Origin of the sequence: Streptomyces sp. HPF1205, from assembly GCF_020400825.1 — a bacterium.
In the GTDB taxonomy this organism is placed as follows: Bacteria; Actinomycetota; Actinomycetes; order Streptomycetales; family Streptomycetaceae; genus Actinacidiphila.
In genome coordinates this window covers 1-83,652 of sequence record NZ_JAINVH010000037.1, presented here as the reverse complement: position 1 = coordinate 83,652, position 83,652 = coordinate 1, and the positions used below count along the sequence as shown (strand labels likewise).

The following is an 83,652-nucleotide window of genomic DNA, read 5'->3' as shown; positions in this document are numbered from 1 at the left end:
ACGCGCCCACTGCCGGAACCACGCCGCCAGTCCCGGTTGCCGGGCCAGATGCGCGACCGCCTTGCGCGAGGCGCCCGTGCCGCCCAGGGCCTCGTCCGCCCGTACTGCGAAGCCCTGGTCCGGCATGCGGCGGCCGAGTTCGATGGACGCGATCGTGTGGCGGGAGAGCAGGACCTTTTCGCCGAGTTCCTCGCGGCTCATGCCGTGGAACTCCCGCAGGGCCTGGACGAACGCCCCGAACGTCCTGAGGCTGTCCGATGTCTCGGGTTCGCCGGCCCCCTTCGGCCAGCCGGGGGCGGCCGCGCCGGCCGCTCCCCTCGCCGTCTCCCCGGGGCCCCTCTCCCCGGGAGCCTCCTCGTACGCCTCGGCCATGTCCCGCCCACCTCCGCACATCCGCCCCGCGTTCGCCCTGTACAACGCCGCGACGTGGCCGGGGGGTTACGCGTACCGTCGATCACCCGTTCGCGTACGCGCGCGCCGCGTACGCGAAGTTGGCCGGGGCGAGCGGCCCGTGGCCCGCTCGCCCCGGCCTCGGCGGTCCGCGCTTACCGCCGTGACTTGACGGGACATCATTCGAAGGCCGCTGGTACCGGCCTATCCTGCTTGCGGGTCGGTCGCGCGGGATCGGGGGATCTATGGACCGGATGGGCCGCTGGGCAACCGCGGTACTCGTGTCACTGCTGGTGTTCGTGGGCTGCGTCGCACTGCTGATGGGTGTCCGCTTCCCGTGGACGCCTGACGCCGAGAGCGACCGGTGGCTGGTCGCGCTCACGGTCGCCACGTTCGTCGGCACCGGAGTCGGTGGTGCGCTGGCCTGGTGGGCCGGGCGCGAGGACGCGGTGGAGTCGGGCGGCGGCGCCACGGTGAACCCCCCACCGGCCGGGGGCAGAAGCGTCAGCCAGCGGGCGAGAGCGGGCCGCGGCGGCACGAACATCATGGCCGGCCGGGACGTGCGCATCCGTCGCCACGGCGAGCAGCCCGATGGGCGGCCCGGCCATGAGTGGGAGTGAGAAGCCGCCGCGACGGCAGGTGTCCCAGCGGGCGAACGTCAGGTCGCAGGGCCGGAACATCATGGCCGGCCGGGACGTGCGCACCACGGAGATCAACAACTACCTGGGCCCGAACAGCGGCCCGGGCCGGGGCGTCGGCCGGAAAGGGCTGGCGCTGTTCTTCGCCGGCGTACTCGTCCTGGGCGCGGTCGGTTTCCAGGTGCTGCGGTGGGAGGGCGGCCGGCACACCGCGGACACCGCGGACACCGCCCGGACCCGGCCCACCGCGCCGGCATCCGCGTACAGCCCGGACGGCCCGAACAGCGCGGACAGTTCGACCGCGCCCGCGGGCGGCGCGACGACACCGGCGGGCCGTGTGACGACGACGCCGGCAGCCAGTGCGGGACCGCCGTTCGTCGCCCGGTCGTCGTTCCCCGGCAGTGCGCTCGATCCGATCGCGGCCGGCTCGCAATGGGCGTTCGTCCTTGATCACCCGCTCACGCCGAGCCAACTCGCCGGCCTGGAGCGACTGGACGGTCTTGACGGGCAGGCGGTGTGGGACTATCTGCGCCCCCTCGGGGCGCGGATCGCGTCGGACAACTGGGCGACCGGGCCGCGGATGACCTTCAAGATGCTGTTCCTGAGCGATCGCAGCACGAGCCTGAGCATCCAGAGCATGCGGCCGGTGCACATCGCCTGCACGCAGAGCACCGCGGTGACGGTGGTCGACTTCGCCAGCGAGGGCGACGACGCGGTTCCGACCGTCGCCTTCTCCCTGCTCAAGCCGGACGTACCGCTCGCCGAGGTGAACAGCGCGGGCGAACCGACCGGCCCCTATTTCAGCGGTCACCAGATCGATCTCGGTGCCGGCATCACCCCAGGCGCCCTCGACGTCCAGGCGACCGGTGCGCCCGGCAAGTCCTGCTCGTGGCGATTCAGGGTCGGCTTCGCCACGGCATCGAGCCAGTCCACCCAGCTGGTCGACGACGGGGGCGAACCGTTCACCATCGAGGCCGCCCCGCTCCATCCGGCACAGCACATCCAGTACGGACTCGACACCACCGGCCGCAAACGCTGGGCGGACTGCGCCACGGCCGCCGACTGCAACTGAACCGCACCTGAGCCGCACCTGAACCGCCGGACCGCGCGCCGGCGTGCCCCCGAGGGAGTGACGGTTCCCCACAGGCGGCGCGAATCCGTAGTGCACAGGGCTTGAGCGCGCACAGTATCGTGCGTAATGACAGACCGTCACATCAAGGGATGCCGGGAGGTGGCACATCGTGGCCGGTGCGTGGGAAGCCGATCCTTCGGCGTTATTCGTCAAGCGGCTGGGGAAGTCGGCGGCGGAACTGGGCAACTCGGAGAACGAGGAGAAGTGCCCGGACATCTGGCAGCTCGACAACGGCGACATCGCGATCATCGGCAGCGACCTCACCGCCCACTACGGCTCGCGCCTGCCGCGCGGCGTGTCTCTCGGCTCCGACGAGCGCCTGGTCGTGATCCCCGGCAACATGCTCAGCGCGGCCAAGGCGGACATCCCCGATGCTTGATCTCCGGATCCCCCCACTCCCTGCCCACCTGGGCGAGCCGTTGGACGACGACGCCTATGTCGCCGACTTCCGGGCCCGCCGCAAGGCCATCCGCGACGGCGACTCCTGGAAGCTGGAGCGCCTGCAGCACTTCGAGGAGGAGGGTAGTCCCAGGCGGGACGCCCTGCGCCGGGGCGATTGGCAGCAGGCGCTGCGGCTGATCGAGGCCGGGCGTGAGGACGCGCGCAAGGCCGCCGAGGACGACAGGCGGCACGGCTCCCCGTTCCACCGCCTTCGCGTGGTGGAGGAGCCGCTCACCCCCTATGTGCAGTGGGAGTTGCACTGGCTGCACATGCGCGCGCAGGCCGGTCACCCCACCCGCGTGCTGCCCGCGAAGGATGTCGCTGCCGCCGAGGCCGACCGGCTGCTGCCGGAGATCGTCGTCCTGGACGACCGGACCCTGTACGAGATCCTCTACACCGCAGCAGGAGCCTACGAGAGCACACGGCGCTTCACCGATCCGGAGATCGTGGGCCCATGGGCGGCGTACGTGCGCAAGGTGTACGCGACGGCGGAGGACATCGGGACGTACTTCGAGCGGGCGGTGGCCCCTCTGCCCCCGCCCCCAGCGGCCTGAGCGGCGGAGTGGAGCATCGGTATGCCCGCGGACGACCGCAGCGCCCCTCGGGATTCCCGGAACGATGTGTCCGGGACGTCGCGCGACGTCGTGCAGGCCGGGAACGTCTCGGGCGACATCCACTTCCACCAGGCGGCACCGCGGGGCGGGAGCGACCCCAGGCCGCGGCAGCTTCCCGCCGATGTGCATGCCTTCGTCAACCGTACGGAGGAGCTGGGCCGGCTCAACGCCGTCCTGGCCGGGCGGGAGGGCGGGCAGGTCGTGGTGTCCGTCCACGTGGTGGCGGGGACGGCGGGCGCGGGGAAGACGTCGCTGATCCTGCACTGGGCGCACCAGGTCAAGGACCGCTTCCCCGACGGGCAGCTCTTCGTGAATCTCCGGGGCTACGACCCGGGGGAGCCCGTCACGGCCGAGCAGGCGTTGCGTCGCTTCCTGCGTGCGCTGGGTGTGGCCCCGGGCGAGGTGCCGCAGGACATGGACGACGCGGCGGCCCTCTACCGCTCGATCCTCGCCGACCGCCGGATGCTCATCGTGCTCGACAACGCCGCCACAGCCGGGCAGGTGCGCCCACTGCTGCCCGGCAGCGGGGGCAGCCTCGTCGTGGTCACGAGCCGGAACCGCCTGGCCGGCCTCGCGGTACGCGACGGCGCTCGCCGGCTCACCCTCGGCACGCTGCCCGAGCCGGAGGCGGTCGCTTTACTGCGTGCGGTCACCCGGGAGTACCGGCCCGAGGACGACGAGGAGAGTCTTGCCCAGCTCGCGGGGCTGTGCGCCCGCCTTCCGCTCGCCTTGCGCATAGCGGCGGAGCGTGCCGCCAGTCACCCGCACCTGAGTCTGGACGACCTCATTGCCGAGCTGCGCGACGAGTCGGTGCTGTGGGATGCGCTGAGCACCGGCAGCGACGAGGACGCGGAGGCCGTCCGTACGGTCCTCACCTGGTCCTACCGGGCCCTGGCCGGCCCCGCGGCCAGGCTCTTCAGGCTGCTCGGCCTCCACCCGGCCCCCGAGTTCGGCCTGCACGCGGCCGCCGCTCTCGCCGATCTCACCCTCGGCAGGACCAGACAGTTGCTGGACGACCTCGTCGGCGCCCACCTGCTGGAACAGACCGCCCCCGACCGCTTCCAGTTCCACGACCTGCTCCGCGCCTACGCCACCCAGCAGGCACATGCCGAAGAAGGCGTACAGCAGCGGCAGGACGCCCTGCACAGGCTTCTGGAGTGGTACCTGCACACCGCGACGCGGCTCAGGGGCGGATGAAGCCCGCGGAGGCCCGCCTTCACCTGGCACCGTCCGCGACATCCGTTCCGCCCATGGCCTTCGCCGACTACGACGCGGCGGTCGACTGGTCTGAGCGGGAACACACGACACTCCTCCGGCTGGTGCCGGTCGCGGCCTCCGCGCGGTTCGACACACCGGCCTGGCAACTGGCCGAGGTGCTGTGGCACATCCGTTCCCCCTCAACGCCCGTCACCGACTGGACGGATACCGGACGGGCCGGCCTGGCGGCCGCCGAACGGGCACACGAACCCGCTGCCCGGATCCGGCTGCTCAGCAACCTCGGCATGGCCTGCCGGCAACGCCGCCGCCTGGACGAGGCCCTGGAATGGCACCGGCAGGCTCTTGAGCTCGCCCGCGCGACAGCCGATGCGTTCGAAGAGGCACGCTCACTCAACCTGATGGGCCTCGTCGACCTCGAGAGCCGGCGCTTCGACGAGGCCGGCGATCGCTTCGAGCGGGCGGCGGCCCTCTTCCGGGACCTGGGAGAACCGCGCCGGGTGGCCATGGGCCTGTCCAACGTGGCGAGCACCCGCCTCGACGCCGGCAGGCCGGCCGAGGCCGAGACGGCCGCCCGGCAGGCGCTCGCCGCCCACCGCGCCCTGGACAACCAGGCGAGTGTGGGCAACGCGCTGTACATCATCGCCGAAGCCGGCCGTGAGCAAGGCCGATTCGCAGCGGCGCGGCACGCGGTCGACGAAGCCCTCGACATCGCCCTCGCGCTGCGGAACCGCACCTTGGAGGGCTTCTGGCTGCTCACCCTCGGCGACGTCCAGAGGGACTCCGGGGAGTACGGCGATGCCCTGGCCTCGTACCAGCGTTCCGCGATGCTGCACCGGCGCTTGGGGGACCGCAGCCGTGAGGCGCTGGCGTGGCGCGGCACGGGGCTGACGTACGCCGCCACGGGCCGTGCGCAGGACGCTGCCGCTTTCCACCGGCAGGCCGTCGCCGCGCACCGCGAGCTCGGGGACGCCTGGCAGCTCGCGGTGGAGCTGGACCACCTGGCGGCCTGCGTACAGGGCACGGACCCCGAGGCGGCCCGCGTCCACCGGGCCGAGGCCCTGACGTATCTGGCCCGGTACACCGACCCCAGGGCCGAGGCCCTCCGCTCCCGCATCGAGGCGCGGCCTGCCGGGCGGGGGTGAGCGCGCCGGATCACGCGCCATGCCCGGCGGGGTCCGTGTCCCCCCGGCCCCCGGGTTCCTCCGTAGGCGGCGTCCGGGCCCCGGTTTCCCGGCCCGGCCCGGTGCGCGCCGGGCCGGGGAACCGGGGTCAGGAGGTCGTGTCCGGGGCCGCGCGGTGCGCGGCGATCAGGTTCCGGAACCAGCGGTAGCTGTCCTTGGGGGTGCGGGTCAGGGTGTCGTAGTCGACGCGGACTATGCCGAAGCGCTGGTCGTAGCCGCGGGCCCACTCGAAGTTGTCCAGCAGCGACCAGACGAAGTAGCCCCGGACGTCCACGCCCCGCGCGAGCGCGTCGGTGACCGCGCGCATGTGCGCGTCCAGGTAGGAGACGCGCTCCTGGTCGTGCACGCGGCCGTCGGCGGCGACCTCGTCGGCCTCCGCGGAACCGTTCTCGGTGATCCAGACCGGGGGCAGGTCCGGGTAACGGGTGTGCAGGCCGACCAGGAGCTCGGTGAAGGCCGCGGGCACCACGGGCCAGCCCATGGTGGTGTGCCGGGTGCCGTACGGGTCGATCTCCGTGACGCCGATGTCCACCGCGGTCCGCTGCTCCGGGTCGGCGGCGCGGTGCGGGGCTGCCTTCACGGTGATCGGCCGGTAGAAGTTGATCCCGACGAAGTCCAGCGGCTCGGAGATCAGTTCCAGGTCGCCCGGCCGCCGCCAGGGGCCGTCGGCCTGGCCCGACCAGGTCTCGTGCTCGTGCGCCGGGTAGCGGCCGGACAGCAGCGGCTCGGTCCAGACGTCGTTGTGGAGCGTCTCGGCGCGCAGCAGCGCGGCCTGGTCCTCCGCGCTCGGGGAAGCGGCGTGGATGCGGTCCAGGTTGAGGGTGATCCCGACCTCCCGGCTGCCCGCGGCCCGCAGTGCCCGCACCGCCAGGCCGTGGCCGACGAGCAGGTGGTGCGCGGCGGCGAGCGCCCCGCGCCCTTCGCGCGCGCCGGGGGCGTGGCGCCCCTCCGCGTAGCCGACGAAGGCGCTGCAGTACGGCTCGTTGAGGGTGATCCAGCGCTCGACGCGGTCCCCGAAGCGCTCGGCGGCCAGAGCCGCGTAGTCGGCGAACGCCTCGGCGGTGGAGCGCACCCGCCAGCCGCCCCGGTCCTCCAGCGCCTGCGGGAGGTCCCAGTGGTACAAGGTCACGGCGGGCGCGATGCCGGCGGCCAGCAACTCGTCGAGGAGCCGGTCGTAGAAGTCCAGGCCCTCGGGATTGACCGGACCCGTGCCCTGGGGCAGCAGCCGCGACCAGGAGAACGAGAAGCGGTAGCTGTCGACGCCCAGGTCGCGCAGCAGCGCGATGTCCTCCGGGTAGCGGTGGTAGTGGTCGCACGCGGTGTCACCCGTGGCACCGCCCAGCGTCCTGCCCGGGGTGTGGCTGAAGGTGTCCCAGATCGAGGGTCCGCGGCCGCCCTCGTCGTGGGCGCCCTCGATCTGGTAGGCGGCCGTGGCGGTGCCGAAGCGGAACCCGGCGGGGAACCGGGGACCGTCGTATGCGGGGCCGGTCGCGGGACCGGGCGCCGCCGTCGTGGCGGCGGCGGGCACGGCTTCGGGCCGGTCGTCGTTGTGGTGCACGGAAGGGCTCCGATCAATCGCGTCGTCGGTTGTACGGGACCGCGTGCGCCCACCGTCTTCGCCGGACGCTCCGCCGAGCGGGACGACGCCGGGGTTCCCCTGACCCGTGCCGGGTCCTCCCCGCCTCACGGGAACACTACGCCCCGCCCCACCCGGCAACCGGACCCGAGGCCGGAGCCGGGCGGCCGGATCCTGAGGGCCGGGGCGGGTGCGGCAGGGGATGCACGCCCGGACGCGGCGAGTCAGCATGGAAGAAGAGGAAGAAAAGCCACGAAAAGCGAAGAAACGGGATCCGAGTGGAGGCTCCCATGGCTGACAACGAGACATTCGTCCGTGATCTCTTCCGGGCGTGGAACAACCGGGACTACGACTCCATCGCCGGTTCCGTCGCTCCGGACTGCACCCTCGTCGAGGAGGGCAGCGGAAGGAAACTGCAGGGTCCCGAGGGCTTCACCAAGCTCGCGAAGGCCATGTTCGACGCGATGCCCGACGGGCAGTTCACCCTGGACCGCCTGACGTCCCAGGGGGACACGATTGTCGTCGAGTACACCGGCCGCGGGACGCAGACCGGGGACCTGGTCCTGCACGCGGGCACCGTGCCCGCCACGGGGCGCAACGTCACGGTGCACGCCTGCGACATCTACGAGGTGAAGAACGGCAAGATCCAGGAGGGCCGGGCCTATCTGGACACCGGTGCCATCATGAGCCAGCTCGGTCTGACCGAGAAGATGCGGGGCTGACCAGCACAGGCCGCGAGCGCGGGCCCGCCGTGGCGCGGTCCCGCGGCCGCGTCCCCGTCCGCGTCCCTATCCGCGCCCGCCCGCGCCCGCGCCCTCACGTACCCGCGCCCCCGGTTGTCCCTGAGGCCGTCCCCGAGGCCGTCCCCCGCCCGGCCTTCCCGCCCTACGAGACGGGAAAGTCGAAGTAGGTGTCCGGGTACGGCTCGTCGACGAGTGAGTAGTGCCACCACTCGCACTCGTACGAGGTGAAGCCGGCGGCCTCCATGACGGAGCGCAGGTGCCGGCGGTTCGCCGTCTCCTCGTGCGTGATCCCTTCCGCTCCGTGATGGGAGACCGGATCCATCAGATCGTGGTCGCCGCCCATGGGGGCGAGCTCGCCGGTGGCCAGGCGGTAGAGCGTCAGGTCGACGGTGCCGCCGCGGCTGTGCCCGGACCTCGCGGCCACGTATCCCCGCCGGAACATCTCGGCCCTGTCGATGTTCGGGTAGTGCCGTCGTTTGGTCCGGCCGTCCTCCGGCTGCCGCGACCAGCGCAGGAAGCAGTCGACGGCGCGCTGCGGACGGTAGCCGTCCCACAGGAGCAGGCCGAAACCCAAGCGCGCGGCCCGCTCCCGCGCCTCCGCCAGGGCCGCGCACAGCGCCCTCGTACCGGCGACGCGGTTGACCAGGTAGCCGTCCACGGGCTTGCCGGTGAAGTTGTCCCACGTGGCGTACTTGGCGTCCCAGCGTATGCCGGGGACCAGTTCGTCCACGAAGGCGAAGTCGCCGTTCACCGCGCGTCCCCGCCCAGCGCCAGCGTCAGCAGCCGGTCGAGCACGCCGGAGAGCGGCAGCCCGGCGGCCGCCATCATCCGCGGGTAGCGGCTGTACGAGGTCAGGCCGGGCAGCGTGTTGACCTCGTTGAGGACGACGTCCCCCTCGTCCGTGAGGAACATGTCCACCCTGGCCAGTCCGCCGCACCCCAGGGCGCGGTACACGGCCTTCGCCGTCTCCTGGACGAGCGCCCGCGTGTGCGCCGGGATGTCGGCCGGGACGATCGGGGTGGAGTTCTCCGAACCGCTCTCGGGCGCGCTCTCCTGGTGGATCCGGAAGAAGCCGTGGGACAGGGCGATGCGGTCGACCTCGCCCACGACCGGATCCGGGCCGTTCCCGAGGACGGCGCACCCGACCTCGCTGCCGGCGACGGCCGCCTCCACCAGCACCTTCGTGTCGTACCGGCGCGCTGCTTCCACCGCGCCGCGCAACTCGTCCGGCCCGGTCACCTTGGTGACGCCGAACGACGAGCCGGAACGGGCCGGCTTCACGAAGACGGGATAGGTGAGCCCGCCGGGATCGACCTTGTCGTCCGCCGCGACCGTCCGGAAGTCCGGGGTGGCGATTCCCGCGCTCCGGGCGACGGTGTAGGTGAGGGACTTGTCCATGCACAGGGCGGAACTCTGGACGTCGCAGCCCGCGTAGGGGATGCCGGACAGGTCCAGCAGGCCCTGCACCGCGCCGTCCTCGCCGAGCCTGCCGTGCAGGACGGGCAGCACGGCGTCCAGCCGGATCGTCCCGTACCGCCCCTGCTCCAGCACGAGCAGTCCGTGGACGCCGCTGTCCGGTGACAGCACCACGGAACGGCAGTTCCCCTTCTCCCACTCCGGGCCGGGGCCGTCGCAGAGTTTCCAGGCGCCGCTCCTCGTGATCCCGATCCAGTACGGCTCGTACGTGTCCGTGTCGAGGTTCCTCGCGACTTCCACGGCGGACTTGACGGAGACGGGGTGCTCCTCGGAGCGGCCCCCGAACAGAACGCCGATCTTCGGCTTACTCATGCTGCTTCCTGCTTTCGAATTCCAGGCAATTGGTGAGACAGTTCTCGACGGTGTCGCGCAGCGCGTGGTCCGTGTAATAGGCGGTGTGCGGGCTGATCAGCACGTTCGGCAGCCGGTGCAGCCGGTGCAGTCGCCGCAGCGCGGTGCCGTGTATCGGCTCGTTCCTGCGGTCGGCGTAGAAAACGCCCTCTTCTCCTTCGAGGACGTCCAGTGCCGCGCCGCCCAGCCGGCCGTTTTCCAGTGCCGTGACGAGGGCCTCGGTGTCGACGAGCGGACCGCGTCCGGTGTTGACGAGGAATGCGCCGGGTTTCATCCGCCCGATACGCCGGCCGTCGAGGAGGTGGTGGGTTCGCGCGGTCAGCGGCGTGTGGAGCGTCACCACGTCACTGCGTTCCAGCAGTTCGTCGAGGGGAACGTAGTCGGCGCCGTCGGCGCCGGCCGCCGGGCGATTGTCGTGGGCCAGGATCCGGCAGCCGAAACCCCGCAGTCTGCCGATGACCGCCGCGCCGATGCGCCCTGTTCCGACCACCCCGACGGTCAGGTCGCGCAGTTCCCTGCCGCGCACCTCGTGCAGCCGGTAGTCGTGCACGTCCGTCCGGCGGATCATGGACGTCGCGTGCCGCACCGCCATCAGCATCAGCATCAGGGTGTAATCGGCGACGCTGTCGGGCGAATAGGCGATGTTCTCCACGGTGATGCCGATGCTCCCGGCGTACTCCACGTCGATGTGGTTGTATCCGACGCTCCTCGTGCAGACGTATTCGACGCCCGCCCGCCGCAGCGCCCGCAGGACGGAATCCGTGACGCCGGTTTTGTGGCCGACGCTCACGCAGCGGTTTCCCGCCGCCAATACGGCGGTGGCCTCGGACGCCGCCGCCTCTGTGAGGGTGGGCACGATGCCGAAACGCGGCGCCATGTCCCGGAACAGGACGGCCTCGTCCTGCCCGCAGCCGTAAACGGTGATTCCGGTGATTCCGGTGATTCCGGTCGCGGGGACGGCCGGGACGGGGGAAGGCGTCGGCGATCGATTCATGCCCCACAGTGAAGGCGGCACGCTGTTTCAGGGGCGTATGCCGTTCCCGATACACCGGCGATACATCAGGGGCCCGGCACCGGGCACTTGACACCGGGCACTTGACACCGGGCACCCGGCGCCCGGCGGCACACCCGGACACCCGGAGCCGCCGGTTGGGACGGATATCGCCGGCGTATCGAAAAGCGCATACGCACCGGCAACAGCACCCCGCCTTGAATGGCGGCATGAACACCAGCGAACTCATCGGCCGCCGCGCCGCGGCACCGGCATGATCCCGCTCCGCCTCCGCGACATCGCCGCCGTCACCGGCGGGAGGGTCGAGGGCGACGACGCCGTGACGGTGACCGCGCCCGCCGTGATCGACGGCCGCAACGCCGAGCCGGGCGGCCTCTTCGCCGCCTTCGCGGGCGAGCGCGCCGACGGCCACGACTACGCCGCCCAGGCCGGGCGGGCGGGCGCGGTCGCCGTGCTCGGCTCCCGGCCCACTCCGCTGCCCACCGTCGTCGTCCAGGACACCCGGGCCGCGCTGCAGGCGCTGGCCGCCCACGTCGTGGCCCGGCTGCGCGGCGGCCTGACCGTCGTCGGCGTCACCGGCTCCCAGGGCAAGACCGGCACGAAGGACCTGCTGGCGGCCGTCCTGTCGAGCGCCGCGCCGACCGTCGCCACCGCCGGCTCGCTCAACAACGAGATCGGCGTGCCGCTCACCATGCTGCGGGCCGGCCCGGACACCAGGTACCTCGTCCTGGAGATGGGGGCCCGCCACGTCGGCGACATCCGCGCGCTCACCGCCCTGGCCGCGCCCGACATCGGCGTCGTCCTCAACGTCGGCAAAGCCCATATCGGCGAGTTCGGCTCGCGCGCGGCCATCGCCAGGGCCAAGGGCGAAATGGTACGGGGGCTGGCACCCGGCGGCGCCGCCGTTCTCAACACCGACGATCCCCGGGTGGCCGCGATGCGCCCGCTCACCGGCGGCCCGGTGCTGACCTTCGGCCGGGCGGGGCACGCCGACGTGGCGGTGCGCGACCTGGCCCTGGACCGGTTCGGCCGGCCCTCCTTCACGCTGGCCGCCGCGGCGGCCTCGGCCCCCGTCGTTCTGCCGGTCGTGGGCGCCCACCAGGCGCTCAACGCCTCGGCCGCGGCGGCCGCGGGGCTGGCGGCAGGCGTGCCCCTCGACGCCGCCGCCGCGGCACTGGCCACCGCCTCCCTGTCGAAGTGGCGCATGGAGGTGCGCGCGCTCGCGTGCGGCGCGACGCTGCTGAACGACTCCTACAACGCCAACCCCGACTCCACCCGCGCCGCCCTCGACGCGCTGGCGGCGATCGAGGGCGGGCGCCGTATCGCCGTACTGGGCGAGATGCGCGAGCTCGGCGAGGGCAGCGAGGCCGAGCACCGGGCCGTCGGGGCGTACGCCGCCTCCCGGGCCGACGTGGTGGCCGCGGTCGGCGAGGCGGCCCGGCCGATCGCCGAGGGTGCGGGGGAGCGGGCGGTACGGCTGGCCGGGAACGACGCGGCCGTCGACTGGCTGCGCGGCCTGATCGCCCCCGGCGACGTGGTGCTGGTCAAGGCCTCCCGTGGCGCCCGGCTTGACGAGATCGCCGCCGCGCTCACGTAGGCTCACCGCCCGCGCCGCCGCCTCATGTACATGTCGAAGGCCCGGTAGACCACCGGACGCAGCGGCAGGTCCCACTCGCCGACGTATCTGACCGCCTGGCCGCCGGTGCCGACCTTGAACCGGATCAGCCCGACGTGCGGGTCGCCGGCGTCGAGGGTGGGCGTGATGCCGCGCAGGTCGTAGACGTCGCAGCCGGCCGCCAGCGAGTCGCGGATCATCGCCCACTGGCAGGCGTTGGAGCCGCGGACCTCGCGCTTGTCGGTGGAGGAGGCGCCGTACACGTACCACGCGTGGGCGCCGACGCGGACCAGGACTGCGGCGGCGACCAGGTCGCCGCGGTGGCGGGCCAGGTAGAGCCTGATCCGCTCGGGATCCTCGGCGCGCATCGCCTCGAACATGGTCGTGAAGTAGCGCAGCGGCCGGGGGGTGAAGCGGTCGCGCCCGGCGGTGTGGACGTAGAGGTCGTGGAACGCCTCGATGTCGTCACCGACCGTGACCTCGACGCCCTCCCCGGCCGCCTTCTTGATGTTGCGGCGCCACTGCTGGTTCATTCCCGCGAGCAGGTCGTCCTCGGTCCTGCCGGCGAGGGGTACCTCGTACTTGAAGTGCGGCTGCCCGGGCCCGAAGCCGTCCTCGGGGCTGCGCGGCAGCCAGCCGGCGTCCTTGAGCAGGGCGGTCACGCGGGCGCCGGCCGGGTCGGTCCGCCGCTCGGGCAGGTCGGTGAGCCGCCTGACGCCGGGGTCGGCCAGGCCCTGCTTGACCTGGGCGGCGCTCCAGGTGTCCGTGCGCACCGGCGGGCAGAGCCGGATCGCGAACGCGCCGCGCGCCTTGAGGTAGGCCGCGAGCGGGTCGAGCAGCGCGCCGATCTCCCCGGTCCAGTCGATCACCGGCCCCTCGGGCAGGTAGGCCAGCGTGAAGCGGCCGAGCCGCGGTACCGGGCGGTGCAGGACGAGCGCGGCGCCGACCAGGCGCCGGCCCTCGAACCAGCCCAGGGACTCCCCGCGCCACTCGGTCTTGACGCGGCCCCACGCCGGGGTCTGCAGGAAGCCGACCGACCGCTGCGCCCGCACGAAGGCCAGGTGGTCGGCGGCGCTGATCGGCCCGACGGTCACGTTCTCGTAGGTCACGCCCCCAGCCAAGGCGAGCCGGTGTTGCCGGGGCGTATGCGGTTTTCGATACACCGGCGATACGGGCGCGGGTTACGGGGGGCGATACGGGCGGCGGTACGGGCGCGGCGGTACGGGGGACCGCACGCCGCCCGCCGGGCCCGCCGTGCACCGAGGCGCGGACGGACGATACGCCGACGATATGTGCCCACTCCTACCATCGACGGCATGCGTGTGCTGATAGTCGAGGACGAGCCGTACATGGCGGAGGCCATCCGCGACGGCCTGCGTCTTGAGGCCATCGCGGCCGACATCGCCGGTGACGGCGACACCGCGCTGGAGATGCTGGCCGTCAACGCCTACGACATCGCCGTCCTCGACCGCGACGTCCCCGGGCCCTCAGGGGACGAGATCGCCCGGCACATCGTCGCCTCGGGCAGCGGGACGCCGATCCTCATGCTCACCGCGGCCGACCGCCTCGACGACAAGGTCACCGGCTTCGAGCTGGGCGCCGACGACTACCTCACGAAGCCCTTCGAGCTCCAGGAACTCACGCTGCGGCTCAGGGCACTGGACCGCAGGCGCGCCCACAACCGGCCTCCCGTGCGGGAGATCGCGGGCCTGCGGCTGGACCCGTTCCGGCGTGAGGTCTACCGCGGCGGCCGCTACGTGGCGCTCACCAGGAAGCAGTTCGCCGTGCTGGAAGTCCTCGTCGGCGCCGAGGGCGGTGTGGTCGGCGCCGAGGAACTCCTGGAACGCGCGTGGGACGCGAACGCCGACCCGTTCACCAACGCCGTGCGCATCACGGTCTCCGCACTGCGCAAGCGGCTCGGCGAACCGTGGGTCATCGCCACCGTGCCGGGCGTCGGCTACCGCATAGCCGCGGGCCCGCACGACGGAAGCGAGGGACACGACCGTGGATAGGGCGCCCGGCCTGAGCGTTCGGCTCAAGCTCACCCTCAGCTACGCCGGCTTCCTCATGCTCGCCGGTGTCGTGCTGCTCGCCGCCACGTGGGAGGCGCTCCTGCACAACGCCCATATCGGCGTGGTCGTGATCGTGCGCAGCCGTACCGACATCGTGCGCGACTTCGGCCCCGACACGGTCCGGGCGCTGGCGTTCCTCCTGGTGTTCGGCCTCGTGGGCGGATGGTTCCTGGCCGGCCGCATGCTCGCCCCCCTCACCCGCATCACGGACGCCACACGCACGGCCGCGACCGGATCGCTCTCCCACCGGATCCGGCTGCCGGGCCGCAGCGACGAGTTCCGTGAACTCGCCGACGCCTTCGACACGATGCTCGCGCGGCTGGAGGCGCACGACGCCGAGCAGCGCAGGTTCGCGGCCAACGCCTCGCACGAGCTGCGCACCCCGCTCGCGATCTCGCAGGCCCTCCTCGACGTGGCCAGGGGCGACCCGGACCGCGACAACGGCGAACTCGTCGACCGCCTGCGCGCGGTCAACACCCGGGCGATCGACCTCACCGAGGCCCTCCTCGTGCTCAGCCGCGCCGAGCAGGGGGCCTTCACCCGGGAACCCGTCGACCTGTCCCTGCTCGCCGACGAGGCCACCGAGACGCTGCTCCCGCTCGCCGAGAAACGCGGCGTCACCCTCGACACCTCGGGCGACATCGCCCCGGCGCACGGGTCGCAGCCGCTCCTGCTGCAGATGACGGCGAACCTCGTGCACAACGCCATCGTGCACAACCTGCCGGAGCGGGGCACGGTGTGGGTGCGGACCACCGTCCGCCCCAGGAGCGCGGTGCTCACCGTGGAGAACACCGGTGAGAGGCTGCCGCCCGAGCGGGTTTCGACACTCACCGAACCGTTCCGGCGCGGGAGCGAGCGCATCCACGCCGACCACGCGGGGGTCGGCCTGGGCCTGGCGATCGTCAGGACCATCACCCAGGCACACGGCGGAACGCTCACCCTCACCGCGCGCCCCGCCGGCGGCCTCCGCGTCACGGTGGAACTGCCCGCACAGCCGCAGCGGTAGCCGCAGCCGTGCCCCCGGCCGTGCCGGCGGCCCGCGGCGGCTCAGCGGCGCGTGAGGTAGGCGTGCATGGCCCGGTGCAGCGCCTTGTTGACCGTGCCCTGCAGCGGCAGCTCCCACTCGCCGACGGTCTCCGCCGCCTCACCGCCCGTACCCAGCTTCCACCGCAGCAGGCCGTGGGCCCGGGACGACGGGTCCAGGTCGTCGGGGATCCCGCGCATGTCGTAGACGGCCGCGCCCGCCGTCTGGGCGTCGCACAGCATCCGCCACTGCACGGCGTTGCTGGGGCGCACCTCGCGGCGGTGGTCGGCGGACGCGCCGGTCTGGTACCAGACCCGCTGCCCGTCCGGCGCCGTGATCATGGTGTGCGCGGCCAGCAGTTCGCCCTCGTACCGCGCGGTGTACAGCCGCATGGCGCCGGGGCGTTCGCCGTTCAGGGCCGCGTACTGCCGCTGGTAGTACTCCAGGCCGCGGCCGAGGTCGAAGCCGTCGCGGCGCTCGGTGATCCGCAGCAGCTCGTGGAACGCCGGCAGCGCCGCCGGGCCCTCCACGCCGGTCCGCACCCCGCACCGGGCGGCCTTCTTCACGTTGCGCCGCCACTCCTGATTGAGCCCGGTCCACAGGTCGTCCAGGCCGCGCCCGGCCAGCGGGACCTCGAACACCAGCCGCGGCTGCGCGTCGCCGCCCTGGCCGTCCTCCCCGCAGCGGCGCCAGCCGGCCTCCCGCAGCCGGTCGCAGACGGCCGCGCCGAGCGGCTCCACCAGGTCCGGCAGGACGTCGCCGATCCGCCGCCCCGGCCCCGCCGCGTCCTTCAGCGTGCGCGCCGACCAGCGCCGGTACGCCAGCGGCGGCCCCATCCGCACCGCGAACGCGCCCGTACCGCGCAGGTGGTCGAGCAGCGGCTCCAGCCGGTCCGCCAGCCGCGGGTCCGCCCAGTCCAGGCAGGGGCCCTCCGGCAGGTACGCGAACGAGCGCCGTACGCCGGGCAGGTGGCGGTACAGCACCAGGGCGGTCCCCACCAGGCGCCGGCCGGCGTCGAACCAGCCCAGGTGCTCCGCCTCCCAGCTCCGCTTCACCCGCCCCCAGGCCGGGGCCTGCAGGAAGCTCACCGGGCAGACGCGGGCGGTGCGCTGGAAGGCCGCGTGCGCCTCGGCCGGGATCCGCAGCAGGTGCGTCGAGGAGTCGGCCGGCGGCGCCGCCGGTCCTGGGCCGCGCCGGCCGGAAGGCCGGTGGGTGGTCATCGTCAAGGCGTCGCCTCCGCGCTGCCGGGCGGCCCGGGGCGGTCCGCTCACCTGTGTCACGCCTGTGCCGCCCGCGAGGTGACAGAGAGGTTCGCGACAGGCCCCGCGGCTTTCCCCCGGCCCGCACGGCACGGCAGACTTGCGCGTCCGCGCACCGGCGCGGAACGGGCGGGTGCCCTCGCGGCGCACGCCGGGACGCCCCGGCCGGGCACGGGCGGCAGGGGAGGGCGTCGGGGTGGGTACGGCACTGAGATCCCGGGGATCGGGGACCCGGGGACGGCGGGCGCACGCCCGGCCGCCCTCGCTGCGGCGCAGCGGCGGCCTGATGGTGGCCGGTTCGCTGGTGTCGAGGGCCACGGGGTTCGCCCGGCTGTCGGTGGTCACCGCGGCGGTGGGCACCGCCGCCGGGGGTGACGCCTTCGCCGTGGCCAACACCGTGCCCAACATCATCTACACGCTGATGATCGGTGGCGCCCTGCAGTCGGTGTTCGTGCCCGAACTCGTCCGGGCCGCCAAGGAGCACGCCGACGGCGGCAGGGCCTACACCGACCGGCTGCTCACCTTGTGCGCGGTCGCACTGCTCGGCGTCACCGTCCTCGCGGTCCTGGCCGCGCCCCTGCTGGTGAGCGCCTACGCCCCCGACTTCGGCGGCGAGCAGCGCGCGCTGACCGTCGCGCTCGCCCGCTACTGCCTGCCGCAGATCCTCTTCTACGGCCTGTTCACGCTCCTCGGCCAGGTGCTCGGCGCCCGGGAGCGGTTCGGCGCCGCGATGTGGGCACCGGTGCTCAACAACCTCGTCGTCATCGCGGTCTTCGGCGGATATCTGGCCGGCGCGCGCGGCGGGATCTCGCACCACGAAGCGCTGCTGCTCGGCTGGGGCAGCACCGCCGGGATCGCGGTGCAGGTCCTGGGCCTGCTGCCGGCCCTGCGCGCCGCGGGCTTCAGATGGCGGCCCCGGTTCGACTGGCGGGGCCGGGGGCTCACCGCGCCGCTGCGTGCGGGGGCGTGGACCCTCGCCCTGGTCCTGGTCAACCAGCTCGCCTACTGGCTGGTCACCCGGCTCGCCACGTCCGCCGGCCAGCGGGCGCCGGCCACCGGCCACCACGCGGGCGTGGGCTACGCCGCCTACAGCAACGCGTACAGCCTGTGGGTGGTGCCGCAGGGCATCGTCACGGTCTCGGTGGTCACCGCCATGCTGCCGCGGATGAGCCGGGCCGCCGCCGCCGGCGATCACGCGGGCGTAGGGGACGACCTCTCGCGGGGGCTGCGGGTGTCGGGTTCGGCGGTGGTGCCGGCCGTCCTGGCCTTCCTCTCGCTCGGCCCCCAGATCACCGGGGTGGTCTTCCAGCACGGCGCGACCGGGAACGCCGACGCCGACGCCATCGCGCTCATGCTGGCCGCCTTCGCCCTCGGCCTGCCCGCGTTCGCCGCCCAGTACCTGCTGGCCCGCGGCTTCTACGCCATGTCCGACACCCGCACGCCGTTCTTCCTCAACGTGGTCATCGCCGGCGTCAACGCCTCGCTCGCCGCGATCGCCTACGCGACGCTCCCGGCGCGGTGGGCGGTCACGGGGATGGCCGCGGGGTACGCGGTGGCGTGCACGGTGGGGCTGGCCTGCACGACCGCGCTGCTGCGCCGCAGGCTGGCCTGGCGGCCCCGGGTCCTCGGCCACCACCTGCGGCTGGTCGCGGCGTTCGCCCCGGGCGCCGCGGCGGCGGCCGTCGTCGCGCACGTGTCGACGCAGCGGCTGGGCACGTCCGCCACCGGCGACCTGACCGGTCTCCTCCTCGGCGCGACGGCGCTCGTCCTGCCCGCGTTCCCGCTCGCCCGGGTCCTGCGCCTGCCCTTGCGTCCCTGACGGCGCCGGACGCGAGCACGGGGGCGGCGGACGGGCGTACGCGGGCGCCGGACGGGCGGGCGGGCGGCGTGCGGTGCGGTGGGGCGGCGTGCGGTGCGGTGCGAGAAATGTTGTCCGGCGGTGTCACCTGCGCGCCCTCCCGGGCGTGGAACCCTCCAGGAGGGACACAGCACATGACCGCACACCCGCCGGGCGGCCCCGCCGCCGCACGCGCCGCCGACTTCGACGAGTTCTACGCGGCGACGGCCAAACGCATGGTCGCCGTCGTGTACGCCGTCACCGGCGACCTGGGCGAGGCCGAGGACGCCGTCCAGGAGGCGTACGCCAGGGCCTGGCAGCGCTGGGCCGTGCTCACCGAGGAGGGCGACCCGACTCCCTGGGTGCGTACGGTCGCGCTGCGGCTGGCCGTCAGCACCTGGCGCAAGGCCCGCAACCGCATGCGCGCCCACTTCCGGCACGGCCCGCCGCCGGACGCACCGGCCCTCGCCCCGGACCGGGTCGCCCTGGTCGACGCGCTGCGCGCCCTCCGCGACGACCAGCGGACGGCCGTCGTCATGCACCACCTCCTGGACCTGCCGGTCGAGGAGATCGCCCGGGAGACGGGAGTGTCCAGCGCGGCCGTACGCACCAGGCTCAGCCGCGGCCGCAAGGCACTCGGCGCCCGGCTGCGGGACACCGAGGACGCGGCGGGCGCGGGGGGCGCCGGGAGTGCCGGGGGCGCCGGGACCGCCGGCGGAAACGCCGGTGCCGCTGGTGTCACTGGTTCCGCCGAAGCCGCCGAAGCCGCCGAAGTTGTCGAAGCAGCCGCGGCCCCGTACGGCCCGGGTGGCGCGTGCGGCCGATCCGCACACGGGCCCCCGGGCGCGTACCCCGGCACGTACCCGGACACCGGCCGGGCGGGCCCGCGCGCGGCCGCCCTCCACCACCCTGCCCGCCCCATGCGGCCCCCCACCGAGGAGGTTCCCTTCCATGGCTGACACGTTCGGCCCGACGAAACCGGCCGGACCGGACCCGATCGACGAGCGGCTGCGGCAACTGGTCCACGACACGGAGCCGCTGGTCACCCTGGACGGACCGGCCGCGGTCCGCCGCCGCGGCGAGCGGCGCAGGGCCCGCCGGCGCACCGGCGCCGTCTGCCTGACCGCGGCACTCGCCCTCGGCCTCGGCTCGTGGCAGCTCCTGCCGCGCCTCGGCGGCGACGGCCCGGCGACGCTCCCCGCCGGAACCGTCTCCGCCCCGCCCCCCGCCGCAACACTCGCCGAGCGGCTGCGGCGCGAACTGCTCCCGCCGACCGACCTGCCGCTCTACCCCGCCAACCGCTGGAGGGCCGTCCCCCGGCCCGAGGCCGCCGCCAAGTTCCCCGAGCCGTGCCCGGTCGACGCGGCGGGGCGCCGGGCCGTGGCCCGGGCCGACCAGGTCTACACCACCCCCGAGCGCCTCGTGGCCCACTACCACCTGTACGCCATGGCCTCGGCGCCGGACGCCGCGGACGTGCGCGACCAGTTGGACATGGTGCTCACCCACAAGTGCGGGTGGGGCAAGGAGGTCGGCTCCACCCCCCTCGCGGGGGATCCCGGCCGCCTGGACGGCTCCGCGTACTACGGCCCGTCCGGCACGGTCTGGCTGGAGCGCGAGGGCACCTTCATCGCGTTCCTCGAAGTCACCAGCTCCCTACCCGGCGGGGGCAAGGCCGCGTACTCCGAGGCGGGGACGCCGGGGAAGATGCCGCGGGCCTGCATCGAGAGCTCCCTCGACCGGCTGGCCGTCGGCAGTTCCCTCGACCGTCTCGCGTCGGGCGTCCCTTCGTCCGGCCCGGGAGCCACCGGGGGCGGTTCACCGACCGCGCCGACGGCCTCGACCGCGCAGGGAAGCCCCTCGTGGGCCGCCGGCTCCGGCACGGGCCCGGGCGCGGACACCGGCGCCGCGACCGGCACGTCGCAGGACCTGCCCGCCGGCACGGCACTGCCCGGGGCGTCGGGGGCGCACACCTGCTGACACCTCCAACGCCCGCCCCCACCACGGGCGCCCGCCCCCGCCCCCGGCACCCGTACGTCAACAGCCTTACGGCAGCGGCATCCGGGTGTGGTTGGAGGGCAGCAGCGAGTCCCGGTCCGGGGCGCCCCGCCGATGCGCCCCGGGGTCCGCGTACTTCGCCATCCTGCGCCGCCGCGACATCATGTCCAGCAGCCGGCTGCCCTTCCTGGAAAGCCAGACCCGCATGATTCCCGCCATCCCCCCGCTGCTTCCGGAATCCAACGCACCCCGTACACGCAGTGTGCGCCCGGGCGAGCGGTGCCACACCGGATCTGAGCGAAACGTGAGGTCGGCGGACGGGGTGCGCAGGCGGCAGGCGCGTTACCGCGGCCGGCGGCATGGCCGGGCCGCGCGCAGGCGTACGCGCACAAGGCGACGCCTTGGCCGTACCGCAGGAGTTCTACGCGGCCGAAGCGGCCTGCATCGCCGCCGGAGGTACTGGGACACCATCCCGGCACCCGGCTCGACAGGACCCCTGCGTCGGCCGAATCCGCCGATGCGAAGCCACTATCGGCGAATCCGTCCGCCTCGCGTCTGGGAGCGCCTCCCAGGCGGAGCTCTGGGGGAGCACCGGACGCCGCTCGCTGATCCGGCCCGCATCTTCAGTGCGCTCCTAGCGGTTGCGTTCGTCGCTTGCGAAGAAGAAGCCGAACGCAGCGCTGGCTAAGGCCACGATGGGGGTGAACATCAGGCTCACCTTCTGGTAATCGTCGCCCGTGAAGTGGAGCCAGTGGCCGGCGATGAGAGCGGCCGTCGGCACGCCGGACAGGCCGGCGACGACCCAGAGGAGACCGACGGCGAGCGTGCGGCGGGTCTCACTCATGTGGAGCTCTTTCGTCCTGATCCAGTCGGCACCGGTGGACGCGGGAGGGTCGTGCTCGGTGAACTCGTCGTCCTGCGCGGGCGCGGGCGTCGAGATGATGATGCCGTCGCCCGGCGGGTCGCCGCCCGGCTGAAACGGGTCCGTGCCGTCCTCGCTCATAGGCCCCTCCCTGTTGTGCCCGGAAGCCGTGGACATCGGTTCCGGTGCCGGAATGCCGACTCACCGCGCCGGCCGCGGTGGCCGTTTTCTCGGTGGACTCGTCCACAGGCGGTGGGGTACCGGTTTCAAGGAGTACGCCGGTCCTCCGTGAACGAGAGCCGTGCCGCGCCCGGTCCGTGACCGTCGGCGCCGCGGGCCCTACCTACGCCACGCACATCCCTGTGGCCCGCCGATGCAGGGCGCGAGGAGCAGGGGGTCCCCCAGCACGTAGGCCGCACCGGTCGCGGGGAGTTCGTCCTCGCGGCGCAACTCGATGCCGGTGTCGGGGATGTCGTCGGTGTCGTGACGGCCGATGATGCCTTCGCCGGTCGAGGGATCGTCGGGCCCGGTGCCGCGGACTTGCGCCATGGACTCGTTGTGCCATTCCAGGCCCGGCGAGACGTAATGGCGCCGGGCCTGGCAGCAGAGCTGGACGACGCCCTTGAGCAGCGTCGACTCCCCTTGCACCGAGGTCTGGTTCTCCATGGGTCGTGTCCCCTCTGCGGGTCGCTCGTGCGAGCGAAGGGATGGCGGCTGGGCCTCAAGACCCCCAGGCTATGCCTGTGGGGAAGAATATCACACTCAGTGATGATCTTTTGTGCATCTGATCCACCTGTGATGTGGATACAGTACGCATCGTGTGCTCACGCGAGCCACAATCCATGTGTGTTCTTACTTGACAACAACCCTTCCCAACCCACACACTGAGGGACAAGCGATCTGCTGAAGTGGCTGGCGGGAGGCGAAATGGGTGCTCGTTGGGTCATGTCCTGTCCGTGCCTGCCCGAACACTCGGCATCGCGTCGCCTACTCTCGTTGCTACGTTCACGACGAGGCGTACTCCCGCGGGAGTAGCCCTCGTCGTTCATTCGTGCGATGTCGCGCAAAGCGCGGGCACAGCGACGCTTGACGTGCGAGTCGGTCCAGAGGGGGAACCGAGAGCACGGCCGCGTCAATCCCGGGCGGTGTTGGCCCCCGGGGGACGGAAGTGGCTGCACATGCCCGTCTTCTCGCGACGTCTTCACAAAGGGGAGCATTGCCATGCCAAAGGACTCCACCGCGCCGGCGTCGGTCGTCGACACGCAGCAAGTCAGCAGGCTGAGCGTGAACATCAACCAGGACACGGCCGAGAAGATCCGCGTGTACCGGAAGCGTCGGGGGGTGTCCATCACCGAGACAATCCGCCGCGCCGTCGCCATACTCGCGCTACTGGACGAGGAGACGGCCAAGGACAGCGAAGTCCTCATCAAGTCCAAGGACGGTAAGAACATCAGGCAGCTCTGGATGGTGTGAGGAGCGCGAGGTCCCAGCTCCCCGGAACCCTGCCCGCAGGGTGATTCCCCGCTCGATAGGGGCAGAATGCATGCCCGGTGCACTGCGGAACCCGGTGAGTCGCGGGATCGGCGGACTGCGAACACCCGCTGTCGCCACCCCCTTGGCGGAGATCCTTCGAGCAAGCCATCACGGCACCTCCGAAGGCGATCTTTTCCGTGCTGGGCGAACGGTTCTTCCTTCTTGTGCGCTGACTTCCGCAAGCCCCCGCTCCCGGGAGACGGATCGGCCGCGCCACGTCCGTCACAAGGCCCGAGGCCCGGCGCGTGCACCGAATTGACACACCGTGCACTCCGTCGGGCGGTTCCCTGCTCGGTAAGGCCGGTATCGTGCCGGGCGTCGCACCTCGTGCCAAGTCCGCGCCGCCTGGGTGGTTTCGGGGCGCACCCCCGCCACCCAGGCGGCTTTCACGGGACCACGCTCTTTCGTTCCGGTAATCCTACGGGCTGGTCACCCATCTCCGCCCCGGGACGATTTCTGTTCGCGAAGCAGTGTTCCCAGCTCTCACTCTTGCTTCACAGGCGACCGATGTGACGGCGAACGCGTAGACGAATTCGGACGACAGCATCAGTGGCCCGCCGTCCGCCTGTCCGAACCGGGCTCATGCCGCCGGACGGCCGACAGCGGTTTCCGGTGCGTCGTGGAGGAGGCCCGTCCGCGGACAGGGGGCGCGATGGAGCTCGGGAACCACAGCGGCGGCGCAGCCTGACAGACTGCGCCGCCGTTCGGGTGCCGGTGGCGGTGCCGGTGACGGCACCGGTGGCGGTGGCGGTGACGGTGGCGGCACCGTTCCCGGCAGGTGGGAACCGGTTCAGTCCGCCAGGCGGTTGAGGGCCGCCGCGGCGATGCCCGCAATGTAAGAGGGGTCGTCGCTGGGCCGGCCGGAGAGTTCGACGATGCCGAACCTGTGGCCACCGCGGATGACGGCGACACCGCCGGCGGCCTTGCCGTCGCCGTTGAAGGCCGGGTACCACGTGCCCTCGCCGGCCTGAGTGGTGAAGGCGTGGCCGGCGCCGTAGTACCAGTGGCCGGCCGGCTCGTCCTGGCAGCCGCGCACCAGCCCACCCAGCCGCTTCTCGTACGAGACCGCCGCCGCGTCGGTCGAACCGTCCGCGGCGGATTCGGTCAGCAGTGCGCCCTTGGTGTCGAAGGTCCAGGTCACGTCGGCATAGGCGGCGGCCTTCGCCGCGGTCAGCGCCCGCATGGTCTCCTCGCCGGTGCACGCCGACAGGGCCTGCTTCCCGGTCAGGTCCACCGTCGCGCCGACCGGGGCCAGGCCCTGCTGGAAGAAGTCCTCGCTCTGGACCAGGCTGCCGGAGCCCAGGCCGGGCGCGGCCACCGCGGCGGCGCGCACGGCCGCCGGCCGGCTCGCCGTGTGCGGGTCCGCGCTCGCGGCGGCCGAGCGCGCGCCCGCGCCGACCGCGATCAGCGCGGCCCCGACGCACGCCGCCACCGCGGCGGTACGGCCATGGCGCGAGAGCTTCCCGCCTGCTGCTGCGTTGTCGAACATCTCATCCCCCTGTGTGGTCTGTGGTTGTGCGGTCACGACGGCGACGCGCGCCGTACATCCGGGGAGATGCCGCGACCACGGCGGAAGTTGGACGGCGATCGGCCGCGGGGCCCCGGGAAGGGTGTGATCTGCGTCACTGGTACGGAGCGGGGCTGGGTAGGGGGCCGGGGTACGGAGGGCCGGGCCTCAGAGCCGGGTCACGGCCGCGCGCACCACCCGCGTCATCGCGGCCGTGCCCAGGCAGGCGTCGACCTCCAGGACCCCGTAGTGCGAGCCGTTCCCGAGGACGGCGATGCCCCCGCACGGCTCCTTGCCGCGCGGCGCGGTCCCCGCGGTGTTCAGGCCGCCGCCGTAAGCGCCCAGCCAGTACGCGCTGATGCCCGGGGCGACGTCGATCGTGTGCGTCGGCCCGTAGACCCAGTGGCCGGCCGGTTCGTCCTGGCACGGCACCTCCTCCAGCAGGAGGCGCTCGGTGTAGTTACGGGTCAGCGCCGGGCTCCCGGCGTCGGCGGCGACCTCGCGTGCGACCTGGTCCTTGACGTCGGCCGCCAGCGTGGGGTCGCCGGGGTCCGTGTCCCTGGCCGTCACCAGTCCGCGGAAGTGCGCGCCCTGCCCGCCCAGGGTCTGGCCGAGGGTCTTCTCGCCCGCGCAGGCCGCGTTGGCGTACACGCCGTCCCCGACGCGGTCCCGTACGTAGATCGGCCGGGAGATCCCGGCCGCCTTGAACGCGGCCGCCGTCACCAAGTGCCCGTCGGTCATGGGGCCGGCGGCGGGCTTCGGCGCCGGGGCGCCAGTGGCCCCCCTGACGGGTGCGGCCGCCGTGGAGCGGGCGGGCAGGACGAACCGGCCGGTCAGCACGCCGAGTACGACGGCGGCGGTCAGGACGGCGACGGTCGTACGGATCCGCACGGCGTCACCTCCGGGCTCTCTCGCGCGCACGGGCGCCGGCCACGGGCGGCGGCCCGGGGCGCCTCAGAAGCCGCCGCCGAGGCGGTCCCGCATGAAGCGGCGGGCCTGGTGGATGCGGTCCTTGACGGTGCCCAGCGGAGCGTCGGTGATCTCGGCGATCTGGCCATACGTGAGGTCTCCCAGGTCACGCAGCACGAAGGATTCCACCAGGGCCGGGTGCCGCTCCTCCAGCGCGGCCAGCGACTCCATCAGGTCCAGCCGGGTGCCCGCGATGACGCTCGTCGTCCGCGGGTCGGCGCCCTCGGGCACGACCGCGTGGCTGTCCTCCGCGCGGCGGCGCATCGAGCGGTACGTCGACCTGGCGGCGTTCGAGGCGATCACGGTCACCCACCCCAGGAACGAGCCCCGCCCCCCGTACTCGTGCAGGTGGGTGCTGATGGACAGCAGGGCGTCCTGCGCGGCCTCTTCGGCGTCCACGTGGTGCGGAAGGAACCTGGAGCAGCGGCGCATGACGGTGGGCCGGAGCTTGACGAGGAGGCGGTCCATCGCCGCGCGGTCGCCCGCCCGCGCGGATGCCACGAGCCGCGCCAGCTCGTCCTCGTCGCTCACCCTGCCGTCTTCCCGTCCGCTTCCGTCCGCTGCCGTTCGCTTCCGTGCTCTCCGGCGCTCTTCGGTGCTCGTCGCCTGTGGGCCGGCGGATTCCACGGCTCCCCCGGTTCGGGCAGAATGGTGCCACATGCGGAAGCTGGGCCGTTACCTCCTCGAGGACAGGCTGGGAGCGGGGTCGTTCGCCACCGTGTGGAAAGCGTACGATCCCGAGCTCGACACGGACGTCGCCGTCAAGGTGCTGGCCGACAACTGGGCGTCGAACGCCGACGTGCGGGAGCGGTTCCTGGCGGAGGCCAGGCTGCTGCGCAGGATCTCCAGCCCGCGCGTGGTGCGCGTCCACGACATCGGCGTCCAGGACGACCGGCCCTACTTCGTCATGGACTACGTCAGGGGCGGCACGCTGGCCGACAGCATCGGGCAGTGCGGGCCCGCGGAGGCACTGCGGCTGGCGGCGGAGGCCGGGTACGCCGTGCAGGTGCTCCATGACGCGGGTGTGGTCCACCGCGACATCAAGCCGTCGAACCTCCTGCTCGACACCGGCCGCACGCCCGCGGCCGTCCTGGTCGCGGACCTGGGCAGCGCGAAGCGGCTCGCCGACGCCTCGGGGCTGACCGTGACCACCGGCACCCCCGCGTACATGGCACCCGAACAGGCCTTCCAGACCGGCGGGTTCGACGGCCGGGCCGACGTGTACGCCCTGGGCGCCGTGACGTTCGAGCTGCTGACCGGGCGCAAACCGTTCGGTTCCGGCGGCCGCGCGCACCTCACGCCGGAGCAGGCGTCGAAGTCCTCGCCGCCTGCGGTTCCCGGGGAGCTTCAGGTGCCGAAGGCCGTCGGCGCGCTCCTGCGGGCCGCGCTGTCCGCGGACCCCGGCGACCGGCCGGGCACCGCCCGGGAGTTCGCGGACGCACTGCTGTCACGCCAGGCCGGGGAATGGACGCCGGCCGGGTCGGCGCGGCCGTCCCGCCTCGCGGTCTGGCTCGCGGCCGTCGTCACGTTCCTGGTGGCAGCGGCGCTGACCTGGTGGTTCCGCTGAACTCGACACGACACGACTCGACACGACCGGACCCACCGCCCCACGCCCCGACGCGCACGGCGGGACGACGGCCCGTCAGGCCGCGTCGAACCCCCGTCGGACCCCCGTCCGACCCCCGTCAGGCTTCCCTCGGACCCCCGTCCGACCCCCGTCAGGCTTCCCTCGGACCCCCGTCCGACCCCCGTCAGGCTTCCCTCGGACCCCCGTCCGACCCCCGTCGGCGTCCCGTCGTCGGCCCCGTCAGACCCGCTGGGCCGGTTCGGGAACGGCGATGCCGTCGAGGAGGAGTTTGAGGACGGCCTGGAGCTCCTCGTCGAGCTCGCCCGGCTCGGTGTCGAGGGCGCGCTGCGACCAGCGGAACAGGGCTCCGAAGTACACGTCGCGCAGCAGGTTGCCGACCCGCTCGGGGACCAGGCCGGCGGCGAGGTCGCCGCAGCGCGCGCCCGTGTCGACGATGTCGGCGAATATCTGCGCCACGTACGGCTCCTCGGTCAGCGGCCGGCCGGCCTTGACCCAGGCCGACAGCATGGCCGTGGTGACCTCGCGTTCTTCCTCGTTGATCCGGGCCAGCGCCGACATGCAGCGCTCCAGCCGGGCGATGGCGTGCGAGTCCTGGACGTGGTCCTGTGCGAGAGAGTCGAGCAATTTGGTCCGACGCTCCTGACCCCAGGCGCTGATGATGTCTTCCTTGCGCTGGAAGTAGTTGAAGAAGGTGCCGCGTGCGACGTCGGCGCGTTCGGCGATCTCGTCGACCGAGGTGCGGTCGTAACCCTGCTCGGCGAACAGGGCCAGCGCGGATGCGTAAAGGCGCGCTTTGACCCGCTGCTTGTTGCGTTCTCGTCGGCCGGTGGGCTGGGTCCCGTCTGCTGGGTCTGGGGCCATGGTCGTCTCCGCTTCACGGTTGCCGGTCGGTGACGGGAGGAACGCCACCGCCGATAGAATTTATACCGTAGTTCAAGTCTGGGTGGGAGTCCTACTTGGGAGTGAACGCGGGGTCGCCACGCCTCCTCGGCGCGACGACCCCGGCGACACCAGCGACCCGACCCGACCCGAGCCCGCAGCCCGTCACACAGGCGTGGGGTGGGGCAGGCCGCGGGCGATCCGCTCCAGGCTCTCCGCGCCCAGCAGGCGGCCCGCGGTGATGTCCACACCGCAGGCCTCCCGCAGCCGCCGGCGCAGCTGCACGGCCATCAGCGAGTCGAGCCCGAGGTCGCGCAGCGGCCGGCGCGGGTCGAGATCGGCTCGCGCGATGCCGAGGATCCGCGCCGCGCTGTCGAGGAGCACCTCGGCGGCGTCGGCGGCCCGCGCCGACTGCTCCTCACGACCGCGGGCGGGTGTACGGGGGGCCGGTTCGGGGCGTGCGGCCCGGTCGGCGTACGGGTCCTGATCGGCGTACACGGCCCGTGCGGCCTGCGCGCCGTACGGGGTCGGCGCGCCTTGTCCGCCGTACGGGGCCCGTGCGGTCCGGTCGCCGTAGCCGGCCTGCTCGCCGTACCCGGTCGGTGCGGTCCGCGTGGTTCGTTCGGCGTAGGCGGTCGGCTCGGCGTACGCGGCCTGGTCGGCGTACGCGGTCTGCTCGGGGCGTGCGGTCTGCGCGCGGCGCGCAGCCGCGTCCCGGCGCGGGCTCTGCCCTCTGCGCGGCGCCCGGGTGGGGGAGTGCCGCAGGGCGCGAGCCGCGGGCGGCCGGATCGCGGTCGCGACCCGCGACAGCAGCGGGCCCGTACCCCGCAGCAGCGGCGCCCCCAGCCGGGCCGGTACGGCTCGCGCCAGGGCGGCCGCGGGCCCTGCCGGACGGCCCGTGCCCCGCAGGGCGATCCCGCGGAACTCGGCCAGGACGCGCCCCTCGCCGTCGAGCACGAGGACGTCGCCGTGCGCCGTACGCCCGTCGGGCTCCGCCGTGACGGTCGCCAGGCTCCAGAAGTCCTGCGGCAGTTCGCCGTACAACTGCGCCAAGGCGACCCCGGTGGGCAGCCAGCCGGCGTCCTCCGCCCCGGTGCGGGGCTCGGGCAGCGCGGCCAGCAGCGGCAGCAGAGCCGCCTCCCACAGGCCGGGGACCGGTTTGGCCAGCCGGATCCTGGCGACCGCCTCCCCGGGCCGGCGCCACAGCTGGTCGACGGCGTCGAACCCCTCACCGAGGTCGAGGCCGTGTCCGCGCGCCAAGCGGCGGAAGCCCGCGGTGGGCAGGTACGTGTGGCAGCGGCCGAGGGCGGCGTCCAGGTCCCTCTGGGCACGGCGGGCGTCCCCGGCGTCGGCCGGGTGCAGCGACGCGGTCGCGCAGGCGAGGCGCCGGGGCGCGTCCTGCTCCTCCAGCTCGACGGTCGCCCGCCAGGCGTCCCCGTCCTGTTCGAGGGTGACGGCCAGTGCGGCGGCCGTGGGGAGCGCCAGCCGCGGCGGTCTCCCGGCCGGCCGGACGTCCCGGACCGCGAACATCGTCCCGGGGACGGTACGGGCGGCGGCGTCCAGCAGCGCGGCGATCTGGACGGCGGGCGGCAGCACGACCTCGCCCGCGGCGCCGCCGGGAGCGGCCTGCTCCGCCCACTGCTCCAGCCCCCACGCCCCCAGCTCGACCCGGGCCACCCGGGTCACCGGCGCCACCTGGGCGGCCCGGCCGTCGGCGTCGGACGGGAGCAGCGCGGACGCGGCCGGGGCGCGCCGGAAGACCACCGGCTCCCACGGATAGTGCGGCAGCGGCACCGGCCGGACCGGGTGCCCGTACCAGCGCTCCCACTCCACCCGGCCGCCCGCGGCGAAGAACCGGCCGACGGCGCGCAGGAGTTCGGCCGGCTCGTCGCAGTTGCGCACCAGCGTGTGCACGGCGGCTCCGGCCGCGCCGTCGGCGGCCAGCGTGTCGCGCACCGCCCCGGTGAGCACCGGGTGCGGGCTGATCTCCACGAACACGTTCTCCGTGTTCTCCGTGTTCTCCGCGTTTTCGGCGTTCTCGGCGTTCGCGGCGATCTCCGTGTTCGCGGCGATCTCCGTGTTCTCGGTGTACTCCGTGTTCTCGGCGTGCTCCGCGCCCCCGGCGCCGCCCTCGCCGGTGAGCGCCCGTACCGCGCCGTGGAACAGCACTGGGCCGCACAGGTTGTCCGCCCAGTAGCCGGCGTCGAGTTCGGGACCGGCGAGCGGCGCGCAGCGGACGGTGGAGAACAGCGCGGTGCCGGCCGGGCGGGGGGAGAGGTCCGCGAGCCCGGCCAGCAGGTCCGGGCGCAGCGGCCGCATCTGCGGCGAGTGGGAGGCGACGTCGACGGCGACCCACCGGCACAGCACCCCGTCGGCTTCGAGCGCCGCCGCCACGGTGGTGAGCGCCGCCGGGTCGCCCGCGAGCACCGTGCAGGTGGGCGAGTTCTCCGCGGCCACGCACACCGACGGGGTACCGGCGGTGGCCGCGCGCGCCTCGGCCGCGGACAGCTCCACGACGAGCATGGCGCCCCCACTCGCCACCCGTCCCATCAGCCGGCTGCGGCGGCAGATCACCGCGGCCGCGTCCCGCAGCGACAGCGCGCCGCTGACGTGCGCGGCGGCCGCCTCACCCATGCTGTGCCCGACGCACACGTCCGGCCGCACGCCCAGGTCCCGCCAGGCCGCCGCGAGCGCGACCTGCACCGACCACAGCACGGGCTGCACGATCCGGACGCCGCCGGGGAACGCGCCGCCGGTCGCGCTGTCCGCGTCCGCCGTCAGCACCTCCTCGACGGACCAGCCCAGTTCCTCGCGCACCAGGCGGTCGCACGCGCGCAGGGCGGTACGGAACGCCTCGTTCGAGGCCAGCAGCGCGCGTCCCATGCCGAGCCACTGCGACCCCTGGCCGGGGAAGACGAAGACGGTCCGCCGCGGTCCGCCGAAACCGGCCTGGCCGAAGCCGCCGTCCGGGGTCTGCTCGCCGGCGGCCAACGTGCGCAGGACGGCGACCAGTTCGTCGTGCGTGGTGCCGGTCGCCCACAGCCGGTGCGGGCCCGTCTCGCGGCGGACGGCCGCGGTGGCGCAGATGCCGGCCAGCGGGTACGCGCGGCCGGGCCCGCCCGGCGCGAGGTGGTCAGCGTACGCACCGGCCAGGCGGCGCAGCGCGGCGGCGGACCGCGCGGAGAGCACCAGCAGGTGGCGCTCCCGGGCACCCCGGGCACCCCGAGCACCCCGGGCCCCTTCGGCCGGGCGGGCACCTTCGGCACTGCTCGAACCTTCGGCACTGCGCGAACCTTCGGCACTGATCGAACCTTCCCCACCGCCGGCGCCTTCGGCGGCGCGGGAAGCCCCCGTACGCACCGGCCCCCGACCACCGCCGTCCGCGGCGCGCGCGACCTCACCGGACCCCGTCACGCCACCGGCCGCCCGGGCCGGCGGGGCCTCGCGGACGTGTGCGCCGGCGGCGTCGGCGTCGGTGAACTCGCCGACGACGACGTGCGCGTTGGTGCCCGACAGCCCGAACGAGCTGACGCCGAGCAGGGCTCGCGGTCCGGCCTTGGCGAGGGGGGTGTTCTCGGTGACCACGGACACCGGTGACCGGCCGGCGGCCAGCAGCGGGTGCGGGGTGCTCAGGTGCAAGGACGCGGGGACCACCCCGTGCCGGGCGATGAGCACGGCCTTGATGAGTCCGGCGATGCCGGCCGCGGCCTCGGCGTGCCCGATGTTCGTCTTCACCGAACCGCAAAGCAGCGGCCGGTCCTGCGGGCGTCCCCGGCCCGCGACCTCGGCCAGCGCCCGCAGTTCCACGCTGTCGCCGACCCGCGTGCCGGTGCCGTGCGCCTCGACGTAGTCCAGGTGCGCGGGGTCGACGCCGCCGCTGCGGCAGGCCTCGCGCAGCATCTGCGCCTGGCCGGACACCGACGGCTGGAGCAGCAGGCCGCTGCCCTTGCCGTCGTTGGTGACCGCGCTGCCCAGCAGCACGCCGAGCACCGGGTCGCCGTCGCGCAGGGCGTCGGGCAGGAGTTTGAGGACGACCGCGCCGACGCCCTCGCTGCGCACGAAGCCGTCCGCGTCCGCGTCGCCGAACCGGCACCGCCCGCCCGGCGAGAGCATGCCGCCCTGCGAGTACGCGATGGAGTCCTCGGGGGACAGGATGACGTTGACGCCCGCCGCGATCGCCAGGGTGCTCTCGCCGGTCAGTAGGCTCTGCCGGGCCGCGTGCACGGCGACCAGCGAGGAGGAGCACGCGGTGTCCAGCACCAGGCTGGGACCGCGCAGGTCCAGGGCGTACGAGACCCGGCCCGCGGTGGCCGCGCGGATGCGGCTGCCGACGCTGTCGCGCACGTTGGGGCCGTCGGCCGGGCGGGCCGCCTCGCCGTACTCGGCGGTCGCCTGGCCGACGAAGACGCCGGCGCGCGTGCCGGCCAGGCCCGACGGGGGTATCCCCGCGTCCTCCAGCGCCTCCCACACGACCTGCAGCAGGATGCGCTGCTGCGGGTCCATGCTCCGGGCCTCGACCGGCGATATCCCGAAGAACGCCGCGTCGAAGGAGAAGACGTCGTCCAGGAACCCGCCGTCCCGGGACACGGTCTTCCCCGGGGCCGGGTCCAGGGCGGTGTAGTGGTCGTCGATGTCGAAGCGGTCCTTGGGGACCGGGGACACGGCATCGGTGTTGGCGATCAGCAGGTCCCAGAACTCCTCGACGCCGTTGGCGCGGGGGAAGCGGCATCCCATGCCGACGACGGCCACCGGGGTGCTGCCAGTGCGGGCTAAGCGCTCCACGTCACGTTCACCTTCGCTCAGTTCGATCACGACGAGTGAGAACAGCAGACCGCCTCGCCTGGACGGCGGGCGGGAGGGTGCCACGGACAAGTGCGATACAAAATTACATGCGAGACCAAGATTGGTCTAGAGGCCGATGTCAGCCCCCTATCGCGTCTCGCATCGTGAGATTCCTGGCGTAAGAACGCCCCTTCTTGCCCCTTTTGCCGGATACGCACCGGGGGTGGCTCCCAAAATTCTTGTACTTGCATCTCCTTATGGATTGGTGTCTACTGATGCATCAAGGTTCATAATTGATCATCGACCCAAACTTTGGGGGATGAGGTGTCGCACGCACCGTTAGGACCCACGGCCGTCGCGTACGGGGAGCGCGGCGGCCCGGCGGAGGCGCTGCCGGACTGGTGGACCGAGGCCATGGCCCGCGTCGTCCGGCTGTCGGCGCGCGAGCGCGAGGTGTTCCGGATGCTCGGCGCCGGCCATTCCAACCGGAGTATCGCGGCGCGGCTGAAAGTCACCGAGCGCACCGTGAAAGCCCATGTCGCCCAGATACTCAGCAAACTGAACGTCGAATCGCGGCTGCAGGCCGGGCTCGTGTCGTACGCCTATCGCGGCATGGACCAAAGGCCAATTCCCAGGGCCGCGAGCGCGCGATAGAAAAGTTCCGGCACGCCCTTCCGGATCGCATCGGATCTCGTCACGGCCAGGGGTTCACCCCTGCCCTCGCCGTGCCCATGCCTTCCGGTTGCCGCGGTACGACACGAGTTCGCCGTCCGCAGGATATGAGATGCCCTTTCCCCCGCGGAATTGATCCGGGTATTTCGTCCTGCGCCGGAGGAGAAGACCGCTCCGCAGACGAGGAGATGACACGTGTCCGTTACAGACATCGAGACCAGGAGCGCCCCGGCGGCCGGCGGATCCGAATCCGCCGACCCGCGCGAGACGCTCCGTTCCCTGCCCCGGTTCCTGCAGTACCCGCTCACCGTCTTCACCGGCAAACCGCTGCCGGAGCAGACCCGGCTGCCGTGGACGCCGACGTTCCACCTGGTCTCCGCCGTGTTCGCGATGCTCGCCGGCGTCGTCGCCGGCTCGGCCGGCTGGGCGCTCGGCGGCTGGTGGCTGCTCCTGCTGCTGCCCGGCTGGGCGGTGACCCTGCACGGCATGCGCAACCTGCGCATGATGATCTACCACCAGTGCTCGCACCGGAACATGTACCGGCGCCGACGGCTGGACACCGTCCTCGGACGCGCCATATCCAGCCTGCTGATCATCCAGAACTTCGAGCGCTACAGCCGCGAGCACGTCAGCGACCACCACGCGGCCCACCACATGACGCTGCGCGACCCCACAGTCCAGGCGTTCCTGATCAGCCTGGAGCTCGACCCGCGGATGACGCGGCGCCAGATGTGGCGCCGGCTGCTCGGCAAGCTCGTGTCGCCCCGCTTCCACCTCGCGTTCGCGATCTCCCGGGTGCGCTCCTTCTGGAGCACGGCCGCGCGCAGCGAACGGGCTGCCGCCTTCTGCCTGTACGGGTCGCTGACCGCCGTGACCGTGGTGACCGGGACCTGGCCCGTGTTCCTGACCGTGTGGTTCGTGCCGCTGCTGCCGCTGTTCCAGGTCAGCAACACCCTGCGGCTGTGCGTCAAGCACACCTTCCCCCCGGCCGGAACCCAGGTGCGGCGCGGCCGCGACTACTTCGCCGGTCTCACCAACGCCATCTTCATCGGCGAGCCCGCCCCCTCCCCGGCCCTGCCGGCCGGCCGCCGCGCCCTGGCCTGGGCCCGCTGGACGCTGCGCATGCTGTTCGTGCACGCCCCGTCCCGCTACCTCGTCCTCACCGGCGACACGGTGGTGCACGACTTCCACCACCGGCACCCCTCCAGCCGCGGGTGGGCCGACTACCTGTTCGCCCGCAAGCGGGACATCGAGTCCGGCCACGAGGGCTGGCCGCGGTACCGCGAGGTGTGGGGCATGGTGCAGGCGATCAGCTACGTCTTCGACTCGCTCACGGCCGCCGACCCGCGCGAGTACGACGCCGCGCTCCTGCCGCAGGTCAGCAAGCGGGAGCTGTTCGCGGCCTTCGACGACTGACGCGGCCGGCCGCGCGGCGCCCCGTACCGCCCCGTACCGCTCCGTACCGCCGGGCGCGACCGTCCCGGTCCCGTACCCCGGTCCCGTACCCCGTCCCCGAACTCACCCCCGTACCTCACCCCGTACACCAGGAGTCCCCATGCCCCAGCAGCGGAAAATCATCCTCGGTGTGGCCGCGAGCGACGCCCACGCCGTCGCCAACCACCTGATCGCCCACGCCCTGCGCGGCATCGGCTACACCGTGGTCAACCTCGGAACCTGCACGCCCGTCGCGGAGTTCGCCCAGGCGTGCCGGGAGCACCCCGACGCCGAGGCGGTCGTCATCGGGAGCCTGAACGGTCACGCCCACGAGGACCTGCGGGACCTGCCCGCCGCCAAGGCCGCGGGAACGATCCACTGCCCCGTCGCGCTCGGCGGCAACCTGTCGGTCGGCAGCAGGAAGGACCCCTCGGCCCTCGACCGGCTCTACCGGCTCGGCGTCGACCGCATCGTCGCCGACCCGACGGAACTGCCCGCCGTCCTGGACGAACTGCGCGCCGCGCACGCCGCGGTGTACGCCGCCGCGGGCGCCGCGGAGCCCGCCGCCGAGCCCGTGCTGGTCGCGTCATGACCAGCCGGATCACGCTCCCCGGCGCGGCCCGCGCCGGGGAGCCGGCCCCCGGCACCGGATCGCTGCCGCCGCTGGAGGAGTCGGTCGACTACATCGCGGAACTCGGCAAGCCCACGGTCGCCGCGGTCCTGGACGAGGCCCGCGCCGCCGGCCGGGTCGCGATCCAGCCGCGCTGCGGCGTCGGCGGCCACGAGGAGATGAAGGCGCTGCTGCGGGACCTGGAAGCCGGGTCGGCGCCCGACATCCTCACCCTGACGATCGACTCCCACACCCGCCTGAAACGGTTCGAGCAGGCGCTGCGCACACTGAACCGCGACCCGGCCGACCTGAACGGCTACCCGCTGGTGACCCACGGCTGGCGGCGCGGCCGGGACCTGAACGAGTCCGTCCGCGCGCCGCTGGAGGTCCGCCACGGCTCGCCCGACGCCCGCGCCCTCTTCGACGTCTGCGTGGCCTCCGGGATCACCTCGTTCGAAGGCGGCGGGATCTCCTACAACCTGCCCTACTCCAAGGCCGTCCCGCTCGCCGAGTCGCTCGCCGCCTGGGAGGACGTCGACCGCTGCTGCGGCCGGCTCGCGGACCTCGGCCTGATCGTCGACCGGGAGCTGTTCGGCACGCTCACGGCGGTCCTGGTGCCCCCGTCGATCAGCCTGGCGATCAGCGTCGTCGAGGCGGTGCTGGCCGCGCGCGCCGGCGTGCGGTGCGTCTCGGTCGCCTTCCCGCAGGGCGGCCACCTCGTGCAGGACGTCGCCGCCCTGCGCACCATCCCGCTGCTGGCCCGCCGCTACCTGCCGCCCGGCGTCACCGTGCACGCCGTCTTCCACGAGTTCATGGGCGTCTTCCCCAAGGGCCGCGGCAACGCCGAGGACCTGATCTTCTACGGCGCCCTGGTCGCCCGGCTCGGCGGCGCGTCCAAACTGATCACCAAGACCTACCAGGAGGCGTACGGCATCCCCGAGACGCAGGCCAACATCGACGGGCTGCGGCTGGCCGACCGCGCCAACTCCCCGCTGCTGGACTTCGTGTCGGTGGACGCCGACCGGGTCGCGCAGGAGCAGGAGTGGATCCTCGCGGAGGTCGCCGACATCGTCGAGCCGCTGCTGGAACGGCCCGACCTGAGCGCGGCCGTGGTCGAGGCCTTCGAACGCGGCACGCTGGACATCCCGTTCAGCGCCAGCCGGTACGCGAAATCGGACGTCATCCCCAAGCGGGACGCGGAAGGCGCGATCCGCTACCTGTCCCCGGGCGCCCTGCCGCTGTCGGGGCGGGTACGGCGCCGCAACGACGAACTGCTGCGGTACGGCGCCAAGGGCGGCCCCGACGGTGCCGCCGGCCCCGGCGGTCACAGCGGCGGCGACGGCGGCCGCGCCATCGGATCCCTGCTGGCCGGTCTGACCGGAGACATCAACTACTTCCTCACCGTGTTCGGTGAGAGCGGCCGCGAGGCGGCGTACTGAACCGGGCGGCCGTGCGGCGGCCCGCCCCGGCCGCCCCGCCGCCCGGCCCCGGGCCGCCCCGGCCCCCCTCGACCTCCCCTCCTCGCCCGGTCGCGTCCGGGCATCCACTGCCAAGGAGATCGGTATGTCCCCGCGCACCATCCGCATCTGCATCGTCGGCGCCGGCCCCCGCGGCACCGTGGCGTTCGAACGAATCTGCGCCAACGCCCCGCTGCTCAGCCCCGGCCAGGACGTGCACGTCCACGTCATCGATCCGTACCCGGTCGGGGGCGGCCGGGTGTGGAAGTTCGACCAGCCGCGCGAGCTGCTGATGAACACCGTCGCCGGCGACGTCACGGTCTTCACCGACCCGACCGTCACCTGCGAGGGACCGCTGACCCCCGGGCCCACCCAGTACCAGTGGGCCCGGATGGTGGCCGACGGCCGGGTGACCGACGTCAGCGACGAGGCGAAGGCCGAGGCGGCCGTCATGGAGCCCTGGTCGTACGCGTCCCGCGCGTTCCAGGGCGAGTACCTGTCCTGGGCGTTCCGGCACATCGCCGCCCGCGCCCCCTTCGAGGTGTCCGTGCGCGTCCACCGCACGAGGGCGGTGTCCGTCGCCGACTGCCCCGACGGCATGCAGGAGGTGCGGCTCGAAGGCGAGGACCTGCCGCTGCGGGTGGACGCGGTGATCCTCGCGCAGGGCCACTACGACGTCGCCCCCACCACCCGCGAGCAGCGCCTGGTCGACTTCGCCGCGCGCCACGGCCTGAGCTACGTCGCGCCGAACAGCCCCGCCGAGGCCGACCTGTCCGGGATCAGGGCCGGGCAGCCGGTCGTCCTGCGCGGCCTCGGCCTCAACTTCTACGACTACATGGTGCTGCTCAGCCAGGGCCGGGGCGGGCGCTTCGTCACCGAGGGGGACCGGCTGCGCTACCTGCCCAGCGGCGACGAACCGGTGCTGTACGCCGGTTCCGGGCGCGGCATGCCCTACCGGGCGCGCGCCGAGATCAAGAAGGAGATCGTGCCGCGCTACCAGCCGGACTTCCTGACGGCCGAGCGGATAGCGCGGCTGCGGCGCGACGCGGGCACCGGACGCACCGACTTCGTCCGCGACCTGTTCCCGCTCGTCGCCAAGGAGGTCGGCTGGGTGTACTACCGCGCCCTGCTGCGGGACCAGTCGCCGGCCGCCCACGCCCGGCTGGTCGCCGAGTACCCCGCCCTGGAGTGGGGCACCCCGGCCATGGAACGGCTCATCGAGGAACTGGTGCCCGACCCGGAGCTGCGCTTCGACTGGAAACGGCTGGACCGGCCGGCCGACGGCGTCGGCTTCCGCGGGCAGGCGGACTTCCGCGCCTGGATCCTCGGCCAGCTCGCCGAGGACCTGCGGCACTCCAGGCTGGGGCCGGCGCGCAGCGCGGTGAAGGCCGCGGCCGCCGTCATGCGCGACCTGCGCGACGAGGTACGGCAGGTCATCTCGCACCGCGGCATCAGCGGCACCTCCTACCGCGACCACATCGACCGCTGGTTCAGCGGCCTGAACAACTACGCGGCCAGCGGCCCGCCGGCGACCCGCGTGGCCCAGCTGCTGGCGCTCGTCGAGGCGGGGGTCGTCGAGCCCCTCGGCCCGCGCATGACGGTGACCGCCGACGAGGGCGCGGGCGTCTTCCTGGCCTCCTCCCCGGACGTCCCGGGCGCCCCCGTACGGGCCACCGCGCTCGTGGAGGCCCACCTGCCGCTGACCGACGTGCGCCGCGCGACCGACCCGCTGCTGGCGTCCATGCGCGCCGCCGGGCAGTGCCGCCCGCACGTCATCCCCGACGCCGGCGGCGAGGGGTACGAGACCGGCGGCCTGGACGTGACGGAGTCGACGTTCCAGGTGGTGCGCGCCGACGGCACCCCGCACCCGGGGCGCTTCAGCTACGGGCCGCCGGTGGAGTCCGTGCAGTGGGTCACCGCGATCGGCGCCCGCCCGCACGTCAACTCCCGCACCCTGCTCCAGGGCGACGCCATCGTCCGCGCCTGCCTGCGCCTGGGCATGGCCCGCCTGGCCCGCGACGGCCACCTCGCCGCGGTCGCGGCGGCCGGATTCGGCGGCGAGTCCGCGCAGGCCGCCGCGCGCGCGTCCGAGCTGACCGTCCCGCTGGCCGGCTGACCCGCGCCGCACGACCCCGCGGCACTCCGCGGCACCTCGTCAACACCGCACGACACCGCACGACATCCCCTGAGGAGACGGCAATGATCACACTTGAGGCGGTACGGGAGCACGCCGCCGCGGCGGCGGACCGCGTCGCCGTCCGCGACAGCCAGGAGGCGCTGACGTGGGGCGAACTGGCGGACCGGGTCGAGGCGCTGAGGGCCTGGCTGACCCGGGCCCTGGACCACTACGAGGCGAACCGGGCGATGGTGCTCGCCGGGAACAGCGTCCGCGTCGTCGTGGCCACCGCCGCCCTGACATCGCTCGGCATACCCTGGGTGGGCGTCGACCCGGAACGCGACGGCGACACGATCGCCGAGCAACTGGCCGCCGTGAACCCCACCTTCATCGTCGTGGACAGCTCCCTGCCCAGCCTGCCGGCCGACTTCTGGCAGCGCTGGGGCGACACCGCCGTGCTGCTCGACCTGGTCGCGTTCCCCGCCTTCGACACCCGGGTCACGCACTACCTGGCGGCGGCCGAGGGCGACCACAGCGCGGCGCCGTGGGTCAACCCGCCGTTCTCGGCACTGGGCTTCACCAGCGGCACCACGGGCACCCCGAAGCTGTTCGTCCGCCGCAAGCGCACCGAGAACCAGCGCGTCGCGTTCCTGCGCGACCGGGTCGGGTTCGGCCCGGGCGACTCCTTCCTCATCACCTCGCCGCTCGCCTTCGCCTCCGGGCACGTGTGGGCCGGCGCGGCCCTCGCCCTGGGCGGCACGGTACGGCTGGGCCCGCCGGACGCGGCCGCGGCCGTGGACGTCCTCGCGAACGAGCGGCTGACCGGCGCCTTCTTCGTACCGCCGTTCCTCGACCGGCTGCTGGAGGCGGCCACCACGACGCACGCCGCCGCCGACCTGACCGCGCTGCGCTTCGTCCTCACCGGCGGCCGGCACATCAGCCCGCGCACCATCCGCCAGACCCGGGACCGGCTCGGCGACCTGCTGTACGCGTACTACGCCACGACCGAGACCGGCATCAACACCATGGCCGGGCCCGACGACCTGGCCGCCGCGCCGTACTCGGCGGGACGCTTCATGCCGGGCATCACCGTCCGCGCCCTCGACCCGGACACCCTCGCCGCGCTGCCGCCCGGCCGGGTCGGCCTGCTGGCGATCGACAGCGCGTACGCGATGGACGAGTACGTGCACCGGCCGCTGGACACCGTCACCCTCGACGGCCGCCGGCACATCCTGACCAGCGACTACGGCTACCTCGGCGCGGACGGCCGGCTGTACGTCACGGCACGCTCGGAGCCGGGGATCGACGTCGTGCGGGTCGAGGGCGCCATCAAGGAGGATCCGGCGGTGCGCGACGTGTGCGTCACGACCTCGCTGGACGACGGCGGACCCGGCGCCGTCGCGGTGGTGGTCCTCCAGTCGGGCCTGGCCCCGCAGCGCCGGCAGCGCGCGCTGGTACGGGCCGGCGACGTGCTGGGGCGGTTCACCGGCGGCGCCCGCGTCGCCGAGGCCGGGAGCATCCCGTACAACAGCGCGGGCAAGGTGTCGCTGCCGCAACTGCGCAGGGAGCTGGCGGCGCTGCCGAAGACGGCGTGAGGGGCGCGGCTCCTCCCCGACCGTGTCCGCGGCCCTGAACGCCTGGTCGGAGCCCCGCCGGAGCGATCGGCGGGGCTCCGGTTGATTCTGTACCTACTAGTATGTACAGTAGGAGTCATGAGGACGACGAAGGAGGCACTCGTCGAGGCCGCGGCCGAGCTCCTGTGGGAGCGCGGCTACGCGGCCACCAGCCCGGCGATGATCCAGAAGCGCTCCCGCGCCGGGCAGGGCAGCATGTACCACCACTTCTCCGGCAAGGCCGATCTGGCCCTCACCGCCATCCGGCACTCCGCCCGCCAGCTGAGCACCGCGGTCGAAGCGGTGCTGGCCGGCGGCGGCTCGGCGGTCGAACGGATCGGCGCCTACCTCGACATGGAGCGCAGCCCGCTCGCCGGCTGCCGGGTCGGCCGCCTCGTCCAGGACCCCGACGTCGTCGCCGACGACCACCTGCGCGCACCCGTCGCCGAGTTCTTCGCGTGGTCGCGGCAGCGCATCGCCGAGGTGCTGGAGGAAGGCGTCCGCAGCGGCGAACTGCGCCAGGACACCGACCCCGCGGCCATGGCGTACCTCGTCGTCGCGGCCGTCCAGGGCGGTTACGTCCTGGCCCGCGCCCAGCAGGACGAACAGGCCTTCCGCCGCGCCACCGAAGCGGCCAAGGCGGCCGTGGCCCGGCTGCGCGCCTGAGGGCGGTGCCGGACCGGCCGGCCCGGCACCCGCCCCGCGGCGACGCGGCGCGACCCATGACCGCGAACCCGTACTCGTACCCGCACCCGTACTCGTACCCGCACGCGACCCCGTACTTGCACCCGCGACCCCGTACCGCGAAGACCAACGCGCCCGAGCACGACCGTGCCCTGGAACGACCGCACCGCGCCCGAACGGCGACTGACCGGCCCCGAAGCGACAGCCCCGCGAACGCCCGCCAACGCCCCGCGACCGAAGGAAGGTTCCCGCCATGACCGCCGCCCCCGAAACGCCGACGAGCACGGCGCCGCCCCGCGTCGCGCACACCCCCGCGCCTGCCGCGCCTGCCGCTCCCGCCGCGGTCCAGGGCGCCGCCACTGCCGCCGCCGGCACGGCCACCGCGGGACCGGTGCGCAGCGCGCGCCGCACCGGCCTCGCGCTCGCCGCCGTCTGCCTCGGCTTCTTCATGATCCTTCTGGACGGCAGCGCGCTGAACATCGCCCTGCCCGCCATCGAGCGCGACGTCCACGGTTCGATGGCGGCACTCCAGTGGGTCGTCACCATCTACACCATCCCGCTGGCCAGCGTCCTGCTCACGGCCGGCAGCATCAGCGACCGCTGGGGCGCCCGGCGGCTGTTCGTGTCCTCACTGGCCGGCTTCACCGCCGCGTCCCTGCTGTGCGCGCTCAGCCCGAACCTGACCGTCCTGGTGGCCGCCCGCTTCCTGCAGGGCGTCGCGGCCGGCGGCCTGCTGCCCACCACCCTGGCGATCATCGCCCGCACCTACCCCGACCCCATCGAGCGCGCCAAGGCCATCACCGTCTGGGGCGCCACCGGCGGGCTCGCCCTGGTCGCCGGCCCGATCGGCGGCGGCGCCCTGACCGAACTCATCGGCTGGCGCTCGATCTTCCTGATCAACGTGCCCGTCGGCCTGCTGACCCTCTTCCTCGCGCTGCGCTACGCCGACGAGACGCCGCGCCGCGCCTCGCGCGCCGCCGACCTGCCCGGCCAGGTGACCGGCATCGTCGCCCTGTCCGCGATGGTCGCGTACCTCATCGAGGGCGGCTCGCTGGGCTGGACCTCGCCGCTCCCGCTCGGCCTGCTCGCCCTCGCGGTGACCACCGCCGCCGGCTTCGTCGCCGTCGAGGCGCGCACCGCGCACCCGATGCTGCCGCTGGCCGTCTTCCGCCGCGCCGCCTTCTCCGCGTCGATCACCAACGGCTTCGCGTTCCAGTTCGGCGGCTACGGCATGCAGTTCATGCTCGCCATCTACCTGCAGCAGCACTGGCACATCAGCGCGGAGCGGACCGGCGTGTACTTCCTGCCGTTCTCCGTCGCCTGGGTCTTCGGCACCATCGTGCTCAACCGCCGCCTGATCGGCCGCGGTCCGCGCTTCCTGCTGTGGACCGGCGCCCTGTCGTCCTTCGTCGGCAGCATTCTGCTGCTCGGCGTGACCGGCCGGGACACGCTGCCGCTGTTCGTCGCCGGCACCGCGCTGGCGGGCCTGGGCTGCGGTGTGTTCTCGCCGAGCCTCAACGCCGCCGCCCTGCTGGCCATCGACCCCGCCTACGCGGGCCTCGGCTCCGGCGTCCTGAACACCGCGCGCCAGGTCGGCATGGCGATGGGCGTCGCCCTGCTCGGCTCCCTGATCGGCATGCACGACGCGCTGCTCGGCCTGCGCGTGAGTGTCGTCCTCGTGGCGGTGTGCTTCTTCGCCATCATCGCCCTGAGCGTGGCCTACGTGCCGCGCAAGGAGACGGCCTGACACCCGTGCCGGCCCCGTACCACCCGTCATGTCATACGAGGAGCGATGCACCATGCGCGCAGTAGTCGCCGAACGCCACGGCGGACCCGAGGTCCTGGCCGAGGCGCGGCGCCCCGACCCCGAGCCGGGACCCGCGGACCTGCTGGTCCGGCTGACCGCCGCCGGCGTCAACTTCAAGGACGTCTACGAACGCGAGGGCCGGGGCGCGCCGCGCGCCCCGTTCGTCCCCGGCAGCGAGGGCGCCGGCACGGTCGTCGCCGCCGGCCCGCAGGCGGCGGCCGCCGGATTCCGGCCGGGGGACCGCGTCGCGTGGTGCACCGCCCCCGCCTCGTACGCCGAACTCGTCGCCGTACCCGCCGTGTCCGCGGTGCGCGTGCCCGACGGCATCGACGACACCGACGCCGCCGCGATCATGCTCCAGGGCATCACCGCGCACTACCTGACCACCTCCACCTACCAGGCGGCCGGCGGCGAGACCGCGCTCGTGCACTCCGCGGCCGGCGGTCTCGGCCGCCACCTGGTGCGGCTGCTCGCGCACCGCGGCGTGCGCGTCATCGGCACGGTCTCCTCGGCCGGAAAGACCGCGGCGGCCGAGGCGGCGGGCGCGAGTGACGTCATCGTCCGCGAGGAGGGCGGCGACCTGGCCGGGCGGGTCCGCGAGCTGACCGGAGGGCGGGGGGTGGACGTCGTCTACGACGGCATCGGCAGGGACACCTTCGACGCCGGCCTCGCCTCGCTGCGCAAGCGCGGCACGTACGTGCTGGTCGGCACGGCGTCAGGGACGGTGCCGCCGTTCGACCCGCAGTCGCTGGCGCCGCGCGGGTCACTGTTCCTGACCCGGCCCACCCTGGCCGACCACGTCGGCCCGGACGGCGAACTCGCCGGCCGCGCCGCCGACGTCTTCCGCTGGCTGGACGAGGGCGTGCTGAGCACCGTGATCGGCGGCCGGTACGCCTTCGGCAAGGCCGCGCAGGCGCACGCGGACCTCCAGTCCGGCACCACCACCGGCAAGCTCCTGCTGGACCCGGCGAACTGACGCCCGGCAGGCCACCCCCATCCGCAGCGCAGCCGAGACACCCGGAGACGCGCCATGACCCGCTTCGCCCGCATCGCCTACACCGACTCCGTCCGCGCCGTCCAGGAACGCAACGGCAGCGCGCAGGCCATGCGGCGCCACCTGGCCGCGGACGCGGACGGGGAGGGGGCCGGGACCGGGGGAGCGGACGCCGACGGCCGGCCCGACCCCCTCGGGCCGGCCGAGCAGCAGTTCATCGCCGAACGCGACGGCTTCTACCTGGCGACCGTCGGCGACACCGGCTGGCCCTACATCCAGCACCGCGGCGGCCCGCCCGGCTTCCTCCACGTCCTGGACGCCCACACCCTGGCGTTCGCCGACGTCCGCGGCAACCGCCAGTTCATCACCACCGGCAACCTGCGCCACGACGACCGCGCGGCCCTGTTCCTGATGGACTACGCCAACCTGGCCCGGCTCAAGCTCTACGGCCACTGCACCTGGCACGACATCACCGAGGCCCCCGGCCTGGCCACCCGCCTGTCCCACCCCCGCACCGACGGCCACGTCGAGCGCGTCGTCACCATCCGCGTCGAGGGCTACAGCTGGAACTGCCACAAGCACATCACCCCCCGCTTCACCCCCGACGAACTCGAGGAGGTCCTCCAGCCCTGGCGGGACGAGATCACCCGCCTGCGCGCGGAGAACGAGGCCCTGCGCGCCCGCGTGGACCCGGCGGGCGGCGGCGACGGGTGACGGCGGCTGCCGGGGGCCGGGCGGGGGCCGCCGGCCGGACGGGCCGGAGGTCAGTGGTTCGCCGGGGCCGCGGGGCAGCGGTTCGCCGCTCGCCATTCGGGAGCGAGCACCGCCCAGACCTGCTTGTCGTAGCGCACCCCCTCGTACGGCCACGCCTCGCGCCGCACGCCCTCCAGCGTCATGCCGAGCCGCGCGGCCACCGCCGCGCTGCGGTCGTTGTCGGCGCGGCAGTGCCACTCGGCCCGGTGCAGCCCCCGGGCGGTGAACGCCCAGTCCAGCAGTACGCGGCACGCCTGCGTGACCAGACCGCGGCCCTCGGCCGACGGCTCCAGCCAGCAACCGACCTCGCACCATCCGGCGGCGGCCTGGACATCGGTGAACAGCACGCCGCCGGACAGCGTCCCGTCCCGCCATATGCCGTACAGACGGGCGCCGTCGGCGGCCTGCGCCTCGGCGTACCGCCGGAGGGTGGCCCGCGCCCCGTCCACGCCGCCGGCGACGAACGCGGGCCCGACCCATGGACGGATGTGCTCGCGGGCCCTGTCCATGTGCTCGGCGAACTCCTCGGCGTGCCAGACCTCCAGAGCGGCCAGGCGGGCGCCGTCGCGCAGCGGCAGTGAGAACATCAGGGCCTCCCTTTTGCATAACGGTTGTTATGGCAATGTAGCGTGGCGGCATGCCACGCACGAAGGGAGACCACGAGGCCCGCCGGCGGGACGTCTCCGCAGCGGTCTGGCGGGTCATGGCCGCACGCGGCTTCGCCGGCCTGACCCTGCGCGCCGTCGCCGCCGAGCTCGGCGCGACCACCGGCCTGCTCACGCACTACTTCCCCACCAAGCACGCCCTCGTCGAGTACGCCCTCGACCTGCTCGAACAGCGCACCCTCGCCCGCCCCCGCCGCCGTACGGGCACGGGCCTGGCGGCTGTCAGGGACGCCCTGCTGGACGTCCTGCCGCTGACCCCCGAGGCCACCGGCAGCAACCGCATCTGGGTCTCCTCGTGGGACGCCGCGCTCTCCGACGCCGCCCTGAGCGCCGACTACGCCCGCAAGTACGCCGAGGGCCGCGACCGGCTGAAGCAGCGGGTGGCCGCGGCCCAGGAACTCGGCGACCTGCCCCCCGGCGATCCCGCGTCCATCGCCGCCGGCGCGCAGTCCTTCGTCCTCGGCCTGGTGGTCCAGGCCCTGTTCGACCCGGCGGCGTTCCCGCCCGAGCGCCAAGTCGAACTCCTCGACGCCTACTTGGCCGCCCTGACGCCCCCCGCGGAGCCCGCCGCCCCGCCCGCTCCCGCTCCCTCCGCCGCCCCGGCCGCGGGTCACCCCGCCGACCCGGGCCGGCCCGAGGGCGGCCGGCCCGCACGGCCCTCCTGACCGTACGGCCGTCCTGACGGCGGCCCCGGAACCCGGCCGCGGATCCCGGCCGCGAACAACCGGCTCACGCGTCGGCGTTCCGCGGCCGCTTGGGGGAAGGCGCCCGATGACGCGACGGGACGCGGGACGGCCGGACGGGACGGCGGGCGACTGCCGGACGGGACGGCCGTCCCGTCCGGCGGGTGAGCCCGCCACCCGCGCGTCACGCATCACCACCGGACGTACGACACGGAGAAGGGGTCGCGGATGTCGACACACGCCTACGGACACGGCGGCGGCCGGGCCGCACGCCCGCTGCGGGAGGCCATGCGGCCCGCCGGGCGCGCGGGGTTCGCCGCCCGCGGCGTCATCTACCTGCTCGTCGGCTTCCTCGCCCTGCGGATCGCCTTCGGCGACGGCGGCGAGCGGGCGGACCGGCAGGGCGCGCTGCACCAGATCGCCGCGCAGCCCTTCGGCACCGCGATGCTGTGGCTGCTCGCGGCGGGGCTGGCCGGGATGGCGCTGTGGCGTGCCGCCCGGGCGCTCCTGGCCGACGACAAGGCCGGCAAGCGGGCCGCGGACGGCGGCCGGGCCGTGTTCTACGCCCTGGTCTGCTGGGGAACCGCCGCGTACGCGGCCGGCTCCGGCGGCTCCTCGGGCGGCAGCGACCAGCAGTCGAAGGACTGGACGGCCAGTGTCCTGAAACTGCCCGGCGGACGCTGGATCGCCGGAGCCGCGGGGCTGGCGCTGTGCGTGGCGGGCGTCGTGATCGCCGTGCGCGCGGTGCGCCGGACGTTCCTGAAGAAGCTCAACACCGCGCGGATGGGGCGGCGGACCCGGGAGGCCGTCACCGTGTCCGGCGCGGTCGGCGGCGCGGCCCGCGGCGCGGTCTACGCGGGCGCCGGCGTCTTCGTCCTCATCGCCGCGGTGCGCTTCCAGCCGCACCGGGCGAAGGGCATGGACGAGACCCTGCGCGCCTTCGCCCACACCCCGGCCGGTCCGTGGCTGCTCGCGGCGGTGGCCGCGGGGCTCGTCCTGTTCGGCGTGTTCTCCTTCGCCTCGGCCCGCTGGCGCCGCCTGTGACGAGGTGACGGGCCCGCGCCCGCGCGCGGGGCCGGGCGTCACCCGCCCGCCGTGTGGAGCACGGAGGCGACGAAGAAGACCATGACCACCAGCGCGATGACGGCGAACACGGTGACCTTGGGACGCTCGGGTCCCGCGTCGCCCGCCGCCGGCGACGGGTCCTCGGGAGAGACGGGCGCGAGGGGGGCGGCGGCGGCCGGGACGCGCGGGGAAGGGGCGAGGCGGCGGCCCCGGCAGGCGGCGCACGGGCGGGCCGGGAAGGGGACGCGCACGTTGCGGCTGCTCAGGCCCGCGGTGGGGAAGGCGGGACGTACGGCGGGCGAGGTGGGCGTGAGTCCGTGCAGGTAGACGGCGCTGCGCTCCGGGTCGAGGATCCCCGAGCGGGCGTCCTCGGGATGGACCAGGGCGGCCACGATCTGGGCCGTGGCCAGGACGACGAGCTGGATGTCGACCCGCGCGCCGCGAGCGGCCTGGGTGTCGGACGCCGACCGCCGGAACTCCGCGGCGCACTCGTAGCACGGCGTGCGCCCGTCGGGAAGCACCCACAGGATCTCGCCGACCTCGGCGTCACGGATCCGGGGGTCCACCCACACCCCCGGGTACACCGCGGGCGTGCCGACCGAGAGGGCGACGCGGTTGACGTGCCGCTGGCATGCGACGGAGTCGGTCGCGGCGACCACCACGTCGGCCCGCGCCGCCAGTGACCGCTGTTCGTCCGCGGGTGCGTCGAGGAAGTCGAGGCGCAGCCCGGTCGCGTCGCAGGGCGGGAAGTCGCGGCGGATCTTCTCGGCGAGCGCCGGGGCCTTGGGCCGCCCCAAGGCCGAGGCGCCGAGCGGGTGCCGTACCAGGTTCTCCACCGCCAGGGTGTCGGGATCGACGAGCCGCAGCGGGCTGAACCCGATCCGCGCGAGTTCCTCGGCGAGGAATCCGCCCACCGCTCCCGCCCCGACGATGAGCGCCGAGCCGGTGCGCCGGCCGTGCCGCGCCCAGACCCGCTCCCCGGCCCCGGCCCACCGCTCGTCGGTCAATCGAAGACCCAGCGCGCCACCCGGACCGCCTTCGGCAGGTCACGGGAATCCTCGTCGATCCGCCCGCCCTCGGGCCCCTCCGGCCCCTCCGGCCCTCCGTACCCCTCCGGCTTCAACTCCCCGCTGCCGGTGTCGAGGAACCACTCCCGCTCGCTGTCACGCGCTTCGTCCGGCGTCAGTTCCGCCGTCTGCACGGTCCGCGGTGCTGCACCCATGAGGAAACCTCCTTCGAGCCCGGGTCTCCGGCGCTCCCGCGCCCCCTGTGGGGACCTTGCCGTCGACCGCCGCCGGGCCGGTTCATCGCAACCCACGGCTCCATGGCTCTCGCTTTCCACGGTACGCGCCGGTACGGGGGCCGCATCCCGGCGGCCCGGGCGGCCCCGCCGGCCCGGGCGCCACGCGGCCCGCCGCCCGCCCGCCACCGTCAGGCCATCGCCGCCCCCGGGGTGGTCGAGCGGGCGGCGCGATACCGGCGTACAACGCCCGGGTCCCCGCGCCGATTCGCCGCCGCGGGGCCGCTCAGCGACCGCTCGGGGCTCGCTCGGAGGCCGCGTGCGGGCGCGGTTGCGTGGTCCGTCCGACGGTGTGAGCCTGAAGAAGCACGGCCATCGGACGGTCGGCCGGCCACGATCGGGGCCGCCGGTACGTCTGATGACGACTCGTTACGGCCGGGCTCCGGCCCGGTCCGGTACGCGCGGGACGCACGCCGTCCGGCTCGCCGGGTACGCACCCCGGCTCCGCGGCTGTGCCCGGTGACCCGCGCACGGAGGTCATTGTGCCGTTCGACGACGCGGCGACCAGATCCGCGGTCGACAAGTCACTGGCAAGTCCGCCGCAGCGCACCCAGCACCTGCTGGGCAACCTGCGCGACACGCTGCGCGGCCGGCTGCCGGCCCGCAGGGTCGACGAGAACGTGCTGGTCGGTACGTGGAACATCCGCTGTTTCGGCGACCTGAACGAGCAGTGGCACGCGCGGTCCACCGATCAGCCGATGAGGGATCTGGAATCCCTGCGCTGCATCGCCGAGATCGTCTCGCACTTCGACGTGGTCGCCGTCCAGGAGGTGCGGGCGAACATGAAGGCGCTGCGCCACATGATGAAGGCGCTGGGGCCCGACTGGGGGTTCATCCTCACCGAGGTCAACCGCGGCCGCGCGGGCAACGACGAACGGATGGCGTTCGTCTTCGACACCCGCCGGGCCAAGCCGTCCGGGCTGGCCGGTGAGCTGACCCTGCCGGAACGGGTCCGGAAGAACAGCCCGGACTTCGCCCGCCGGCCCTACGCGGTCAGCTTCCGGTGCGGCGCGCAGACCCTGGTACTGGTGACGCTGCACATCCGGTTCGGGCAGCCCGAGGACCGGCTGCCCGAACTGCTGGGAATCGCCGAGTGGTTGCGCGACTGGGCGAAAACGGAGAGCGAGTGGGGCCACAACCTCATCGTCCTCGGCGACATGAACATCGGCTCCGAGGAGGACCCGCTGTACAAGGCGTTCACCTCCACGGGACTGCGCCCGCCGGCCGAGCTGAGGAAGGTCCCGCGCACGGTCTTCACCAGTGACACCCGCGACGCCTTCTACGACCAGATCGCCTGGTTCCACGAGGAGGACGGGAACGGACGCGGTCACCGGCCGGTCCTGTCGATGCGCTTCACGGGCAACGCCGGGTTCGTGGACTTCGGCGGTCCCATCCTGAGCGCCCGCCGGATGTCGCTGCACGACCTGTCCTGGCGCATCTCCGATCACTATCCGCTGTGGGTGGAGTTCGCCACCGATCCCGCCACCGATCCCGCCGCCGACACGGCCGCCCACACGGCCGCCGCCTCCGCCACCGCCACGGCCGCACACACGGCCACCGCCGATCACGCCGCAGGACCACGCCGACGTGCGAACAGAGGGTGAGAACCATGGAATCCGACGTGCGCTGTCCGACGATCGTCCGCCTGCTCCTCGACGACGAGTTGGTCTTCCGGCCGGCACCTCCCGGGGATGCCGACGCGTGGGGGAACGGCCGGCTCCGCCTGCCGTCGCGTTCCTGCCCGGTGGACGCGACCGACGAGCAGATGCGGACGGTGGGCGAGGCGCTGCGCGCCGGTGCGCTGAGCGAGGCAGCGGCGCACGCGGTGCTGGACCGCGTGCACGCGGAGCCGGCTCTGCGGCAGTCCCTGCCGGTGGGCCCGGGAGCGGGCCCGGCTCCGGACGGCGACCGTCCCGGCCGGCTCGCCGCCCAGCACCACCTGGACCGGCTCGCCCTGGTCGCGGTCGAACTGGTGGACCGGGTCCAGCACGCGTTCCTCGACGAGGAGCCCCTGACCGAGATCCGCTTCGAGCTGACCGGCCGCGCCAAGGCCGCGCTCGCGCTGGGCTGGACCGCCATGGCGAGCCGCGGCCTCTTCCCGCTCCCGCCCCAGGGCAAGGCGGTCATCGACCGCGTCCGCAGCCGACCGGCCGGCGCCATGCACTTCGTCAGCGCCAGCGACCAGGACGCCGGCTACCTCTACACCCTGGGCATCGCGCTGTCCCCGGAAGCACAGGCGACCCGGAGCACGGAGGTCGGTTACGGACTCGACGGGGAGCTGATCGTGCCGGGCCAGGCGGTTTCCCCCATCCCGCCCTTCCTGGCGCTGGCCACGCGCCTGTCCGCCGCCTCGGTTCCGACCAGCTCCAACATCTCGGAAGAGGAGCAGTCGATACCGATGCGGAACTTCCCGCATCCCACCGCCATCGACGACCTCCACCCCGTTCGCGGCGGGAAGTTCAAGCCGCCGGTGCGTCCCCGGACCCCCGACGAGGCCATCACCGACCTGCGCCTGCAGCTGAACCGCTTCCACGCTCAGGAGCGCCGCGGCGACGCGGGAACGCCGCGCCGGCCCGAACTTGCGGCCGCGGTGACGACGGCCGAGGCGCGGGTGGGCGCCGCGTACGACGTCACGGGCCTGTCGCGGCGGCAGATCACCGCCGCCCTCGCCCCGGTCCTCGCCGATCCGGTGCTCGCGGCCCAGCGGGAACTGATCGCGCTCTACCTGGACGTGGAACAGGACAGCGGCGACCGGGTCGACGACGTGTGCGCCGTCGTCGACGCGGCCAGGGAGCTCGGCCTGAGGTTCGTCGCGGTCGCCGACGACGCGGAGGACGAATGGCTGCCCAACCTGCTCGAATACCTGGAGCCGGACGAACTCGACGCGATCGCCGACCACGCCGACGCCCAAGGGGTGCTGGTGGTCGACGGCCGGCCGGTCGATCCCCTCTACACGGCGGCGACCGCGGCCCAGCGCATCCAGTCCGTCTACACCACCCTGTCCGTCGACGTCCTCAAGATGGGCATGTGGCTGTGCCTGGACGCCCTGACGGCACGCAAGGTGTGGCAGGAGATCCGGTCGAATCCGCACATCCCCGAGCACATGATGCTCATGCCCATCGGCATAGTGGAGCCGTGGGACGCCTTCGTCGACAACCGTGATCCGACGCGCACCGCCCGGCCGGTCCTCGACCCCTTCCGGAAGATCACCTTCATGATCGAGGAAGCGGCCGTCCTCGGCGCGCCCTCCCTGCTGACGGACACCCGCCACAAGGAGACCTGGGTGCTGCTGGGCCGCAAGGACGAGCAGGACGAACCGCACCGCCGGGAGCACTTCCTCGTCGACCAGGCCACGGGTGAGGTCCTGGGCCGCACACCCGACAGCGCGATACCGCTGCTGTCGTGGGTGCAGTTCATGGAATGCGAACGGCTCGCCCGGGCCGCCGGCATCGTGCTGGGGCAGGCCGGGTCGATCGAGTCCGAGCAGGCGTTCCGGATCATCAGCGACGTGACCCTGGACGCCGCCCGGCAGGGGCGGAACCCCGCGACCGCGTTCTGGACCGCCGAGACGGAACGGACCCTGCACGTGGGCGGCGCCGGAGCCGACGGCGGACGCACGCTCCAGCAGGAGCGCAGTTCGGACGTCTCGCCCTTCCTCGCCGTGGTCAACCGGGGTTACGAATCCCACGCCAAGGTGGACGGGTGGCTCCGTTTCCTCGCCGACCGGGCGGAGGACGGCGAAGCCCTGGCCCGGAACAACAAACTGCGGGCCGGCCTCGCCAACCGCAAGGACAGGCTCGACGACCTGCTGGCGGCCTGCCTGGCCGGTCAGCGCCACGACCCCGCGACCTACCAGCTGAGCTGGGACGCCTTCCGTGCCGCATACGTGGAGTACCACGACATGATCAAGAACAGCTTCCTCGCCGTCCGGCAGCAGGTCGAGTCCGCCTGGACCGACGTGCCGCAGCCCGCCCACGCGTCAGGAGGCCGGCGATGACGACCAGCCGCCCGAACAGCCGCCCGACCAGCCGCCCGACCGGCAGCACGGCACCCGGACTGCTGCGGGACACACGCGTGTACCTGTCCGGGCCGATGGACTTCGTGGCGTCCCGGGCCGAGGAGAAGGCCCACGGCTGGCGCAACCGCGTCGGGGAGTTCCTGCGGGAGTTCGAGGTCACGGTCTTCGACCCGTTCGTCAAACCGGAGGTGCGCGGATTGTTCGAGTACGGGCGCGAAGGCGCGTCCACCGACGAGGACCGCGAGCGCTGGAGCTTCGCCAGGACGCAGGAGGCGGCCCGCGCGCGGGCCTGGTGCGCGCACAAGTACTACGCCACGCAGCACATCGACCTGCGCATGGTGGACACCAGCGACTTCGTGATCTGCTACTGCCCGACCAACATCTACAGCGTCGGCACGCCGCACGAGATCATCGTGGCGCGCAACGAGCACAAGCCGGTGCTCTTCGTCAGCCCGCCCATCAACTGCCCCTCGCTGGACGAACTGCACGCCCACCTGCGCGGCCGCGGCGACGACGAGGGGGACCGGCTGCTGGACCAGGTCGAGCAGGAAGCCCCCATCAAACCGAACGAGCGCGGCATCCCCAGCCTCTGGTACATGCCGCTGATCGGCGAGAACAACTTCTTCGACGGCTTCGGGTTCGCGCCCTACCGGGAGAGGTTCGGGTGGGAGCGCATCGCGCTGGACGACCACGAGGACGGCCGCACCATCGAGAACCCGCTGCTGCCCTTCCTGGAAGAACTCGACGTCCGGCTGCCGGACCGCTACAGCGCCCGCGAGCGGCGCAGCGTACCCGACGACGACTGGATCCTGTGGCAGCTCGACGGCCATGCCAAGGGGTCCCAGATCACCGATGTCGCGGCCGCCGAGGTCCGCGACGGCCCGCCGCCGCACGAATGACCAGCAACGGGAGGAGGCGCGAGCCCCATGCGTGTGACGCAGCGACGCGACGGCATGACCGTACGGGCCATAGCCGGTACGAATGTGGTCGAACTCGCCTTCGACGTCGATCCGGCCCTGCGGCAGGGACTCCTCGGGTTCGCCGTGCGGCGGCAGGACGGCGGGGAGGGGGCCGGCCCCGGCAAGTGGATCGTCAACCGCCGTACGTTCGCCGGGCAGGAGCAGGGGCGGCAGTACTGGCCGACGGACCAGGCGCCCGTCCAGAAGTTCCGGTGGGGCGACTACACCGTCGAGCCGGGCAAACCGTACCGCTACGAGGTCGCGGCGGCCCACGGCTCGCCCGGTGACGTACGGCTCGGCCCGTCGGTGGAGCTGACCGTGGCGACCGAGGACGGGCGGAACGTGACCGACCCGGCCGACGGCATCCGCCACGAGGTGCACTTCAACCGCAGCGGCGCCGCCAGCCAGTCGTACGTGGACCAGTTCGACGGCCAAACGCCCGAGCAGGCCGGCGAACCCGCCCTGCGGTGGCTGTCCCGCGGACTGCTGGAGGCGATGACCGCCTTCATCGCGAGCGCGCGGCCCGGCGACGCCCTGCACGTGGCGATGTACGAGGCGCAGTACCAGAAGTTCCTGCAGCCGCTCAAGGACGCGGCGGACCGGGGAGTGACCGTACAGATCCTGTACGACGCGGGATCGTCGTCGACCGCGCCCACCACCGAGAACCACGACGCCCTGCGGGCGGCCGGACTGCTGCCGTACAGCCGCGCCCGCGCCGGGCTCGGCAGCCACATCTCGCACCACAAGTTCCTCGTCCTGGTGCGCGGGGGCACCCCGGAGGCGGTGTGGACCGGTTCCACGAACATGACGGAACACGCCGTGTACGCCCAGCTCAACGTCGGACACGCGGTGTACAGCCGGCCGCTGGCGCGGACGTACCTCACGCTGCACCAGGCGCTGTGGAAGGACGACCCCCCGCTCAAGGACACCAGGGCCCTGATCGAACAGGCCTGGCCGTCGATCCCGCCGGCGTCGCAGGACGGTGGGCCCGGCGTGGTCTTCAGCCCCCGGTCCCACGACGAGGCGATGGAGTACTACCTGTCGCTCATGTCGGACGCCCGGCACCTCGTCGTGCTGACCACACCCTTCGGGGTCGACAAGCGCATCGAGGACTACCTGGTCGGCTCCCCGCCGGCAGTGGTCAAGTTCGGTCTGGTGGGCGCCCCGGGGCCCACCGGCGGGCAGATCCAGCGGCTCGACAGCATCGACGGCACCCGGTACGTCATGCCGGCCCGGATCGAGGACAACACGCTGAGCAGGTGGCAGATCGAGCAGTGGGGCGAGGAGTCGCACGTCTACATCCACACCAAGTTCCTGCTCGTCGACCCGCTGGACGACGAGCCGATGCTCGTCACCGGCTCGGCGAACTTCAGCCACGCCAGTTGCGCGGACAACGACGAGGACATGCTTCTCATCTCCGGCCACCGTTCCGTCGCCGACATCTACCTCACCGAATTCCTGCGCATGTTCGACCACTACGCGTTTCGCCAGTTGCTCCACGACCACCGCGCAGGGGTCCGCTCCCTGGCGCTGGCGCCGGACGACACATGGACCGCGCCCTACTTCCGCGAGGGCTCGCAGCGGCAGCGCGAACGGCTCCTGTTCAGCGGGGCCGGGCCGAGCCGTTGAGCGTTTCACCCGAGGACAAGGAAGGACAAGGAAGGCAGCCATGACGACCGAGATCCGCCAGGGACCCTGGACCCGCATCCGGCCTCTGCAGAGGGACGAAGTCGACGACTACACCGCGGCGGCCTACAGCCAGGCCGAGCTGACCTGGGGGCACTTCCCCAACAACCTCATCAAGGTCATGGGGCACTGTCCGTCGCTGACCATGACGGAAGTCCCCTACGCCAATTCCGTCATCTTCGACATCGACACCTTCAACGCCGGCCACCAGTGGGCGGGTTTCCTCGACCGGCCGCTGAAGGAACTGTGCATCTCCCGGACCTCGCTGTTCAACCGCAGCCGCTACTCGGTCACCCACCATTCGTTCATCGGCTACAGCCTCTTCGCCAAGCTGGGACGGGAGGCGGAGGGCCACCGGAAGCTGCTCCACCTGCACGAGCACGATCGGCACCGCGACGTCTACACGGCCCGGGAGAACGCCTGCCTGGACTACTGCGTCATGGTGGCCCGGGACGCCCACGAGGTGGAGGACTCGCGGTTCGAGCAGCTCAGGCACGAACTCGACCTCTACAACCGCGGCAAGGCCGACGGCGGGGAGATGACCGGGTTCGACCTGGGGTTCGTCGAGAAGTGGCGGGAGTACTCGCCCGCGCAGTACCAGCGTCTCGTCGACAGCCAGATCGTCGAACTGACCTGGCTGATCGGGCACTTCTGCCTCCTGAACCGGTGGTTCACCGTCCTGCAGGTACCCGACGAGACCGCCGCGGACGAGACCGACTTCTCGGCCGCGTACCAGGCGACCGTGCCGCAGGACATCAGGGAGCGGAACGACTCCGTGCTCGGCGGAGGGTTCTGACCCTTCGGGCCGGCACGCGGCACGGAGCCGGCACGGAGCCGGCACGGAGCCGGCACGGCCGGCACGCAAGCAGAGAGACTCGAAAGGAGAACGCCCATGACAGCCGACACGACGGGGACCGTGGCACTTCCGACCGACACGCGGCTTCTGGTGACCATGCTGGTCAACGCCCCGAAGGACCTGGTCTTCAAGAGCTGGACCACGCCCGACCTGGTCGGCCGCTGGTACCCCGCGCCCGGCCATGAGCTGCAGGACGCCGAGATCGACCTGCGGCCCGGCGGACAGTGGAGCTACGCCTTTTCCGGGGTGAAGCCCGGGACCATCGGCAGCGGCCTGCACGGCACGTACCGCGAGGTCGTCCCGGACGAGAAGATCATTTCGAGCGAGTTCTTCGAGGGCCTGCCCCCGGTCCCGGACGGTGCCCCCGCCGAAGCGCACGAGGTGCTGGACACCATCACGTTCAGCGAGTCCGACGGGCAGACCACCGTGAAGGTGCAGCTCGACTTCAAGACCCAGGCGGACCGCGATGCCATCGTGGACGCCGGTCTGCCGGTCAGCCTGCGGAACAAGGCGCCGCTCCTGGAGCGCACCGCGCTCTCGCTGCGCTGACAGGATCGGGACCCGGGGCCGCCGCGCCCCCTCACCCGATCGGGCGGAGCCGCCCCGGCCGGTCGGCGCAGCCGCGGTCTGCGCCGGGCCGGGTGGGGCAGGCTCGGGGTACAGGCGCCCGGCGGACGGGCGCCACGCCGCGGGGAGGCCCGGGCGGCGGCGTCATGAAGCGGCCACCAGGCCGCGACCAGGCCGCGACCGGGCCGCGACCAGGCCGCGACCGGGCGGCGACGAGACGACGAGGCGGCGCGAGGTGTCGGTGAGGTGCCGGTTGCGGGTGTCGGTTGCGGGTGTCGGTGAGGTGCCGATGAGCGGTGGACCGCGGTGAGCGGCGGCGACGGCGGGCAGGCCCCGGACGGCCGCGAGCTGTGCCTGGTCACGGGCGCCACCGGGTACATCGGCGGCCGCCTGGTGCCGGTGCTGCTCGACCAGGGGTACCGCGTGCGGTGCCTGGTGCGCTCGCCGGACAAGCTGCGGGACCAGCCGTGGGCGGGCGAGGTCGAGGTGGTGCGCGGCGACGTCACCGACGCCGCGCGGGTCGGCGAGGCGATGGACGGTGTCGCCGTCGCGTACTACCTGGTGCACGCCCTCGGCTCCGGCCGGTCCTTCGAGGAGACCGACCGCACGGCCGCCCGCGTCTTCGGCGCGGCGGCGCGCGCCGGCGGGGTGCGCCGGATCGTCTACCTGGGCGGGCTCACCCCGGCCGGGGTGCCCGAGCACGCCCTGTCGCCGCACCTGCGCTCCCGCGCGGAGGTCGGCCGCATCCTGCTGGACAGCGGCGTGCCCACCGCGGTGCTGCGGGCCGCGGTCATCATCGGTTCGGGCAGCGCCTCGTTCGAGATGCTGCGCTACCTCACCGAGCGGCTGCCGGTGATGGTCACCCCGAGCTGGGTGCGCACCCGGATCCAGCCCATCGCGGTCCGCGACGTGCTGCGCCTGCTCGCCGGCGCCGCGCGGCTGCCCGCGGACGTCAACCGCGCCTTCGACATCGGCGGCCCCGACGTGCTCACCTATGCCGACATGATGCGCCGGTACGCGGCCGTCGCCGGGCTGCCGCGGCGGCTGATCCTGCCCGTACCGGTGCTCACCCCGCGCCTGTCCGGCCTGTGGATCGGCCTGGTCACCCCGGTGCCCAGCGGCATCGCCCGCCCGCTGACCGAGTCGCTGCGGCACGAGGTCGTCTGCCGCGAGAACGACATCACCGCGTACGTAGCGGAGCCGCCCGGCCATCCCCTGGGGTTCGACGCGGCCGTGGAACTCGCGCTGCGCCGGGTACGCGACGCCCAGGTCGCCACCCGCTGGTCCTCGGCGTCGGTGCCGGGCGCGCCCAGCGACCCGCTGCCCACCGACCCCGACTGGGCCGGCGGCAGCCTCTACACCGACCGGCGCGAGGAGACCGTCGACGCCTCGCCCGAGGCGCTGTGGCGGGTGATCGAGGGCATCGGCGGCGAGAACGGCTGGTACTCCTTCCCCCTGGCCTGGGCGGTCCGCGGCTGGCTCGACCGGCTCGCCGGCGGCGTCGGCCTGCGCCGCGGCCGGCGCGACGCCGCCCGGCTGCGGGTGGGGGACTCCCTGGACTTCTGGCGGGTGGAGGAGATCGAACCCGGGAGGCTGCTGCGGCTGCGGGCCGAGATGCGGCTGCCCGGCCTCGCCTGGCTGGAGATGCGCGCCGGCACCGACGACCGGGGCCGCACCCGGTACCGGCAGCGCGCCCTCTTCCATCCCCGCGGACTGCTCGGCCACGCGTACTGGTGGAGCGTCTCGCCCTTCCACGCCGCGGTCTTCGGCGGCATGGCCCGCAACATCGCCCGCGCGGCGGCCGCCGGAGGGCCGCCGGCCGGGGGAAAGCGGGCGGGCGCCGGAGGGCGGGGGGACCACGGAGAGCGAGGAGACGCCGGGCCGCGAACGGACGCCGGGACGCGAACGGAAGGAAGCCGCCCCTCATGAGCCGCGCCATCGTCCTGTTCACCTGCGACCTGCGCCTGCACGACCATCCGCCGCTGAAGGCGGCGCTGCGGGCCGCCGACGAGGTCGTCCCGCTGTTCGTCCGCGACCGCGCGATCGAGAGCGCCGGGTTCGCCGTTCCCAACCGGGCGGCCTTCCTCGCCGACTGCCTGGCCGACCTCGACTCCTCCTTGCGGCGGCGCGGCGGGCGGCTCGTGGTGCGCGGCGGCGACGTGGTCGAGGAGGTGGGCCGTACGGCCGCCGAGGCGGGCGCGGACCAGGTGCACCTGGCGGCCTCGCCGAGCCGGTACGCGCGCGCCCGCGAGGACCGGCTGCGGCGCGCGCTCGAAACGCAAGGCGTCCGGGTGGTCGTGCACGACGCGGTGGCGCACGTCGTCGCCCCAGGGGACGTCACCCCCGCCTCCTCCGACCACTTCGCGGTGTTCACCCCCTACCTGCGGCAGTGGCTGCGCCGGCCCCCGCGGCCGGTCGGGTCCGCGCCGCGCTCGGTGCGCGTACCCGACGGCGTGCGCGGTGAGGCGCCGCCCGAGCGCGCCCGGGTGGCGGGCACCTCCCCGGGACTCGCTCGCGGCGGGGAGAAGGAGGGCAGGGCCCGGCTCGCGGCATGGCTGCGCGGCGGCCTGGACGCGTACGAGGAGCGGCACGACGACTTGGCCGGCGACGCCACCTCCCGCCTCTCGCCGCACCTGCACTTCGGCACCGTGTCGCCGGTGGAGTGCGCGCGGCGCGCCCAGGAGCGCGGCGGCCCCGGAGCCGAGGCGTTCGTACGGCAACTGGCCTGGCGCGACTTCCACCACCAGGTGCTGGCCGCCCGGCCGCGGTCGGCCGCCGAGGACTACCGCACGCGGCACGACGCCTGGCGCGGCGCCGACGGCCCCGGCGGCGCAGCGGACGAGGTCGCCGCGTGGAAGCGGGGCCGCACCGGCTACCCGATCGTGGACGCGGCCATGCGGCAACTGGCCCACGAGGGCTGGATGCACAACCGCGGCCGCCTGCTCACGGCGAGCTTCCTGGCCAAGACGCTGTACGTGGACTGGCGCGTCGGCGCCCGGCACTTCCTGGACCTGCTGGTCGACGGGGACGTGGCGAACAACCAGCTCAACTGGCAGTGGGTCGCCGGGACCGGTACGGACACCCGCCCCAACCGCGTCCTCAACCCCCTCGTGCAGGCCCGCCGATTCGATCCCGACGGCGCCTACGTCCGCCGCTGGATCCCCGAGCTGCGCGACGTGCGGGGCCGCGCCGCGCACGAACCGTGGCGGCTCCCGGCCGCCGACCGCGCCCGCCTGGACTACCCGGAACCGATCGCCGACCTCGCCCAGGGCCTGGCCCGCTTCAAACGCGCCCGCGGCGGCGAACGGTGAGGACCGGCCGGCGCCGCCCGCCGCCATGGCGCGCCTGTAAGGGGCGCCCGCCAGAGCGGGCGCCCCTTACGTATCGGGGTCCGGGCCGGTCGGTGACCGGGGTCAGCCGACGGTGGTCGCCCGGCGGGCGCGGTACGCGATCTCCTTTAAAGCTCAGTTCGCCTGCGGGGGCTTGGGTCCGCTTGCTGCCCGCACCCCCGTCAGCGCCGCGAGGGCGGTTTCGAGGACGATGAGGAACGCCAGGCCCCGGCCGAGAGCGTGGGGGTAGCGGGCGGGCGCGCCGTCGCCGAGGGCCCCGTAGAAGAGGATGCCGATCAGGGCGATGCCCAGAGCGCCGCATATCTGCTGGATGGTGGTGACGACGCCGGAGGCGGCGCCGACGAGGTGGCCCGGCACGGTGGCCAGGGCGGACTGTGTCAGCGGCGCGATGACCATGCCCATGCCGAGGCCGTCGACGAAGAGGCCGGGCACGAGCTCCCACAGGGTGCCGGTGGTGCCCGAGGCGTGGACCGCCTCCCACAGCAGGGCCAGCCCGGCGGCCATCAGGAGGGCTCCGGCGGGCACGGTACGGGCACCGAGCCGGGCGGCGATGCGGTGGGCGGTGGTCGAGGTGATCAGGTAGCCGGTCCCGATGGACAGGAAGACGGTGCCGGAGGCGAGCGCGTCGAGGCCGCGGCCGGCCTGCAGGTACAGGGCGAGGACGAGGAAGAAGGAGCCCTGACCGGTCCAGAACACCACCTGTGCCACGGCGTCGAGCCCGAATCCGCGCTGCCGGAACAGGTCCAGGTTGAGGACGGGGTCGCCGCCCGCCGCCGCGCGGCGGCGCTGGTGGAGCACGAAGGCGGCGAACAGGACGGCGGAGCCGGCCAGGCAGGCCCAGGTCCAGGCGGGCCAGCCCAGGTCGCGGCCCTGGATCAGCGGCAGGACCAGGGCGACGGTGGCGGCCGAGGACAGGGCGGCACCGGTGTTGTCCAGCGCCGGCCGCCGCGGCGCCCTGGACTCGCCCAGGGCGCGGGGCACGAGCGCGAGGGCGGTCAGGCCGACGGGCACGTTGATGAGGAAGCAGGCACGCCAGCCGAGACCGAACAGGTCGGCCCTGATCAGCAGGCCGCCGATGAGCTGTCCGAAGACGGCGCCCAGGCCCATGACCAGCCCGTACATGCTGAACGCGCGGGCCTGCGCCCGGCCCGTCCACGCGGTCTGCAGGATCGACAGCACCTGCGGGCTCATCAGCGCGGTGGCCAGGCCCTGCAGGACCCGTGCCGCCACCAGCGTCCCCGCGGTGGGGGCGACGCCGCAGGCCGCGGAGGTCGCGGTGAACAGCCCGAGCCCCCAGGCGAACATGCGCCGCCGCCCGTGAATGTCCCCCAGCCGGCCCGCGGTGATCAGCCCGGTGGCCACCGCCAGCCCGAAGCCGGCGACGACCCACTGGATCTGCGCGGTGCCGGCGTGCAGGCCGCCCTGTACGGCGGGGATGGCGACGTTGACGATGAAGATGTCGAGGGCGGCCATGAAGGTGGCGGTCAGCAGGACCAGCAGGCCGAGTCCCGGCCGCCGGGCCGCCGCGCCGGCGGCGGCGGTGCGGGCCGCTGAGGTGGAAACGCTGGTGGTGGCCGAGGCCATGACGGTGCTCCTCACGGTGAACCGGGTACGGGGGCGGGGCGGATGCAGGGGCGGCCGGGGCGGCGGGGCCGGCCACGAGGGGGCGGGCCCTGGGTCGCCCCCTCTCGGCCGGGTGGGTCGGACGGCTCGGACGGTCTCGGCGGGGCGGTCCGAAAGACCGGCCGAACGGGACCGGCCGAGCGGGGCCGGCCGGGCGGGGCCCGTCAGGCGGTGGCCGGGACCTTGTCCAGGAAGCCGTGGACGCCGTGGATCAGCCCGTCCTCGCCGGCGACGGCGACGTCGAAACCGACCACCAGGGCCTCGCCGCCGTCCGGGCCCAGCTCCCAGGTGAAGCGGGCCAGATGGTGGTGGGTGTCGACCGGGCCGAGGGTGAAGACGAGCCCGGGGAACTGCGCCCGCACCGCGGCGACGACCGCGTCCAGGGCGTCGGGACCGGTGACGTCGGCCAGCGGGTCGGTGTAGCGGGCGTCGCCGGCGAAGACCTCGCCGATCAGGGCGCGGCGGGCGGCCGGGTCGGTCTCGTTCCACACCGCGATGTACTTCTCGACGAGGTGCTGCATGTCGCTCATGGCGGCCTCTCCTTGGGCTCCTCAGCTCCGGCGCCCCTTGTGGCGCCGTCTTCCTGCAGGTCAAGAAGCTACGCAGCCGCCTCGCCGCCCGAATCGGTCATCGTTAGGTACATCGTTGGGTACGTCCCCCCGCCCGTCCCGCCCCGCATCCGTCGCCACTCGCCCGCCCGCCCGTCCGTCCCGTCCGTCCCGGCCGACCGCGCGGCAACCGGAGCGGCAACCGGAGCGGGCGCGGCGCGCGTGTAGGAACGTGGAGGAAGGCGAGTACGTACGGCGGGTCCGGCGGGCGTCAGGGGGCGCCGGCCGGGCCCACGGGCTGGGGGTGGCGCTGGTGCGGTGGGGCGGCAAGTGGCGGAGGGCGGGGGCCGGACCCGACGGGGAGCCCGGGCGCGAGCCGGGAGCGGGACGGGACCGGGAGCGGCCTCGCGGTCGGCGACGCGGCAGGGAAACGGAAGCCGAGCCGTGGCCGGACGCCGGCGGGGCGGAGGACCTGCCGTGGCGGCTGGCGGCGGCCGGGACGATGGCCGAGCAGCTGGGCCGCGCCGGGCACCCGGACCGGGCGGCGGACTGCTACCGGACGCTGATCGACGAGGCCGGCGCCGTGCTGCCGCCGGGGGATCCGACCGTCCTGGCGCTGCGTCACCAACTCGCGCACTGGACGGGGGAGAGCGGGGAGCCGCGGGCGGCGGTGGAGATGTTCGCCGCGCTCCTGGCCGACCGGGAGGAGCACCAGGGCCCGCGGCACGCGGACACCGAACTGGCCCGCCATCAGCTCGCCCACTGGCACGGCCGGGCCGGGAACACCGCGGAGGCGGTCCGCCGCTACCAGGAGATGCACGCGGCGGCCGAGCGGGCGGGGCGCACGGAGACCGCCCTGGACCTGCTGTGCAACGTGGGTCACTGGCAACAGGAGGGCGGTGACACGGCGTCGGCGCTGCGCACCTTCACCGCGATGCTGGACACGGCCGAGCGGGAGCTGGGCCCCGCCCACCAGTGCGCGGCCATCGCGCGCCAGCGGTACGCCGTGCTCGCCGGCGACCTGCCCTTCGGCCACGACCGCGGCCACGACAGCCTGCAGGACCTGCGGGCCGCGGCCCAGGAGGTCGAACGCGTGGGGGACATGCGGCGGGCGGCCCGGATGCACGGGCGGATCGCGGAGAGGTCCGAGCACCTTTACGGCATGGCCAGCTCCCAGGCACTGAACGCCTGGGTCGCGCGGGCGCAGGCGACGGTCGCCGCCGACGACCCGGGCGAGGCGGCCGAGGCCTTCCGGCGGGTGCTGGACTGCATGGAGCTGCGCGGCGACGGCCCGGGGACGCCGGAGTACGACACGCTGAACGGGCAGCGGGAAGTGCTCGCCCGGGCCGGCCGGCGCCCGCGGGTGCGGCTCGCCCCCGCCGCGGCGTCGGCGCTGGCCGCGGAGGCGGAGGCCGCGCCCGGCACGGCCTTCGGGGTGCTGCTGCGCACGCCGGGCGCCCGGGTGGCCGACCGCCTGTGGGTGCTGCGCGACCGCGCCGGCGGGACGGGCCCGGCCGCGGTCGACGCGCCGCTGTGGTCCGCGCTGCGCGAGGAGCTGTCCGGGCGTGGCCAGGAGCCGGTGGCCTTCTACGCGGCCCGGCCCGGCCGCCGCCCGGCCCCCGACGACGCCCGGCTGGGCGACCTCACGGCCCTGCCCGTGGTGTTCGTCTCCGCCGGCGACGACGGCACGGTGGAGGCCGAGGGACACCTCCTCGGCGGCGGGGAGCCCGCGGCCGTCCGGGTCGTGGTGGAGGCGGAGGACGAGCGGGCCGCCGAGCCGGCCGCCCCGGCCCGCGACGCCGAGCCCGGCGCCCGTATGCCGTTCAACGCGGGGGCGGTGGCCATCGGCACGTGGCGGGAGGTGCGGCGGGCGCTGCCGTCACGCGCGGCCGGCGAACCGGAGGCGTTCGGCCCGTACCGGGTCCTGGAACTCGTCGGCGAGGGCGGCTTCGGCCGGATCCACCTGTGCCAGGACGACGACGGGATCCTGGTCGCGGTCAAGACCCTGCACGAGCAGTACGCGGCCGACCCCGGGGTACGGGAGGACTTCGCGCACGAGGTCCGGGCCGCCCGGCGGGTGGCGGGCCGCTTCACCGTGCCCGTGGTCGCCGCGGACACCGAGGCCGCCACCCCGTGGATGGCGGTCCCCTACGTGGCCGCGCCCTCGCTGGGTCAACTCCTCGCGCGCACGGGCGGGCTGGACGAGGCGGGCGTGCGCGCCATCGGCGCCGGCATCGCGACCGCGCTGACGGCCATCCACGCCCAGGGCATCGTCCACCTCGACCTGAAGCCCGCCAACGTCCTGATGACCGAGGACGGGCCGCGGGTCATCGACTTCGGCATCGCCCAGATCGAGCGGCTGACCGCGCCCCGCGAGGGCTTCGCCGGCACGTACCTGTACGCCTCGCCCGAGCAGTTGCGGGAGGAGGAGCACTTCACGCCCGCCAGCGACGTGTTCTCGCTGGGCACCCTGCTGGCCGTGCTCGCCCTCGGCCGCAGCCCCTGGGGCGGCGGCGAGACGATGCCCGTGATCGTCCGCATCTGCTCGGGCGAGCCGGACCTCACCGGCCTGCCCGCCGGGCTGGAGGACGTCGTACGGCGCTGCCTGCGGCTGGACCCCGCCGAGCGGCCCACGCCCGCCGAGGTCGCGCGGGCGCTGCTGCCCGGCACGCCGGACGGCCCGGTCGCCCCGCCCCCGCTGCCGCGGCCGGCCCGCGACCTCATCAGGGAGCACGCCACCCGTACGGTCCCGGCCGGCGCCGGGCCCTCGGACGCCACCGTCGCGGACGTACGGGACGCCGTGCCGCCCGCGGACGGTCCGGCCTTCCGGCCGGTGTCGGCGACGGCCCGTGAGGCGACCCGCGCCCTCGCCCGCGACCTCGGCGTGCGCGTCGCACGCTGGGAGAAGGCGCCGGCCGACGCCGACCCCGCACGGACCGGCCGCGAGTGCGCCGCCTTCGTGGACGAGGCGCGCACCGTGCTGGGCGAGCGCCACGCGCTGACCCTGCGCCTGCGGCTGTCGTACGCGCTGCTGGGCGCGGAGCCGGCCGACGCCGGCGCGCTGGACCGCCTCGTACGGGACGCCGCCGCCACGCTGGGCGAGCACCACCCAACGGTGGTGGACGCCCGCACCCTCCTCATCCGGCAATCCTCGGCCCCGTAGCCCACCCCCGCGTACCACCACCGGCTCGGGCGGGTGTCGGCGTCACCGGACCGGGGCCGGTGGTCCCGGTCGGGCCGGCCGGCCCGTTCCCCACGTACGAGTGACGAGCGGTGCCGCTGGTGAGCGCGGTGCCGCTGGTGTTCCGGCAGGTGGGCCGGGGCATGGGTGCAGCGGGCCGTCAACTGCCGTTCTCCGATCGTTCAACTGACGGTCCGTGCCAGGGCTGTGTGCCGTCCCTATGGTCCCTTGAGGTTCGGAGGGAGGGACCATGGACACACCGCTCGCCGTCAGGGCCCGCGGGATCACCAAGTGCTTCGGCGAGGTCGTCGCGCTCGACGGGATCGACCTGGACGTGGCGCGGGGCCGGATCCACGGCCTGGTGGGACCCAACGGCGCCGGCAAGACGACCCTGCTCGGCCTGCTGCTGGGCCTGGCGGTGGCCGACGGCGGGACCGTCGAGATCCTGGGCAGCCCGGTGGGGCGGGCGCTCACCGCGCCCGACGGGGTGGCCGGCTTCGTGGACGGGCCCGGCCTGTACCCCTCGCTCACCGCCCGGCAGAACCTGGCCGCCCTGGCCGCGCTGCGCGGCCAGGACCCGCGCACGCCCGCCGTCGACGACGTGCTCGCCCAGGTCGGGCTCACCGACGTCGCCGACGACCGCACCCGCGGCTTCTCCCTCGGCATGCGCCAGCGGCTCGGGCTCGCCGCCGCCCTGCTCACCCGGCCGAGCCTGCTGGTGCTCGACGAACCCGCCAACGGCCTCGACCCGGCGGGAAAGCGGCACGTGCACGGCGTGCTCACCCGGCTCGCGGCCGACGGGACCGCCGTCGTGCTCTCCAGCCACCGCATGGACGACCTGGAGGCGCTGTGCTCCGAGGTCACCATCCTGGCCACCGGCCGGGTCGTCTTCTCCGGCCCGCTGAGCAAACTGGCCGCCGAGAACCGCGAACTGGACTACCGGCTGCTCACCTCCGACCCGCCGGCCGCCCGGCGGCTTGCCGCCGGCGCGGCCGGGATCCGCGTCGTCGAGGACGCCGTGGAGTGGCGCGGCACCGAGGCACTGGTCGTCCGCGCGCCGGTGCCCGCCCTCGACGAACTGGTCGCGCTGCTCGTACGCGAGGGCGTCGCCGTACGCGAACTGGCGCCCGTGGTCTCGCCGCTGGAGGCCGCGTTCCTCGCCCTCACCGAACAGCCCCAGGAGGCCGGCCGATGACCGCCACCGCGCCCGCGCCCGCACCGGCCCCCGCCGAGGGCGGCCGCACGGCCGCCGCCCGCCGCGTCCCCGTGACCCGCGGCTACCGCTTCGAACTGGTCAAGCTGGCCGCCCAGTGGCGGATCCGCCTGCTGGTCCTGGCCTGCTGGATCGCGCCCGGCCTGTTCGTGGCAGCGGTGGGACAGCAGAGCACGCTGCCCACCGACACCCTCTTCGGCCGCTGGATGCACGCCACCGGCTGGGCCGGGCCGCTGGTGGTGCTCGGCTTCTCGGGTACGTGGGCGCTCCCGCTGCTGACCTCGGTGGTCGCCGGCGACGTGTTCGCCGCCGAGGACCGGCTCGGCACCTGGCGGCACCTGCTGGTGGCGGTCCGCTCGCCGCGGCGGATCTTCGCGGCCAAGGCCCTGGCCAGTCTCACCGCCATCCTCGTGATGGTGGCCGGGCTCGCCGTCTCCGGCGTCGCCGGCGGGCTCCTGGCCGAGGGCAGCCACCCGCTGGTCGGGCTCGACGGCCACCTGCTGGCGCCCTCGCACGCCGCCGGCGAGGTCTTCCTCGCCTGGGCCTGCGTCATCCCCCCGACGCTGGCGCTGGCCGCGATCGGCCTGCTCGGCTCGGTCGCGCTCGGCCGGTCCCCGATGGGACTGCTGCTTCCCGTACTCGTCGCGCTCGCGATGCAGCTCGCGCAGATGCTGCCGCTGCCGGTGGCGGTACGCGTCGCGCTGCCCGGATACGCCTTCCTCGCCTGGAACGGCCTGTTCACCGCCCCGCACCAGACCGCGCCGCTGCTGATCGGCATCGTTGTCGCCCTGGTGTGGGCCGTGCTCGGCACGACGCTGGCGTACCTGCTGTTCCTGCGGCGCGACTTCACCAACCCGACGGGCGACACCTCGGGCCGCCGCGCGCCGGCCGCCGCCTTCACGCCGCTGGCCGCGCTGCTCGGCGCCACGGTCGCGGTCGTGGGCGTGGCCACCCCGTCCATGGGCTCGGGGATCACCCAGGCGAAGGTGCAGCGCTCGCTCGCGACCGCCTTCGCGCACCTGTACCGCATGCAGACCGCGGAACTCCACCGCCCGGCCGTCACGGAGGCCCGGCTGCGGGCCTCGGCGGCGTGCGCCAAGGGCGACGACAAGGACGCCCCCGAGGGGGCCGGCAATGACTGGCGCTGCGTCGTGACATGGCATCTCCCCGGCGTGCAGGTGGCCGGGACCGCCGTCTACCAGCTCGACGTCAGCGCGGACGGGCGGTACGTCGCCGACGGGGACGGACCGAAGGAAGTGAACGGCTACTTCGTGCTGCACACCCCGCAGGGCGACGCACCCAACCCGTTGTGGCAGTTCGACGGCGACGTCGACCTGCTCTCCACCACCCCGAAGGGATAACTTCCATGCAGGTAACACGGCAGCGCCGGATGGACGAGAAGGGGCAGTTCACCCTTCTCGGCAGGCGCGTCGGCCGCCGGACCACCCTGGTCACGGCGTGCGTCGCCGTCGCCCTCGGTGTCACGGGCACCGCCGTCGCGTCGACCGTGCAGTTCGGCACCCAGCACGTCGGCCAGGTCACCCCCAAGGGCCAGGTCGTCGCCGACGACCAGTACATCAACCCCTACGGCAGCCGTACCGTCATCAACGACGGCAAGATCATGTCGTCCACGGTCAGCCCGGACGGCACCACCCTGGCCGCCTCGATCGCCGACGGCGACGCGGCGCTGGTCCTGGTGGACCTCAAGACCGGCGCGGTGAAGCAGAAGATCGGCAGCAAGACCGCCGACGACCTGATCATCAAGAGCGCGTCCGTCGGCCAGGAGGGCCCGACGTACTCGCCCGACGGCAAGCAGCTCTGGCTCGGCCAGAGCGACGGCTGGACCAAGTTCACCGTGAACGCGGACGGCTCCCTGTCCAACCCCGTGGCCGTCACCATCCCGGTCGACGGCACCAAGCACGCGCTCGTGGGCGCGGCCGTGTTCTCCGCCGACGGCTCCACCGTGTACGGCGCGGTCAACGGCCAGAACAAGGTCGTCGCCATCGACGCGGCCACCGGCACCGTCGAGCGGACCTGGGCCGTCGGCATCGCCCCGCGCGGCCTCGCCCTGGTCGGCGGCAAGCTCTACGTCGGCAACGAGGGCGGCCGGCCGGCCAAGCCGGGCGAGACCACGATGAACTCCTACGGCACCGACGTGCCGGCCAACGGCGACACCGGCGCCTCCACCACCGGCACGGTCAGCGTGATCGACGTGGCCGACGCCTCCGCCGCCGTCGGCACCATCGAGGTCGGCCTGCACCCGACCGCCCTCTACGCCAAGAACGGCGCGCTGTTCGTCACCAACACCGCGGACAACAGCGTGTCGGTCATCAGCACCGCCCGCGACAAGGTCGTGCAGACCATCGCCACCCAGCCGTGGCCCGAGGCGTCGGTCGGCTACGACCCCAACGCCGTCACCCTCACCGACGACGGCCGCCTGCTGGTGACGCTCGGCCGCGCCAACGCGGTCGCCGTCTACCGCTACACCGCCCCGCAGGCGCCGGTCTCGTACGTCGGCCTGCTCCCCACGGACTACTACCCCTCGCAGATCACCACCATCGGCAAGAAGGTGGTCGTCTCCAACACCCGCGGCATCGACGCCCTGCGCCCCACCACGGCGGCCGGCCACGGCACCCACGACACCACGTCGAGCCTCACGCAGTTCACCCTGCCCGGCGACAAGGTCGTCCGCTCGTACACCGGCAAGGTCTTCCTGATGAACGGGTGGACCCGAGGCTCGGTGAAGGAGGCCCGCGGCCCCAAGGCCGGGCCCGTGGCCGTTCCGGCGCGCATCGGCGACCCCTCGACGATCAAGCACGTCTTCCTGCTGGTCAAGGAGAACCGGACCTACGACCAGGTCTACGGCGACATGCCGCAGGGCAACGGCGACCCGTCACTGACCCAGTTCGGCGAGAACGTGACGCCGAACCAGCACGCCCTGGCCCAGCAGTTCGGGCTGTACGACAACTTCTACGACGCGCCCACGAACTCCGCCGAGGGCCACAACTGGCTCATGCAGTCGGACAACCCGGAGTACACCGAGTCGTCGGCCGGCGAGTACACCCGCAGCTACGACACCGAGGACGACGTCCTCGGCCACCAGAAGACCGGCTTCATCTGGAGCGGCGCCCAGGCGGCGGGCAAGACCGTCAAGGACTACGGCGAGTTCCAGTCACTGGAGACCAAGCCGGCCGGCGCGACCTGGCAGAACCTGTACTGCGACGCCAAGACCATGGACGCGACCGGCGCGCCGACCCAGTACCCGATCCGGACCGGTTCCGCGATCCCCTCGCTGAACAAGGTGTCGGTGCCCGGGTTCCCGCTGTTCGACCTCAGCGTCCCGGACGTCTACAAGTACCAGATCTGGAAGCAGGACTTCGAGAAGAACGGTCCGGCGAACCTGAACATGTTCTGGTTCTCCAACGACCACACCGGCGGCCCGGCGAGCCCGGCCGCCCAGGTCGCCGACAACGACCTCGCGGTCGGAAAGACGGTCGACGAGATCACGCACAGCAAGTACTGGAAGGATTCGGCGATCTTCATCGTCGAGGACGACTCCCAGGCCGGCCTGGACCACGTCGACGGCCACCGCGCGCCGGTCCAGATCATCAGCCCCTACGCGCGGCACGGCGTGGTCGACAGCCACTACTACTCGCAGATCACGATGATGCGCACCATCGAGCAGATCCTCGGCGTCCAGCCGATGAACCAGATGGACAGCGCGGCCACGCCGATGTTCTCGGCGTTCACCGACCACCCCGACTACACGCCGTTCACCGCGGTGCCCAACAAGACCTCGCTGACCCTGGGCCTGAGCACCCAGCCGTCCTGCGGGTCCGACACCCCCGCCCCGCAGGACCCGAACGCGGCGCCCGCGCCGACCTCGGTGACGGTGCCGGCGGCCGAGAAGAGCGTCGCGGCGCAGTGGAAGACCTGGCAGTCGCACCAGCGGCTGACCGGCCCGGGCGCCGTGCCGGACTACGCCAACCCCGAGCAGATGAACCGCTACACCTGGTACCAGACGCACAACTGGACCCAGCCGTACCCCGGCGACAGCAGGATCTTCGCGCCGAACGACGTGCCGGGCGCCTACCTCCCGTCCTCGGACAACGACTGACGAACGACTGAGGCACGACTGAGGCAGCACAGGACCGGCCAGGCCGCGTCCAGGGGCCCCCGGCCGGCGGTGACGCCGGCGGGGGCCCTCCCCTTGCGGTGGACGCGGCCCGCGCGATCTGCCCGATCCTGCCCGTCCCGGCCCGGCGCGTCCTCGCGCCCGGCGTGCCGTCAGCAGGCGCCGTCGTCGGTCCAGACGTCCTGGGCGTTGGCGCCGGGGACGTCGCCCTGCGTCCACCACCTGGCCGTCCAGCGGTGCCCTTCGTAGGTGACGGTGGCGCCGCCGGTGTAGGTGGTGGAGGCGTGCCACGCGGCGAGCGCGGCGCAGGCACCGCCCGTACCGCCGCTCGTACCGCCGCCCGTGCCCGTACCACCGGAGCCCCCGCCCGTACCGCTGCCCGTGCCGCCGCCGGAGCCGCCGTTCACCTGGTCGACCGCCTGCTGGGCCGCCGCCATGTGCGTCCGGTAGGCGCCGCTGAGGTACGTGGTCCACGGCGTCCAGTCGGTGCCGCTCGACGAGATGCGGTACGCGGCCCGCGCGGCGCTGTCCGGGTCGAACGCCTGCGCGTCGGAGACCTCCGCGTGCCAGTAGGAGTTGATCTGCCACAGGCCGCGGTCCCGGCTGCAGTCGGGGTCGACCAGCACGGCCCGCGTCCACCCGCTGCTCTCGGCGAGCGCGACGGCGACGGAGACCACCAGCCCGTCGCCGGTGAAGCCGTGGGCCGCGGCCGTCCGCGCGATCTGCAGCGCGGTCTCGTGGGTCCCCGCCAGCGTGCTGGTGACGGTGCAGGTAGCGTTCGGGGCGGCCCGGTGCGCGTCCGGCCCGGAGGGGATCGTCCCCGCGTGCGCGGCGGGTACGGCGGCCACCGCGAGCGCGAGGGCCGCGGGCAGCGCCGCCCACCAGGTGCGGACGGGCCTCAGCGGGGAAGCGTGCATCAGTCCTCCGTGACGAGTGGGCGGCGGGGGAGGCGCCGGAGGGCGTGCGGGTCCGGCCGTACGTGCCGCGGGCGGTCGACCGCCCGCGGGCGCACGGCTGTCTGCGTCGTTGGACATCGTTGGACCGGCCCCGGACGGCTTCAAGGCGCCCCGCGGGACGCCGCCCCCGGCCCCACCCGGACGGCCCCGCTCAGGAGCACTCCACCCGGCCGTCCGGCTCCCCGGCGCGCCGGTCCGCGCGCGCCACGCCGGGCACGGCGGACTCCGGCGGGACGGGCGTCGGCGTCGTGGGGGCGGGCTTCGGCGTCGCGGCCGTCGCCAGGACCGAGCCCGCCAGGATCAGCAGGAACGCGGCCACGACGCCCGCGGTCAGCCGCTCGTCCAGGAACAGCGCGCCCGCCGTGACCGCCACCGCCGGGTTGACGTACGTGATCACGGTGGACCTGGTCGGCCCGGCCTCCTTGATCAGTTCGAGGAAGGCCACGAACGCGACGGCCGTGCAGACCGCGCCGAGCCCGGCGAGAGCGGCCAGTACGTCGGCCGCGGGCATCCGCTCCGGCCAGGTCGCCGCCGCCGGGGGCGCGTAGACCAGTGCCGCCAGCGTCAGGCAGGGGACGATGAGCTGCAGCGTCGGGACGTCCTTCAGGCGGCGGGCGGCGATCAGGGGAGCGGTCGCGTACCCCACGACGGTCAGCAGCACCTCGGCGAGCGAGCGCGAGTCGCCGCCGGTCAGGTGCGGGACGGTGAGGACCGCCACGCCCACCAGGCCCAGGGCGAGACCGGCCAGGCGGCGCGCCCCCAGCCGCTCGGTGTCGCCGGAGAAACGGGCCAGGGCGACCCCGACGATGGGGACGCCCGCGATCAGCAGTCCCGCCGTGGAGCTGGACAGGCGCCGCTCGGCGTCGGTGAGGGTGAACCAGGGGCCCAGGATCTCCAGGCACGCGAAGGCCAGCATCGGGCGCCAGTGCGTCCGCACGGTCCGGGCCAGTCCGCCCTGGCGGACGGCGAAGGGCAGCAGCAGCGCCGCGCCCAGCGCGCAGCGGGTGAACACGACCATGGACGGGGACACGGCGTCCACCGCCACCTTGATCATCAGGTAGGGGATGCCCCAGACCACTCCCATCAGGGAGAACAGGAACCAGCCGCGAGCAGTCATACGGCGAGTCTCGGCCCCGTCACCGGGCCGCGTCTTGAACGCTGTTGCGGTACGCCGCCGGGGTCACCCCGAGCACCCGGCGGAACCAGCGGGTGAGGTGGGCCTGGTCGGCGAAGCCCACGAGCGCCGCGACCTCGGCGGGCCGCCGGCCGGCCTCCAGCAGCCCGCGGGCCCGGGCGACCCGGTACTGGGCGAGCCAGGCGTACGGTGGCATGCCCATCGTGGTGCGGAAGGCGCGCAGGAGCTGGTACCGGGACAGGCCGAGACCGTCGGCGAGGTCGGCGAGGGAGGGCGGGGCGGTCAGCTCGTCGGCGAGGCGGTCGCGGACGACGAGCGCGATGCCGCCCGCGCCGGGCACGGCGTCGCCCGCCGGGCGGGCCGTGGAGTGGCGGCGGGCCAGCGCGGTGAGCAGCCAGGGCAGCCGGGACTCCGCCTCCAGCGGATCCGGGCAGGCGCTGAGCCCGGTGTGCGCCGCGCGCAGGGCCGCGGCCAGCTCCGGGTCGTCGAGCAGCGGCTCGCGGAAGTGCGGCACGCCGCCCGCGACACCGTCGGTGAGCAGGCCGGGCGCCGCGTACAGGGCGCGGTAGGCGTAGCCGTCCGAGGCGTCGGGGCCGCCGGTGTGCGTCTCGCCGGGGGCCAGGACCACGATGGAGCCCGGCCCGGTCCGTATCCGGCCGCCCCGGTAGTCGATGGCCTCGCTGCCGCCGACGCACACGCCGATCGTGAACTCCTCGTGGGCGTGCGGGGCGTAGACGTGGCGGTCGAAACGGGCGGTCAGCAGGTCCAGCGGCGGCCCGCACCGGCCCAGCCGCGCCCTGGTCCACAGCGCCTCTTCCCGCCTGCCCACCCCGTGACCCCTTCCGTTCCCCGCGACCGCCGGGCTTCCCACCGGTGACGATACGGCGGATCGGCCGAAGGCGGTCCGGGTCCGGGCGCGGGTACGGCTGCGGGCGCGCGCCCGGCGCCGGTCAGCGCTGGAAGAGGCCGACGAGCGTGCCGGAGGCGAGCCGCAGGTGGTCCACGGCGCGGTGCACGTCGTCGGCGCCGGCGCCGCCCGGCAGCTCGACCGGTGCGGGCAGGGCGTACAGGCGGAAGAAGTAGCGGTGGGCCTCGTCGCCGACCGGCGGCTGCGGGCCGCCCCAGCGGGCCTGGCCGAAGCCGTTCGCGTGCTCGGTGCCGCCGCGCGGTACCTGCCCGGGCGCCACACCGCCGTCGACCGGGTCGATACCGGTCACCAGCCAGTGCACGAACGTGCCGGCGGGCGCGTCCGGGTCCTCGCACAGCAGCAGCAGTTCCGCCGTGCCGTCGGGCACACCCGTCCAGGTCAGGGGCGGGGACAGGTTCTCCCCGGTGCGCGCGTACCGTTCCGGGATCAGCGTGTGGTCGCTGAACGCCGCACTGCTCAGTCCGATACCAGCCATGCCCTCACCGCTACCCCCGTCGCGCCGCCCCATCACCGGTCGCGCCCGGGTGTGCGCCGACCGGCCCACACCCGCCGGCTCCGCGGCGCACCACCCGCCGGGGCGGTTAATCCGTTGCCCGCGGACGGTCACGCCGGTGAAGATCGCGGAATGGCTCCGACCCCGACGCCCCCCGCGGCACCGACCCCCGGACCCGCGCCCGCCTCCGCGCCCGGACCCGGTTCCGGACCCGCGTCCGCATCCGCGCTCGCATCCGCGCCCGGACCCGCGCCCGCGCCTGCCGCCGACGGGCGGGCCGGGATCGACGCCGGACTGGTCGAGCGGCTGATCGCGGCGCAGTTCCCGCGGTGGGCCGGTCTGCCGGTGCGGCCGGTGGAGATCGACGGCTGGGACAACCGGACCTACCGGCTCGGCGACCGCATGACCGTACGACTGCCCACCGCTGCCGGGTACGTCCCCGCCGTCGCCAAGGAGAACCACTGGCTGCCCCGGCTGGCGCCCTCGCTGCCGGTGGCCGTGCCGCCGATCCTGGCCATGGGCGCCCCAGGCGAGGGCTACCCGTACCCGTGGTCCGTCCGCGGCTGGCTGGACGGCGAGCGGGCGGACCGGGCACACGTCGAGGACCCGACCCGATTCGCCACCGACGTGGCCGGGTTCGTCCTCGCCCTCCAGCGCTGCGACACCACCGGCGCCCCGGCGGCCGGTGAGCACAGCTGGTACCGGGGGGCCTCGCCCGCCCATTACGACGAGGAGACCCGCCGCTGCCTGGCCCTGCTGCGCGGCCGTATCGACACTGCGGCCGCCACCGCCGTCTGGGACGCCGCCCTGGCCGCCGCATGGCAGGGCACCCCGGTCTGGTTCCACGGCGACATCGCCCCCGGCAACCTGCTGGTCGCCGGCGGCGCGCTGTCGGCCGTCATCGACTTCGGCACCTCCGGTGTCGGCGACCCGGCCTGCGACCTGGTGATCGCCTGGACGACGTTCTCCGGCGCCGCCCGCGAGGCCTTCCGCCGTACGGCCGGCCAGGACGACGCCACCTGGGCGCGGGCGCGCGGCTGGGCGCTGTGGAAGGCGATGCTCGTCATGACCGAGTGCCTGGACACCGACCGGGCCCGGGCCGACGCCGAACGACGGGTGATCGAGGAGGTCCTGGCCGACCACGAACGCTTCCGCGGATGAGCGGCGGCGACGGCACCCCGGTCCTCCTCGGCGCCGCGGAACTCGGCTCGGACCCGGAGCTGAGGGCGGGCCTGGCCGCGGCGGCCCACCGGATCCTGGCGGACCTGGTCGGCGCGGGAGCGGCGCTGGGCCGGCTCGAACCGCCCGCGCCGCGGGAGGTGACGGCGCTGCTCGACCGCGTCCTGTCCGCGGCGGCGGCCGGGGACGCGGCCCTGCGCGCCGCCTACCTCGGTGACCGGCTCGCCGGCCTGGGCTACTGGCTGCGTTACGCGCGGCCGACCCACCGCCCCCACGCCGACCTGGAGAAGCTCGCGGTGGACGGCGCCGCCCATGGCCGCGGCGTGGGCCGCGCGCTGGCCGCCGCCTTGATCGGCGATGCCAGGGAGGCGGGCATCGAGGTCCTCACCCTGGACGCCCGCGGCGACAACACCCGTGCCCTGGGCATCTACCGCTCCCTGGGCTTCACCGAGTACGGCCGGCTGCCCGCCTTCGTCGCCGTCGGCGGACGCCGCTACGACAAGGTCCTGTGCATGCTGGACCTCCGCCCGGCACGCCCGGCCTGACCGCGCGCCCCCGGCCCCGCCCCGTACCGCCTACCGCAGGTGCACCAGGACCCGCCCGGAGTTGCCCGCGTTGGTCTCCACGCGGACGTACAGCTTCCTGATGTGCTTCTGCCCCAGGAAGGCCAGCACCCGCTGCTTCAACCGCCCCGACCCCTTGCCGGGGATGATCTGCACGACGTCCACCCCCGTGGCGGCGGCCTTGAACAGCGTCTCCCGCAGGGCGAGTTCGATGTCGCGGTTGTTGCGGAAGATCGGGTGCAGATCAAGCGTGATCAAGGTGTCCGCCTCCCGTTGTTCCCGCCCCGCCCCGGCGGGCCGCTGCCGTCCGTTCGCCCGGCAGCCTACGTCCCCACCCCGTCTCGGGTACACCACCGCCCCCGCCGTCATCCACGCACGGGCGGCGGCTGCCAACGCCCGGACCCGAGGCTCTCCAGCAGATCCCGGCTGACCACCGTGAAGTGGTGGTCGCTCCCCAAACCGCGCTCACGCGCGGCCACCACGCCGGTCATCAGGGCGACCGCCGCGTCCACGTCCCCGAGCGCGGCCCGCGTCTGGGCGTGGAGCTGCCGCGCCGCGAGCACGGCGGGGGAGCCGGGCCCCAGCACCCGCTGGTAGTCCTCGACGACCCGGCCGATCTCGTCGTCGGCCGCCCGGAACCGGCCCAGCACGAACCGGGCCCGTGCGAGGTTGTGGCGCGCGCTCAGCGTCACGGCGTGGTCGGGGCCCAGGTGCCGGGCGCACGCCCGCGGCAGCGACAGGAGGGCGCTCTCGTCGGCACCGTCCGCCTCGCCCACCCGGTCGCCGGCCTCGGCGGCGAGCTCGTCGGCGGTCAGCAGTGCCAGCAGGCTGGCGCGCGAGCGCAGGGTGGCCGGGTGCCACGGTCCGAGCGCCGCTTGCCGCCCCGCGACGACCGAGCGCAGGAGCGCGACCGCCTCCTCGCGCTTGCCGTTGTTGCCGAGCACGAGCTGCAGGCCGTGGCCGGTGTCCAGGGTGTCGGGATCGTCCGCGCCGAGCAGCCGGGTCTGCGTGGCACGGACGCGGCGCAGCAGCTCCTCGGCCTCGTCGTACCGTCCCAGCCGGAAGAGCGAGCGGCCGCACCTGGAGCGCGCGGCGAGCACGAGCCTGTGCTCCTCGCCGAGCGTCCGCGCGGCCGTGCCCGCCGCCGTGCCCGCGGTCTCCCAGGCGGACATGTAGTCACCGGTACGGTGCAGGGCGACGGCCAGCCGCGTGGCGACGCCCAGGGCCCGCGCCGTGCCCGACGGGGCGGTGATCCTGCGCAGCAGGGCGAGGGCGTGCGGCGCGAGCAGCCGCAGCCGCGGGTCGTACGGGCCCGGCCGCGGGTCCGCCGGCACGGCCGCGTCGAGCAGGCCGACGGCGGTGGTGTTGAGGATGTCGACGTCTCGCGGAGGTGTGGCCGCCGCGACGCTGTCGAGGAGCACCCCGTGGCTGTGCGCGCAGCGCAGACCGTCGAGGTCCACGAGCTGCGTCAGCGAGTGGTCGAGCAGAGCGGTCAGTGCCGTCTCCGTACGCGCCGGAGGCAGGACCGCGCGGATCTCCGGACGGTTCAGCACGGACAGCGGCAGCGGTTCTGGGGCCATCCGGGCCAGCAGCCGTAACAGCCCGACCGCCTCCGGCAGTCCGCGCTCCTCGAACGCGTCGAGGGTCAACTGCCAGGTGCGGCCGACCAGGTGCCGCGGGTCCTCGTCGCTCAAGACGTCCGCTCCTCGGTCTATGAGCCCGACGGGTTCGCCCTCGTCGAGCCGGCGTCCGTACAGATCCATTGTCCAGGGGTCGATCACCTGGCCGGCGAGGAAACCGCCCGCGAGGGTGAGGGCCAGCGGCAGCCGGCCGAGCCGGTCCGCGATGTCGGCCGCCTGCGCCAGGGTGCCGCTGTGCGGGGCGAGGTCGCACAGGACGCGGGCGGCGTCCTCGCGCGGCAGTACGCCGATGTGCTGCAGTTCCGCGCCGGGCCACCAGCGGGCGGCGGCGCGGCGGGTGGTGACGAGGACGGTACCGCGCGGGCTGGCACGCAGCCAGCTTCCGTCCCGCAGGATGGCGGGGTCGTCGGCGTTGTCGAGCACCAGCAGCCAGGGCTCGGCGGAGCGGTTCAGGTAGTCCCACACCAGGTCGGCCGCGGGCCGGTGCCCTTGGCGGGCGCCCAGCAGCTCTTCGTCGCGGGCGCCGCGCTCGGCCGCGGCGGCCAGCATGCCGGCCCGCAGCCCGGCCCGGTCGGCGGCGTTGACCCACAGTCCCACCCGGCCGTACTCGTGGGTGGCGGTCTCGAAGACCGCCTGGGCGACCGCGGTCTTGCCGCAGCCGCCCATGCCGTGCAGGACGTGGACCTCGGCGGACCTGCCGGACGCGAGCCCCGCCCGCAGCCGTTCCAGCACCTCGCTCCGGTCGCGCAGGACCAGCGGGGTGCGGCCGACCGCCGGACGGCGCACCGAGTCCGGAGCGCGGCCGGGGTCGGGACCGCGGCCGGAACCCGGGCCCGGGCCGCGGCCCGGAGCGGGAGCGCCGGCCGGGTAGTGGTGGTGGTGCTCGGTGATGTGCTGATCACCGGTCGCCTGGTACACGCGGCCGTCGTCCTCGGCGCGGCCTTCCATGGCTCCGGTCATCGCTCGGAATCGGGTGCCGCGGAAGGTGCGGCGTCGGGTTCGGCGAGGTGCTGGTCGCGGCCCGCCTGATAGATCCGGGCGCGGCCCGAGGCGACGGCGCGCTGCGTGATCCGGGGCGCGGGCTCCGGTGCGGGCGCGATCTCGTCGAGCAGGGCGCGCAACTCGGCGGCGTCCGGCCGGGCGGCAAGCAGCCGGCGGAGCCTGGCCTGCCATTCCACGCGCAGGCCGTCCAACGCCTCCTGGTCGTCGGCCGCCAGGGCGGTCAGGGCCTCCGTCCGGCCCTCTTCCAGGTCGGCGGCGACCATGGCGGCCCGGTGCGGTTGAAGGCGTCGCCACAGCCGGAGGGTTCCCTCACGGGCCGCCTGCCAGGCGTCGGTCGAGGTGACCAACGCCGCTCCGGCGCTTTGGGTGAGTGAGGTGAACTCGGGATCCACGGGTCCCCCGACATCGGACATTGGTAATACGATCAGAATAATCGCCGCCTCGGGTGGAAGAGGCGGTTTTCGAGGATACCGATCAAGTGCGCCGGCCGGCTATGACCGCGAGTGGGGCCCGGCAGGGCAAGAATGACTCTTTCGCAAATTCGTTTGGCATATGTGGACTGGCTGGTTCGCTTCGAACATCGCGCGCGTCGCACGCGAGGCGGTCCGGAATGGCATACTCCGGGCTAGAGTTGATCCGTTGCCGGTTACGGGGCCGGTCACGGGCGGGGTCATGGGTGAGGGAGGCGGTTGTGGCGAGGCCGTGGGAAGCGGATCCGGAGACGGCGTTCCGGAGGCGGATCGGAAAATCACCGCAGGAATTGGGCATCACGTCCGACGGTCCGGACTGCCCCGACATGTGGGAACTGGAGAACGGGGACGTCGCCGTCATCGGCCGGGATCTTTCGAGTTCACTGGGCGCGCGACTGCCCGCCGGTGTTTCCCTCGGTGCCGACGAGCGGCTCGTCGTGATTCCGCGCAGCATGCTCATCGCGGCGAAGCCGGACATCCCCGGTGTTTGACTCGTTCCCCGAGGGAGTCCCGACCCGGCTCGACCGACCGAGCTATCACGAGGAGTACTACCGCACCTTCCGGGGCGGAATCCGGCACATGAACAAGCTGGAGCGCGGTCAGCATTTCCAGGAACGCGGGTTCGCGAGCTGGGAGGCCTTCGCGGCCGGGCAATGGGACAAGGCGCTCTCCCTCGTCGAGGAGAGGCGCGACGCCTATGTCCAGCAGGTGGAGGAGGCCGAGAACCTCGGTGTCCTGCAAAGGCGGCTGCGAGTGGTGGAATTCCCCGTCACACCGTATGTGCAGTGGGAATTGCACGTCCTGCGGCTGCGGGTGGAAGTGGGCGACCGTATCCGCGTCCTGGACGCCCGCGCGATCGCGGACATCGAGAAGGACCGCCCCGTCCCCGAGGTCGTGATCCTCGGCGACGTGGTGATGTTCGAGGTGCGGTACGACGCCGAGGGCAACGCGGACGGCGCCAACCGCTTCACCGACCCGGCCCTGATCGCCGAGACGTCCGCCGGCTTCAACACCCTCTACCGGCAGGCCGAGGAGTACGGCGCCTTCTTCGACCGCGAGATCGCCCCGCTGCCCGCGCCGGCGGTCACCCTCTGAGGGCTGTTCCCGCACAGCCTCGCGCCGGAACCGGTCGCCCCCGGCGGCCCGGCGACGCAGGTCATCGACCCGTACGGCGGCGTCCTGCGGTTCGCGCGGCCCGCGCGGGCCCGGTAGTCCGCGGGCGGGCCGTTCCGGGCCGGTCGCATCTAGACTCTCGTCGCAGGCGGCCGTGATGGGGAGCGGTCGCAGACGACGGCAGCGAGGTCGAGGGGCACGTGCACAGCGACGGTCACGGACATGGGCGCGGACGCGGCCGCGCGAACGGGACCGGGGCGGCGGGAGCCGGAGCGGCCGGAACCCGGGCGGTCGGGGCGGCCGGAGCCGGGGGGCCGGACGCCGCCGTCTCGGCGGGCCGGCGCAGGCGCGGGGCGTCCATGGCGGACGTGGCCCAGCTCGCCGGGGTGTCCGCGCAGACGGTCTCGCGGGTCTCCAACGGTTTCCCCGGAGTGGTCGAGTCCACCCGGCAGCAGGTGCTCGCCGCGATGAAGGAGCTGGGCTACCGGCCCAACAGCGCGGCCCGCGCCCTGAAGAGCGGGGAGTTCCGCACCCTGGGCGTCATCCTGTTCAACCTCTCCAGCACGGGAAACGTCCGCACGCTGGAGGCCATCGCGCTCTCCGCGGCTCAGGAGGGGTACGCCACCACGCTCCTGCCGGTGGCCGTGCCCACGCGGGACAGCGTCCGCGGCGCCTTCACCCGGATGGGAGAGCTGGCCGTGGACGGCGTGGTGATCCTCATGGAGATCCACCTGCTCGACTCGGCCACGGTGACGCTGCCGCCGGCCGCCCACGTCGTCGTGGCGGACTCCAACGCCGGCGACCGCTACAGCGTGGTGGACACCGACCAGGCGGGCGGCACGCGGTCCGCCGTACAGCACCTGCTGGACCTCGGGCACGAGACCGTGTGGCACGTCGCCGGGCCGGAGGAGTCCTTCGCCGCCGAGCGCCGGGCGCAGGCGTGGCGCTCGTGCCTGGCGGAGGCGGGCCGTACGGCGCCCGAGCCGCTGCGCGGCGACTGGTCGGCGGAGTCCGGCTACCGGGCCGGGCTGCGCATCGCCGCGAACCGCGCGTGCACGGCGGTCTTCGCCGCGAACGACCAGATGGCGCTCGGCGTGCTGCGCGCCCTGCACGAGGCCGGCCGCCGGGTGCCCGAGGAGGTCAGCGTCGTGGGCTTCGACGACCTGCCCGAGGCCGCGTCCTTCCTGCCGCCCCTGACCACCGTCCACCAGGACTTCGCCGAGGTCGGCAGGCGGTGCGTGGACAGCGTGCTGCGGCAGATCCGCAACGACGCGACCGAGGTCGGCACCGCGCTCGTGCCGACCCGGCTGGTCGTCCGCTCCAGCACCGCCCCGCCGCCGTCGCCGCCGCCGTCGGTGTAGGGCCCGGCCCGGACGGCCCCCGGCCCGCCCCGGTCCGTCACTCCTCCACGGGCCCCAGGTCCGGCGTGTCCCGCAGGTCGACGGTGGTCCCGGCGGTGGCGTGGAGCTCGAACACCACGATCTCGTTGCGGCCCGGCCGCAGCACCGGCCCCGGCACGTACAGGCGCCGCTGCGGGCCGCGCGACCAGTAGCGGCCCAGCGCGAAGCCGTTGATCCAGGCGTTGCCCTTGGTCCAGCCGGACAGGTCGAGGTAGGTGTCCGCGGGCTCGTCCACCGTGAACTCGCCCCGGTGGAAGGCGGGTCCGACCGGCAGCGGGGCGCCGGCCCGCGGGGTCCGGAAGGCCAGGCCGCCGAGGTCGTCCAGCGGGAGCGGGCGGCTCGTCCAGCCGGCCTGCTCGACCCCGCCCACGGTGACCGCGCCGACCAGGCCCTTGCGATCGTGGATGGCCCGGCCGTAGTTGACCCGGCCCTGGTTCTCCACCAGTACGGTCAGCCGCGCCCCGGCCCGCGGCACGGTGAAGGACAGCGCCCGGTCGTGGTTCTCGCGCTCCAGCACGCCCACCGGCTGCCCGTCCACGAAGACCTGCGCGCGGTCCCGGACCCCGCCCGGCTCGACGCTCAGGACGGTGGGCCCGGCGGTCGCGAGCACGGTCTCGTACAGCACGAAGCCGAAGTCCTGGCCGAGTTCCTCCATGGTCAGCGGCCGCTCGCCCGCCACGGCCGGGGGGCCGCCGAGCCGGTCGAGGCAGTCCGCCAGCGGCGCGACCGCGGTCAGGGGGACGCCGAGGAGGCCGAGCTTCCTGGACGGTTCGGGCACCGGCCCGTCGGGCACGGGCGCGTACTTGGCGATGACCTCGCGGAAGGCGGTGAACTTCGGGGTCGGGTCGCCGGCCTCGTCGAGCGGGGAGTCGTAGTCGTACGAGGTGACGGTGGGGCGGTAGGTGTGCTTGTCGTTGGCGCCGTTGGTGAAACCGAAGTTGGTGCCGCCGTGCAGCATGTAGAGGTTGACGCTCGCGCCCGCCGCCAGCACGGCGTCGAGTTCGGCGGCGGCGTCGGCCGCGTCCCGCACCACATGGACGCCGCCCCAGCGGTCGAACCAGCCGTTCCAGAACTCCGCGCACATCAGCGGCCCGGTCGGCTGGTGCGCGCGCAGCGCCCGCAGGTTCTCGGCCGCGCGGCTGCCGAAGTTGACGGTGCTCAGCACGCCCGGGAGGCTGCCGCGGGCCAGGTCGGCGGGCTGGTCGCAGGTGAACAGGGGTACGTCCACGCCGTGCGCCCGCAAGGCGCCCGCCAGGTGCTGCAGGTGCTCCAACCTCTCCGAGCGCTCCAGGTGGCCGGTGTCCTCGCCGTCCGCCTCGTACGCCCCGTACTCGTTCTCCACCTGCACGGCCAGCACCGGACCGCCCCGCGTCCCCAGGTACGGCACGACGCGCGGCAGCAGCGCCCCGAAGTACGCGTCCACCGCCGCGTGGTACCGCTCGTCGCTCGTCCGCAGCCGCATCCCCGGGTCGATGCCCAGCAGCCAGGACGGCAGGCCGCCGCCCTCCCACTCGGCGCAGATGTACGGGCCCGGGCGCAGCAGGACGTGCAGCCCCTCGGCCGCCGCGAGATCGAGGAAGCGCGGCAGGTCCAGCCCGCCGTCCATCCGGAACTCCCCGGGCCGCGGCTCGTGCAGGTTCCACGGGACGTAGGTGTCAACGGTGTTGAGGCCGAGCAGCCGGGCCTTGCGCAACCGGTCCCGCCAGTGGTCCGGGTGCACGCGGAAGTAGTGCAGTCCGCCGGACAGGATCCGCAGCGGCTCCCCGTCGAGTGTGAACTCGTCCCCCTCGATCCGCAGAACGGGCATGGCTCCTGAACCTCCTCGGTGGCCGGGGACGAGGCGTACGGCCCGCGGTCGGGGCTCGCCCGAGCGGCCGTGCGCCGGCTCGGACCCGCGCAAGATCGATGTTTACGTAATCATTCTCGGCGCGCGGAGGGAGGTGTCAAGTGGGGTGGGCCGGGGTCGGGCGGGGGGTGAATGTCCGCCGCACATGAGGCGGACATGGGAAGGGTGCGGCGCGGCGGTTCGTGCCGCCGCGCCGCACCCGTGCCGCGGACCCGCCCGAGGGGCGTCGGTCCGCCGCGAGGCT

At 73.9% G+C, this 83,652-nt stretch carries 70 protein-coding genes and 2 pseudogenes; 44 read left to right on the top strand and 28 right to left on the bottom strand.

The window, feature by feature from the left end:
• On the bottom strand, positions 1-372 hold a 372-nt coding region (locus K7G61_RS30435; RefSeq protein ID WP_225850274.1), incomplete at its 3' end, for a helix-turn-helix transcriptional regulator.
• Between the two features lie 272 nt (positions 373-644).
• On the opposite strand from K7G61_RS30435, the gene K7G61_RS30430 reads away from it, so the two are divergent.
• The 6 genes from K7G61_RS30430 to K7G61_RS37095 all read left to right on the top strand — a co-directional run bounded on the left by K7G61_RS30430 (position 645) and on the right by K7G61_RS37095 (position 5,575).
• Positions 645-1,010 (top strand): hypothetical protein, encoded by a 366-nt coding sequence (locus tag K7G61_RS30430; RefSeq protein ID WP_225850273.1) that lies wholly within the window; start codon positions 645-647, stop codon positions 1,008-1,010.
• Positions 997-2,100: a hypothetical protein gene (locus tag K7G61_RS30425; protein WP_225850272.1), complete on the top strand. Its 1,104-nt coding sequence runs from the start codon at positions 997-999 to the stop codon at positions 2,098-2,100. The genes K7G61_RS30430 and K7G61_RS30425 overlap by 14 nt, the downstream gene beginning before the upstream one ends.
• Positions 2,101-2,269: 169 nt before the next feature.
• Positions 2,270-2,539: a hypothetical protein gene (locus K7G61_RS30420; RefSeq protein WP_225850271.1), complete on the top strand. Its 270-nt coding sequence runs from the start codon at positions 2,270-2,272 to the stop codon at positions 2,537-2,539.
• On the top strand, positions 2,532-3,155 hold the full coding sequence (locus tag K7G61_RS30415) for a DUF6879 family protein (protein WP_225850270.1): 624 nt from the start codon (positions 2,532-2,534) through the stop codon (positions 3,153-3,155). The genes K7G61_RS30420 and K7G61_RS30415 overlap by 8 nt, the downstream gene beginning before the upstream one ends.
• Positions 3,156-3,176: 21 nt before the next feature.
• Positions 3,177-4,412, top strand: coding sequence for an NB-ARC domain-containing protein (locus K7G61_RS37100; RefSeq protein WP_308190748.1), 1,236 nt, complete (start codon positions 3,177-3,179; stop codon positions 4,410-4,412).
• A gap of 53 nt (positions 4,413-4,465) precedes the next feature.
• Complete coding sequence (locus K7G61_RS37095; protein ID WP_308190745.1) at positions 4,466-5,575, top strand: tetratricopeptide repeat protein; 1,110 nt, start codon at positions 4,466-4,468, stop codon at positions 5,573-5,575.
• 127 nt (positions 5,576-5,702) lie between these two features.
• Here the strand turns inward: K7G61_RS37095 and K7G61_RS30405 are convergent, their stop codons facing one another.
• Positions 5,703-7,142: a GH1 family beta-glucosidase gene (locus K7G61_RS30405; protein WP_225850277.1), complete on the bottom strand. Its 1,440-nt coding sequence runs from the start codon at positions 7,140-7,142 to the stop codon at positions 5,703-5,705.
• A 338-nt stretch (positions 7,143-7,480) separates the two neighbouring features.
• Between K7G61_RS30405 and K7G61_RS30400 the strand changes: the two genes are divergently transcribed.
• Positions 7,481-7,912 carry an ester cyclase gene (locus K7G61_RS30400; RefSeq protein WP_225850269.1) on the top strand — a complete coding sequence of 144 codons (432 nt, stop codon included), beginning with the start codon at positions 7,481-7,483 and terminating at the stop codon, positions 7,910-7,912.
• Positions 7,913-8,075: 163 nt separating this feature from the next.
• On the opposite strand, the gene vanX is transcribed toward K7G61_RS30400, so the two are convergent.
• From vanX to K7G61_RS30385, 3 genes are read right to left on the bottom strand one after another with little or no spacing between them, the layout of a single operon-like run.
• Positions 8,076-8,684, bottom strand: coding sequence for a D-Ala-D-Ala dipeptidase VanX (gene vanX, locus K7G61_RS30395; RefSeq protein WP_225850268.1), 609 nt, complete (start codon positions 8,682-8,684; stop codon positions 8,076-8,078).
• Positions 8,681-9,721: a D-alanine--(R)-lactate ligase gene (gene vanA, locus K7G61_RS30390; RefSeq protein ID WP_225850267.1), complete on the bottom strand. Its 1,041-nt coding sequence runs from the start codon at positions 9,719-9,721 to the stop codon at positions 8,681-8,683. Before vanA ends, vanX begins: the two co-directional genes overlap by 4 nt.
• The gene (locus tag K7G61_RS30385; protein ID WP_308190744.1) at positions 9,714-10,754 is read right to left on the bottom strand and encodes an NAD(P)-dependent oxidoreductase; all 1,041 of its coding nucleotides are present in this window, start codon (positions 10,752-10,754) and stop codon (positions 9,714-9,716) included. Before K7G61_RS30385 ends, vanA begins: the two co-directional genes overlap by 8 nt.
• A gap of 271 nt (positions 10,755-11,025) precedes the next feature.
• Here K7G61_RS30385 and murF point away from each other — a divergent pair, with 271 nt between their 5' ends.
• Complete coding sequence (gene murF, locus K7G61_RS30380) at positions 11,026-12,369, top strand: UDP-N-acetylmuramoyl-tripeptide--D-alanyl-D-alanine ligase (RefSeq protein ID WP_225850266.1); 1,344 nt, start codon at positions 11,026-11,028, stop codon at positions 12,367-12,369.
• A 2-nt stretch (positions 12,370-12,371) separates the two neighbouring features.
• Here murF and K7G61_RS30375 read toward each other — a convergent pair whose 3' ends face one another.
• Entirely contained in the window at positions 12,372-13,496 is a 1,125-nt protein-coding gene (locus K7G61_RS30375) for a peptidoglycan bridge formation glycyltransferase FemA/FemB family protein (RefSeq protein ID WP_225850265.1), read from the bottom strand.
• Between the two features lie 207 nt (positions 13,497-13,703).
• Between K7G61_RS30375 and K7G61_RS30370 the strand changes: the two genes are divergently transcribed.
• Positions 13,704-14,399 carry a response regulator transcription factor gene (locus tag K7G61_RS30370; RefSeq protein ID WP_225850264.1) on the top strand — a complete coding sequence of 232 codons (696 nt, stop codon included), beginning with the start codon at positions 13,704-13,706 and terminating at the stop codon, positions 14,397-14,399.
• A 184-nt stretch (positions 14,400-14,583) separates the two neighbouring features.
• A pseudogene (locus K7G61_RS30365) lies at positions 14,584-15,465 on the top strand (sensor histidine kinase); the annotation flags it as partial.
• A gap of 41 nt (positions 15,466-15,506) precedes the next feature.
• Here the strand turns inward: K7G61_RS30365 and K7G61_RS30360 are convergent.
• Positions 15,507-16,703, bottom strand: a complete 1,197-nt coding sequence (locus K7G61_RS30360; protein WP_225850275.1) for a peptidoglycan bridge formation glycyltransferase FemA/FemB family protein — start codon at positions 16,701-16,703, stop codon at positions 15,507-15,509.
• Between the two features lie 325 nt (positions 16,704-17,028).
• On the opposite strand from K7G61_RS30360, the gene murJ reads away from it, so the two are divergent.
• The 3 genes and pseudogenes from murJ (at position 17,029) to K7G61_RS30345 (ending at position 20,556) form a co-directional block, all read left to right on the top strand.
• Complete coding sequence (gene murJ, locus K7G61_RS30355; protein WP_374204294.1) at positions 17,029-18,561, top strand: murein biosynthesis integral membrane protein MurJ; 1,533 nt, start codon at positions 17,029-17,031, stop codon at positions 18,559-18,561.
• 173 nt (positions 18,562-18,734) lie between these two features.
• Positions 18,735-19,253 (top strand): annotated as a pseudogene (locus tag K7G61_RS30350) (SigE family RNA polymerase sigma factor); the annotation flags it as partial.
• A 277-nt stretch (positions 19,254-19,530) separates the two neighbouring features.
• Complete coding sequence (locus tag K7G61_RS30345) at positions 19,531-20,556, top strand: hypothetical protein (protein WP_225850261.1); 1,026 nt, start codon at positions 19,531-19,533, stop codon at positions 20,554-20,556.
• Between the two features lie 66 nt (positions 20,557-20,622).
• Here K7G61_RS30345 and K7G61_RS30340 read toward each other — a convergent pair whose 3' ends face one another.
• The 3 genes from K7G61_RS30340 to K7G61_RS30330 all read right to left on the bottom strand — a co-directional run bounded on the left by K7G61_RS30340 (position 20,623) and on the right by K7G61_RS30330 (position 22,102).
• A complete protein-coding gene (locus K7G61_RS30340; RefSeq protein ID WP_225850260.1) occupies positions 20,623-20,781 on the bottom strand; it encodes a hypothetical protein in 159 nt (52 codons plus the stop codon).
• 427 nt (positions 20,782-21,208) lie between these two features.
• Positions 21,209-21,577 (bottom strand): hypothetical protein, encoded by a 369-nt coding sequence (locus K7G61_RS30335; RefSeq protein WP_225850259.1) that lies wholly within the window; start codon positions 21,575-21,577, stop codon positions 21,209-21,211.
• Between the two features lie 198 nt (positions 21,578-21,775).
• Positions 21,776-22,102 (bottom strand): hypothetical protein, encoded by a 327-nt coding sequence (locus K7G61_RS30330; protein WP_225850258.1) that lies wholly within the window; start codon positions 22,100-22,102, stop codon positions 21,776-21,778.
• Positions 22,103-22,657: 555 nt separating this feature from the next.
• Here K7G61_RS30330 and K7G61_RS30325 point away from each other — a divergent pair.
• Positions 22,658-22,909 (top strand): ribbon-helix-helix protein, CopG family, encoded by a 252-nt coding sequence (locus K7G61_RS30325; protein ID WP_225850257.1) that lies wholly within the window; start codon positions 22,658-22,660, stop codon positions 22,907-22,909.
• A gap of 850 nt (positions 22,910-23,759) precedes the next feature.
• On the opposite strand, the gene K7G61_RS30320 is transcribed toward K7G61_RS30325, so the two are convergent.
• The 3 genes from K7G61_RS30320 to K7G61_RS30310 form a co-directional block, all read right to left on the bottom strand.
• A complete protein-coding gene (locus tag K7G61_RS30320; RefSeq protein ID WP_225850256.1) occupies positions 23,760-24,458 on the bottom strand; it encodes a hypothetical protein in 699 nt (232 codons plus the stop codon).
• Positions 24,459-24,644: 186 nt separating this feature from the next.
• Complete coding sequence (locus K7G61_RS30315) at positions 24,645-25,367, bottom strand: hypothetical protein (RefSeq protein WP_225850255.1); 723 nt, start codon at positions 25,365-25,367, stop codon at positions 24,645-24,647.
• 63 nt (positions 25,368-25,430) lie between these two features.
• Positions 25,431-25,976, bottom strand: a complete 546-nt coding sequence (locus K7G61_RS30310; RefSeq protein WP_225850254.1) for an RNA polymerase sigma factor — start codon at positions 25,974-25,976, stop codon at positions 25,431-25,433.
• Positions 25,977-26,103: 127 nt separating this feature from the next.
• Between K7G61_RS30310 and K7G61_RS30305 the strand changes: the two genes are divergently transcribed.
• Complete coding sequence (locus K7G61_RS30305; protein ID WP_225850253.1) at positions 26,104-27,012, top strand: serine/threonine-protein kinase; 909 nt, start codon at positions 26,104-26,106, stop codon at positions 27,010-27,012.
• Between the two features lie 240 nt (positions 27,013-27,252).
• Here the strand turns inward: K7G61_RS30305 and K7G61_RS30300 are convergent, their stop codons facing one another.
• Together K7G61_RS30300 and K7G61_RS30295 are read right to left on the bottom strand one after the other, a co-directional pair.
• A complete protein-coding gene (locus K7G61_RS30300; RefSeq protein ID WP_225850252.1) occupies positions 27,253-27,894 on the bottom strand; it encodes a TetR/AcrR family transcriptional regulator in 642 nt (213 codons plus the stop codon).
• Between the two features lie 183 nt (positions 27,895-28,077).
• Entirely contained in the window at positions 28,078-32,694 is a 4,617-nt protein-coding gene (locus K7G61_RS30295) for a type I polyketide synthase (RefSeq protein ID WP_225850251.1), read from the bottom strand.
• 324 nt (positions 32,695-33,018) lie between these two features.
• Here K7G61_RS30295 and K7G61_RS30290 point away from each other — a divergent pair, with 324 nt between their 5' ends.
• The 10 genes from K7G61_RS30290 to K7G61_RS30245 all read left to right on the top strand — a co-directional run bounded on the left by K7G61_RS30290 (position 33,019) and on the right by K7G61_RS30245 (position 44,795).
• The gene (locus K7G61_RS30290) at positions 33,019-33,348 is read left to right on the top strand and encodes a helix-turn-helix transcriptional regulator (protein WP_225850250.1); all 330 of its coding nucleotides are present in this window, start codon (positions 33,019-33,021) and stop codon (positions 33,346-33,348) included.
• 213 nt (positions 33,349-33,561) lie between these two features.
• Positions 33,562-34,782 (top strand): fatty acid desaturase, encoded by a 1,221-nt coding sequence (locus K7G61_RS30285; RefSeq protein ID WP_225850249.1) that lies wholly within the window; start codon positions 33,562-33,564, stop codon positions 34,780-34,782.
• Positions 34,783-34,921: 139 nt separating this feature from the next.
• Positions 34,922-35,392: a cobalamin-dependent protein gene (locus K7G61_RS30280; protein ID WP_225850248.1), complete on the top strand. Its 471-nt coding sequence runs from the start codon at positions 34,922-34,924 to the stop codon at positions 35,390-35,392.
• Positions 35,389-36,849: a methylaspartate mutase gene (locus K7G61_RS30275; protein ID WP_225850247.1), complete on the top strand. Its 1,461-nt coding sequence runs from the start codon at positions 35,389-35,391 to the stop codon at positions 36,847-36,849. The genes K7G61_RS30280 and K7G61_RS30275 overlap by 4 nt, the downstream gene beginning before the upstream one ends.
• A 124-nt stretch (positions 36,850-36,973) precedes the next feature.
• Entirely contained in the window at positions 36,974-38,983 is a 2,010-nt protein-coding gene (locus K7G61_RS30270; RefSeq protein ID WP_225850246.1) for an FAD/NAD(P)-binding domain-containing protein, read from the top strand.
• An 83-nt stretch (positions 38,984-39,066) separates the two neighbouring features.
• Complete coding sequence (locus K7G61_RS30265) at positions 39,067-40,578, top strand: class I adenylate-forming enzyme family protein (protein WP_225850245.1); 1,512 nt, start codon at positions 39,067-39,069, stop codon at positions 40,576-40,578.
• A gap of 117 nt (positions 40,579-40,695) precedes the next feature.
• A complete protein-coding gene (locus K7G61_RS30260) occupies positions 40,696-41,262 on the top strand; it encodes a TetR/AcrR family transcriptional regulator (protein ID WP_225850244.1) in 567 nt (188 codons plus the stop codon).
• A gap of 271 nt (positions 41,263-41,533) precedes the next feature.
• Positions 41,534-43,027, top strand: coding sequence for an MFS transporter (locus K7G61_RS30255; RefSeq protein ID WP_225850243.1), 1,494 nt, complete (start codon positions 41,534-41,536; stop codon positions 43,025-43,027).
• Positions 43,028-43,079: 52 nt separating this feature from the next.
• The gene (locus tag K7G61_RS30250; protein WP_225850242.1) at positions 43,080-44,063 is read left to right on the top strand and encodes a quinone oxidoreductase; all 984 of its coding nucleotides are present in this window, start codon (positions 43,080-43,082) and stop codon (positions 44,061-44,063) included.
• Positions 44,064-44,117: 54 nt separating this feature from the next.
• Positions 44,118-44,795: a pyridoxamine 5'-phosphate oxidase family protein gene (locus K7G61_RS30245; RefSeq protein ID WP_225850241.1), complete on the top strand. Its 678-nt coding sequence runs from the start codon at positions 44,118-44,120 to the stop codon at positions 44,793-44,795.
• 50 nt (positions 44,796-44,845) lie between these two features.
• On the opposite strand, the gene K7G61_RS30240 is transcribed toward K7G61_RS30245, so the two are convergent.
• Entirely contained in the window at positions 44,846-45,421 is a 576-nt protein-coding gene (locus K7G61_RS30240) for a GNAT family N-acetyltransferase (RefSeq protein ID WP_225850240.1), read from the bottom strand.
• A gap of 50 nt (positions 45,422-45,471) precedes the next feature.
• Here K7G61_RS30240 and K7G61_RS30235 point away from each other — a divergent pair, with 50 nt between their 5' ends.
• Both K7G61_RS30235 and K7G61_RS30230 read left to right on the top strand, forming a co-directional pair.
• Positions 45,472-46,164, top strand: a complete 693-nt coding sequence (locus K7G61_RS30235) for a TetR/AcrR family transcriptional regulator (RefSeq protein ID WP_225850239.1) — start codon at positions 45,472-45,474, stop codon at positions 46,162-46,164.
• A 246-nt stretch (positions 46,165-46,410) separates the two neighbouring features.
• Positions 46,411-47,226 carry a DUF1206 domain-containing protein gene (locus K7G61_RS30230; protein ID WP_225850238.1) on the top strand — a complete coding sequence of 272 codons (816 nt, stop codon included), beginning with the start codon at positions 46,411-46,413 and terminating at the stop codon, positions 47,224-47,226.
• Between the two features lie 38 nt (positions 47,227-47,264).
• Here K7G61_RS30230 and K7G61_RS30225 read toward each other — a convergent pair whose 3' ends face one another.
• A complete protein-coding gene (locus tag K7G61_RS30225) occupies positions 47,265-48,254 on the bottom strand; it encodes a ThiF family adenylyltransferase (protein WP_225850237.1) in 990 nt (329 codons plus the stop codon).
• Positions 48,251-48,469 (bottom strand): hypothetical protein, encoded by a 219-nt coding sequence (locus tag K7G61_RS30220; protein WP_225850236.1) that lies wholly within the window; start codon positions 48,467-48,469, stop codon positions 48,251-48,253. The genes K7G61_RS30225 and K7G61_RS30220 overlap by 4 nt, the downstream gene beginning before the upstream one ends.
• Before the next feature lie 560 nt (positions 48,470-49,029).
• Between K7G61_RS30220 and K7G61_RS30215 the strand changes: the two genes are divergently transcribed.
• The 8 genes from K7G61_RS30215 (at position 49,030) to K7G61_RS30180 (ending at position 59,944) form a co-directional block, all read left to right on the top strand.
• Entirely contained in the window at positions 49,030-50,151 is a 1,122-nt protein-coding gene (locus tag K7G61_RS30215) for an endonuclease/exonuclease/phosphatase family protein (RefSeq protein WP_225850235.1), read from the top strand.
• Positions 50,152-50,156: 5 nt separating this feature from the next.
• Positions 50,157-52,544 (top strand): hypothetical protein, encoded by a 2,388-nt coding sequence (locus K7G61_RS30210; protein ID WP_225850234.1) that lies wholly within the window; start codon positions 50,157-50,159, stop codon positions 52,542-52,544.
• Positions 52,541-53,464, top strand: a complete 924-nt coding sequence (locus tag K7G61_RS30205; RefSeq protein WP_225850233.1) for a hypothetical protein — start codon at positions 52,541-52,543, stop codon at positions 53,462-53,464. Before K7G61_RS30210 ends, K7G61_RS30205 begins: the two co-directional genes overlap by 4 nt.
• Positions 53,465-53,491: 27 nt before the next feature.
• Positions 53,492-55,153 (top strand): phospholipase D-like domain-containing protein, encoded by a 1,662-nt coding sequence (locus tag K7G61_RS30200; protein WP_225850232.1) that lies wholly within the window; start codon positions 53,492-53,494, stop codon positions 55,151-55,153.
• Positions 55,154-55,193: 40 nt separating this feature from the next.
• Entirely contained in the window at positions 55,194-56,006 is an 813-nt protein-coding gene (locus tag K7G61_RS30195; protein ID WP_225850231.1) for a carboxymuconolactone decarboxylase family protein, read from the top strand.
• A 96-nt stretch (positions 56,007-56,102) separates the two neighbouring features.
• Positions 56,103-56,615 (top strand): SRPBCC domain-containing protein, encoded by a 513-nt coding sequence (locus tag K7G61_RS30190; protein ID WP_225850230.1) that lies wholly within the window; start codon positions 56,103-56,105, stop codon positions 56,613-56,615.
• 324 nt (positions 56,616-56,939) lie between these two features.
• Positions 56,940-58,562, top strand: coding sequence for an SDR family oxidoreductase (locus K7G61_RS30185; RefSeq protein WP_225850229.1), 1,623 nt, complete (start codon positions 56,940-56,942; stop codon positions 58,560-58,562).
• Positions 58,559-59,944: a deoxyribodipyrimidine photo-lyase gene (locus K7G61_RS30180; protein ID WP_225850228.1), complete on the top strand. Its 1,386-nt coding sequence runs from the start codon at positions 58,559-58,561 to the stop codon at positions 59,942-59,944. The genes K7G61_RS30185 and K7G61_RS30180 overlap by 4 nt, the downstream gene beginning before the upstream one ends.
• A 153-nt stretch (positions 59,945-60,097) precedes the next feature.
• Here the strand turns inward: K7G61_RS30180 and K7G61_RS30175 are convergent, their stop codons facing one another.
• Together K7G61_RS30175 and K7G61_RS30170 are read right to left on the bottom strand one after the other, a co-directional pair.
• Entirely contained in the window at positions 60,098-61,567 is a 1,470-nt protein-coding gene (locus K7G61_RS30175; protein ID WP_225850227.1) for an MFS transporter, read from the bottom strand.
• A 203-nt stretch (positions 61,568-61,770) separates the two neighbouring features.
• A complete protein-coding gene (locus K7G61_RS30170; RefSeq protein WP_225850226.1) occupies positions 61,771-62,136 on the bottom strand; it encodes a nuclear transport factor 2 family protein in 366 nt (121 codons plus the stop codon).
• A 520-nt stretch (positions 62,137-62,656) separates the two neighbouring features.
• Here K7G61_RS30170 and K7G61_RS30165 point away from each other — a divergent pair.
• The 4 genes from K7G61_RS30165 (at position 62,657) to K7G61_RS30150 (ending at position 70,665) form a co-directional block, all read left to right on the top strand.
• Positions 62,657-65,317 carry a protein kinase gene (locus K7G61_RS30165; protein WP_225850225.1) on the top strand — a complete coding sequence of 887 codons (2,661 nt, stop codon included), beginning with the start codon at positions 62,657-62,659 and terminating at the stop codon, positions 65,315-65,317.
• A gap of 268 nt (positions 65,318-65,585) precedes the next feature.
• Positions 65,586-66,530 carry an ABC transporter ATP-binding protein gene (locus K7G61_RS30160; protein WP_225850224.1) on the top strand — a complete coding sequence of 315 codons (945 nt, stop codon included), beginning with the start codon at positions 65,586-65,588 and terminating at the stop codon, positions 66,528-66,530.
• Positions 66,527-67,909 carry an ABC transporter permease gene (locus K7G61_RS30155; protein ID WP_225850223.1) on the top strand — a complete coding sequence of 461 codons (1,383 nt, stop codon included), beginning with the start codon at positions 66,527-66,529 and terminating at the stop codon, positions 67,907-67,909. Before K7G61_RS30160 ends, K7G61_RS30155 begins: the two co-directional genes overlap by 4 nt.
• Before the next feature lie 5 nt (positions 67,910-67,914).
• On the top strand, positions 67,915-70,665 hold the full coding sequence (locus tag K7G61_RS30150) for an alkaline phosphatase family protein (RefSeq protein ID WP_225850222.1): 2,751 nt from the start codon (positions 67,915-67,917) through the stop codon (positions 70,663-70,665).
• A 170-nt stretch (positions 70,666-70,835) separates the two neighbouring features.
• Here the strand turns inward: K7G61_RS30150 and K7G61_RS30145 are convergent, their stop codons facing one another.
• The 4 genes from K7G61_RS30145 to K7G61_RS30130 all read right to left on the bottom strand — a co-directional run bounded on the left by K7G61_RS30145 (position 70,836) and on the right by K7G61_RS30130 (position 74,177).
• Complete coding sequence (locus K7G61_RS30145) at positions 70,836-71,600, bottom strand: carbohydrate-binding protein (RefSeq protein ID WP_225850221.1); 765 nt, start codon at positions 71,598-71,600, stop codon at positions 70,836-70,838.
• Positions 71,601-71,790: 190 nt separating this feature from the next.
• On the bottom strand, positions 71,791-72,756 hold the full coding sequence (locus K7G61_RS30140; RefSeq protein ID WP_225850220.1) for a DMT family transporter: 966 nt from the start codon (positions 72,754-72,756) through the stop codon (positions 71,791-71,793).
• Between the two features lie 19 nt (positions 72,757-72,775).
• Positions 72,776-73,603 carry an AraC family transcriptional regulator gene (locus tag K7G61_RS30135; RefSeq protein WP_225850219.1) on the bottom strand — a complete coding sequence of 276 codons (828 nt, stop codon included), beginning with the start codon at positions 73,601-73,603 and terminating at the stop codon, positions 72,776-72,778.
• A 121-nt stretch (positions 73,604-73,724) separates the two neighbouring features.
• Positions 73,725-74,177 (bottom strand): YbhB/YbcL family Raf kinase inhibitor-like protein, encoded by a 453-nt coding sequence (locus tag K7G61_RS30130; protein ID WP_225850218.1) that lies wholly within the window; start codon positions 74,175-74,177, stop codon positions 73,725-73,727.
• Positions 74,178-74,327: 150 nt separating this feature from the next.
• Here K7G61_RS30130 and K7G61_RS30125 point away from each other — a divergent pair, with 150 nt between their 5' ends.
• Complete coding sequence (locus K7G61_RS30125) at positions 74,328-75,356, top strand: aminoglycoside phosphotransferase family protein (protein WP_225850217.1); 1,029 nt, start codon at positions 74,328-74,330, stop codon at positions 75,354-75,356.
• A complete protein-coding gene (locus tag K7G61_RS30120) occupies positions 75,353-75,919 on the top strand; it encodes a GNAT family N-acetyltransferase (protein ID WP_225850216.1) in 567 nt (188 codons plus the stop codon). Before K7G61_RS30125 ends, K7G61_RS30120 begins: the two co-directional genes overlap by 4 nt.
• A 30-nt stretch (positions 75,920-75,949) precedes the next feature.
• Here the strand turns inward: K7G61_RS30120 and K7G61_RS30115 are convergent, their stop codons facing one another.
• The 3 genes from K7G61_RS30115 to K7G61_RS30105 all read right to left on the bottom strand — a co-directional run bounded on the left by K7G61_RS30115 (position 75,950) and on the right by K7G61_RS30105 (position 78,992).
• Positions 75,950-76,195 (bottom strand): Smr/MutS family protein, encoded by a 246-nt coding sequence (locus K7G61_RS30115; protein WP_225850215.1) that lies wholly within the window; start codon positions 76,193-76,195, stop codon positions 75,950-75,952.
• A 107-nt stretch (positions 76,196-76,302) separates the two neighbouring features.
• Complete coding sequence (locus tag K7G61_RS30110) at positions 76,303-78,537, bottom strand: tetratricopeptide repeat protein (RefSeq protein ID WP_225850214.1); 2,235 nt, start codon at positions 78,535-78,537, stop codon at positions 76,303-76,305.
• Positions 78,534-78,992, bottom strand: coding sequence for a hypothetical protein (locus tag K7G61_RS30105; RefSeq protein ID WP_225850213.1), 459 nt, complete (start codon positions 78,990-78,992; stop codon positions 78,534-78,536). The genes K7G61_RS30110 and K7G61_RS30105 overlap by 4 nt, the downstream gene beginning before the upstream one ends.
• Before the next feature lie 278 nt (positions 78,993-79,270).
• On the opposite strand from K7G61_RS30105, the gene K7G61_RS30100 reads away from it, so the two are divergent.
• The 3 genes from K7G61_RS30100 (at position 79,271) to K7G61_RS30090 (ending at position 81,523) form a co-directional block, all read left to right on the top strand.
• The gene (locus K7G61_RS30100) at positions 79,271-79,540 is read left to right on the top strand and encodes a hypothetical protein (RefSeq protein WP_225850212.1); all 270 of its coding nucleotides are present in this window, start codon (positions 79,271-79,273) and stop codon (positions 79,538-79,540) included.
• On the top strand, positions 79,533-80,144 hold the full coding sequence (locus K7G61_RS30095; RefSeq protein ID WP_225850211.1) for a DUF6879 family protein: 612 nt from the start codon (positions 79,533-79,535) through the stop codon (positions 80,142-80,144). Before K7G61_RS30100 ends, K7G61_RS30095 begins: the two co-directional genes overlap by 8 nt.
• A 377-nt stretch (positions 80,145-80,521) precedes the next feature.
• On the top strand, positions 80,522-81,523 hold the full coding sequence (locus K7G61_RS30090; RefSeq protein ID WP_225850210.1) for a LacI family DNA-binding transcriptional regulator: 1,002 nt from the start codon (positions 80,522-80,524) through the stop codon (positions 81,521-81,523).
• A 37-nt stretch (positions 81,524-81,560) separates the two neighbouring features.
• Here the strand turns inward: K7G61_RS30090 and K7G61_RS30085 are convergent, their stop codons facing one another.
• Positions 81,561-83,369: a beta-galactosidase gene (locus K7G61_RS30085; RefSeq protein ID WP_225850209.1), complete on the bottom strand. Its 1,809-nt coding sequence runs from the start codon at positions 83,367-83,369 to the stop codon at positions 81,561-81,563.
• Positions 83,370-83,652 lie beyond the last annotated feature (283 nt).

Bases quoted from the DNA above. Each gene is read 5' to 3' on its own strand.
- K7G61_RS30430 (WP_225850273.1), top strand. From the start codon at position 645: ATGGGCCGCTGGGCAACCGCGGTACTCGTGTCACTGCTGGTGTTCGTG.
- K7G61_RS30425 (WP_225850272.1), top strand. From the start codon at position 997: ATGAGTGGGAGTGAGAAGCCGCCGCGACGGCAGGTGTCCCAGCGGGCG.
- K7G61_RS30415 (WP_225850270.1), top strand. From the start codon at position 2,532: ATGCTTGATCTCCGGATCCCCCCACTCCCTGCCCACCTGGGCGAGCCG.
- K7G61_RS37100 (WP_308190748.1), top strand. From the start codon at position 3,177: ATGCCCGCGGACGACCGCAGCGCCCCTCGGGATTCCCGGAACGATGTG.
- K7G61_RS37095 (WP_308190745.1), top strand. From the start codon at position 4,466: ATGGCCTTCGCCGACTACGACGCGGCGGTCGACTGGTCTGAGCGGGAA.
- K7G61_RS30400 (WP_225850269.1), top strand. From the start codon at position 7,481: ATGGCTGACAACGAGACATTCGTCCGTGATCTCTTCCGGGCGTGGAAC.
- vanA (WP_225850267.1), bottom strand. From the start codon at position 9,721: ATGAGTAAGCCGAAGATCGGCGTTCTGTTCGGGGGCCGCTCCGAGGAG.
- K7G61_RS30385 (WP_308190744.1), bottom strand. From the start codon at position 10,754: ATGAATCGATCGCCGACGCCTTCCCCCGTCCCGGCCGTCCCCGCGACC.
- murF (WP_225850266.1), top strand. From the start codon at position 11,026: ATGATCCCGCTCCGCCTCCGCGACATCGCCGCCGTCACCGGCGGGAGG.
- K7G61_RS30370 (WP_225850264.1), top strand. From the start codon at position 13,704: ATGCGTGTGCTGATAGTCGAGGACGAGCCGTACATGGCGGAGGCCATC.
- K7G61_RS30360 (WP_225850275.1), bottom strand. From the start codon at position 16,703: ATGACCACCCACCGGCCTTCCGGCCGGCGCGGCCCAGGACCGGCGGCG.
- murJ (WP_374204294.1), top strand. From the start codon at position 17,029: ATGGTGGCCGGTTCGCTGGTGTCGAGGGCCACGGGGTTCGCCCGGCTG.
- K7G61_RS30345 (WP_225850261.1), top strand. From the start codon at position 19,531: ATGGCTGACACGTTCGGCCCGACGAAACCGGCCGGACCGGACCCGATC.
- K7G61_RS30340 (WP_225850260.1), bottom strand. From the start codon at position 20,781: ATGCGGGTCTGGCTTTCCAGGAAGGGCAGCCGGCTGCTGGACATGATG.
- K7G61_RS30335 (WP_225850259.1), bottom strand. From the start codon at position 21,577: ATGAGCGAGGACGGCACGGACCCGTTTCAGCCGGGCGGCGACCCGCCG.
- K7G61_RS30330 (WP_225850258.1), bottom strand. From the start codon at position 22,102: ATGGAGAACCAGACCTCGGTGCAAGGGGAGTCGACGCTGCTCAAGGGC.
- K7G61_RS30325 (WP_225850257.1), top strand. From the start codon at position 22,658: ATGCCAAAGGACTCCACCGCGCCGGCGTCGGTCGTCGACACGCAGCAA.
- K7G61_RS30320 (WP_225850256.1), bottom strand. From the start codon at position 24,458: ATGTTCGACAACGCAGCAGCAGGCGGGAAGCTCTCGCGCCATGGCCGT.
- K7G61_RS30305 (WP_225850253.1), top strand. From the start codon at position 26,104: ATGCGGAAGCTGGGCCGTTACCTCCTCGAGGACAGGCTGGGAGCGGGG.
- K7G61_RS30300 (WP_225850252.1), bottom strand. From the start codon at position 27,894: ATGGCCCCAGACCCAGCAGACGGGACCCAGCCCACCGGCCGACGAGAA.
- K7G61_RS30280 (WP_225850248.1), top strand. From the start codon at position 34,922: ATGCCCCAGCAGCGGAAAATCATCCTCGGTGTGGCCGCGAGCGACGCC.
- K7G61_RS30275 (WP_225850247.1), top strand. From the start codon at position 35,389: ATGACCAGCCGGATCACGCTCCCCGGCGCGGCCCGCGCCGGGGAGCCG.
- K7G61_RS30270 (WP_225850246.1), top strand. From the start codon at position 36,974: ATGTCCCCGCGCACCATCCGCATCTGCATCGTCGGCGCCGGCCCCCGC.
- K7G61_RS30265 (WP_225850245.1), top strand. From the start codon at position 39,067: ATGATCACACTTGAGGCGGTACGGGAGCACGCCGCCGCGGCGGCGGAC.
- K7G61_RS30260 (WP_225850244.1), top strand. From the start codon at position 40,696: ATGAGGACGACGAAGGAGGCACTCGTCGAGGCCGCGGCCGAGCTCCTG.
- K7G61_RS30255 (WP_225850243.1), top strand. From the start codon at position 41,534: ATGACCGCCGCCCCCGAAACGCCGACGAGCACGGCGCCGCCCCGCGTC.
- K7G61_RS30250 (WP_225850242.1), top strand. From the start codon at position 43,080: ATGCGCGCAGTAGTCGCCGAACGCCACGGCGGACCCGAGGTCCTGGCC.
- K7G61_RS30245 (WP_225850241.1), top strand. From the start codon at position 44,118: ATGACCCGCTTCGCCCGCATCGCCTACACCGACTCCGTCCGCGCCGTC.
- K7G61_RS30240 (WP_225850240.1), bottom strand. From the start codon at position 45,421: ATGTTCTCACTGCCGCTGCGCGACGGCGCCCGCCTGGCCGCTCTGGAG.
- K7G61_RS30235 (WP_225850239.1), top strand. From the start codon at position 45,472: ATGCCACGCACGAAGGGAGACCACGAGGCCCGCCGGCGGGACGTCTCC.
- K7G61_RS30230 (WP_225850238.1), top strand. From the start codon at position 46,411: ATGTCGACACACGCCTACGGACACGGCGGCGGCCGGGCCGCACGCCCG.
- K7G61_RS30220 (WP_225850236.1), bottom strand. From the start codon at position 48,469: ATGGGTGCAGCACCGCGGACCGTGCAGACGGCGGAACTGACGCCGGAC.
- K7G61_RS30210 (WP_225850234.1), top strand. From the start codon at position 50,157: ATGGAATCCGACGTGCGCTGTCCGACGATCGTCCGCCTGCTCCTCGAC.
- K7G61_RS30205 (WP_225850233.1), top strand. From the start codon at position 52,541: ATGACGACCAGCCGCCCGAACAGCCGCCCGACCAGCCGCCCGACCGGC.
- K7G61_RS30200 (WP_225850232.1), top strand. From the start codon at position 53,492: ATGCGTGTGACGCAGCGACGCGACGGCATGACCGTACGGGCCATAGCC.
- K7G61_RS30195 (WP_225850231.1), top strand. From the start codon at position 55,194: ATGACGACCGAGATCCGCCAGGGACCCTGGACCCGCATCCGGCCTCTG.
- K7G61_RS30190 (WP_225850230.1), top strand. From the start codon at position 56,103: ATGACAGCCGACACGACGGGGACCGTGGCACTTCCGACCGACACGCGG.
- K7G61_RS30180 (WP_225850228.1), top strand. From the start codon at position 58,559: ATGAGCCGCGCCATCGTCCTGTTCACCTGCGACCTGCGCCTGCACGAC.
- K7G61_RS30175 (WP_225850227.1), bottom strand. From the start codon at position 61,567: ATGGCCTCGGCCACCACCAGCGTTTCCACCTCAGCGGCCCGCACCGCC.
- K7G61_RS30170 (WP_225850226.1), bottom strand. From the start codon at position 62,136: ATGAGCGACATGCAGCACCTCGTCGAGAAGTACATCGCGGTGTGGAAC.
- K7G61_RS30165 (WP_225850225.1), top strand. From the start codon at position 62,657: ATGGCCGAGCAGCTGGGCCGCGCCGGGCACCCGGACCGGGCGGCGGAC.
- K7G61_RS30160 (WP_225850224.1), top strand. From the start codon at position 65,586: ATGGACACACCGCTCGCCGTCAGGGCCCGCGGGATCACCAAGTGCTTC.
- K7G61_RS30155 (WP_225850223.1), top strand. From the start codon at position 66,527: ATGACCGCCACCGCGCCCGCGCCCGCACCGGCCCCCGCCGAGGGCGGC.
- K7G61_RS30150 (WP_225850222.1), top strand. From the start codon at position 67,915: ATGCAGGTAACACGGCAGCGCCGGATGGACGAGAAGGGGCAGTTCACC.
- K7G61_RS30145 (WP_225850221.1), bottom strand. From the start codon at position 71,600: ATGCACGCTTCCCCGCTGAGGCCCGTCCGCACCTGGTGGGCGGCGCTG.
- K7G61_RS30140 (WP_225850220.1), bottom strand. From the start codon at position 72,756: ATGACTGCTCGCGGCTGGTTCCTGTTCTCCCTGATGGGAGTGGTCTGG.
- K7G61_RS30130 (WP_225850218.1), bottom strand. From the start codon at position 74,177: ATGGCTGGTATCGGACTGAGCAGTGCGGCGTTCAGCGACCACACGCTG.
- K7G61_RS30125 (WP_225850217.1), top strand. From the start codon at position 74,328: ATGGCTCCGACCCCGACGCCCCCCGCGGCACCGACCCCCGGACCCGCG.
- K7G61_RS30120 (WP_225850216.1), top strand. From the start codon at position 75,353: ATGAGCGGCGGCGACGGCACCCCGGTCCTCCTCGGCGCCGCGGAACTC.
- K7G61_RS30110 (WP_225850214.1), bottom strand. From the start codon at position 78,537: ATGACCGGAGCCATGGAAGGCCGCGCCGAGGACGACGGCCGCGTGTAC.
- K7G61_RS30105 (WP_225850213.1), bottom strand. From the start codon at position 78,992: ATGTCCGATGTCGGGGGACCCGTGGATCCCGAGTTCACCTCACTCACC.
- K7G61_RS30090 (WP_225850210.1), top strand. From the start codon at position 80,522: ATGGCGGACGTGGCCCAGCTCGCCGGGGTGTCCGCGCAGACGGTCTCG.
- K7G61_RS30085 (WP_225850209.1), bottom strand. From the start codon at position 83,369: ATGCCCGTTCTGCGGATCGAGGGGGACGAGTTCACACTCGACGGGGAG.